We start from the raw sequence: 115,343 nt of genomic DNA on the forward strand, positions 1-115,343 counted from the left end.
GCGTGATTGGGGTTAACCGCGGCAATTTAGGCTTTTTAACCGATCTGCCGCCCGATGCCTTCGAAGAGGCGCTCGCCAAGGTACTCGATGGAGAGTTCGATACCGAGCATAGATTCTTACTCGAAGCCGAAGTCTATCGCCACGGTATGCTCAAGGCGAGCAACACCGCCGTCAACGAAGCCGTACTCCATCCGGGTAAAATTGCCCACATGATTGAGTTTGAGGTCTATATTGACGATCAGTTCATGTACAGCCAACGTGCCGACGGCATGATAGTGTCAACGCCTACCGGTTCAACGGCCTACGCCCTCTCCGCTGGCGGCGCTATTCTGACGCCTAATTTACAGGCCCTAATCTTAGTACCTATGTTCCCGCACACTTTGTCGTGCCGCCCGATTGTTGTCGATGCGTGCAGCACCATAAAAATGGTTGTGTCACCTGAAAATGGCGAAAACCTCGAAGTCAGCTGTGATGGCCACGTGCATTTAGCCGTGTTACCCGGCGATGAAATCATAGTGCGCCGCAGCTCTGAACGTTTACGGCTTATTCATCCTAAAGGACACAACTATTTCCACGTGCTGCGGACTAAATTAGGCTGGGGCAGCAAGTTGTTTTAAGTCTGTATCTTTGGGCTAAATCACCAATAAAAGAGACATATCACGTCTCTTTTTTATTTTGTAAATTTAACCTAGAAGGTTGCGATTAAAGCCTTATCTTTTCCCCTGCACAGTCTTTGGTGAACTTTTTAGCACTTCTCACAAAAACTAATATTCGCATTAATGGCGTTTAAGCATTAATGACACTAACCAGTTTGATAAAAGTTCAAACAGTATTTTTTAGTTTTGTTACTTAAAATTTCTGCTTCAATTTCACCCTGTTCTCTCAATTTCCCCTCTTAACCCATTAGAAGCGGTCACTTTTTATTTCAACTTTTCTATTGTTATCTCAATATACTTGAATATTTTGGCTGGCAGTTTGCTCAAATAAACTGAAATTAAGTTAAACAATGGTTATTAAATTTCATATTAAAGTAAAATTCATTAAGTGATATCCATCACAATAAAATTCCACCATTTTAAAACATGCTCTAGATCACTATAAAAAACCATTCCAAAATGGACATATTAGGTAAACATTACAATAGCTTGATGAAAATAGAAGTAAATGAGTTAATCCAGCCATAACAATCTATGCGACCTTAATCACACCTTAAAAATGACTGAAAAAACCAATAACAAACTATTAATGAAATAAATGGATCAGTTAATTGCAATAATGACGATGAATATGAGTGATAGCTCTACTTTTAATAACCAGAAAAACAACAAATTTAATTTAATATAACCAAAGTAGATATACACCCAACAGTCTAAGTGATCATTGTCACATATAAGAAAATCCCCCGAGAGAAGCACCCCGCAGCACTGTAAATTAGCATTTCATATAACAGCCAAGATGATCTAGATCATATTAGTCAAGCTCACAATAGCGTCTAGTACACAACACAGAATGTCGAGACCGTAAGTACTTGCAGTATTAACTGCTGATTTATTGGTCTGGGAAGTCGACATGAAAGCAGATGAAAAATCCTAATATCAATAATAAGACAGACCACTTTATGAAGAGGCAAGCATGACAATACTTCAACTCCTCGCTAGCTTGACGCCAGTGCTCAGTGTAATGCTATTTCTAGTGTTACTCAGAATGCCTGCATCTAAGGCTATGCCTATCTCCATGATAATCACAGCGCTCGCCGCCGTGTTTATTTGGCAAATGGATACCACATTACTGGCGGCATCGGTCCTCGAAGGACTGCTCTCAGCCATCACACCGTTAACCATCATTTTTGGTGCCGTATTCCTACTCAATACCCTGAAATACTCAGGTGCCATGGACACTATCCGTGCTGGGTTTACTAACATCAGTGCCGATGCCCGTGTACAAGTCATCATCATCTGTTGGTTATTCGGTGCCTTTATTGAAGGTAGTGCTGGTTTTGGTACTCCCGCAGCCATTGGCGCACCACTACTGGTATTGCTTGGTGTACCACCCGTTGCCGCAGCTGTCGTGGCTTTGATTGCTGACTCGGCCTGTGTATCCTTCGGTGCAATTGGTCTACCCGTACTTTTTGGGATGGAACAGGGTCTGATCCAAGGTGGCGTGAGCATGGCGGCGGAGCAATTTGCTGCCCATGGTGGTAACTATGCTGGTTATGCTCGATATATCGTCATGCATATGATCACTATCGACTTAATCACAGGTTCATTAATTCCTCTCGTAATGGTGACCATGCTAACTGGATTCTTTGGTCGCAATAAATCCTTTAAGGAAGGCTTAGCAATTTGGAAATTTGCGATTTTCTCAGGTCTTGCCTTTACCGTCCCCGCATGGATCATCAACTACCTTGCAGGCCCAGAATTCCCTTCGGTTATCGGTTCATTGATCGGTATGGCCTTAGTGATCCCGGTTGCGCGTAAAGGCTACTTACTGCCTAAAACGCCATGGAATGATTTCGCAGAGAATGACAGTCAAGAAAGCGGAAAAGTCGAAACAACGGCTAAGTTTTCCCAAATTGCCGCTTGGACACCTTACATCATCATGGCTGCGCTTTTGGTACTGTCGCGTACAGTGGCACCGTTAAAAGCATGGTTATCAAGCTTTAACATCAGCTGGACAGGCCTAATGGGCACTGAGCTTAAAGCCAGCTTCGCAACCTTATATGCACCAGGTGCCTTCTTTGTTGCCGTGTGTATTCTAGGTTTCTTCCTGTTCAAAATGAAAAGCCCTGCGATTCAGCAAACGGTCGGTGTTTCATGTAAGTCCATGTTGCCAACAATTATTTCATTAGGCGCATCAGTGCCTATGGTGAAAATCTTCTTAAACTCAGGCGCTAATGGTGCAGGTCTTGCCTCAATGCCTGTCGCTTTAGCGGATATGTTGGCAGGTTCCATGGGCGCAGTGTGGGCTTGGATGGCGCCTATCGTGGGGATTTTTGGTGCCTTCTTATCGGGTTCAGCCACCTTCTCAAACATGATGTTCTCCAGCCTACAATACAGCGTTGCCGACAATATTGGCATGAACCACACACTGGTATTGGCACTACAAGGTATCGGAGCAAACGCCGGTAACATGATGTGCGTAATGAACGTGGTTGCCGCTGCAACGGTAGTGGGTATGGCAGGTAGAGAATCAGAAATTATCCGTAAAACAATGCCTGTTGCCATTGGTTATGCCTTACTGGCGGGCACAATAGCTACCCTGTGGGGTGGATTCTAAGCCGTTTTATTTTATTGAATGCCCGAAGTCACTCCCAGTGACTTCGGCTTTAATCTATTAATAAAGAGAGTGATGCTATGTCGATTAACTATAAACTGGTCATCGATGATCTAAGAACGCAATTAGGTGATCATCCCGTGACGGATGATCCCGTTCGCCGTTTTGCCTGGTCCACCGATGCAAGCTACTTCAGGATAGTCCCAGAAGTGGTTGTCCATGCAGAAACCCTAGAACAGGTAAAGCTCACATTAGCCGTTGCCCGTAAGCATGATGCACCCGTCACGTTTAGGGCCGCTGGAACCAGTTTATCTGGCCAAGCTATCGGTGAAGGTATTTTGTTGATCCTTGGCCATGATGGTTTTAGAAAGATTGAAGTCAGTAGCGATGCCAAACAGATCACCTTAGGTGCTGCTGTCATTGGTTCCGACGCTAACGCCGTACTCGCGCCGCTTAACCGCAAAATTGGTCCCGATCCCGCCACCATAGGCTCCGCCAAAATTGGTGGTATTGTGGCAAACAATGCTTCGGGAATGTGCTGTGGTACTGCGCAAAACAGTTACCAAACTATCGCTTCCGCGAAACTTCTTTTTGCAGATGGTACTGAACTCGATACAGGCTGTGAAAAATCAAAAGCTGCCTTTGTTAAATCCCATGGAAAAATACTAGATGCGCTGACAGAACTGTCGCACATGACTCGTCATAACACAGTGTTAGCGGACAGAATTCGTAAAAAGTATTCCATTAAAAATACCACCGGCTACGGCATCAATTCGTTACTCGATTTTACCGACCCATTTGACATCATCAACCACTTAATGGTGGGGATGGAAGGCACCTTAGCTTTTATTAATGAAGTCACTTATCACACAGTGAATGAAGCTAAATTTAAAGCCTCAGCTATGGCCGTATTCCATAATATGGAAGATGCCGCACGAGCCATACCACTGATAAACGGTGAAAGCGTTTCTGCTGCTGAACTCCTTGATTGGCCATCAATCAAAGCAGTAACGGGCAAGCCTGGCATGCCAGATTGGTTATCAGAATTGCCGGCCCTATCCGCTATTCTACTGATAGAATCCCGTGCTGATGACGACAAAACCTTAGAAAATTATACTCAAGATGTCACCGCGAAACTCGCCGGTTTTGACTTTATCCGCCCAATGGAATTTAGTACTAATCCAGCGGTTTATGACAAATACTGGGCAATGCGCAAAGGCTTGTTCCCGATTGTAGGTGGTGAGCGTCCAAAGGGAACCTCAGTAATCATCGAAGACGTGGCCTTTGAACTAGAGCACCTTGCTGCTGCGGCGCACGATATCACTGAGCTTTTCCATAAACATGGTTACCCTGAAGGCTGTATTTATGGCCATGCTCTTGCGGGGAATTTCCACTTTATCATTACCCCCACCTTCTCGACTCAAGCCGATATCGATCGTTTCCATGCCTTTATGGATGATATTGCCGACATGGTGATTAACAAGTACGACGGTTCAATGAAAGCCGAGCATGGTACTGGCCGTGCTGTCGCGCCGTTCGTCGAAAAAGAATGGGGACAAGATGCTTACACTTTGATGAAGAGCATCAAACAAGTATTTGATCCACAGGGTATTCTAAACCCAGGCGTTATTCTTAACGACGATAGCAATGTCCACGTTAAAAACATCAAGCCCTGCCCTGTGGTCGATGATTTTGTTGATAAATGTATCGAATGTGGTTTCTGTGAAAAAACCTGCCCAACATCGGCACTCAACTTCTCACCTCGTCAACGTATTGCGACTCTGCGTGAAATCGAACGTTTAGAACAATCCGGTGATAAAGCCGCAGCAGCAGAAATGCGCGCCGCCGCTAAATACGATGTAGTTGATACCTGTGCCGCCTGCCAGCTTTGTACTATTGCTTGCCCAGTGGATAACAGCATGGGCCAACTGGTGCGTAAACTGCGCACGCCGTACATCAGCACTACTGAACAAAAAGTCTTAGATTTCCAAGCCAAACACTTTGGTGCAGTTAACCAAGTCATCAGTTCAGGTTTTGACATGCTTGGCGTGATCCACAAGATCACTGGCGACAACATTACCAGTGCCCTAATGAAAACCGGCCGTTTGATTTCAAAAGAAGTGCCTTATTGGAACCCCGATTTCCCGAAAGGCGGCAAATTGCCAAAACCATCCCCCGCTAAAGTTGGCCAAGAAACAGTGGTTTACTTCCCAGCCTGTGGCGGCAGAACCTTTGGTCCGACACCCAAAGATCCCGATAACCGCACTTTGCCTGAGGTGGTCGTCACGCTGCTGGAACGTGCAGGCTATAACGTCATCACGCCAGAAAAAACCCGCGATTTATGTTGCGGCCAGATGTGGGAATCTAAGGGCGACTTTAAAAACGCCGATGCCAAACGCCAAGAACTTATCGATGCCGTGAGCAAGATGACCAATGGTGGCAAGCTGCCAGTAATCGTCGATGCCTTGTCTTGCACCTACCGCACTTTGTCAGGTAATCCAAAAGTACAAATTATCGACTTAGTTGAGTTTATGCACGACAAGCTACTGACTAAGCTCAACATCAGCAAAAAAGTCAATGTGGCACTGCACTTAGGTTGTAGCGCACGCAAGATGAAACTTGAACCTAAGATGCAAGCAATCGCCGATGCCTGCTCTGCACAAGTGCTCAAACCTGCGGGAATTGACTGCTGCGGTTACGCGGGTGAAAAAGGCTTGTATAAGCCTGAAATCAACGCCAGCGCACTGCGTAATATCAAAAAGCTCATTCCTGTCGAGATTAAGGAAGGCTATTACGCCAACCGTATGTGCGAGGTCGGTTTGACCCAACACAGCGGCATTTCCTACCGCCACTTAGCTTATCTGCTCGAAGAGTGCAGCCGCTAATCTGGTATGACAGTAGTAAACAACGGGGCTATTTTTAGCCCCGTTTGTTTATATAAGCGAACTATTCTCATTTATTTGTCATTAAGTATTTTTTTAGAATTTCAAACCTGAATAAATACATTTTAAAATCAATGTAATCATCAAGTTAAAATATTCTCATTTTTGAAAAAATCTACAAGCTCATTTACTAAATTAGGGCTACTTATTCCGCTAAGATAGGCCTATATTTGATCAACTACCTTAGCATTAGTGTGGATATTGGGTCACACTGCAAGGCAATGTCGTTCACTAACAAGAAAGAGAAAACACAATGAAAATCGCCCTTTTCATCCCGTGTCTAGTCAATCAAATGATGCCAGAGGTCGCGATTGCCACCTTGGAATTATTAGAGAAACTCGGGCACCAAGTGATTCTACCCGCGGGTCAAACATGCTGTGGCCAGCCGATGACAAACTCGGGTTGCTTCGATGCAGCACGCAGTACCACCCTTAAATTGCTCAACGCCTTTAAAGGAGTGGAATGCGACGCTATTGTTTGCCCTGCCGCCTCTTGTTTAGTGGCCGCCAAAGAAAACTTCCACGAGTTTGATAGCAGCCCAGAAGCACAAGCTGTGATCAACAAACTCTATGAACTCACAGAGTTTTTACACGATATCGCGCCGATCCCCGCCTTTACCAAGCCCTTCGCGCACAAGGTAAGCTTGCAACTGAGTTGCCATGGCATTCGCATGTTAAGCCTTGCCACCCCAAGTGAGCAAATGGGGCCAAGATTCAACAAAGTCGAAGCTGTATTGGCCAATATTGCCGGCATAGACATAGTGTATCCAGACCGCCGTGACGAATGCTGCGGCTTTGGTGGCACCTTCGCCGTCGATGAAGGCGCAGTGTCGGCCAAAATGGGCAAAGACAAGGCCCAAGCCCACGCCGCAACGGGTGCTGAGTATGTGGTGGGTTTTGATCCTTCATGCCTGTTGCACCTCGATGGCATGATCCGCAGACAGCAATTGCCGATTGAAATTCGCCACATAGCGCAAGTGCTAAACGCCGCGCTCTAGGAGACTCACCATGGCTTACAATCATAATCACGGAGCTAATGGCTCCCAAGTCCATGCCCATAAAGCCGATATTTTTTGCCGCGACGAAACCCGTGTCGACTGGCATTCAAAAGCGCTATGGATGCTCAGAGAAAAACGCGACCGCGCCGCGGGTAGCATCCCAGAATGGGAACAACTGCGTCAGCTTGGCTCAGAAATTAAGCTCCACACGCTAACCCATCTTGCTCAATATCTTGAAACCTTTGAACAAAACTGTATCGCCAACGGCATACAAGTCCATTGGGCGAAAGATGGCGCAGAGCACAATCGTATCGTGCATGACATTTTATCCCGCCATAAAGTCAAAAAGTTGGTGAAGTCTAAGTCTATGCTGACCGAGGAATGTCACCTCAATCCGTACTTAGAACAACGTGGCATTGAGGTCATAGACACCGACTTAGGTGAGCGGATTATTCAGCTCGCCAAAATGCCACCATCACACATAGTCGTGCCTGCTATCCATATGAAAAAGGAAGAAGTCGGCGAACTCTTCCATGAAAAACTCGGCACTAAAGCGGGGGGATCAGATCCCTTGTATTTAACCCGCGCCGCCCGTGCCCACTTGCGTGAACAGTTCCTTAGCGCCGATGCCGCGATGACAGGCGTGAACATGGCGATTGCCGATAAAGGCGCCGTGGTGGTCTGCACGAACGAAGGCAACGCCGACATGGGTGCTAACCTGCCTAAGTTGCAGTTGCATTCAATGGGCATCGACAAAGTGGTGCCCGATATCGATAGCGCAGCCGTCTTGCTACGCACACTGGCACGCAACGCCACAGGCCAACCTGTCACGACTTATAGCGCCTTTTACCGTGGCCCACAGCCCGAAGGTGAGATGCACATTATTATCGTCGACAATGGCCGCACTGAGATGCTCAAGGATAAAATCCTCGCAGAATCATTGAAGTGTATTCGTTGTGGTGGTTGCCTCAATACCTGTCCTGTGTATCGTCGCTCCGGCGGTTACAGCTACAACTACACCATCCCTGGCCCAATTGGTATCGCAGTGGGCGCTAAGATTGATGACACTAACTCGATTGCCTGGGCCTGTACCTTGTGTGGCAGCTGTACCTATATCTGCCCAACTAAGGTGCCGCTCGATAAGATTATTTTCCACCACAGACGCCTTAAGGCTGAAGCCGGAAAACTCCCCTATGGCAAAAACAGTTACATGCCATTAGTGGGTAAATTTATGGCAAGCGAAACCATGCTGAACTGCTCTATGAGTATGGCAAGAACTGCGCTGCGCATTCTACCGGGTAGTCTGTTAAAACCCTTTAGCGGTGCATGGGGTAAATACCGTGAACTGCCCGTTGCCCCGAACTCCAGCTTCGAAGCTTGGTTTAAGAAACACAGGAGCCTATAAGATGTCTAGTAAACTTGAAATTCTCAATGCGCTCAAACTGTCGGCCTTAACAAATCATCCTATGCCAAGCATAGATGTGGCGCCAAGAGTCGAAAATCTCGTCGGCCAGTTCGAGACCAACCTCAATACTGTCGCGGGTACGCTGCATAAAGAAGGTGGCATCAAAGCCCTGCAAGCCAAAGTCGATGAACTTATCGCCCAAGGGTTACAGGTTATCTCCCTTGTCGAGGGGGTCACGGCAAACCGTGAAATGCCACCCACAGCCCACGAGCTCAAAAACATAGATTATGCAGTGATCCCTGGTGACATTGGCGTTGCCGAAAACGGTGCCATTTGGGTTAACAATAAGAATCTAGGCCACAGAGTGACACCTTTTATCTGTGAAAACCTGATCTTAGCCCTGCCAACGAATAAGATTGTGCCAACCCTACATCAGGCAGCTAAAGAAATCACGTTAGCCTCAGGTGAGTTCGGGGTGTTTATCGCGGGTCCATCAAAAACCGCCGATATCGAACAAGCTCTTGTCGTCGGCGCCCACGGCGCCTGCAGCTTGAACGTGTATTTGCTCTAATGCCTCAAGATTTAATGTAACCAAGAAAATTCAAGGGTTATGGAATAATCGAAATACAAAAGCCGCCTTCATTAGCGGCTTTCTTATTGAGACTTCGCTGAATGATATTTGATTTGTAGGCTGATAAACCACTAACACAGCTTACTAATTAACGTTTATTGACAAGCAGTTTACAGGCTTGCCATGGCATTSACTCGYCGACWCGGTGAATAGAAACCTAGGGCTTTAAGCTTATGAACGAGAGCCATGGTCGTTCTCATGCATCCCTGCATTGCACGACATTCAGGCGTCCTGCCTATCAGATAGCGAACTGGCAGTTAAACACGGATGTTGTTCAAGTCAATCCGCGGATGCAGGGTCGCCCCGTCCAGCTCTTTGATGAACGGCGCCATCTCTGACATTTATCTGCATACGTTAGTGAACACTTAAATATCAATCCAATATTAAGATGTTGATTTAAAATGTGATATTGCTACGACCTATGGCAATCGCTAGTGATAAGTAGGGGATCTTTATCAAGTCGCTTTAACCACGTGCGATAGCGCACATACTGAGGATACCTTAGTAGTATCCTCGACTCGGTTGGCTGTATTCTCGACTATGTCTATTAGGCATTTATAGTAAAGGTGAGTAAATGAACGAGGTATTACTACAAATAAAGGCGCTCACCAATGGTGATCCTTTATTGACGGCTGTCATTGTTGGAGTATTAACATTAACGTTAATTGGACTCGTAGGCTACATACTAAAAGATGTCCCCACGAAGCTGTTAAGTTGGCTCAGTAGTCTGCTGTTTGTGCGGCTCACTATAGACGATAGTCATCAGGCGCGCACAGAGGTATTCAATAAACTGTCCTTTTTGATCAGTAATACTACTATTCCGTTTTTTTCACGCTCTATCTCTGAGGCTGTGTACTATGACTATAGTGTGAGTTACGACGGGCGTGTCAGTGTTAAGTCTATCGGCTACGGTATGCACCTGTTTAAATACGGTGGTTGTTTCATGTTGGCTACCCGATCTAAGGTCGATAGTACGATGGCATACGATACTATTACTGTAAGTGCACCATGGTGGGCAAAAGATAAACTATATAGTTTTTTAGAAGATACTCGTGGAGACATCTCTACCGAGCCGAAAGTGAATATTTTCGAAGAAACCGAATGGTGTCGCTACGGCACATTGAAATCATCGGGTTTTAGTGAATTAGTACTAGATGAAGGGTTTAAGCAGGAGTTGATGAGGGAAGTTGATAACTTCGCAAGTAGGGGAAAATCGGTTGTAAGTAAGCTAACCATACTGTTACATGGCAAAACGGGTACAGGTAAGACGGGTATAGCGAGAGCCTTAGCTGTTGAGTATCATCGCGATCTATACATATTGAATCTTTCGACTGTAAATGATGCCACTATTCATAAGGCGATTAGAAAGGTACCGCCCGGAGCTATGTTGTTAATAGAGGACTGTGACTGTGTAAAGGCTACGGTATCACGAACTGCTGAAAGCAATGTAGATAACCCACCACTCACTTTAGGTGGCGTTCTAAACGCGTTAGACGGAATCATTCCTCTTGATGACTGCCTTGTAATAATGACCACAAATCATCCTGATAATCTTGACCCAGCGTTGATACGTAAAGGTCGTGTAGATGTCAGTATTGAAGTACCACTTATCAGTGCAAAACAAGTTAATGAAGACTACTTTGAGCGTTTTGGCGCAGTTCTTAATAGAACTGAGCCATTGTTAGGTTGTGAAGTCTATGAACTCCATCGCAGAGCGAACTTAAGATATGGTGTGTGTTGTAAGCCAGTGTAGATGCTCTGGATTCAACAAACCATGAGGTCATGATAGCCATGAATAACAATAAACTGATCGTCTTCAATTAGTGGTAACTGGCCGAGTTGCTGTAATCTGATTTTTAATTCAGCAAGCAGAAATACATTGTCATCCGCCAAACCGGCGGGAAAAACGGTTTTCGCAATTCTAATCGCGTTAATGGATTTATAGCGAATACACCTTTGCACAAAAAGACAATCAGTAGCCATGATCTCGGATAACACTTGATTTGAGGCTTCATAATCGAGAGGAAAGTCCTCTTCACCGACCAACTGTAGTTGCAAATACACAGGACGAGAAGCTAACAGCGTCATACATTCGCGCCATTTAGTATTATTCATCATAGAACTCATAATGTTAAATTGCTTTTTTACCCCTGATGATTAACAAGTTACCTTTGGTGTTTAACAGCCCGTATAGGGATTAAAAATGGTAGCGAATAAAGTAAGCCGCTTAAAGTAATGGGCTAGACGTAAACTCGTTTAGTACATCTTCTGAGGTTGACTCATATTCAACCACCAGTTTATGGGGTGTAAGCCGATACACCCTCACCTCAATATTCCCTCGCACAGCATAAATTAAAGCGCCGCCAAAGGTTGTTTCAGGCCCAAGATCTCCTGCTGGAACTTGCTCGGCTGCGCCAATATACAGGCACCCTGACAATACTGTTAAGTTTGCAGAGAGATAATTCGAATTGAGCCCAGCCTCACCTAGCTTACGGAAAATTTCAACCTCATAACAGCCATCGGCGCCAAGTCCTACGAATAGCACATGACCTTGATTGATTTCCAAAATTTCGTCACTCGGCACAGACCACCAATCAGCCGTATCCTCACAGCGATGAGTTAATGCCGCGGGATCAAATATCGCCATTGTGGCGGTATCTGTGTCAAACCGAGTTGTTGTATAGGGTTTACTCATCATCCTTGCCCACTAACAGAAATGATTCTGACTACCTGTTTTATCCTTGATAACTCCAAACCTAAAATAGAAAAATCGCCATAATTTTAGGCCGTTACTACCACTTACTTACAACAATCCTTTACATAAAGGCTTTAGTGAAGGCTTCCTTCGACTGGCGAATGTAGTTACGGGCGCTTTTGGCGTGCTGCTCCCACACGGCGCGATCGCTAGGATCGGTAAAGGGGTTTTGCTCGGCGGCAATTGAGCGCTCAAATTTGTCGTAGAAGGTCAGCATGGCCGAAGTGATCTGATTAAAACGTTCCTTGAACTCTTGAAATTCATCAATCTTCTCAGTGGTTTTAATCATGTACTGCACTAACTCTGCATTGCTGTTCGAAGCCAATAGCGCCTCAGCTTTAGCACTGATATTGGCACTCGCCTCAGCAATCACCAGCGCGCGTGCCTGCTCGTCTTTACTCATCACTCGGCTGTAATTTTCAGGTGTGCGGGCAATACTGGCATGCTGTAAGTAACTGCGCAGATGCTTATCGAGATCCTTACGGAAATTATCTAAGTTCTTCTGCATACTGACTAAATCATTGTCGAGTGCAGTGACTTGTTGCAGTTCTTTTTCGATTTCAGACATAAACCGTTCGGCCTGCTGATAAATTTTCAGGCCATTTTCTTCAGCAAACTTTTTATCACTACGGCTTAAGTCACTGTTGTCATAATTAGAGCGATCAAAAGTCGCAGCTAAGAATGACTTAAAGGGTTCGGCAAAGGCGGAATACGCACCGGCACTGACCACGTTTAAGGTGGCAGTAGCTAAGTCACCAAAGGGTTTCACCATAGAGCCTAAACGCGCCTGTTGGAGAGGCGATGCCACACGTTTAGCGTCAGTTAAAACCGACCTAAAGGTGTTATATCCCATAGGGTTAGACATTTTATTGCGCTCAGACGTCGCCAACACAAAGGTGATACTTGAATAAATAGCATTCGAGTACTCGAGGTATTGTCTTTGGCTCTCGAGCTGAGCGGCATAATTTTTACCTAAAGTACGAAATGACTCAGACTGCACTTCGTAATTCTTATCAGCTTTCAGCTTATCTAAAATCCCGCCGATAATTTTCTGCTCATTTTTTTGCAGGGCCATATCAAGGCGAATTTTACCTAAGCTCAAATCGTCCAAACTGATAGGGCCATTAATGGCCTCAATATCAAGACGGATATATTGGCGACTCGGATCATCAATAGACACTCGGTGTGCTAAATATTCGTTAGCCCCAGGGGTGATATCGATTAAAGCAACATGCTGCCACTGGGCATCGAGCTTTAATACCGGAGAGGTCAATACATTGATTCGATATTGGGTTTGAGTATTCTGGGTTTTGACCCAAAACTCTAATAGACCCGCTTCAGAAATAGGGTACTTACTGACGATACTGCTATTGCCTTCGACGCAAAGCAGCGCACTTTCACCTGTGTGAGGTTCAGCGCCTTCAAATTGACAACCCATGATCCACGACCAAGGTTGAGATAAACGATTGCCTTCGAAGTCGCTGGCAAACACTAACTCATTCTCTTTGGCACTGGCATTAACTGTCGTTAACACGCCAAGCAACAGCATAGAAATGACTGAAGTGGTGCGCATAAGGGCCTCATAAAACATAAATTACTAAAATCAACGAGCGAGTCATTCGGCTCAATACCCAGTCATATCAACGATCAATCGACCCAAAAGCCTAAGCGAACTCAGTCTGTTAATTGAGGGCTATAGCCTCGGCTCAACAGCACGCTTGGATAAGTCATTTTTGATTGCAGATTAAACCAGCGAAATGTACCAGAGGCCATCATCCCACGCTAGCCCTAAGTCATGTTTAACGACGAAAGATATGTGGGCAATTACAATCGGGGCCATTAATCGCCCCAATTGTAAAATTTACGTAAAACTAAACACTTATGCCCCAGCTACAGGTTACTTGCCTCGCCCCTTGTCTTGTCAATAAATCAGGCGAAACCAATACAAACCAAAGCAAGGATTAATGCAAACGTGCCTCGACTCGCTTCATGGCGTAAAACATCCATATCGTCAAGATAGTGCTACAGGTCGCGAGCGACACCCACACACCAATCACGCCGAACGCCCATGCAAAGCAGTAGATGATCGCAGCGATAAGAATAAGCTTAGCGCCCGTCAGCATAGAAGCTTGTTTCGAACAGTTAATCGCTTGGAAGAAACTCGCACCGACTAAGATTAAGCCTTCCATAGGCAAGCCCCAAAAATACCAGCGCATACCTTCAATCGCCACTGGTGTTAAATTCGGATTATCACCGGCAAACAAATACACTAACCATTCAGGGCGAGAATAAATCAGCGCTAAACCTAAAGCTGCGGTGAGTAACGTCATACCAAAGGCAATATTGCGCGCTTGTTTAACCCTGTCAAAACGCCCAGCTCCCGCGTTAAAGCTATAAATAGGTTGAGTACCAAGCGCAATGCCCTCAAAAATCAGATAGAAAAACGCTTCTGTGTAACTCACCACACCATAGGCGGCCACATGTAATGGACCGCCAACCCACAAAAAAGCCGTATTATGCAGGGTTAACACTATCGACAAATACAGATTCATCAAAAAGCTGGGGAAACCAACGCGGGCTATATTAAGGCAATTATCGAGCTTGAGCTTCATCTGCTCAAAAGTGATTTTAAGCTGAGTGCGCGGACTGAAAAAATGCTGTAAACACAAAAGCCCCGTTACCGCCTGCGACAACATAGTCGCAATCGCTGCACCTGCTAAACCAAAGGGGAAAACCACAATAAACAGCCAGTCTAAGAAAGTGTTTAATACACCACCCAAAATCAGCACCCAAGTTACCATGGATGGCCTGCCATCATTACGCAGCAGTGTGGTGAAGGTCATTGAAATTATGGGGAAATGACACAGTGCAAAATACCAGAATAAGTATTCGTTAGCATTTTCGAGCATCTCACCTTGCGCCCCAAGGGCGACCAAAATATCTCGCGAGAATATCCCACCAACAAGGGCAAAAAAGCATCCCGTTAATAAACATAACGTAAAGGCATTACCCAGTAGTTTACGGGCCTTGACTACATTACCTTGGCCAAGATTGATTGACACTAATGCCGCGCTACCCATACCTATCATGGCGCCAATAGCGTATAAAATCGCGCCCACAGGGTAAGCTAGCATCATCCCCGCCAGCCCTGTTTCACCTAAATAGTGGCCAACAAAGATGCCATCAATTGTCACATATACGCCCGTGACCAACATAGAGGCAATGGTGGGTATGGTATAGCGCCAAAAAAGCTTCGCAATCGGCTCCTCGAGCAAGCTCATATCCGCAGGAGCATGATTAGATGTTGTTGCTGTCATTAGCGTTTCTCACAAAAAGGGGGGCTAGAGTCGTATCTATCTAGAAAAATGATCGGGTGAACAAAAATGCGACAATGGATTGTACCTAAAAATAGCGAGAACTCAAAGCATGTTCATTGTGAATAATTAACAATAAAGATTAATCATCACAATGACTTAAGCAGAAACAGTCCAATTTCAGCCAAATGACAAACTCAGTACAGTTCAATAACAGATGTGGGTTAATTCATCATTTTCTGCTACTTTTTTGGTGTTTAAGGCCGAATTAGGTAAAGTATCCGTTCAAGCAAGCCCATTATCGTATTTAAACAAGATGAAATCATTAACTTCATAAATTTAAGTTTTTGATAATTAATGGGTTAAACAGAAATAAATTCAATAACAATAATAAGGGAAGGACATGAGTCAGAATAGTCCAAATGCAGGCAACGATCTGCGAGAAGTCAAACAGCTCGGCATGTGGGCCTCCATTACTAGCTTAGGTTATGTGTTTTGGTTAGTTGGTGGTATGGAGTTAGTCGAGCGTATCGCCTACTACGGTGTTAAAGCCAGTGCTGGACTGTACGCTAAAGCGCCAGAGTCTGCGGGCGGCCTTGGGATCAGCCTAAGTGACTACGGCATTATTATTTCCCTCTGGGCGATCATGCAAACCTTTGTGCCCGTGTTCACCGGTGGCATGTCTGACCGAGTGGGCTACAAAGAAACCATCTTCGGCTCCACCATCATTAAAATCTTTGGCTATCTCGTCATGGCATTCTTCCCCAGCTTTTGGGGCTTCCTTGTCGGTGCATTACTCCTTGCCATAGGCACAGGGATATTTAAACCGGGCATTCAAGGCACCTTAGTGCTGTCCACTAATCGCAATAACACTTCAATGGCTTGGGGCATTTTTTACCAAGTTGTAAACATTGGGGGTTTCCTCGGGCCCTTAGTTGCCGTGCATATGCGCCAATTGTCGTGGGACAATGTATTTTTCGCCTGCGCCGCAATTATCTCACTCAACTTCTTATTCTTACTCACCTATACCGAGCCAGGTAAAGCCGAGCGACTGGAACGCAATAAGCAAATAAAATCGGGTGAAGTCGAACAAGAATCCCTGTGGCGTGATGCTTGGCGCGAGTTGAAAAAGCCGATTGTAATCTACTATATGCTCGTTTTTTCAGGATTTTGGTTCTTGTTCAATGCCCTATTCGATGTGCTGCCTATCCATATTTCCGAATGGGTCGATACCAGCGTAATCGTCACCACCCTCTTTGGCAGCGAAGGCACCAGTAACGGTATTCTACAATTTTGGCTTGGCCTCAATAACGAAGGCACTAAGGTGATGCCCGAAGGCATGTTAAACCTCAATGCGGGCCTGATTATGACTTGCTGTTTTATCGTTGCGGCGCTGACGGCTAAATACCGTATTACTACCGCTATGTTTATTGGTTGTTTGCTGAGTATTTTAGCTTTTGTGTTTATCGGTGCTTTCCATGCGGCATGGTTTATCGTATTCGCGATAGCCATGTTCTCCATTGGCGAAATGATGATTAGCCCGAAGAAAAACGAGTTTATGGGTAATATTGCTCCCGAAGGTAAAAAAGCCATGTACTTGGGATTTGTGATGTTGCCCCAAGGGATCGGCTGGGGATTAGAAGGCTACTTTGGCCCTAAACTCTACGAGATTTATGCATCAAAGGAATTGTTTTCGCGGGATTTATTGCTAGAGCGCGGCATGAACAGCACTGAGATCAGCGCCATTCCCCAAGGTGAAGCCTTTACCACTTTGGTGAGTTACACAGGTGAAAACGCACACGATCTCACTCAACTGCTATACCACAGCCATAACATTGGCATGGCGTGGTACATCATAGCCGCCATAGGGACTATCTCAGCGGTAGGAATTTACATCTATGGTAAGTGGTTACTCACACTACAAAGAGCCCAGCAAGCCGCCTAAGTGACACTCGCTGACCTCATTTTGGGCAAGGACGACAAAGACAAGATAAGGGCTAGATATGGCAAGGTGAGGAGCGATCCTCATCTTGCCTCATCAGTATCAGAAAGGACGCGTCAGCAGTTCAGGCGTAAATTGTTCAGGCGAAAGCAATAGGCCTAAGCTCTCGATTTGCGCATTCAGACGATTGAGATCTTGAGTCAGCGCCGGCAAGGTCAGCGTATTGTCATCGAGCTCATACACTTGCCTTAAACTAGTGTAATAAAACAGCAGTATAATCAAAGCATTCACATCATTTTGCGCCGCAGCGGCTTTAATCTTTATCAACTTGCGATAGATACGATTATGGAGTTGCTTTAATTGCCACACATAATAAATTTCGCTGAAGAAGGATTTATCCTTCAAGTTGTAAATCACTGCGCTACACAGACCCAGACTGAAAATCACGCCTAAGAGATTCAAATGGAAATTACCTGTAGGCTCACCTGGCACAGGCGTCGCCCCAAACAGCGCAATGAGTCCAGTACCAAAAATCAGCGATAACACGACTAAGCTAACAACTAGAATCACAATGAATAAATTCATATTTTTACGATACAAGGTTTTATCTATTTCCTGCAGCTTCATAACATCCCGCTCAAATAAACCGCCCAGCATTGGGGTATAAATCAATGAATGGCAGAGCATACCGCAATCCCCTTTATTCAGCCTTAACTGATTTAAACGCATAAGGAAAATACATTTCTCCACCCCATCAGTGAATGATACAAACTGAAACCTTTAAGCGTAACTAAGCTGGCTGAGGGATAGGATGATGTATCGATTGAAGATCAACGGCTTAATGCCCTTACGATTAATCTTCCATTTATTTCAAAACATTAAAATGTTAACGTGCAATCAAATCTGGGTAAAATTTGCTAACCTTAACCCTAGTGAATTGCATAACGATATCGCCGCTTTTACGAGAGACAGTGTTCTAACCTCCCGCATTCAAACCACACAAGGAATGCCATGATACTCAGCAAAGGCTTTGCACAAGTCGTCCTTTTGGCGCTCAGCAGCCTTTGCTTGACTGCACAGGCCAAAGACCTGCTCGCAGTGGGTTCGAGTTTCAGTCAAATTTTTGAACTACAAGCCAATGGCGAATATACCGGCTTAGGTGTCGATATTTTGAATCGCTTCGCCCAGCAGCAAAGTGTGAACATTCACTATCAAATTACCCCATGGCGCCGCGCTATCTCTATGGTTGAACGTGGCCAAGCGGATATTCTTATTGGTCCCTACGATACCCCAGAACGTAATGCCAACTTGGTTTTTGCGGCGAAGGCATTTTACCGCGATGATATGGTGTTTTATGCTCGGGCAGACAATGAAATAGTGTGGAATGGCGACTATGCCAGTATTAAAACGCAACGGATTGGAAAAATGCAGGGCTGGAGTTATGGCACAAGGTTTACCGAACAAACTAACTCATTAAATATCAATGAATTTGTCGATATTAAAAGTGGCATAGAACGGCTTTCGCGGGGTGATTTAGATCTACTCGCCACCAATAGTCGCAATACAAATGCAGTGCTCGCCCAAATCAAAATCCCTCATGCAATTACGCCAATCATGCCGATAATCGATGTGCGAGACGGCTTTATGGCTTTTCCGAAACAAGCTAAATTTGATCCGCTAAGAACTCGTTTTGACAGCTTCTTCGAGGAGATGATCCAAAATGGCACACTCACAACACTCGGCCAAAAATACCGCGTGACCTTGCCTTACTGATCCAACCTTACTGTTCCCACCAAACCCGCCCCTCTTATCTTTGCTCACACCTGTAATAAAGAGTGATGGGGAATTCTGTTAGCTAAGACAAGCAATCAACTGCTGCTCAATCTCGTCCCAATTGACGTCGTCCATCGTAATCATTTCTAGCCTGGAATCTAAGGTGTCATCGAGTTCAACTACAGTAAACTCATGGTCAATCCAGTTAAATCCCGCAATTCCATCAGTAGTGATCATCACAGCCTTTAATCTAAGCAACACTTGCCCAACGTCGGATGATTGAGCTTGCCGCTGAATAAAATCCATTAATTTATCAAAATCAAACTCTTGGCTCGGTTCAAATACCCAGCCGCAGCTAAAACAACCTTCACCTTGATTCTGCTTTCGCACTATACCGCGATCATCAAAATCAAGTGCGGCTTCGATTGCACCTTCGGCAAAGAGGCTCAACTTACTCAAGCGAGAACCACCAGCACGAAACAAGCTTGGGGCAGTCGTCGGTAGACTACCCAGCTTTAGGCCCGCGCTAGCATGCCCATTTATATTGAGTGACACGCGCCTTGGTTGGTTAAGATAGTCCAGTAAAGCGCTAGGTAAAGGCTGTTGATTAGAGTGGCTCACTACAGGAATATCAGTACGTTCAATATGGCTTAAATAAGTCTGCAATTCATAGAGTAACTTAGTATTTTCAGCATCATACAAGTCAGACTTAGTTGCGATGATCACATCGGCCACTTGCAACTGTTGGATAAAATTTGCATGTTCGCGATAGCGAGGATCGTGGATCTTACGCGCGTCCACCAAACATAGGGTGCTACGCAGTGAAATCACATTCTGATAATGGGGCGCACTCAATACTTTAATGATTTCATTAGGATGCCCAAGCCCAGTCGGTTCAATCAATAAGCGGTCAGGTTTCGCTTTCGCAATCAACTGATTGATGGCCACTTGTGTCGGTACGCCTGCTGCGCAGCACATACAGCCACCCGCAACCTCACGAATTTGTATGCCGTTATCGGAGGAATTAAGTAACCCAGCATCAATGCCGACCTCACCAAATTCATTGACCAGCACTGCCCAAATTTCATCCGCGGGTTTAGTCGCCAACAATTGCTTAATCAGAGAGGTTTTACCTACACCTAAAAAACCTGTAATGATATTGGTGGGAATCGCTTTGATAATCATAAGGAAACTCGCTCGAATAGAAAGCTTAGCGCTCGAGTGTAGAAGTATTGGCTTTGAAGCTCAACAAAAAGCGCATCGGTGAGGATGCGCTTTTAGAATCGCGACAGGCTATGTAGCAAAATATGCAACTGACTATTCAACAGTCAAATCAACAAACTAGGTAACCGTTAAACGGCTAAGCTAATAGGCACTTTGCACTTATTAGCCTTGATTGTTGTGCTTAGCTTATTTTGACTTAACTTATTTTGACTTAACTTATTTAGACTTATTTGTGCGAGAGCCAAAACCTGACTTATTGCTCACCAAATTCGACTTAGGTTTAGTTGCATTAAACGGCTTACCTGAGCCAGAAGCTGGCTTAGCACGGCTAGAGGATTTATCGGCACTGGTTTTGCTATCCTGCGCTTTACCTTTCGCGTACTTACCCTGACGAGACTGACCAATAGTACGATCCTGCGGCGCCTTATGGCTCCACTTTCCAATCGGCTTAATCGGTGCCGCGGGCGCATCACGGTAACGGGCAGGCAAAGGCGTGCCTTCTTCATAACCCGGTTGTACCGACACGGGCAGTTTCTGCTCAATCAAAGCTTCAATTTCAGCGAGCATTTCATCGTCAGAAGGTGAAACAAACGAAATCGCGCGACCCGTTAATCCCGCACGGCCAGTACGACCAATACGATGGATATAATCTTCGGCAAGGAAAGGTAATTCAAGGTTGATCACCATAGGCAAGGCATGAATGTCTAAACCACGAGCGGCCACATCGGTCGCCACCAGCACCCGCAATTTACCAGCTTTAAACTCTTCCAACACCCGATTACGGGCGCCTTGTGTTTTATCGCCGTGGAATACACCAGCGGCTATGCCATCCAGCTTTAATTCTTGTAATAAATGCTCGGCGCTTTCTTTCGTGCTGGCAAACACCAGCACTTGGCGCCAATTGTTGCGGCCAACGAGTTCTGACAACAGCTCGGCTTTGCGACGTTTATCAACGCGATAGACTTCCTGCACAACTGTGGATGCGGTAGTCGTGTCAGCAACATTCACCCACTGAGGTTCATTCAGCATTTTCTCGGCGAGTTGTTTGACGGCATCGCTATAGGTCGCTGAAAACAACATGGTTTGATGCTGCGGCGCAATTAAGCGTTTCACTTTTTCAATGTCGCGCACAAAACCCATGTCTAACATACGGTCGGCTTCGTCGATCACTAATGTGGTAACGCTCGACAAATCTAACTGGAATTGGCCGATAATATCGAATAAACGACCAGGAGTTGCCACCAAAATATCAACGCCCTGCTCTACCCCTTTACGCTGGGGATTCATGTTGGCGCCACCGTAAACCGCTAAGGTTTTCAGTGGTAGGAACTGGCTGTATTTTTGGATATTTTCGCAGACTTGAATCGCAAGTTCGCGGGTTGGCGTCATCACCAACGCGCGTAAAATCGGTTTATCATTGCTATCGCTTGTTAAAGACTCAGCCGCCAACTTTTCAAGTACAGGCAGAGCAAAGGAAGCCGTCTTACCTGTACCCGTTTGGGCGCAGGCCATAATGTCTTTGCCTTCAAAGGCAAGCGGGATCACTTTCTCTTGCACTTGAGTGAGTTGCTGATAGCCACACTCAGTTATCGCATTCAAAATAGGAGAAGATAAACCGAGTGTTTCAAATTTCATAGGGACTCTTTAGCTAAGTAGTAAAACTTTGATGCGAGGTGATACTCAATGCCCCAACGCGGGGCCGCGGAGTCTAGCAAAATCCGCGGCGTTTTTATAGGCAATTATCGCCACTAAGTTAATATCTCCTCAGACATGGGAGACTAAAAGCGGATCCTGTAAGTATTTTTGGCTAAATTCACCCGCAGGCACAGGTCTTGAGAACAAGTAACCTTGGCCGTAGTCACAGCCTGCAGCCAACAAGACTAGCCGCTGCGCATCGGTTTCGACACCTTCGGCAATCACCTTCATTCCCAACTTGTGGGCCATCACGATAATCGCCTCGCAGAGAATTTGATCGTTTGAATCGGTATCGATATGGCGGGTAAAAGATTGATCAATTTTAAGATAATCAATGTCAAACTTTTTCAAATAGGCAAGTGACGAATAGCCCGTACCAAAATCGTCCAGCGACACTTGCACACCCGCATCGCGGTAGGCCAGTAGTTTTTCGGTTACACCCATACTGGCATCCAATAACAAGCCTTCGGTAATTTCAACGCACACGCCCGCGCCTGTAATATTAAGATCTTGCAATAACTTCAACCAATCATTGAGCAGCGTGCCTTCATCACGAAATTGGATTGGGGATTTATTGACGCTGATTTGGATTTCAACCCCTAATTCATGACGCCACGCCGCACTCTGGCGAGCGGCTTGCTCGAACACCCAATTGCCGATTTCAACAATCAAGCCAGTATCCTCCGCCACAGGAATAAACTCAGCAGGCGACACAGCACCACGCTCCGCATGATGCCAGCGGATCAAGGCTTCAGCCTTGGTCACTTCACCCGTTGCTAAGGCAACAATCGGCTGATAATGCAGTTCAAATTCTTTATTCACGACCGCTTGACGTAAGTCTTGGATCAAGCGCATGCGGTATTTGGCGTATTCCTGCATCGATGGGGTGAAATAGTTGAAGCGATTACGCCCTTGATCTTTCGCCGCATACATCGCCTGATCCGCATGCTTGAGAAGCCCTTCAATACTGGTCGAATCATCGGGATATAAAGTAATCCCAATACTGACGCTGATATAAGCGGTTTCTTCCCCTAACACATAGGGTTCGGCAATTCGTCGCAAAATATTCTCGGCGACGCGCTCAATCCCCTTATGGTCTTCCATCGAACTTAACACCACAGTAAATTCATCGCCGCCAAGACGCGCCACGACGTCGGCATCACGCACACAGGATTTCAATCGACTCGCGGTTTCTATCAACAGTAAATCGCCCATGGCATGGCCTAAGGTGTCATTCACTTCTTTAAAGAAATCTAAGTCCAAGAACAATAAGGCAAAGTGGTTGCGATTGCGGTCGGCATTTTTCACTTCACTGCTTAAATACTCCAACAACATGCGCCGATTAGGCAACCCCGTCAGCGTATCGTAGTTAGCCTGTTTCCAAATCAGATGTTCATTTTGCTTCTTATCGGTAATGTCTGAGAACAGGGCAACACGTCGATAGGGATGGCCTTCTTTATCATTAATCGTATTGATGGTTAACCAGATGACATATTCCTCGCCATTTTTGCGCCGCTGCCACATTTCCCCCTGCCATTGGCCTTTCTCGCGGATATCATTATTCATTTTGGTGTAAAAATCGCGGCCATTGAGGTCACAATAAAGCAGCCGAATATGTTGGTCCCGCACTTCAAATTCGCGATAACCCGTCATCACACTAAAGGCGGCGTTGACGGTAATAATCACACCCTTTTCATCGAGGACACTCATGGCTTCTGAGCTGTTATCGTAAACCAGTGCCGACAATTTTAAGGATTCTTCGATAAGTTTTGCGTCGGTAATATCGGTATAGGTTCCGCACATACGCAGAGCATTGTTGTTTGCATCTCTGCTCACGACTTTACCTGTATCAAGGATCCACCGCACCTTACGGTTTACGGTATTTAAGCGGTACTCCATCTTATGTTGCGCCGTTTCGCCACGAATATGGGCCTCAATCGAATGCAGCACTTTAGGCCTGTCTTCGGCGACTATCGCATCCATCCATTGGCGACTATTGGCGTTGAGCATATCAACATCGCAACCAAGAATATCGGCGCTGCGGGCGTTACGTTCGATACGATCATTACGAATATCCCAATCCCACACCCCAAGATCGCTACTGCTTAACACCAGTTCGAGTTGTTCACGGCTAGCGAGCACCTCTTGGTCAGCAATGGCCTGTGAGGTGATATCTAAATATCCAGCAATAACAAGCAACACGGCATTATTACCACCACGCTTACAGGCGACAGTCATATGGGTGTAAACCACGCTACCGTCTTTAACGATAAAACGTTTATCCATCTCGTAATTATCGATATCCCCCCGCAGCATAAGCTCAAATTTCAGGGCATCCGCTTCTAAATCATCGGGATGAGTAATTTGTGCCCACGTCATCCGTAGCAATTCAGCTTCTGAATACTTGAGCATTTGACATAATCGTGGATTCACCTTTATCCACTTTTGATCTATCCCCGTTATTGCAATACCAATATTGCCCGCGTTGAATTGGCTCCTAAAAAGAAAATCATCCTGCAGACGAATTTGTTCATCACGCTCTAATTCAAAACGTCGCGATAACAAGCGGCTCAATAGCCAAGTCGCAATCGGGAAAATGGTCAATACAGGGAGGGTCACTTTGGCGAGTAATGGCATTGCTATGCCATCGGGTAGAAATAAGAACCACAACAACATCACGATATGAACGGTATAGGCAAAGAGAAAAATTTCTCCACCTGAAATATTGGCTAACAGAGACTTACGATATTGACGCCAGATCACCCCGATTAAACCGGATGACACTATCACGCCGACGCCAATCCATATACCAGCGCCACCGATACTGATGCGATACAGCGCCGTCATCACGACAGCCACTAAGGTCGGTAAACCACCGAAAAATAGACCAGAAATACAGAGAATAACTGAACGGGTATCAAAGAAAACGCCAGGCAAATATACCCAAGGCGTACTCATAATAGTGATACCAATACCACCGATGAGCATCCCAATAATGATGCGCCACAGTAAAAAATACTGCCGCTGATGCTTTTTAGGAATCACGTCGTACAAAAAGACCAACGCCAGCAATAAAGCCGCATTTTGTACTAACGGAAAGAGAATACCTTTATCCATAACTCAGAGAGCGACTCCAAAAATGAGGGGGCTTGATAACATTTTAACATTCCCCCACAAGTGTAGCAGAATCACTTAGAAATCATGCGTTAATTCCCTTTGCCGCATCACACTTTGGACTTACCACATTACATTTTGCAATAGAGTTGTTGACGATATTGCTCTGCAATAGAATGCCAGTCAAAACGCTGTGCCATGGCCGCAGCACGCACATGTGGCCATGTTTTCCCCTCGAAACAGGCAATGGCTTGCACCAACCTTTGCAGAAACGCTTCGGCCTGCTCATTTAAGCTATTGCCGTTAAAAGCAAAACCATTAACGCCATCCTCAACGGTATCCTTTAAACCGCCTACACTATGCACTAAGCATGGCTGTCCCGCGCGCATGGCCAACATTTGACTGATGCCACAGGGCTCAAAGGAGCTTGGCATCAAAAATAGATCGCCATGCTGATACAGTGCTTCGGATAACGCCTCGTTATATCCTTGCAAAAATAATAGGTTATCGTATTTAGCCCCTAACGCTTGGAAAGACTTAGCAATGGATGCATCGCCACTGCCGAGTAAAATCAGCAGTGCCGTCGGTTTTGTCTGCTTCAACGCGTTAAGTAAGGTTTCAAGCACAGATAAACCCGAGGGCAATTGATGGCGCAGCAATAATACTTTTTGATCGGTCAAGCGGCCCACCGAAGTCAATAACAGACTCGGTACTTGCTCCGCCATTGCTTGACGCCAATGGGCTTGGGTGCGGGCAAAAGCAATCATGTCCACGCCACTCACTTGCGTTTGATGCCCCTGCCATTGCACTAACGCAGTTTCAACCGCACTGAGCAGTTGCTTGAACTCGGGTATTTGAATACGCGCAGGTGGCTTAGCGGGTAAATCCGATACTGACGAATATACACAGCCATTTAAAATCCCCACCACTTTGCCATCATTGGCCTTGACCTGTAAGTCTTGCTCTAGCCCTTCGCCACCAAAGAATCCCGCTTCTGGTCTGGAGGGCTGCAACACTTCCTTGGCGTAACTGGGTGAGACTAAATGCACTTTGTCGCTCAGCACTATGCCCATGCGCATAGGGTTAACACAGTAGGGATAACGGGGATCGGTAATTAACTGTTTTTGCCCCTGCGTCAAAGTGGCAAACAGCTCTGGAAACCAAGCCGCAAAGGAGGATGAATCTTGGCTTAAGGGACGTATCCCCTGCAACGCAAGATTGTGGATAGAGAACACACACTCAATTTCTTTGAGAGCACTGAACTCAGGCACGAATGCTCTTAACATGGCTAAGCAGCCCGCATGCCAGTCATGTAAATGCAGCACTGTCGGCATAGGCACTCTACCAGTAACTAATGCTGTCGCGACGCTCGCGCAAAGGAAAGCAAACTTAGTTGCATCGTCGGCAAAAGGACGCTCGGCACTGCCTTGGCTATAAATCTGCCCAGGTACGGATTGCCATAATGCATGTTCGAGCAGATAAATCATCGCCTCTGGCACATGGGGATGGGGCATGGCAAACACATGCACCCGCTCCAATCGGCCGCCAAAAGCCACAGTTAACTCACCCAGATCTTGGGGTTGATTCGCTACCGCAGTCAAAAAGCCATAGCTTGGCATGATCACATCGGCGCACAAATCAACACCCGCCAAAGCGGCGGGTAAATCACGGATGACATCCGCCATACCGCCAACCTTGGCGCCCGCAAGGGCACCGTTTTCAGCCGCGACCATCAAAATGCGTTGTTTCAATTAATTGGATACTCCCGCTACTTCAACTGTGCAGCTTTTATTAAGCTGCCTATACCTAAGCCATTTTTACTTTAATGATCAATTTACTTTAATGATCAAAGCACTATTCATAGCCTACAGGCAAACCTAGCATGTCACGGGTCACTAAAGTCACGCCTTTTTCGGACACCCTAAAGCCTTTAGCTCTGTCGTGATCATGGTTATAACCTATCACCATGCCTTCGGGAATAATGCAGCCACGGTCAAGTATCGCATTCTTGATTTTGCAATGGCGCAGCACGACTACATCGGGTAGCACTACTGAATCTTCAACTAACGAATAAGAACAAACGCGCACTTCGTTAAACAATACACTACGGCGCACTGTCGCCCCCGAAATAATACAACCGCCCGAAACAATCGAGTCCAACGCCATACCGCGTCTATCATCGTCATCAAACACAAATTTAGCGGGTGGTAATTGTTCTTGGAAAGTCCAAATTGGCCATTTCGCATCGTACAAATTCAGTGCTGGCGTAGGCGATAACAGTTCCATATTCGCTTGCCAGAAAGAGTCTAGCGTACCCACATCGCGCCAATAGGCTTGCTCATTTGGGAAAGCACTCTTAAAGGGATAGGCGAACACATTATGTTTTTCGATGATCGCAGGAATAATATCCTTACCAAAATCCCGATCTGAGCTTTCGTTTAAGGCATCTTTCTTGAGCTGGTCAAACAAAAACTCTGTGTTAAACACATAGTTGCCCATAGATGCTAAACACATTTCAGGATTACCCGGAGAATGCTTAGGTTGCAGCGGCTTTTCTTCAAAGCCTAAAATGCGCATCTCTTCATCGACTTCCATCACCCCAAACGAACCCGCAGCTTCGGCAATCGGCACTTCAAGGCAAGAGACAGTCATATCTGCACCCGACTCGGCATGGGCAGCTAATAACCCAGCATAATCCATGCGATACACGTGATCGCCAGACAACACCATCACGTATTTAGGCAGCTCGTGGCGAATGATATCGATATTTTGAAATACCGCATCGGCCGTGCCTTGGTACCAGTTTTCCGAATAGCGTTGTGAAGCGGGTAAAATCTCCACCGACTCGCCCAGCTCCTTCTTAAAATGGCCCCAACCGCGCATCACATGGCGGATCAAAGAATGCGACTTGTACTGAGTCACAACCCCGACACGACGAATACCCGAGTTAATACAATTTGAGAGCGGGAAATCGATAATACGAAACTTACCACCGAAATACAGTGCAGGTTTAGCACGCCAATCCGTGAGTTCATGCAAGCGAGACCCGCGCCCACCAGCTAAAATCAACGCATAGGTTTCACGAGTTAAATTACTGATATAACGAACATTAGACATAGGCTCTTACTCCGAAATCGGCAAACTGATTGCCCATAAATGGCTTATCGATACGGCAGACACTGCCGTACTCCCCTGAGTATTTCTCACTTGCATTCCCCATTCCTTCCATTGATTGCTGCATTCCTTTCAAACACTTAACGCTTATACTCATCCGCTATAACAAGAGACTTATAACCCAGAGCCCAGCCCTTACAGTTTCCAAATTTCATCGCGATAACCCGCGATCGTCACATCACTCGAAAAACGTCCACTGGCGGCGGTATTGCGAATACTCATCTGCGTCCACACCTGCGGATCTTTATAGGCCCGCGCCACGGCTTCTTGCACGACTCGGTAACTGTCAAAGTCGGCGGCCGTCATCCATTGATCGTCGCTGCTTTCGATGGCGGCAATAATGGGATCGAAAATCCCCGGCTCAAGCAGATTGAAGTGACCACTTTTGAGTAACTTCATCACCTCAGATAACGTCGGTGAATCGTCAATAATGCTGCGCGGATGATAATGGTTACGTACCTGCGAGACCTGCTCCGCATTGAGTCCAAACAGGAAGAAGTTCTCAGAGCCCACTTCCTCTAACATCTCGATATTGGCGCCATCCATAGTGCCGATTGTCAGGGCGCCGTTCATCATGAACTTCATATTGCCCGTGCCCGATGCCTCTTTGCCCGCGGTTGAAATTTGCTCGGACAAATCAGTCCCCGGACAGATTTTTTCCATGGCGCTGACGTTGTAGTTTGGTAAGAAAGCAAAGCGTAGGTAAGGCGTCACCATAGGATCGGAATTGACCATATGAGCAACATTGCTGGCGAGCTTGATGATCAACTTAGCCATAAAGTAACCGGGCGCCGCTTTACCGCCGATCAATACACAACGTGGCACCATGTTTTCGGTGTGGCCTTGCTGGATCTGGTGATAGAGATGGATCACATGCAAGATATTGAGTAACTGACGTTTATATTCGTGAATACGCTTCACTTGCACGTCAAACAGCATAGCCGGATCGAACTCAACCCCACATTCCTTAACAATCATCTTAGCCAGCAAAGCCTTGTTGGCTTGCTTCACATCACGCCATTTTTGGATAAACGCATTGTCCTGTGTGAGAGCATTGAGCGCCGTTAACTGGCTTAAGTCTGTCACCCATTCTTGACCTAAATGGGCGGTCAGTAACTTAGCTAAGGCAGGGTTACAATGGGCAAGCCAACGTCTTGGCGTCACACCATTAGTGCGGTTATTAAACTTATGCGGCCACAACTCATAGAAATCCTTAAACAACCCAGATTTGAGTAGTTGCGTATGTAAACCCGCGACACCGTTGACCGAGAAACTCGCCACAATCGCCAAATACGCCATACGTACATAGGGATGTGGGCCATCTTGAATAATTGACATACTCGCCAATTTCTCACTATTTCCTGGCCAATGGTGGGCGACAATATCTAAGTAACGGGCGTTGATTTCATAAATGATTTCTAAGATGCGTGGCAACATTTGCGCCATCATACGCACGGGCCAACGCTCTAGTGCTTCAGGCAACAGGGTATGGTTAGTGTAAGCCATGGTCTGGCTGGTAATCGCCCACGCACTGTCCCATTCCAAACCGTATTCGTCGATCAATAATCGCATCAACTCAGGCACGGCAATGCTAGGGTGAGTGTCATTCAACTGCATGACATTTTTAGCGGCAAACTGCGTAAAATCATGACCATGACGACTCACCCAACGTTTGAGTAAATCCTGCAAGCTAGCGGAGGATAAAAAGTATTGCTGACGTAATCGCAGCTCTTTGCCGTTCTCGCTCGCATCATTAGGATAGAGCACCATAGTGATCTGCTCGGCCAAGTTTTTACGGGCCACGGCTTCCGTGTAGTCGCCTTGGTTAAACTCAGCTAAATCAAAATCATCGGTCGCTTCAGCCTTCCACAATCTCAGGGTATTTACCCGCCCATTGCGATAACCAGGAACTGGCATATCATAGGCGACGGCAAGCACATCTTGGGTTTCAACCCAAATAATGTGCCTACGGCCTTGTTTATCGACATAGGATTCGGTATGACCAAAAAATGGCACTATTACGTTGTGGGTAGGGACACGCACTTCCCACGGATTACCTTCGCGCAACCAACGGTCAGGGCGTTCAACTTGGTAACCGTCGACTATCTTCTGGGCGAACATGCCATATTCGTAACGTATGCCATAGCCTGTCACTGATAAGTCCATGCTGGCGCAGCTATCGAGGAAACACGCGGCTAATCGACCTAGGCCGCCGTTGCCTAAACCAGCATCATGTTCGGCCTCTTCTAACTCTTCTAGCGATACGGCATAGTTGCTCAAGGCATCACGGCTATCTTGTTGCAAATCTAAACTCAGTAGTGCATTACCTAGTGCTCGGCCCATCAAAAATTCGAGGGATAAATACGCCACTTGCTTGCGCTTAAAATGGCTGTCATCCACTCGAGTCTGACGCCAATTATCTAGCATCTGTTCTTTCACGCTGTAAGCTAACGCTTGAAATAATTCGCAGCTCACGCCTTCGCCACGGCTGAGTCCATAACGTAAATGGCGCTCAAAAGAAGCGGGCAAAGCATCGCAGGGTTCACAGGGCTCAGCGGCTTTAGACTTAGTCTGACGCTTAGCGGGAGCCTTCTTGCTCGCGGCTTTTGACTGAGCTAGTGTTACTGGTTTTTCGCTGGTATTGGGGCTCAGCTCGCTTTTGTCACTCATAGTTAATTCCTTCATTTCCTATAAAATCAAATCAGCATGAAAAAGCATGAGACTACGATCTTGCAGTAAGTATCGCGTCGCAGAGATCTGAACATCCAGCGGCTCAGTTTGGGTATGAATAAGGCATTGCCACGGACTCAAGTGCTCGAAAGTCGGCAGGGTAAAAGCGAGAGGGTTGTCGTCGGCATTAACCATCAACAGCAAAGCTTGCTGCTTGCCTTGATCTTCTAAATCACCGGAAAGCACCACAGACAAACTGCGGCACATAGATTCAGTCCACAAGCTCTTGGTCATTTGTTCACCTTGGCGACTAAACCAATCTAATCGAGTACCAATATCGGCTAAGGATTCAGCCAATAACTGTTCGTGAATGAAGCGCTTAGCACATAACAGCGGGAAACGTTTCCGCAGGGCAATAAGCTGTTGAGTAAAGGCCAACAACTCAGTGTCCATGCCCTTTGCCGACCAATCAAACCAGTTCAGTTCATTGTCTTGGCAATAGGCATTATTGTTGCCTTGCTGAGTGCGGCCTGTCTCATCACCGCTCAACAACATAGGCACACCTTGAGATAAAAATAGCGTAGTCAATAAGTTACGTTGTTGACGACTGCGAAGTTCCAGAATTGCGCTATCTTCGGTTTCCCCTTCAATCCCATAATGATGGCTGAAGTTTTCTTGGTGACCGTCGCGATTATCCTCCCCATTTGCCAAGTTATGGCGCTGGGTATAACTCACTAAGTCTTTAAGGGTAAAACCGTCGTGACTGGTTAAAAAATTAAGACTAGTCGCTGGTGGACGGCCACTGTGTTCAAAAAAATCCCCCGAGCCGTGAAAACGCCGAGCAAATTCGGGCAACATGCTGTGATCGCCGCGCCAAAAGCGGCGCATAGTGTCTCTATATCTGTCGTTCCATTCACTAAAAGCCACGGGGAAATTGCCCAATTGATAACCGCCAGGGCCAATATCCCAAGGCTCAGCAATTAATTTCACTCGGCACAAAACAGGGTCTTGCAACAGCGCATCGAAGAAACCTGAGCCGGGATCAAAACCATAGGCTTCGCGACCTAAGCAAGCCGCCAAGTCGAAGCGAAACCCATCGACGCCCATGATTTCTACCCAATAACGCAGCGAATCTAGTACGAGCTGTAACATGCGTGGATGATTGATATTTAAGGTGTTTCCGCAACCCGTATCATTAATATAAAAACGCTTATCATTCGGATGCAGACGGTAATAACTGAGATTATCTATGCCACGAAAACTAAAGGTCGGCCCAAGTCGACTCCCCTCGGCGCTGTGGTTATAGACCACATCGAGGATCACTTCGATACCTGCGCCGTGAAGTGCATCCACCATGGCCCGAAACTCACCAATATCGTCGGATGATAGATAACTCGGCTCAGGGGCAAAAAAGCCGATACTGTTGTAACCCCAATAGTTAGTGAGCTTTTTCTCGAGCAAAAATGGCTCAGTGAAAAAGGCCTGTACAGGAAGTAACTCGACACACGTCACCCCAAGTTCGGCCAAATAATCGATAGCCGGCTGAGTCGCTAAACCCGCAAAGGTGGCACGTTTATGGGGTTCAATCTCAGGATGCGCCGCCGTAAAGCCTTTAACGTGCATCTCATAAATGATGCTGCGCTCTAGGGGTTTGGGCTGAAACCTCGACGCAAGGGGCTGAATCGACTGCTTGGCAGCTATCTCGATTAATGGACGAATGTCCACGACCTTGCATTTTGGCACATAGGCAGCGTTATCTAACTTGCTGAAAGATAAGTCTTCATCCATGTGGTTCAGCTCGTAACCATAGTTAGACTCATGGTCGCGATATTCACCGACGAGCTGGCGCGCATAGGGGTCGAGCAATAATTTATTGGGGTTAAATCTGTGACCAAGCAGAGGCTCATAGGAGCCATAAACGCGATAACCGTAGAGTTGCCCCGCCTTAAGCCCTTGCACAAACACATGCCAGATTTGCTGGGTTTGTTCAGTTAACGCAATACGCGCGACTTCTTGCTCGCCATTGTCATCAAATAAACATAACTCAACCGCTGTGGCGTTAGCTGAAAATAACGCAAAGTTGACGCCATCGCCCTCAACATTAGCACCGAGCGGAAAAGGCTCACCTACCCCTAACGCCCATTTTTCGCTTTGAAATGGGTGATTTTTAGCGTCAGGGTTGAGCTTAATATCATCAGCCGTGGGCTTTTGCATGCTAGTTCGCCTCAGCCAATCCGGTTAACGCAGGCCCTATCACTAGGCAGCCCAAGGGTGGCACAGTGATCAGCGCGCTCTGCGCCATCCCCTGCCACGGCAGCGACTCAGCAACCACAGTGCCCGCATTACCTTGGTTACTGCCACCATAAATCTGGCTATCGCTATTAAGATATTCGCGGTAATCTCCTGCCAAGGGCAAACCAATACGGAACCCAGTGTGCAATTGGGGCGTCATGTTGATGACAAACACTAACGGCGCATCACCTGCTAAGCCGTAACGCACAAAGGTAAAAATGCTGTCGCGGCTATTCTCACAATCTAGCCAACTAAATCCTGCGCCCTCGTAATCTTGAACCGATAAGGCTGGCATTTTTTGATATAAGTGATTGAGATCTTTAAGCCAACGTTGCACACCTTGGTGCGGTTCATAGGCCAATAAGTGCCAATCTAAACTCTGGTTATGGTTCCATTCATTTCGCTGACCAAACTCGCAGCCCATAAAGAGTAATTTCTTACCTGGATGCCCCCACATAAAACCGTAATAGGCACGCAGAGTTGCAAATTTCTGCCAATCATCACCGGGAATTTTATGCAGCAACGAGCCCTTGCCGTGGACCACTTCATCGTGACTTACGGACAACATAAATTGCTCGGTATAGGCGTACATTAAACTGAAGGTCAATTGATGATGGTGGAACTGGCGGTAAAGCGGGTCACGACCCAAGTAGCTTAAGCTGTCGTTCATCCAGCCCATATTCCACTTAAAACCAAAGCCGAGACCTTGCTGATCCGTCGGCTTAGTCACCCCCGCAAAAGCGGTGGACTCTTCGGCAATCATGCAAATGCCGGGGAAAGCTTGGTACAAGCGTTGATTCAAAATTTGTAAGAAACTGATGGCCTCGAGATTCTCCCGTCCACCATAAGCATTAGGCAGCCATTGGCCCGGCTCGCGGCTGTAATCGAGATACAACATAGAAGACACGGCATCGAGACGCAGGCCATCAAAGTGGAACTCCCGCAGCCAGTAACAGGCATTACTCAACAAGAAGCTGCGCACTTCACCGCGGTCATAGTTATAAATCAGGGTATCCCAATCGGGATGTGTGCCCTTGCGAGGATCTTCATGCTCATACAGACATGTGCCATCGAAACGCACTAAGCCGTGGGGATCCTTAGGGAAATGCGCTGACACCCAATCGAGGATAATACCAATTCCCGCCTGATGGCAGGCATTCACAAAGGCCTTTAACCCATTGGCATCGCCAAATCTGTGGGTCGGCGCATAGAGACCCACTGGCTGATATCCCCACGAACCATCAAAGGGAAACTCGCTGATCGGCATCAGTTCGATGTGGGTAAAGCCTTGCTCCTTCACATAGGGAATAAGCTGTTCAATCAAGTCTTGATAATCAAGATATTGCTCGCCTTGCTCTCCCTTACGACGCCACGAACCTAAGTGCACTTCGTAGGCCGACATGGGCGCTTTATGCCAAGCAGTCGCCGCTCGCTTACTCATCCAAGCGGTATCATTCCAGCTATGGTGGGCTTTTGGGGGCACGATAGAAGCATTGTGGGGCGCGCATTCCATTTGGGTTGCCATGGGATCGGATTTAGTATGGCGCTCACCATTTTGATAAACCAAATCAAACTTATAGTGTGCACCTTCAGCCACATTGGGTAAAAATAGCTCCCATAAACCATTGGCAATATGTTGGCGCATCACATGGCGAGTATCGTCCCAATGGTTAAAATCTCCCACCACAGACACCCGCTTAGCATTAGGTGCCCACACACAAAAATGCACACCTTCGACACCTTGGGTTTGACGCCAGTTGGCACCTAAAAATTCATAGGCGCGCTCGGCGCTGCCTTCACCAAACAGGTAAATATCGTCACTATTGAGCAGTGAATCAAACTGATAAGGGTCGACTATATCTAACTGACACAGGGGATATTCCACCCGTAGCAAGTAGAGAAACGGCTTGACGCGTCGTCCCAGAGTGCCGGCGAACAGTCCCTGCTCGTTGACCTTGTCCAGACTCGCCACTTTGCGGCCATCTTTAATGCTGATCACATCCACACTGAGGGCATTGCGAAAAAAACAACGAACAATTAATGCCTTACCCTCGTTGGCACTGTGCATACCTAAGAGCGAAAAAACATCAGTGTATTGACCATTAAGTAGGGCGACGTCGGCACCATCGTAGAAATAGGCATTGGCTTGAGTCATCATTTTTCTTCCGTTTATCAGTCAATTAAACTTACAAATTGGCACTCTTTACCCACATCCCCCCCCTAATAATCGAATCTTTAGGGATGGCATAATGTGGTGCGACATAGGCAGCCTTTCGCTAGTGCTAGATTTAGCTCGGTAGCTGTCTCGCCACAGCGATATTTTGTAATCGCTGCAGTATCTCTGGCGAAGTCGATACTTGCGTTAAATTCAGCGGCAGGCGACGCTGCCAATTTGGATATTCGAGCCAAGTACCGGGAATATTCACCGCATGGCGATCGGCTAATAAATCGCACAGTTGCACGCTGTATAGCGCACTATTACCGCGAGCTCCTAAGGTCATCCAAGCCGTGAGCAAGGTTTGAATATCGAGTTCGGCTATCGTCACATCGGCTAACAGACCTTGAGAGACTAACAGTGAAATGAGTTGCTGCTTTTCATGTTCACGCCCCGCGAGCGCCTCGCCTAGCTGCTCGTCAGTTTCAAACAGGGATAACTGTCGACGCAGGTGTAAATCGCTGCCACACCACCAAGCCACTAAAGTCGGCACATCGTGGTTCGCCAGCATCATTAAGCTTTGGGACTTATATTGATCCGGTGATTTAAAGCCTTGATGGTCTTTGCAGAAATAGAACAACTCGTTGGAATAAATGCCAGAAGTGTAGAGACGATGAATAATGTCAGGTGGCACCAGTCCTAAATCTTCGCCAATCACCACACAGCGAGCACGTTGGCTCTCAAGGCAAACGATGGCAAGCAAGGTTTCGACGGGATAATACACATAGGCACCGTGACCGAGTTGCTTATCCAGCGGCCACCACCAGAGTCGCAGTAAGCCCATCACATGATCGATACGCAAGGCACCACAGCTTTCCATATTGGCGCGGATCAAGGCGATAAAATGACTGAAATGATGTTGTTTTAACTTCACAGGATCGAGTGGCGTTAAGCCCCAATTTTGTCCTTGGGGTGCAAAGGGATCGGGCGGTGCACCTATGCTGGCATTCAAACAAAACTGCTCGGCATTAGCCTGTACTTCACTGCCCTGCAGCGCTGCACCGACGGCCAAATCACGGATCAATCCCAGCCCCATCCCAACCTCTTTAGCTTTTAGCTGACAGAGGTGTAACTGCTTTTCAGCAACAAATTGCAGGTAAAGATAGAAACCTTCCTCTTGCACAAACGCTTTAGGACTACGTAAATATTCCGCTTGAGCAAACTCTTGTAGTGCACTGCCCTGCTCACGTACAAACTCATGGAATCTTTGCGCTCTGGGCGTGTCGTTCGCCAGATGCGTATCACAAAAAACGCGATATAACTGCTCAAAGGCACGGTATTTCAGCTCGCTCACTTTAGGATAATCGAGCCAATTATCACGATTCAGTAAGGCGATAGCCTCTACCCAGGTAGCGCTTGAAAATTCAGTGGCAAGAGCTTGATATTCAGGAACGCTTTGTAATTGAATATAAAGAGGATTAAGTCTGCGGCGATCGCACGGACTATAGGGACTCGGATGCTCTGGCGCCGCGATATCGAGGGCATGCAAGGGATTGAGTTGAATGAAATCCGCGCCCTGCGCCGCCACCAGCCCGATCAGTTGTTCTAAATCACCAAAGTCACCAATGCCCCATTGGCTCTCACTGCGCAAACTGTAGAGTTGAACGCTGATCCCCCAAGGTTTATGGCGTTTACCTTGGGCAACAGCCGTGAGTACGCCTTGGTAGGCGGCCCGCGGCGCCACCATTAAGGTGCCAGAAAACAAAGTACGAGTATCAGCCTCTACAGTCACACTGCCCTCTAGCGCAGAGCTTGGCGCTTGTGTACTTGTCGATAGGGCATGTTTTAAGCTTAAGGCTATACGATGAAAGCCCAAACCTAACACAGAGAAATCACTCGCATTTTTGTCTGCTACTTGCACAAATGAGTCTTGGTTTTTTGTGAATGCAGGGTTGTTAGTGAACTCTTGGCTGCTCAGGAAATAGGACGCTAAATTCACCGCTTCAGTCTCGGCGGGAATTAAGTTGTCAGGGAAAGCTTGGGTCTTGGCCTCAGCTAAATCGAGGCGTGCGAATCCCAGTTGCGTAAGATCAAGGCGATAGTGTAGATAAAGCGTTTGTTCAATGCGGTAATCGCCAATGGACTTAAGCGCCGAGAAAGGCACATCGAATACGATGGACTCACCCTGTTCGCATTCAATCGCCACACTCAGATCTGAGGTATAGGTTTCCGGTAAACAAAGGCTTATCCAAGGTTCATCCACAAAACACCAATGGAATTCAGGTAGCACCTGAGTCCAAGGACGGGCATCCAGTAGATCAATTTGCGACGCTATCAGTGCTTCGGTCAATACCGCATCGACACAGGTCAGCCCAGCATCACTCGATAACGCTTCTGTAGCAGAAGCATCAATGGCAGTCCCTGCCACGGTGTTTTTTTCCTGTAACATACAGGTCAAGATACCTTGCCTGTCTACCTCGGAAATATGGATATTTTGGCCAAAACAATCAGTAAATTCTGCCCCAACTCCCCGCAAATACAGCAACTTTTCCAGCCCCATATTTTGTCGCCCCCGCGACCGCTCATCCATAGCTTTAGATATACAGTAACCATGCCAACGAAAAGTAACAAGAAGATGACATAAATATTTCAGAGAAATAACAAAAAACATTTTCAAAAAATCAGTAACTTACTAGAAGCACTCAGTTAAGTTGGCGCTCAGTAGCTATCAGGATATAAAGAGTGGAATGCACTAAATTGGGGCATGCGTTCAGCAAGAGGGCAAGCATGGCTCCTAAAGCATGCAATAAGTGAAGAGCAAAGGGATAGAAATAACATGACAAGCGTAAGTCATTTTTATGTCATTGCGTTCAGACTAATACTAACAAATACGTCAGGTGACATATTAACCACAGACATCAGTGCAACACTTTGTATCAATTGCGTTTTATAACTTGAACAGCCTATCTCTCCTCTGTCAACATCTCGTTTCGCTACAGCATAGAAACATAATAACAACATTAAATTCATGGAACCTGATATGCCATCGCATATACGTCAGTGGCTCGCTCCCATGGAATGCTAAAGCAAAAACACCCCAATGATGATTGAGAATAAGGATATGAAATGAAGAAGTTATCAGGATTACTATTTGTCGGCTGCATTGCCTTGACGGGTTGTGAAGGAAGTACAGATGGTGATTTAACGCCGACGCCACCGACGCCCGATCCCACTCCGCCAGCCTTAGCTGCGGATGTGTGTTATTTAATGAAAACCACGAAAGGCGATATCACACTTGCCATTGACTTAACTAACATGCCAATCACAGGTAAAAACTTTAAGCAGTATGTTGATAAGTCATTCTATAACGGCACCTTATTCCATAGAACCGTTAATAACTTTATGATCCAAGGCGGCGGTTTTACCACTGGGCTCAAAAGCAAACCAGGCGATGCCCCCATCAAGAATGAAGCCGCAGTCGGTATTAGCAACAAACGTGGCACTATCTCCATGGCTCGCACGGATGATCCTAACTCTGCAACATCACAGTTCTTTATCAATGTGTTAGATAATCCACATTTGGATGCGTCTGCGAGTAATTATGGTTATGCCGTGTTTGGCAAAGTGGTCGACGGCATGGATGTGGCGGATCAAATCAGCATAGTACCGACAAAAAACAGCGGTGGTTTTGCTAATACGCCAGTGCAAGAAATCCTGATTAACTCTGTTGCTAAAACAAGCTGCCCTGCTGCTTAAGCATCTAAAAGACGCACAGCTAAACGACATCTAACTAAAAGCAAAAAAGCACTGAAGATTCAGTGCTTTTTCATTTTAAAATCTAATCGATTTTAACGTCTAATCAATTTAAAGCATGAGCTAAACGATTACTCATCCCCTTGGATCTTCCCCACCAAGAGCATAGGCGCCGCATCAATTTTATCGGCGTCCATCATAGTCGCTATACGCTCAACGGCTGAGAGCAATTGACTCTGCTCCCATTCTTCAAGATTCTGATAACGCTTAATAAAATGATCCTGTAGCGGTTTAGGTGAGTCCTGTAACAGCGCTCGGCCCGCATCGCTAAGGTATAAATGCACCTTACGTTTGTCAGTCTCACTGCGCAGACGGATCACTAAACCACGGCCCTCGAGTCGATCGATAATGGTCGTCACAGTTGCAGGGCTCAGCGTAATTTCTTCCGCCACGGTTTTAGCCAATGGCGCATCCAATTGGGCGATTTTCTGCATCACCATCAATTGCGGCCCAGTTAAACCTGAGTGTTTGTTTAGCTGGCGAGAATGAATGTCGATAGCGCGTATCACTCGGCGCAGCGAAATAAGCAGTTGTTCGTACTTTTCCATCGTTCTTTTCATTCTCCCCATTCTAAGCAACGAGTGCACCTTACCAGAAAGCGCGACTGAACTCACCCACGGGAGGCACTTTTATGGTAAAAGTCCCTTAGATTACAACATGAATTGACGCGATACTGACAACACTAGACGCTCGTCACTGGTATCTAAGTTCATGCTGGTATCTTCGGCGGCAAGACTGAAATCAAAGCCACTCCAACTGGTCAGATAGGCGATACGGAAATGATTAAAGGATTTGCCACCATCCCATGACCATTTATCCTCATCAAGTGATGTCGAGCGATCGACACTAAAGCGAATATCATGTCCTTCAGCGACACTGACAGTATGGCCAAGCAACATAGTGTAATGCTCACCACCCAAACCAAAGTAATCCCATGTATAGGTCAACTTAGCCTCAGAGTGACCCAGTGAACTATCATATCCTAACTTGCTATACAGCTCAGGATAGTTGTACTCATCGGAAAACGACTCGCCGTGGTAAGTATAATAAGCCAGTCCGACATCGAAACTCAGTTGCTCATTGAGCTGATAAAACTTACCCGCATAGGCATCGAGCTCCAACCAAGTGTCATCGCTGCCCCCAAAGTCGACGTTCGAGGTAAAGCCGCCCACGTACCATCCCGAATCAAAACCGTAATCCAAATTGCCTTGCAGCGCTGGGCCGTTGTCCGTTTGACTGACACCGTTAAAAGTGTAATCCGACGTCGCCGTCACAGTGGCCGATAATCCGGCATTCGCCACAGTCGACATCAATAACAATCCGCCGGCGACAAGATAAAAACATTTTGATTTCATTATTAATTTTTCCATTAGTTAGCTAGCTCAATTTTAGTAAAGTCGATTTTGTTCTCTTTTGGCGAGCGCTCAATGGCACGAACAGTTTGCAATTGCGTCATCATGATGTAACCAAAACAGCTAAAGATCAGGCCCAGTGCGATTGCACCAACCCATTGAATTTGAAGAAAGTCTAATTGAAACAGTAATGTCAGACTGCAGAGTAAGACTAAGTTAAAACTGACATATTTAAGCTTGCCTAAGCGCTCAATCGTCAGATTAAGATTATCGGTATAGAGGCGCACCAGTGAGTCGAGTGAATTGATTACAAAGGTAATTCCCACAATCACCATCGCCAGATTATAGAAGCCCGAGGTATCTAAGCCATTGGCGCTGTAGTAATAAAGTACAGTGAACCAAATCGCGATGGGGATAGACGGAAACACCATCATGGCCAACAGCACTTGATAGGTTTTCATGCCACCGACAAAGCGCGAGGTAAATTGGCCTATCATAATGCTCCACGCAAACCACCAGAACAGATAAAACTCATGGTAGTCATTAATGGGTAACACAAAATGTTGAATATTGCCGAAGTAGTCACCCAGCATGGCAAAGGTCGTAAAGAACTCGCCCACACTCGAGTCAGCCGATAAAAATGCACTGGCCCACATCATGGCAATCAGGCCTAAAAATAACCAGGTGCTCGCCAGACTCAAGATACGCACATAACGTATGCTAGTGCTGGAATACACAGCCGCGGCGATCACCATAAATACGATTAAATAGAAGCTACCGACTATGGTTTCGCCATCACCTAATTCGGGTAAATACCAAGGTAAATTGCTCAATAGCAAATAGGCGGTAAAGGCGCAGGTGCCAATAATTACGATATTATTGATGAACTTAACCCAAGGAATATCGAAGAATCTCACCCTAGGCTCGATGACACAAAAATAAAAACAGGTTAAAAAGTAGAAGCTCCAAATCAAGAAGGCCCAGAAGCCAAACTCAATCGCCAGCGGATTACTAAAGCCGTATTCAGGACTCGCCGCCACATTGGCGTAACCCGCAAACTCGGTGAGCGGAAACATGATCAAGCCGACATCAAGTCCTGAGGTAAACAGAATCGCGATAAAGGTAAAAGTACGCACAGGCGTCACGCCGATACAGCGAATATTGCCCCAGCGATAAATCACAAACGCAATCGCGGTAAAAGTGAACAGTATCCCTGCGGATAATAACCAAGTCATAATGAGCACTCAGTCCCAGTCGATATTGGGTGTAAGTCGGCATCTGGATATAAACCCATAAAATGTAACTCCATGTTTTTATTTAATAATAAAAACTGATCCATTTTTAAAGGCAACGTTCTGCCCTCAAGCCTTAAATATCGCTACTTAAAAACACTCCGCGATAGTTAAACCCTGATAGATGATCAGTCGTGAAAGCGGTCATTTGCACACTCACTGCGGGCTAACCGACCCTTTAGACAAAATGAATCATGACTCTTTTGAGTCATCAATTAATGAGTCATTTCAAAATTGAAGCCGCCAGTCCATCGATACGACGGACCGAGCAGGCACTTATGGCGTTAACTTGCGCCGTTAACTTGTCGCAGTACTTCTTTGTGTAGTTTGCCAAGCGTCGGCAACCACAACAGCACAGTCCGCTGGCGCTAACATCTCAGCCTCTAAAATCATATCCGCGGCGCGCTCGGCCAACATGATGGTCGGCGCGTTCAAATTGCCGTTCGGGATAGTAGGGAAAATAGAAGAATCCACCACCCGTAAATTCTGCAAGCCATGCACGCGGGTTTCGGGATCCACCACCGCCATCGCATCCGTGCCCATCTTGCACGAGCAAGAAGGATGATAAGCACTCTCAACCGATTGACGCACAAAGGCATCGATTTGCGCATCGGTTTGCACTTGTGTGCCGGGTTGAATTTCCTCACCACGATACTCATCGAATGGCGCTTGATTGATGATCTCACGAGTCAAACGCACGCAGGCCCTAAAGCCTTCAATATCATCGGGATGCTGTAAATAATTGAACTGAATTTTGGGCGGCGCTTTAGGATCTGCCGACACTAAGGTCACGGCACCACGACTCTTAGGCTTGTTATGGCCTACATGTACCTGAAACCCATGACCCGCAAAGGCTTCTTTGCCATCGTAACGCATAGCCGCAGGTAAAAAGTGGTACTGTAAATCTGGCCATTCCAGACCCGCTTTTGAGCGAATAAAACCACAGGACTCGAAGTGATTCGTGGCCCCTAAACCGGATCTATCTAAAATCCACCGAGCACCGATTAAGAACTTGCTGAAAGGATCTAACTTGCCATTGAGTGAAATCGGTTTAAGGCATTTGAATTGGAAATAAAACTCTAAATGATCCTGTAAATTCTGACCAACACCGGGCAACTCATGTTGTAACTCGACCCCTGCATCGGCCAATACTTGGGGATCGCCAATGCCTGATAATTGCAGTAAATGCGGCGAACCTATTGAGCCCGCAGCTAAAATCACGTCTTTGTTACAACGAATATCTTCAACTTTACCTTTGTGTTCAATGCGAACGCCAACAGCCGTTTGTCCTTCCAATAACACTTTATGCACTAAAGCGTGGGTCACAACCGTGAGGTTACGTCTGGCCATCGCTGGGCGTAAATAGGCATTGGCGGTTGACCAGCGTACGCCTTTTTTGACCGTCATGTGCATAGGGCCAAAACCTTCTTGCTGCGCCGCATTATAATCGGCGGTCGATAAATACCCCGCCGCAATGCCCGCATCCACAAAGGCTTGATATAAAGGATTCTGCATCTGATTACCGTTATTCACCCCTAACGGCCCTGACTCACCGCGATACTCATCACCCCCAAAGGCCCAGGTTTCCGCCTTCTTAAAGTACGGTAAGCAGTGGCTGTAATCCCAATCGGTCGCCCCTTGCGCCTGCCACTCATCAAAGTCCCTGGCATGACCACGGACATACACCATGCCGTTGATCGAGGATGAACCGCCAAGCACCTTGCCCCGAGGGCAATGCATCTTGCGATTATCTAAATATGGCTCAGGCTCAGTTTCAAACTGCCAAGCATATTTAGGGCTGTTCATCGGAATTGATAACGCCGTCGGCATTTGAATAAAGATGCTCTTATCGCTACCACCGGTTTCTAATAACAGCACTTCGTTTTTAGGATCCTTTGACAAGCGATTGGCGAGCACACAACCCGCTGATCCTGCACCAACTATGATGTAGTTATAATATTTTTGCTCTAATGACTGAGTCAAAATGCCTCCTTAAAATGGGCTTTCTAAGGGCTGCAGACCCACATAAACGGCTTTAACTTGGGTGTAATGCTTGAGTGTCTCGCTACCGTTTTCACGGCCAATACCCGACAACTTATACCCACCTACTGGCATTTCGGCTGGCGAGGCGCCATAGGCATTAATCCAGCAAATACCCGCCTGTAACTGATGAATGACCCTATGGGCACGGCTGATATCTTGGGTAAACACCCCAGCGGCCAAGCCCATGGCGGTATTATTTGCCCGAGCAATCACTTCGGCTTCATCTTTAAAGGTAAGCACGGACATTACAGGGCCAAAGATTTCTTCTTTACAGATGCGCATCTCGTCGGTGCAATGGGTGAAAATCGTCGGGGCAACAAAGTAACCATTGGGAGCATTTTCCGGCGTTAATGCTGTGCCACCGGTGAGCAGAGTTGCGCCGTCATCGATACCTTGCTGAATATAATCGAGTACTTTTTGCTGGTGATCTTTGGAGATCAAGGCGCCAAAGTTAGTCTCTGGCGCCATAGGATCGCCCACCACAATATTGGTTTGAGTACGCATAAGCAGTTTTTCGATAAAACGTGGATAAACTGACTCATGGACAAACACCCGCGTCCCATTAGTACAGACTTCACCTTGGGTATAGAAGTTACCGAGCATGGCACCTGAAACGGCATTATCGATATCGGCATCGTCAAATACGATAAGCGGTGATTTACCACCGAGTTCCATAGTGACGTCTTTTAATGAACTTGCCGCCGCGGCCATGACTTTTTTACCGGTACCGACTTCGCCCGTGAAGGACACTTTGGCAATATCTGGATGCCCCGTTAACCAAGCGCCAACCTTGCCGTCACCCATCACGACGTTAAATACGCCATCGGGCAGACCCGCCTCACTAAAGAGTTGCGCCAATTTCAGTGCGCCAAGCGGCGTTTCTTCCGAAGGTTTAAAAATCATCACATTGCCGCTAGCTAAGGCAGGTGCGGCCTTCCAACAGGCGATTTGTAATGGGTAATTCCACGCGCCAATGCCAGCACAAATGCCTAAAGGCTCGCGGCGGGTGTAATAAAAATCCCCACCGACTTGCTGCTGCGCGCCTTCAAGCCCTGGGGCAATATGGGCGAAAAATTCGATAGCATCTGCGCCTGTGACCACATCAACCACTGAGGCTTCTTGCCAAGGTTTACCTGTGTCGCACACTTCGATTGCCGCGAGTTCATCATTACGAGCCCGCAATAATGCGACCGCGTTTAACAGAATACGGCTGCGTTCGGTGGCACTCATGGCAGACCAAATCGCAAAGCCTTTTTTGGCGCTTTCGATGGCCGCTTGCTGAATTTTTTCATCGGCCACTTGCACTCGATACGCCAATTGCCCCGTGGCAGGATTGACGACGTCGAAGGTTTCGCCGCTGTCGTTAGCGAGCAACTGACCCGCAATAAAGTTGTACTGAACTTCTACTGATACTGACATGTATTAACTCCATGCTGCTTTATCACGTTATGGATAAAGGTTTTGCATAATTTTTCGGCCTGAACAAAATCCTGCTCAGGGGTTTCACTTAAGGCGCTGCGTAACCAGAATCCATCGATCATCGCCGCCGTTTGCTCAGCAGCCATCAGGGCAAACTCTTTGGGCAACACGTGCCGAAAGGAAAAATGTAAGTTGCTGTATAAGCGGCGACTATTGATATTCTGCAAACGGGCTAACTGGGGATCGTGGACGGCCTGTGCCCAAAAACTCAGCCAAGTGTGAGTGACATTTCGTGAGCGCTGTAACTCGGTAAAATTCGCTTCAACTATCATCATTAAGCGCTCTGTTGGCGCCAACACTTGTCCTTGGATTCGATTGAGCAACGCCTGCTTTAACTGCTCGAGCAAGTGGCGCAGCGTCGCTTGGATTAAGCCCTGCTTACCACTGAAATAATGACTGATGATCCCCGACGACATCCCCGCCAACTGACTAATGCTGTTGATGGTCGTGTGCTGCAATCCATGCAAGGCAACCGATGCTAATGTCGCATCGATAAGCTGCTGTCTGCGTATCAATTTCATTGCGGCTTTAGGCATAAATACTCAAGGAATAACCACTCTCTCAATACTCTGAACGACGTTAATTGAACGTTCAATTAACAATCATGATAATGATTAGTGATGTAACTATCAACCTAAAATAGCACAGTGACAAAGCTCACAAGTTAGTTATGTAAAAATGAATTAATGTGTAAAAAAAAGTTAAATGTATAGATTTCTTTGACTTACGGCCCTACCACAACCACAGCAGCACGCATAAATTAATATTAGATATCAAACTAATTAATTGGAGTTAATGCTACAAATGAGAGTATTCATGAGGTTTAACCTCTGTTAGATTTAACAATTGAGCCGTCAAACTTGGATAAGAAAGTGGGATAAAAAGTAAACGAAAAATGCACAGAAATGATGCATCACCAGGGGCGCTAACAACGCTAAAAAAACCATATCGTACGCCAACACTAATACCCGTCATAAAAGTCCGAAATTTAGTTACCCAGTTCCAACTTTAGTGGGAAATTACCCTCAGATAAGCGCCGAACTCGATCAAGCTCACACTTTCACTACCTCCAAATTGGTAGCTTGATCACCAGAAAAGAACACAACTTAATCTTTACAAGCAAATAGGTGGATTTTATGGCTGCTAAATTTTTTATTCCTTCTGTCAACGTATTAGGCCAAGGCGCAGTGGATGATGCTATCGGTGACATCAAAACCTTAGGCTTTAAACACGCACTCATAGTGACAGATAAACCCTTAGTCAAGATTGGCTTAGTGGGTGAAGTGGCCGAAAAACTCGGTCAAAATGGCATTACCTCCACCATCTATGATGGCGTACAACCTAACCCAACCGTGACCAACGTCGAAGCGGGTTTAGCCCTGTTAAAAGCCAACAAGTGTGACTTTGTGATTTCACTCGGCGGCGGATCACCCCATGATTGCGCCAAGGGTATCGCCCTTGTTGCCACCAATGGCGGCAGCATTAAGGATTACGAAGGGTTAGATCAATCCGCAAAACCACAATTGCCGTTAGTGGCCATTAATACGACGGCAGGTACTGCCAGTGAAATGACGCGCTTCTGTATCATTACCGACGAAGCCCGCCACATTAAAATGGCGATTGTCGATAAACACACCACGCCTTTGCTGTCGGTCAACGACCCTGAGCTCATGCTGAAAAAGCCTGCGAGCCTAACTGCCGCAACCGGTATGGATGCACTGACTCACGCGGTTGAAGCCTATGTGTCTATTGCAGCTAACCCGATCACCGACGCCTGTGCGATCAAGGCTATGGAATTGATTCAAGCTAACTTAGTCAACGCAGTTGAAAACGGTCAAGACATCAACGCCCGTGAACAAATGGCCTACGCCCAATTCTTAGCGGGTATGGCGTTTAACAATGCCAGCTTAGGTTATGTGCATGCGATGGCGCACCAATTAGGCGGTTTCTACGATCTGCCCCACGGCGTGTGTAACGCCCTGCTGCTGCCCCATGTGCAGGAATATAACGCCCAAGTCGTCCCTGCACGCTTAAAAGACATTGCCAAGGCTATGGGTGTCGATGTGTCTGCGATGACAAATGAGCAAGGTGCCAGTGCGGCGATAGCGGCAATCAAAAAACTGTCTGTTGCGGTTAAGATCCCTGAAAACCTAACCTTATTAGGCGTGAAAGCGGAAGATATTCCAACACTTGCGGATAACGCGTTAAAAGATGCCTGTGGATTCACGAATCCAAAACAAGCGACCCATGCGGAGATCTGTCAGATCTTCACTAATGCGCTGTAATTGTGCGTAGTAAGTGCCATTCCTTATCTATCGTAAGTTATCGCACTATAATCGTGCGCTAACTTGCTGGATAACGACTTATTGTCCTGCTAGTGCGTAAACACGACTTCATCCTCCAATGAATTCGTTTTAGGCTCCAATAGTGCACAGATTATTGCTGCACTATTGGGGCCTTTTTTACACCTGTATCAACAAGATGGTGAGGTAAGTTGCTATCTTAAAAATTGAGTAACAAAAACCAACATAAAACTCAGTGTCTATGCACCTTTGCACTGACAAAACACTCACAAATCAGCATATTCAAGAAGAAAGGATCTGAACCTCAAATATTCATAGCAAAATGATATAAAAAACGTGATCTCTGTGGGTTACAGACTGTTACAGATCCGATAAGATGGCCCCAGTTCGCTTTTTCCCTGCAAAAGATGAAGCCAGCTGAGAGGCCCGTTCTAACGAATGGGCCTCTGTCCATTCTGCCTTCTGCGTTTCCTCTGCGACAACTTATGCTGCCAGTTACCCGTATAGCTCCCATCAAAGTTTAATTAACCTATTTACTCCGCTGCTAACTCTTTTTATCAATAAGACTTACTGACGACCAAGTTGTTGCTTTATTAATCAGTAATTCAGCAAAAGCGAAACTTCACCCAAAACTGAGATCTAGCACAAAGTTATTGGCATAAAACTCATGCTAAATAGAGACATGACAGATTAAGTAAATGGTTAATTTTCATGCAGTAACTATCCTTCTCCGTCAAAAAACATCAAGGCTATATAGACTTAATTAATGATTGACCGAATTCAAAAACGATGCCTATGATGGCAACAATATCCTCGAACAGGTAGGTACGCTATGACTGCAATCACCCATGTATATAACTACACAGTTAGATGTCCACATTACAAAGATCCTGAACATCCCGTTACTTGGTTAAATCATATTGAAATGAACCAGTCCTGTGAGATCGCGTTAAATCGCATCACTAAATGGCACGAGCTTTCTGGGGAAAAAACCTTCGAAACGAATAAGTTTGTGGTTCGTAAAGCCGAAAATGAAGATGCTTACTTCTCAATGCAGAGTGACAGACTCAAAAATGACGGCCATGCCTTAGTCACCTTTAAAATCTTTTTAGACGATTGCTGTGACGATGCGGCGCCAGAAGAAATCATGCAGCACCTGATTGAAGACTATCAACAACGCTTAGCCAAACTCGAATAATCTTTGCAGTATTATTTAGCGACCTTAGACGCCAGTGCGCAAAACGCCACTGGCGTTTTTATTTGTCGAGTTCGATAACTCAACCCACGACGTCATTTAATGCTCTTAGTTTCACTCACTCGGTTGATACTCGAACAGAAGCATTGCAACAGCGACTCAGCAGATAATGTCGCCATAGCGTGATTCAGCTCAAGATCTGTTATATTGTCCCGAATGTCATTTAGCACAGTAAAAATGGCAAGGCCCAGTAAATTGAGTTACGAACTTAAATTGAGGATTGGCATCACAATGAATAAAGCGACGCTCATTATTATTCCTTTATTACTCGCTACATCCGCCTGTGCGGATTTAAAGGACGCAGGCCGTGCCATCGGCACAACGACTAAAGAAGTCACCACTGAGATAGGCCACGCGACTCGAGACACGACAAAAGCCATAGGTCATGCTTCACGCGATGCGGTCAAATCGGTAAAAGAAGATTTAACCAAAGACTAATGACAGTGACGCCTAGGCGTCACTGCTCATTTTAAGCATCTTATACATTTAAGCATCACGCATTTTAAGCGCTACGCCCCTTAAGCCGCATTCGCCCGAATACCATGGGGCACGGGCAATCCTTGGGCATTAACATGCACAAACACCATCTTATCTATACTCACCACTGGCGCCTGCGTCATCTTATTGCGTACTTGACAGCTCACGGTAATAGAACTGTGGCCAAGACTCACCAGCTCCAGACCAAACTCAATCACATCCCCTTGATGCGCTGGCGTCATAAAGTTGATTTCAGAAATCAACTTAGTCACATGACTAGTGCTCTTCATCTGGCAGGCAGCAAAAATAGCGGCCTCCTCATCTATCCAACTGAGCAACTGACCGCCAAACAGGGTATTTGCTGGATTTAAATGTTCAGGTTTAACTAAACGGCGACTGTAATATTTCATGGCGGTGACCTCAATGTGAATGCCAATAATCAGCTTTAATGCACTGTAACTTCCCGTAATATTCAGAGCATTATTCAGGCCACATTTGATAGCTATTAAATAACAATGAGATAGCAATAAGATGCTGTAAAATAATCCGATTAATGCACCAAGTCGCATCAGAGTTGCACCATATTAATCAGCGCAATAGTGAACCAATAAGCAAAAAAATAGCGACTCATAGAGTCGCCAAGCTAAGGCAAGCAAAAACTTACTGGGTAGGAAGTTAAGTCACAAAATTTGACTTAAAAACCCGCACAGCACATGTAGGCGAACTGCACGGGGATAACAGCTGCAGAGCAGCTAAACACAGGCTTACAGGTAACACTCTTTCATACTCGACTCGAGATTTAAGCTGCAAGGTAGGTAACTCATCACAGTCCGCCCTTGCCCTCTATTTCGAGTTTTTAACCACGCCTCACCAGATACATCAGCATAAGGCGTGCTAAGGAGTGATCCACAATCACAATGGATCATCCTAAGCGCTGCTTACTGCTTAAAACTGCTCTTCTTCGGTAGAACCTGTCAGTGCGGTTACTGATGAATGGCCACCTTGAATAACCGTAGTCACTTGGTCGAAATAACCTGTGCCCACTTCCTGTTGATGCGCGACGAAGGTGTAACCTTTCTTCGCAGCAGCAAACTCAACTTCTTGAACTTTTTCAACATAATGCTTCATGCCTTCGCCACGAGCATAGTCGTAAGCGAGGTCGAACATGTTGTACCACATGTTGTGAATGCCGGCTAAAGTGATGAACTGGTACTTGTAGCCCATGTCTGACAATGCTTGTTGGAAGCGCGCGATAGTGGCGTCGTCCAGATTTTTCTTCCAGTTGAACGAAGGCGAACAGTTATACGCCAACAGTTGATCTGGGTACTGAGCATGGATAGCTTCAGCAAAAACACGCGCTTCTTCAAGATCCGGTTTAGCGGTTTCACACCAAATCAAATCCGCATACGGGGCATAGGCAAGACCGCGAGAAATAGCTTGGTCAAGACCCGCTTTAACACGGTAGAAACCTTCATTGGTGCGCTCGCCAGTCACGAAATCACGGTCGTATGGGTCGCAATCTGAAGTCAACAAATCGGCCGCGTTAGCATCGGTACGGGCGATAACTAGTGTATCGACACCGCTCACATCCGCCGCTAAGCGTGCAGCAACCAGCTTTTGTACCGCTTCTTGGGTTGGCACTAATACTTTGCCGCCCATGTGACCACATTTCTTCACTGAAGCTAACTGATCTTCAAAGTGAACACCGGCAGCGCCCGCGTCGATCATCGACTTCATCAGTTCGAAGGCATTTAATACGCCGCCAAAGCCCGCTTCTGCGTCAGCAATAATTGGCAGAAAGTAATCAACAAACTTTTCATCTTCTGGATTAACGCCATTGCCCCACTGAATTTGGTCGGCGCGACGGAATGAGTTATTGATGCGTGACACCACAGCTGGCACTGAGTTGGCTGGGTATAAAGATTGATCTGGGTACATAGTGCCGGCTAAGTTAGCATCGGCTGCCACTTGCCAACCTGAAAGGTAAATCGCTTCGATACCCGCTTTCGCCTGTTGTACCGCTTGACCACCCGTTAACGCACCCAGTGAATTCACATAGCCTTTTTTAGCGCCACCGTTAACCAATTCCCATAACTTAGCAGCACCGCGCTTAGCTATAGTATTCTCAGGCACGATTGAACCGCGAAGCGCAACCACTTCTTCTGCGGTATAAGGACGACGCACGTGTTTCCAACGTGGGTTTTCTGCCCAATCTCTCTTGATTGCATCAATCTGTTCTTGACGTGAAGTCTGAGTCGTTGCCTTAGTCATAGTGTCGCTCCTTTATCTTTGATGTTGTAGCTATCATGAAACTGCCCCCAGTTTCACTCTGCTAAATTATTTGGTTGGCGGTAGCCCCGCCACAGCTAAATCTGGTTTACCTAAAACGGTTCAAGCAAATGGGCTCATCCTAGGCTGTCAGCATTTCGTAACCGGGTAAGGTTAAAAAATCGACCAGCTCGTCGGAGGTGGTAATGTCTTCAAGCAACACCGCTGCTTGGGTGAATTTGCCATGGGTGAATCTGTCGCTACCCACTTCTTTTTTCACGTTCGACAGCTCTTCAACCAACATGTCTTTAAAGAGTTGTTTGGTCACTAATTTGCCGTTTGACAGCGACTTACCGTGTTGGATCCATTGCCAAATTGAGGCTCTAGAGATCTCAGCCGTAGCCGCATCTTCCATTAAGCCGTAAATAGGTACACAACCGTTGCCGCTGATCCACGCCTCTAAATACTGCAGGGCGATACGAATGTTCAGACGCATCCCTTGTTCAGTGCGCTCACCATCGCAGGTTTTAAGTAACTCACTAGCCAGAATTGGCGCGTCTACATCACGGGTAATATGTAATTGATTACAGTGATCTTGGCCTATGTATTCGTTGAAAATCCCCATAGCGGTGTCGGCAAGGCCAGGGTGCGCTACCCAAGTGCCATCGTGGCCGTTACGCGCCTCAAGCTCTTTATCTCGACGAACTCGCTGCAATACGGCTTCGTTCTGAGCAGGATCTTTAGCAGGAATAAAGGCTGCCATGCCGCCCATCGCTAAAGCTCCGCGTTTGTGACAAGTCTTAATCAAGAGTCTTGAATAAGCGCTTAAGAAAGGCGTATCCATAGTGACGGCTTGGCGATCCGGTAAGACTCGGTCGCTATGACGTTTTAATGTTTTGATATAGCTGAAGATGTAATCCCAACGACCACAGTTCAGTGCGACGATATTGGAACGTAGTTCATAGAGAATTTCGTCCATTTCTAACACGGCCGGTAACGTCTCGATCAGGCAAGTACATTTAATCGTGCCCGCTTGCAGACAAAATCTTTCCTCAACAAAAGCAAACACTTTTGCCCACCAGCGCGCTTCTATATGACTTTCTAACTTAGGAATATAAAAATATGGACCACTGCCCTTGGCCAAAAGTTGGCGATAGTTGTGGTAGAAATACAGTGCGAAATCAAACAGTGAGCCAGGAATCGCTTTTCCATTAAACTGCACGTGTTTTTCTTTAAGGTGCAGACCACGAACGCGGCAAATAAGCACTGCAGGATTTGGCCCTAATTTGTAGTGCTTACCTGTGTCCGGTGCTGTGTACTCAATATCACCACGCACGGCATCACGTAGATTGATTTGACCTTCGACGACTTTTTCCCAGCTTGGTGCTAAAGAATCTTCAAAATCGGCCATAAACACTTTGGCATTGGCGTTGAGTGCGTTAATCACCATCTTACGTTCAACGGGACCTGTGATTTCTACGCGGCGATCGAGTAAGTCATCGGGAATACCACGAATCTGCCATGCACCATCACGAATAGCGCGGGTTTCAGGCAGAAAGTCTGGTAATGATCCTTTATCGATACGCGCTTGCTTATCTTTACGTTTAGCGAGTAAGGCGGGTACTTCGTCGGCAAATTCACGACAAAGGGATTCGAGTAAGGCGACAGCCCCTTCGGTAAATATGACTTCTTGGCCTGGAATGTCACGACCCACAATATTAAGCGTGGCGTTTGCTGTAGCTTTACCCAGTGTCGAATTCAATTGCTGTTCACTCAAAGTGTGTTCCGTCATCTTGATGCCCTCCCAAGAGGCTCCACTATCACAGGCTTAGCGCTGACATATAAAGCAGTAGCATCCCCAATCACCGCTGCTTATAAACTCACCAAAAAACCATCAAATGTTTGTTTCGAACTAAAACTTACCGACAAACGTTTGTATTTGCAACAGTCCAAGATTGACAAAAACATGCATTAACCTAAGTAGAAACCATGCTAAAATTGGTCTGACCAAACAAAAAAACAAACAACAAACAACTGATAAATATGCAATTAAACATTTTAATCACATATGACAATTGCAGTTAAATGAAACTTGTCAGACAACTTTACCAATCAATACGCAAAGTAATTAATTACGTAATTAAATAACTAATAGTAAATTAATTATTACATCATTTTTACTCTATTAGACCTAAGTAGAAAATGCTCAATGTTTTGAACTAACCTAGAGGTAAGTCAGATAAATTCATATAAATCATAATGATAAAGACTGTTGCTATTGCCACAAATTAAAACGACCGTTTCATTTTGACGTTTACGTAAACGAAATAAGTGTCGTGTGCGATTCAAACTAAGTACCAGGTTGCGTTTCCCGATCAACAAGGTGGGATGTGATGGTTAACTCAAAAAATAAATCACTTTTTTATAAAAAAATGAAACAAATTTGACATTACAGCGGGATGGAGCTTAGACGCGACTTTTTATGAAGCTTTTCTCCTGCGAGAACCCATACCTTACTTCCTCAAATACATGCCTTTTCGTAACACTTATTCGCAGCACTGCACATTTCAACCACGACATCTGAAACATATGTTGCCAACTTAAATGCAAATCATTACTATTCGCAACCTATTTATTTGGGGGAACCATTAATGAAATCATTTCGTTTGTCACTAACTGCACTCGCCTGCCTTTCCGTTTTATCGCAAACTGCATCCGCCGAAGCTAACTCGGTATCAGCAAATACTGAAGCCAACGTTGAGCGCATCACGGTTTATGGCAGACAAAACTCAGTGGTGAAAAATTCAGGGCTAGCGACTAAATCCGACATGTCTCTCATGGAAACACCCGCTGCAGTTGTAATTGTTGACCAAGAACTGATCGAAACCCAAGGTACAGATAATCTGCAAGACTTGATCCGTAACATCAGTGGTGTGACTCAAGCGGGTAATAACTATGGCATCGGTGACAACATAGTCATCCGTGGTTTAGGCGCAAATTACACCTATGACGGTATGTATGGCGGTGCAGGCCTAGGAAATACCTTCAACCCCACGCGCTCTTTAACCAACGTTGAATCCGTAGAAGTATTAAAAGGCCCAGCGACTGGGCTCTATGGCATGGGGAGTGCTGGCGGCGTCATCAATTTAATTGAGAAAAAACCGCAATTCGAGTCAAAAAACAAATTTACCGCCGAAGTTGGGCAATGGGATACCTACTCTCTTGCTCTGGATAGCACGGGCGGCCTGAGTGATGATGTCGCCTACCGTTTAGTGGCCAAATCCGGCCGCAGTGATGGCTATCGCGATATAGGTACAGACAGAGACGAAATCTATGGTGCCTTAAAATGGGTGTTAAGTGATAGCCAAGATGTAATGCTTTCAGGTGCTTACATAAAAGATGCTATCGCCGTTGACTCTATTGGCCACCCGATTCGGATTTACAATGCTGATTCAGTCGGCGGTAAGAGCGCGGGAGAGGTCACTTGGCAGGATTTGATCAACGATCCAAGTGGTAAGGGTCTACAACTGACCGATGCACAGCGTCAGCAGTTAGCGGCCTCGTTGTCAGGCGCTGATGGCTTAAGGCCCTATTCGTTTGGTGATGCAGGGCTGATTTCACCAATGGCGAAGGACAATGAAGGCGAAGAGTTAAGATTTAAACTAACCCATAATATTTACTTCAACGATAATCTGTTTCTTAATCAGCAATTACAGTATCGCGACTACACTTCAGGCTTCGCCCGCCAAACAGGTGCTTATAACTACGTCTACTGGAAACAAGGCAAAAACCCGATCAACACTGATCCCCGCGCGCCATTAGTTGAAAACGGCGAACTTTATCCTTTTGCTGCAAGACGTCAGGAATACCGTAAAGTGGATGCCGACGAGACTTCGTGGCAGTACTTTGCCGATCTACGTTATGATTTCCAGCTCGGCGCTGTCGACAATGAATTGCTGCTCAATGCCAACTATGAAGATCGTAATATTCGTTTCCAACAATATTCTATCTACGATGCGGATCAAATCTTTAAAAACAAAGATGGCAAAATCATTTACCAAGGATCTCTGCCTTATATATACGACATCCGCAATCCTAATTGGGGCACAGGTAAATTCGAGGACTATGACCCACTCAAAACCGCTAACTATGACAAAAAAGTCAGCGCTTGGGGCGTAGGCTTACAACATGTCAGTTATCTGCCATACGGCTTTACCACACGTATTGGTGTTGCCTTTAATGAAATTAAACAAGCCTATGAGCACTTTGGTGTTGATCCACGCTATAGCACTAGCCAATCCCAAGCAACACCAGAAGCTGATACCACAGATAACGGTATGACCTATAACCTAGGGTTAACCTACATGCCGATTGAGGATTTATCATTTTTCATCAACCATTCTAAAGGGCGCACCGCTTACAGTGTACTTGATGCAGTAAAAGATAATGCTACCGACCGAGATGATTCAGAATCAATTAGCAATGATGTAGGTATGCGCTTTAAAGCATTTGAGGATCAATTGCTTGGCTCACTGGTATTCTTTAAAAGCTCGCGTACTAATGTCGCCTATAACAACCCTGATTATACCAATGGCATATTAACCCCTAATATTCCCGTATATTTTTACGATGGCAGCGAAGATACTCAGGGGGTCGAACTCGATCTCAATGCCCACCTGAATGATCAATGGCGCGTTAACCTTAATGGCATGTACCAAGATGCAAGGGATAAGCAAAACCCGAATGACGTCGCAAATTACGACAGCCGTCAAAAAGGTGTGCCTTATGTCACTGCCAGTGCTTGGGTTACCTATGGCGCGGATTGGTTTAGATTATCAAGCCCAATCGAGCTGAGCCTTGGTGCAAAATTTGTCGATGATCGCAGTACGCACTCAAGCTCATTTGGTATTCCAGACGGTTACGTGCCTAGCTATACCGTCGTTGACTCGGCAGTGAGCTACAACGCGGATTCTTGGAAAATCCAGCTGAACATTAATAACCTTTTCAATAAAGACTATTACAGTAAAGCCATGTTCCTCGGAGGTATGCCGGGTGAAGAACGCAACGTCAAACTGCAATACAGCTATAGCTTTTAACACTTAAACATCAGCGTTAAATTTGATGTTGTAAACCAATAAAAAAGAGAGCATTTATGCTCTCTTTTTATATCCAAATCAGAGTGACAACATTAGCTCACATTCTCCCTATCGCCACGCATGAGGGATTCCAACTCTGCCTTACCCTTATTCGATAAATTGATTAACGTCGCTAAATCATTCTGATGAGCCGCACTCGCAATCACCAGTTTCTTATCATGTTCAGCAAAGATTTTTACCCGCTCGTTGGCTTGTACCTGCGATAAACCTAGGCCTTGGAGAATCTTCTCACTGGCCGATAGCGCCGAACCAAAGGTCTCACGAAACACATCCGTCACCCCAAGGCTCATCAAACGATAAGCATGGTTACGGTCCCTCGCCCGCGCGACTATGTTGATATGGGGAAAATGCGTTTTCACTTGCTGAGCAATTTCAATGGAATCCTCAACACTGTCCACGGCAAGCAATAGTAATCTAGACCGAGCAATCCCCGCCGACATCAACATGTCTAAGCGTCTGGCATCACCAAAATACACTTCACCACCGTATTTACGAATAACATCCACATGACTCGCATCCTTATCCAATGCGACAAAAGGGATACCTGATGAGGCCAAAATACGCCCCGTGATCTGGCCTACTCGACCAAATCCAGCAATCACCACTTCAGATTCGGTGACATTAATCGTATCTGGCAGACGAGTATCCACCACTTTGGCTTTAGTTGCTCGGAACAAAGTAAATAATAGAGGCGTTACTGCCATAGACAAACCAATAGCAAGCACAAGGACTTGCGCAATTTTATCGCCGACAATACCAGATAGCTGCGCCTGAGATAACAGCACAAAGGCAAATTCGCCCCCTTCAGCAAGGATCAACCCTAGTGCAATACTAGGCCGCCATTTGTGGTGCCGAATGCGCCCCAACACCATCAGCACAAAGGTTTTAATCAGCAACATAGCCATTAAAATGCCCAGAATAAGTAACGGATCAGATATCAATAATTTCAAATCCATACTCATACCGACAGCCATGAAAAACAGCCCAAGCAATAAGCCTTTAAAAGGTTCTATGTCAGTTTCGAGCTGGTGCCGATAACTTGAGTTAGCGAGCATAATACCCGCCAAAAATGCCCCCATGCCCGCAGAAAGTCCCAACCACTCCATTAACTCAGCGCTACCCATGACCAGCAATAATGCAAAAGCGGTGAGCACTTCACGCACCCCACTGCTTGCCACTAGTTTAAGGAATTTAGGCAGTAAATATTTTCCCAATAACACAAAACCAACGAGCGCAAGACACGTCCAGTACCAAGGCACCGCATGATGTTCAATCTGAGCAGAATTGGGCGCCAAATATGCTGTCAGCAACAACATAGGGATAACCGCAAGATCTTGCATTAACAAGACCCCAAAAGCATCACGTCCAAGTGGGGTTGTGAGCAACCTATGCTCACTCATTAACTGCACGGCAAAGGCTGTCGATGATAAAGATAGCGCGGCGCCAACCACTAAAGCCGCCTCAATAGACAAGCCAAAGCCCCAAGCCAAACCTCCAATCGCAGCCCATGACAACAACAGCTGACCACTGCCTAAACCAAAGATAGCACTGCGAAGTTCCCATAATTTACTTGGATTCAATTCGAGTCCAAGTACAAACAGCATAAGTACCACACCTAACTCGGCAAAATGCAACACGGCTGCAGGATCAGAAACCAACGCCATACCACCTGGGCCTAAAATAATCCCTGCGGCCAAATAGGAAAGAATAGGACCCGCGCCAAAACGTTTACCCAAGGGAACAAAAATAACCGCCGCCAATAAAAATAGCAGCACCGACGTGAGTAAACTCGACTGTTCCATGAAGGCTCCAACGGAAAAAGGAATGCGCATTGTTCTATGTAAGGACCCAGCAATAGCTAGGCAATTATCAGCTATGATATCCCATTTATTTATTAACAAGGTCAAGGCAATTCATTAAAAATGAGAAATTTTGATACGAAAAACACTTAAGCGTAGAGGAAATCAACTGGAGCAACAAAGCAGAGTAAAGGAGCGCTTAGAGACACCTTAGACTGTTATCGCATTTTAGTGAGTGGCTGCAAAATAAAAAGTGAGCAATAAACTAAAGAAGGATAAAACCAGGAAGGGCTTGCCAACTCTGGATGAGACTAAATGCTCACTCGACTTGCATTACACAGAGGGCGATGCGATATGACGCCGTAAATCAGTTGCCTGCTTGTCACATTTTAATATGTCAGAATAGCGTACTACGGTGTTGCGGCCATTGGCCTTAGCGGCATAGAGCGCCATGTCGGCTCGGTGAAATAATGGATCCAAACTCAGATCATCAGCCATTAAACCGCTCACGCCAAAACTCGCCGTTATGACGAACTTATGCCCTGAATGTTGGGTATCAATGGCCTCGATACGAGCTCGACATTGCTCCGCCACTTCCATGCCTTTCTCTTCATCGGCATAGGGTAATAAAATTGCAAACTCCTCACCGCCGATACGAGCAAAAACATCACCATTTCGGATATGGGATTTAAGGGAGTCAACCACCTTTTTAAGCGCCCAATCGCCAGTTCCATGACCAAAAGAATCGTTGATGCGTTTGAAGAAATCTAAATCGAATAAAATGACACAGAAATCCCCGCTACGCGCCGTGGCTTGCACAAAAAGGTTTTCTCCCAACTCTTGCCCTGCACCACGATTCAATATGCCTGTTAAGGCATCCATTCTCGCCATACGCATAAACTTACGTTTCTGCATCTGACCTACGGCTAACAAAATTCCAAGGAAGAACAGTCCACCCATTAGAATAGTGATAAACATCAGCATATTGGTGTATTCCCGCTCTTTTACCATTTGCTGAGCGATGTAAAGTTCACGCTCTTTATTGAGTAAATTGATTTCACGCGACTGTTCATCAGCATTAAACTTAGCCGCCTGATAAGCGATGGTTTTCATTCTAGATTGGTCAAAAATCAATTGATTATAATATTGTTCTTTTCTTGTGTATTCATAGGCTTGCTCAAATTGTTTATCCGCCGCCATCAGTTCGGCAAATACCTTATATGTAATATGCTTATGTTCGATGTAGCTATTATCATCGGGGAATGAAAGCACTTTAACGGCGTGACTTTTCGCTTGAACCTGCTCACCCATGGCAAAGTAATTCTCGGCAAGTAGTGCATGTACATGGCTGATTTCTAACTGAAATTGAAAAGCTTCATACCCTTTTAAAGCTAATAGCAGAATCGATCTCGCGCCTAAAAAATCGCCCCGCTCCTGCAAAACCATAGCTTTGCCTTTTATCGACATAGTCGCCAGAAGGGGGAATTGCTTCGTATCACAGTATTGACGGCTATCTTCGAAGGCATCGAAGGCGTCGGGATTTTTCACGCCGAGTAAATAAATAGCGCGCAACAATTTGGCATGACAAATATCGCGGACATCGGTTTCCTTTGCGAGTTGTAGCACCTTATTGGCATAAAGGCCCATATCGCTATAAGCATCCATTTCGGAATAAATATTGGCAATTCTTAAATATGAGTGCCGTTTAATCGTGACATCATCAATATTCACCACTAGGGCTAATGCTTGAGCAACTGCAGCCAAGGCTTTGTCATAGTCACGTATCCCTATATATACAGTGGCTTTGTAACTATAAACTGACGCTAATAAATCAGTATTTGTCACTAAGGTTTCAGCTTGGTGAAGATCATCTAACGCTTTAGTATATTCACCGATGAAAAAATAACCTATCGCTCTATCTATCCTCAGTCGCCCTTGTTGTATTGTAGTTAAACGACTGAATTCTTTCTCATATTCGGCAAGCTTTTTCTGCGCAGCACTAAGATCAGATTGCAATAATACATCAAGCTCATTGAGTGCCTGATCAAAATCGAGAGAGTTAGCCATCAAAGCTGTCGAACACAAGGCGAAGATGGCTAATAGGGCACAACGTAACCGTTTCAAGATTAGTTAATTATTACCATGATTGACTAAAATAAATGTTTGATAATTTTGGTCGCCACTCAAAACTTTTAGTTTTGTCATATCCCCTGTCATTACAGCGCTAATTTCTTCATCAGTTAACCCATGGGCACGCATAACGGACTCAGGGTCCTGTTGATACGCTTCCATCAGTTGTGCATCTTGGCCTAACTGGGTAAAAAAATCCGATAATGCAGACATACCTTTCCTTATTTATATGATGACTCCCGAATTCAGCTCAGAAGTACAGCACTCACAATTAGCCTAAATCTTCAAGTCTAATGCTTAATTTAGTTAAAATAGCATAGTTGTATTCGAGTTTTTTTGCTGGCGGGATCAGTAAAGTACTGTTCGGAGACAAGTTTGCCTCGGGTAGCTTACTCAACGGCAAATACTCAATTCTAGGGGCTTGAACTGGCAGATTAGCAGCTTCGTAGATCACCACTTGATGATCTCGCGGATACCATTGATTCAGTTGTTCAACCAAAATCTGCAGCCTGTCACTCGTAGTATGGAACTGAGTTAAGGTATGTTCACCAGCAATCGCAATTTGCCATAACAATAAATGGGTTGTCGGATCGGGCACATGATTAAAAAACATAAACTGGCTAGCTTCAAAGCTTTGATGCCCAGAGCTACCGGGGTCAATACCCAGATCAGCCCATAAACACGCCTCGGCAGAAATCCCCGGCTCCATCTTCGCTGAAAACCCTTCTGCCCTCGCCCGCGTAATCGCCATATGGGAAACACAGGCAAAGACTCCAGGATGACCATAGAGTGCACAAACGGTTTTTTTGCCAGCCCTCACCGCCTCCAATATAGAATTAACCATTTGTTCATAGGTTTCTCGGCGATTTTTAACTTCACCATTTTGTGCATAAAACGGCTGTAAATTAATGACATTGGGATTAATGTTCTGGATCCAACGCTGCGAAAAACCATCGGGCAAGAGTGAAAACACGACATCAGCGTGCTCAATATAACTACGACTCATCACACTGATCTGTCCGGCCAGTTGTAAACCCGTACCTACGCAAACTAAAGAACCCAATGCATCTATCCCACTATTTTATTTCTAACACTGCAAACTCACGGCAAAAAGCCACAGTACAAGAACACAATAAAAACATATCGGTAACTTTAATCTGATTTTAACGAGATTACTATGTTTATCGCCACACATACTGTCTATCGACTTACTAACTAATTGCTTGGCTTTAAAGAAGAAATCGCTCACATTTACTCTTTTCCCAATCCAGCCAACAGTAAACCTGTACGGCTCTGAAGCCGAAAATCATACTCATAGCCCCATATGACTTTAGCGAATAAATATCCTTAAAGATTGAGAACTAAAGCCAACATACTGGGTCGAAAAGTCACACAATTCGATCTATGACGGTAGCAAAGCCCGATTGCCCTTGTCATGAGGGGGAATGCTTGGGTATTATGGCCGCCAGATTTTCAGAAGTAGCGCATACAATGATCAATAAAAAGCAAAGTCTTACCCTACTGGGCGCTGTGGCGCTCTCTGTTTCGCTCAGTGCCTGTAGCGTGTTCGATTGGTTGATTTATAAGCCCGACATTCCACAGGGCAACTACATGGAACCGCAACAAGTTGAAAAGTTGCGCATTGACATGACCAAGGAACAAGCCGAATACATTCTCGGCCGTCCGGTATTACGAGATAGTTTTGCTGACGATACTTGGTACTATGTGTATCACTACAAGAGTGGGCGTGATGCCAGCATTACGCATAAAGAACTCATACTGCACTTTACGGGCGATAAACTTACCTCAGTAAAAGGCGACTATGAACTGAGTAAAGAATTTAGTACGCCGCTAGAGCAAAGCAGCTTACCAACAGGTAATAAAACTGAGCTAGTACCACAAATTCCAGCACAGCGCGCCGATGAAAAGCCATTAGTTAAAGAAAATCAAGCTGAAGCGCAAGTTCAAAAACCAATTAAGTAATATCCTAAACTTTGCTAATGCTCTTCTCAGTCAATCAAATACAAAAAAGCGCCCAAGGGCGCTTTTTTATTGAGCAATGATGTCAGTATTTAAGCCCGTCCGCCCGTCACTTTATTCGCGCGGCCTTCATCTTTAGCTTTATCTGCTCGGCGACGACGCACATCCTTAGGATCAGCAATCAAAGGACGATAAATCTCAACCCTTTGCCCCGGTAAAATCACTTGGTCATGCTTAATCACATTACTAAACACACCGAGCTTAACCGTGTCTAAATCGATCTCAGGAAAAAAGCTTACAATGTTACTTAAACGCACAACCTCAATCGCTGACGTGCCGGGATTCACATTCACCGAAATCACTTTTTGCTGTGTAGGCAAGGCATAAACCACATCAACTACAAACTTATCTGTCTCATTTGTCACTGTAAATCACCTTAGCGCGACTCGTAAATGCCGTCACCATTGATACCATAAGATCATTAAACACTTTACCAAAGGCCATATCGGCTAACGAACTTGAAAACTCAAAACTCAGCTCGAATTCTACCTTGCAGGCCTCTTCAGTCAGCTCAGTAAAACGCCACTGCCCCAATAAATGCTTAAAGGGCCCATTTTCCAATGTTAAATCAATACTCTTACCAGGAACCACTTGGTTGCGAGTCGTAAATGTCTTACGGATCCCCGCTTTACTCACATCAACAGATGCCAACATAGTCTTGCCATCAAATTCTAAGACTTTGCCACCCACACAACCGGGTAAAAATTCCTTATACGACTCGACATCATTCACTAAGTCATACATTTGCATCGCACTAAAACGGACTAACACACTTCGAGAAATTTGCGGCATAGGACTTAGTACTCTTCACTAACGTATTCACAGCGACCTAAGCAAACTCAAACGCACGAAAATAACGCACGTGCAATAAACAACTTAGGCAAGCAATCAAAATTTGCACGGATTTTATCACGATACGTAAAAAACGCACCCCTTGTGCACTTAAGCTGATACTCAACCCCTTAATGGCGTTCAAAAAACAAGCAACAACACGATAGAGGCTTGAAATTAACTAAATAAAACCTTATATCAATACCAAATTGAATCACCGTGCGTATAATGGCGCCACTATGGTAAAGAAAAATTCAAGCAAAGCCGCGCCTGCGACTATCGCACGTAATAAGCGCGCAACCTTCGAATACCGTTTCGAAGAGAAAATGGAAGCCGGCCTATCCCTTATGGGATGGGAAGTGAAATCTATCCGTATGGGTAAGGTCAACTTGTCCGACTGTTACGTATTCCTGAAAAATGGCGAAGCCTTTATGCATGGTTGCACCATTATTCCCTTGAATACGGCATCGACACACGTTGTCTGCGATCCCCTACGCTTGAAAAAGCTGCTACTCAGCCGTAAAGAGCTAGATAAACTAGCTGGCTTAGTTGAGCGCCAAGGCTACTCTATTATTCCTATCTCAATGTACTGGCGTAAAGGTGCATGGGTGAAAGTGGAAATTGGCCTAGGTAAAGGTAAGAAAGATCACGATAAGCGCGAAGATACTAAAGCGCGTGAATGGGAAGTTGAAAAAGCCCGCGTGATGAAAAAAGAAAAAACGCACGGATAATGAACAAACGATTGAACTTGAAGCAAATGATGCTAGGTGATCATAGTGCTACGGGTTACAATCAAATTCTTGGGGGCGATTCTGGATTCGACAGGATTCACGAAACCCTGGGAGCATGCCGAGGGGCGGTTGGCCTCGTAAAAAGCCGCACAGTTATAGTTGCAAACGACGATAACTACGCTCTAGCAGCTTAGGCTAGCTAGCCATCTGACACAGGTCTCTCAAATGGGCGGTGTATGCAGATGGTCATCTTACATTTGATAGCGAGGGAACTCCGTCCGGGGGTGAACCGCGAAATAGTACCGGACTCGCCCGATGAAATCCTGTCTTTCGGAGTTTATTCGGGTTAATTAAAAGAGAGACTAAGCATGTAGTGCCTTGGATGTAGGTGTTCTGGACGCGGGTTCAAGTCCCGCCGCCTCCACCAATTTTACCAGAAGGGCTTAACCGTAAGGTTAAGCCCTTTTTGTTTGAACTTTCATGCGATTACTTATTTCGAGCTATCGATTCAAATGCGGCGGCGGGAACTGAACTGGCATCAATAAATGAATCATGTCACTTGATCTAATCTCTATTAGATTCAGCCATTCAGACGCCGCACCTAAAAACCTACCTTTTCCCCTTTCCACCCAAAGCCCGTTTCTTCGCTCTTTGCTTCTGAGCCGCTTTGCCGTTACGTCTAGGTTCAGTATCCATCTTATTAAAGTCGGGTTCGAAGCCTAGTAACCATTGTTGTGGTAGACGCTTGTCGAGCACAACTTCAACTTCTTCCAATAATAGGGCGTCCTCTTGACTAAAGAGGGTGATGGCAAGCCCTGCACTACCCGCTCGACCTGTGCGACCAATACGATGAATATAATCTTCGGCAATAAAGGGTAGCTCAAAGTTGATCACATATTTTAGCTCGACGATATCTAAGCCTCTGGCGGCGACATCCGTTGCCACTAGCACTTGAATCTTACCTTGTTTAAATTCCTGCAAAACTTTCTCGCGCGCGCCTTGGGACAAGTCACCGTGAAACGCCTGAGTAATAATATCGGCTTTATTGAGCTGCTGAACCAGTTTATCGACACCTTGCTTGGTGCGGTTAAAAATCAGCACTTGATGCCAGTTTTTACTGCGTACCAGATGGCTGACGAGTTCGGTTTTACGGTCGGCGTCGACGGCATAAACCACTTGTTCAATTTCGGCAGCGGTCGTGTTGCGCTTGGCAACTTCAATCAACTTGGGATCGCGCAGTAAAGCTTTACTTAAGCTGAAGATAGCGGCATCTAAAGTGGCAGAAAATAACAGGGTTTGTCTGTCACTCGGTACTTGCTTGAGCACGGCTTGAATTTCATCCATAAACCCCATGTCGAGCATACGGTCAGCTTCATCGAAAACAAGCACACTCAATTGCTTAAGATTTAATGCACCTTGCCTAAGGTGGTCAAGTAAGCGGCCCGGTGTTGCGATTAACACATCAATCCCTGCATTAAACACGGCAACCTGCGCATCGATACTCACGCCGCCGTAGGCGATGCCGATACGAATATCAGTCCCTTTAGCGTACTTAACAAAACTCTGCTGCACCTGCACAGCCAGCTCACGTGTAGGCACTAAGACTAATGCGCGTATGGGTCTCACAGCCGTTAACTCTTGCGTAGGGCTGAGTGTCATCAAATGATGCAAGATAGGCAAGGCGAACGCAGCGGTTTTGCCTGTACCCGTTTGGGCGCCAGCCATAACATCACGTTTAGCTAAGATGGCAGGGATCGCTTCTAACTGGATAGGCGTTGGCGATTCATAGCCAAGAGCCGCTAAGGTATTCACTAACGTGGAGTTTAAGGGTAAGGCACTAAAAGACATTGCGGTTAACCACTGAAAATAATGGCCAGAATTTTAGCAGACACAACCCTAAGCGACTAGCGACATAGCGTTAGTCCTATTGTTATATGCAAACTTGTTTTACGATAAAAATGCGTCGAGATCTGCAGCTAGTTGCGGACGACTAAAAAGATAACCTTGGGCTTGATCGCACTGGTTTTGTTGCAGAAAATCAGCTTGCTCTTTAGTTTCAACCCCTTCGGCGATAATTTCCAGCTTCAACGCATGTCCAAGCGCAATCACAGCCTTAGCGATAGCGGTATTGTTGGTATCGAAGGGAATGTCCCGCACAAAAGATTGATCAATTTTCAATTTATGAATAGGCAGTTTTTTCAAATAGTTGAGCGATGAATAGCCAGTACCAAAATCATCAACCGATAATTCGATACCCAGATCGCCAAGTCGCTTTAAGTCACGGATAGCAAGATCAGGATTCTGCATCATCACACTTTCGGTCACTTCAAGCTCTAAATGCTTTGCGGGCAAACCCGTTTCAGCTAAGACACGTTTCACATCATCCACAAAGGAACTGCGCTGTAACTGTTGTCCTGCCACGTTCACGGCAATGCGGCCAAAGTGTTTGCCTTCACTAAGCCAGCGCATTCCCTGACGGCAAGCAGTTTCTAACACCCATAAGCCAATTTCATGGATAAGACCTATTTTTTCTGCCACAGGAATAAATATCGCGGGCGAAATCAAACCCAGTTGAGGATCGTGCCAACGCAGTAATGCTTCAAATCCCACGGTTTGTCGAGTCACTAAATCAAGTTTTGGCTGGTACATTAAGTACAAGGCATTTTGCTCAATCGCGCCATAGAGGGCACTTTGCAGCTTAAGATGCTCAAAAGACTGTTGAGTTAAGGACTCTGTATAAAAAGCATAATTATTGCGGCCATCATTTTTGGCGCGATACATGGCCGCATCGGCGTTACGCAGTAAAGTGTCCGCATCGGTTCCATCATTTGGATACAAAGAAACGCCCATACTCGCCGTTAAACGTAAGTGGTCGCCCGTGCTCACAATAAAAGGTTGCTCAAACACTTGGCGCAATTGATTTATGGCAACTGCGGCATCGGCACTATTGTCGATCCCTGAAATCAATGCCACAAACTCATCGCCACCAATCCGTGATAACACATCCTGATCGCCTACTTGGCTGCGTAAACGCTTGGCAAGCTCGACCAACATTTCATCGCCTATACTGTGGCCAAAACTGTCGTTGATATGCTTGAACAGATCGACATCAATCATCACAGTAGCTAATTGCAAATTCAGCCGCTTAGCTTGTCGCACTTCTTGCTTAAGCTGCATCATGAACTTCATGCGATTGGGCAAATGCGTTAGCGGGTCAAAATACGCTAAGTGCGTGAGTTGCGCTTCATTCTCTTTCTGGGCTGAAATATCGGCAAACACAGCGACAAAATAACGCACATCTCCAACGTCATCATAAATAGTGCTTATGGTGATATTTTGCGGAAAAATCGTGCCGTTCTTGCGCCGATTCCAAATTTCGCCATTCCATTTACCTTGAGTAAACAAGGTATTCCAGAGTTTATCGAAAAAATCTTTATCATGCCGACCCGAACTAAAAATCCGAGGATTCTGGCCGAGTAACTCTTCCCTCACATAACCTGTGATCTCAAAAAATGCACCGTTAACGTCGGTAATATTGCCATGCCGATCGGTCACAACGACACCTTCAACCGAGTTTTTAAACACATTGGTCGCCAGTGTCAGCTGTTCTTCAACTGCTTTATGCTTGGAGATGTTGCGAGTCATACCGATAACGCCCACGAGCTCCCCCTTGGCATTGAGTGTTGGGAGTTTTAGCGTTTCTAACCAAAGATGATTTTTAGCTTCACTGCCATCTAAACACTCAGCGACAATGATAGGCGTACCAGACTCGATAGCGAGCCTATCACCCTCTAGAAAAATCTCTGCAATATCAGCACCAAAGAGTTCAACATCGGATTTACCAACAATCTCACTGCGGGGCATTTCCCACGCATTCTCAACACTACGATTGCAAAGAGTGTAAATGCCTGCGGCATTTTTTATCCAAATATGTTCGTCAAAACTATCGATAAAAGTTTGTAAATCGACCGTATCGACACGACTCGGTGAACCTCGGCTTAATGTTTCAGCCGCATTATGTTGGCTCAATATCTCGCCTAACTGGTGTTGAATGCTATCGCTGATAAGCTTAGCGAGTTGTAGCGTTTTTGAATCTACGCCGTGAGCCTTGTTATGATAGAAGCATAAAAAGCCAAAATTAGCCCCAGATGGCCAAGCGAGAGACAAACAAATCACGCTGCCGATTGCGCTACAAGTGTGCCAATCTGAGTGCTGCAGAGTATCCATAATTAACAGAGGCTCACGTACCTGCTCAGTTAGCTGTGATACAGATAATGCAGCCGTGATTTGATGACTGCCTAATCGCGGCAATGCTGAAATCGGCTCGCTCAAGCTGTACAACTTAGCATTGCTTAGCGGGGAAATAGTAGGTTTATCAATTATATCAAAGGGATTAGGAACGATTTCAGATGGTGTGACCATTGACGGCATCGCAACGGACTGGCTTATAGCAGGCTGGGGGTTAGCCAAATGATTGCCACTTAGGTGGCTGAGTATTGCCTGTATTTCACTTTCAGCCGCAGAGTCTGAACTTAACATGCTGCTAAGTTCACCCGCAGCATTCCATGCTAATAACATTGCTTTACTGCTTGATATCTCAGCGACTAAATTTAAGTCACTCAACCAGTTATCCAGCTGTTGCTGCGTAATAGGTACATCTATCATCATCTTGCCAACTCAGATCTCGTTACTGCTCAATCGGCCTATGGCGAGAATACCGTAAGACCTTAAACACATGCCCAATATTGCTACAGAGGGAAAACGTTAACCAAGCAGTAAAATCTCATAAAATTTTACGTTTAACATCAAATCAATACATCTCAATTGGCACTAAGGTTGGATCTAAAACTTACTCCATCATATCCACCTTTTAGGGTGGTAGAGGTCAAACCATCAAAATTCACACTAACTTACTCACACCCAGCAGACTGCTTGCACGGGTAAATCCAACTAACATTGCATTTGCTACTTTAGCACAAAATTTTAGTGTCAGTATCGCGATAAGTTTATTGAGTAACAATTAGTTAGACTTAATCAATTAAGTCTTCCCCCGATAATTCAGCACTTTCTTAGCGAGAGAAAACCATATATGGACCCATCCGGTTTGCAAGACATTCGATATCAATTTTGAGAAGAGTTCATTGCACCCATATATTCGGCCTGTTATTGAGGGATTCCTCTGGCCCTGATGGATATTTGCTTCTACTGTCCTTATCATCCCTGCGGCTTCATCAGAGCCTATGTTTTCGTAAGGTTTTTAGTAGATCAGTCTGACTGTCTCATCATCAAATCAAGTGTCTTAGCAACTTGCTGGTTGGTTAATCGTTAACATACTTACTCCCACTGTGTCGCAACACCGCTCTGGCGCCGTGGATGAATAGCGTACGTAAATAGGCGTTTCCCCGCTTACTTATCCCGAGGAGGTTATCTTTCCCGCCACTGCTGTGCTGCTTAGGTACTAAGCCACACCAAGCTGAAAAATGTCGGCCATTGCTAAAGTCTTTACCGTCACCCACTGCAGCATAAATCGCCGTAGCGGTGACAGGCCCAACACCAGGAATAGTTTGTAATCGCTGAYAAATCAAATTGTTATGAGTTTCGTTTASTACTTGGGTGTCACAACTCTTAAGCCGTTTTTCAATGTCGATAACCTCATCATATAACTGATAAAAGATGGCTTTACCCTTGATGGTCAGCATATTGGCTTCATCGACCAAAATATCTGGTAACTGGGCTTTAAAAGCCGATTTACTTTTGGTAATGACAATACCGTATTCTGCTAACATGCCTCGCACTTGGTTGATTAAGGCTGTTGATTGTTTAGTTAATCGTTCGCGCATACGGTGGAGCAGTTGCACATCTTGCTGCTCGACGCTTTTGGGTTTTACAAACCGCATGTTGGGCCGCTGCGCAGCCTCCGCAATGGCTAGCGCATCGTTGTAGTCATTTTTATTACCTTGCCTAAAAGGAACCACATACTGCGGGGCAATTAACTTAACTACGTGCCCAAATTGCTCAAATTCTCTGGCCCAATAACTCGCGCCGCCACACGCCTCCATAACGATAAGGCAAGGCTCAATTTTCGCGACAAAGGGCAGCAAGTCTTTGCGTCTAAGCATTTTCTTTTTGATTAACTTGCCTGCTTTATCGACACCAACAGCATGAAAAACAGACTTTGCGATATCTAAACCGATTGTAGTAATCTTCATAGGTGGACCCGTCCTCTTTCTGATGAGTTTTAGCGACTACATCGTGGCCCATTGCGAGGCCGATTAAAAGTGGATGGGTCCATTCTGCCATGGCAAGCCTGTATGAGTCGAAATCAGCAAACGCAAAGCTCCTAATAACTGAAGTTATAGGCCTCACTAGATGACTACCCAGCACTAACCAACATGTTCCAGCCGCAAACCGAGTTACGATGAATCACCAAAATTAGCTCAAACCCAACCAATTAAAAATTTATATAAAATGGTTTTCTCACCACCAAATTACACAAAACGCTTTCCAACCTCCGAATACAAAAAAAGCGATAAACCCAGTGAGTTTATCGCTATTTTGTTGTCTTGTTATTTCAGCATTCTTAAAGCACTAAATCGCACTTGAATGCTGATAATCCAAATTCACTATGCCATTATAGGCCGCACCATTGCTGATGCGGCAATGGATTACTTAACGATTTCCATCTCAGCTAATAAATTGTCGGCATGATCTAAATACTTCATTACCCACAGCATATAACGGCTGTCGACATGAATAGAACGGTTAATCTCGTTATCAAATGCCCAACCGCCGATAATGCTTTCATACACACCGTCGAACAATAGGCCCACTAATTCAGCACGGCCGTTTAAGGTCGGTGAGCCAGAATTTCCGCCAGTAGTATCTAAAGTTGATAAAAAGTTTACTGGTACAGAATCTATTGATTTCATATAGAAATCACCATATTGCTTCTGCTTAATCAGCTCTAACTCTTTCTTCGGTGCATCGAATGGGTCAACACCCGTGTCCTTTTGCACTATGCCTTCAAGGCGAGTGAATGGCACGGCCACTAAACCGTCTTTTGGCGAATAGCCTTTCACATGGCCAACTGTGACACGCAGGCTAGAGTTAGCATCGGCATACACAGGCTTACCCTGCTCAAGGTTATAGGCAATAATGGCATCCATATATTGCGGACGCACCTTCATTAGTTCACCCGCTAATTCTTTTTCTTTCTTTTCTTCGGCCATATCGGTGTCATACATAGCGACAGCGAATTGAATGAAAGGATCTTTAGAGGCTTTAAAATCGGCAACGGATTTGTCCATCCACGCCAGACGAACGTCTTTCTTACCTAACTCAGTTTTGGCGTACATTTTATCTAAGGTTTTCGAAAGCTTAGCTTCACTAAACTTTTTATCGATACCAAAGGCTTTATCCAATGCGGGTAGGCGCTGATCTTCTGGCAGTGCGGCGTAGCGTTTTAGCATGTCGAGCAATACCGCTTTATCAACGCTTGGCGCATAACGACGGTCAATACGCTCCATGCTGGCTTTTAGACGTGTCATATCACGATCTTGGAAGCCCGGTTCACGCTGCATATCTGGCAGTTGTTTCTCGTTCGCGAGGCGATATAAGCTGCGCGCCGTCGGCAACATAGTCGTGCTGCCTATGTAGCTTAAGATCATGTCACGCTCTTGATGCGTTTTGCCTTTGGCAATCAAGGCATCTAATTCCGCTAAGGTTTTACCGTATTTCGCTTCACGACTGCTGTCTTTGGCTATCCACGCCGCAAGCTTAGCTTCGAGGGCTTTACGGTCAGCCAACATGGTTGATTTGCCGTAAAACTCGATCATAGAAGTGAAGTTTTTCGCGTAATTTGCAAGGCCAGCAATTTGACTCTCGTACTTAATACGCTCGTCACTGCCCTCTGGGGCGGTTTCTTTAATGATCTCAATAAAGCGTTCACGCAGCATTTTGCCTTCTGGATAAGCCCACTCAAACTCATTTTGAACTTCAGTGGCTGTGCGATATCTGTTGGTGCGACCTGGGTAGCCTGCCACCATCACAAAATCCCCCTCACTCACGCCTTTAGCCGATACTTTTAAGAAACTTTTTGGCTCATAAGGCACGTTGTCAGCACTAAATTCTGCTGGTTTACCTGCTTTAGATACATAAGCACGGTAGAAAGAAAAATCGCCTGTGTGACGTGGCCACATCCAGTTGTCTACATCGCCGCCGTATTTACCCACGCTCGCGGCTGGGTTATAGACTAAACGCACATCACGGATTTCCAATTGCTTAACCAGATAATATTCGAGACCACCGTGAAAGCTATACACTTGGCAACGGTAACCATCTTCTTTTTCACATTCAGCAACTAAGGCTTTCTCTTGGCTTTCAACGCCTTGATAGAAGGCGCTACCCACTTTACCTTCAAGCCCGTTTTTAACTCGCTCAGTGACATTAGTGACATCTTCAGTCACATAGACACGTGAGCCAGGGGTCGCAGGTAATTCATCGGCGAAGGTCTTAGCTAAAAAACCATCCTGCAGCAGATTTTTCTCAGGAGTGGAATTGTATTGAATTGCCCCATAGGCACAGTGATGGTTAGTCACGACTAGGCCCTTTGGCGATACAAATGATGCAGTGCAACCGCCAAGGCTTATCACGGCATTCATCGGGAATTCGGTGAGTTTAGAAATCGATTTTGCATCAATTTCAAGGCCTTTTGCTTTTAGCTCATCAGCCATTGCAGGCAGTTGATGGGGCTGCCACATACCTTCGTCAGCCTGTGCGCCAAAACTAGCGGCCACGGCAACTGTGAGTAACCATTTTTTCATTGTGTTAAGTCCGTTTTATGTGAATGAAGCCACGCGCAAGCTGGGCCATTTTCTCGTTTTAATAGCGTTGTTTTAATTTTAAATAACTGTGCTAAAACCCAGCATCACTCGCTTTAAAACCTAAAAAGCAAAAAGTCAGGCCGGGGCCTGACTTTATCACATGCGACACTCTCTATAACAGACTCTGAAAAACTCGCTTACAAAGCAAATACATTTAATCAAAGTTACCCAGATGTATTCGCTAAAAAGCCCTCATCTATCGCAATGAATTAGATCCCAACAAATAGCTGGGCACCCACAATCACGGCACCTAACAAACCTGCAATGACTAACGCAACAGATCCGCCAGACACTTGATAACCCCCAAGCTGCGACTGACGTTGACGCAGTGCCATAACAATGGGCAAGAAGATAATCATCACGACCAATGGTACGGCCGCAAATCCCAGTACCGCCACAAAGCCTTCAGGCAAATACAAGGCACACAAGACAGGCGGAATAAAGGTCAGTAACCAAGTTTGAATACGGCCGGCAAACGTTTCTTTGGCGCGAGTTAATTCGGCGATAAAGTCATATAAACTTAAGGTCACACCCAGGAATGAGGTCACTAAGGCTAAGTCAGCGAATAATGAAATACATTTGCTGATCCAAGGTGTATGAGCAATATCCTGCAATGCCGTGACGAGTGAAGGTAGTGAACCTTCAAAACTATTCACCTCATATCCGCCGACAGTGCCTAAAGTCACCAATAACCACAGAACATAGCAAGCAAGTGGGATCGTCGAGCCGATTAACAACACTTTACGCAGTGATACCGCATCGCCATCGAGATAACGCACTAAAGTGGCGATACAGACGTGGAAACCAAACGAAGTAAACACTACGGGAATTGCCGCCATCCAATTGCTGGTCATAGACTCGGCAATCGCCCCAGTTGCCATGCTAGCAATACTGACTTCGGGCAATAAAAATAATACCACCACCACGAGCAATAGAATCATTAACGAAAATAGGAAACGTGAAACTTTATCGACCCAAGCAACACCTAGCGCCGCAAAGCCACCGAGCACCAGTGTAAATAACAACACTGCGACTTGATTATCGAGCACGATATCGAACATGTTCTTCGCTTTAAGCACTAATAACGAAGAACCGCCGGTGAGATAAGCCGCGGTCAAGGCAAATAATAAACTCAGGAAAGAAGCACCTTGAATTATTTGACCTTTTTTACCCAGTAACTTACCCGTAATAGCATGCACGTTATCCCCCACGCCAGTGCGTAAGTTAATTTCGAGCATAAGTAATGAGGTATAGGCGGACACGCCCCAAATAACGACGAGTAACACTAAAGCAGGGATAATACCTAAAGCCGCTGTGGCTAAAGGTAACGCTAACATACCTGCGCCAATGGCCGTCCCGGCAACGATGGCGATCGAGCCTAACATTTTTGAATTCACACAATAGTCCTGTTCAATAATTAATTATTATTTTATTTGAGTAAGATTTGAACCGATAAAGCCTTGCGTCTTAAATCGAAATAAGCGACACATCACTTAAAGCATCCAATCAGATCTCGACCTAGCAGATCAATTGGCCCCAATAGCTTTTGAATGTTTCAACCCAGTAGCCATTGAGGCTAACTAAATCGATTATTGAAAAATGGCATGACTTTCAATTGTGATAGCCCAAATTAATGTACCGATATAAGCATCGATTAAATAGATAGTTTGGGACATTAACAGAGCCAAACCCAGTGGGCAAGCCAGTTGTGAACAAAGAAGGGTAGCAAACGGTACGGTAACAACTTAATAGCGCTGTGATAAACGAAAATAAACAAGCCAACAAAATCGCTACCTTTGTTGAGAATACCTGTAATCTTGTATTAGGCTCGAATCAAAATAAAGCCGGTCTTTTTCCATCCGATGCAGACAAAAAGGGCTTAAACACACGGATATGTTTAAGCCCAATGACACCTTTTTGAAGCTAGGTTAGCTCAAAAAGTTAATTTACAGCTCAGTCCACGCCATAGCCCAAGAAGCGCCAACACCTGGCTCAAATCCTGTGGCAGAAGCCGACCACTGCACGCAATAGCCGCTATAAGGGAATGGCTTGCATTGATACACTTTGCCATTTTTAGGCTGTAACACTGTAGTACCTGCAACGTAACCTTTCACGCCTGCTGGGAATACAAAATCAGCTTCTGGTGCAGGAGCTTGATCCTTTAAGAAGAGATCAAAGTTCTGCTGAATAACATCACCTTGTTTAGGCTCAGCTTTTACCTGCAAATGATAATGCCCAGCTTTAGGCTCAACGACGTCTAACACTAAGCTCGCGCTGGTATTGTTAACAGTTTGGCTCACAAAACCTGACGCGGTGCCATCATGGCTAAACAAATACGCTGACACTAGCATCTCAGCGTTACTGGTTACATCAAAGCTGACCTTCGCCGCACCATCGATAATTTGATAATCGTCGGCAAGTGAAGTGACTTCTAAGCTGTTGCCCGGAGCAGGAGCTAAATCAAATCCGACTTCGACACGCTCAATACCTGAGTTTTTCGCTGTAAAAATGTCGTTTTTGCCATACACAGGCTCAATCACACCCGATGCATTTTTTTGTCCCGCTTTTAACTGGGACTGCTGGGCGTTAATTGCGCTCGCTAATAGGAAAGGCCAATTTTGTTTATCACCTTGAGTCGCATCGCTAATGGTTATGACTGTTTGCTTAGCCGCTTGCTCACCATTGGCGTCAAACACACGGGTCATCACTTTATCGCCTGCTTTTAGATCGAGTGACGGATTGATATCCCCCACATCTTGCCATTCACTCGGCACAACAGGACCCGAGCCCAAGTTCACATCGATAGCATTGTAGAAACTATTCGTCGTATCTCCCACTTCCCACACGGCCAAGATCACTTGATAACCACTGCGACCTTCTGGCACATAGCAGTCATGGGTGACTAACTTAGGCGGCTGTTCCATACCACCATCAACTACGCAAAAGGGGGCTAAGTCAAAGCTCGCTCGGCTCAAAGCTTGGTTTGGGTTCCAATCTTGGCGAGTTAAATAGTAACGCCAATTACGGGTGACATGATTTGCTGTGAACTGCCAACTGAACTTATTCCAGCCCGCTTTAATATCCGTCTTTGCCCAACGGCTCGGACTTTGTTCATCCAAAGGTGAAAAAGCACCATTGCCAGCACTCGCCAATTTGCCATCAGCAGGACCTGATTCAGGAAAACCCGATGGCCCCTCAACACTTTGCGGCTCCCATTGCACCGCACCACAATTGGCATTTTTACCTGTTTTACAGGCATATGAACGCGATTCAGGTGCCACAACATAACCGTGCGCCTGCGCAGAGATACTCACAAACGCATTCATCGCCATTACTGCCGCGGCCAATAAACTCAATTTAGAAATAGGGGAAAAAACAGTAGGATTTGCCACTTTAATGCACTCCATTGATTGCCTATCATCCTAAACATAATGATAGGCTTAGATATAAAAGTGGTATTTGGGCAAACAACAGCATTAAACAGCAGTCGTTTATCTTTCACAGAAATCGAATTCTGCGGCAACTCCGCTATCTTAGTTCACTAAAAAATCCATTTACAACCTTAGACCGGAAGCTTTGCGTCCTAACTTTTCAATTAGTTTGCCAAATACAGTCGTTATCATTGAGTCACTACGAGTTAACAGTATGTAACCAAGTAGAAATGACTTGGCTAAATTAGCAACAAAAGACAACGTTGTCAAAAAATAATTCATTTATATTCATTGAGTTACAGAATGTGAATCGGTATTTTTCTGACACCTGTCAAAGATTTATCAGCACCGACTGTTATAAACTCGTGCTTGAAACTAAATCTTACCTAGGTATAATGCCCACCTCGCTTCGGGGGAGTAGCTAACTGGATTTCGAGCCATCGTCATCTAGGGTGAACATCAACATACTTGGCAACATGCCATGGTGTTCACAGCAAATCATAGATTTGCCCAGCAAGACCTGAGCACAATGACCGCACCTAGGGGTGGACGGTTTATTGTGCTTATGTCATAACCACCCCTAAAGGATCACACTTGGAAGCCCTACTTGCCTCAACCTTTACGGTTGCTATCGCCGAAATTGGTGATAAAACTCAATTACTTGCACTAATCCTCGCCGCAAGATTTAAAAATAAAACCGCCATTATTTTAGGTATTTTGCTGTCGACATTATTTAACCATTTTGCCGCAGCTTGGATTGGCCAATGGGCCATTAACTGGGTAAGCCCAGATCTTGCACGTTATTTAGTGGCCGCGTCCTTCTTTGCAATCGCTCTTTGGGTGTTAATCCCCGATAAAGTCGATGCAGAGGAGAGTCGTTTCTATAAAATGGGTCCCTTTCTCGCCACCTTTATCCTGTTTTTTATCGCCGAAATGGGGGATAAAACGCAAATCGCAACTGTGGTATTAGCCGCAAAATACGATTCATTAACTATGGTGGTTGCTGGCACAACCTTAGGCATGCTGCTTGCTAACGTACCCGTAGTGATCGCAGGCCACTTCAGCGCCGAAAAATTGCCTATGTTGTGGATACACCGTGGCTGCGCCGTATTGTTCGCACTCTTAGGCGTAGCAACACTGTTCTTCTAAGAATCGAGGCAGGGGTTTTGCTGCAGAATAAAATCTCTTCACGCAATATTTTATTCTTTTAAACCTAACCGTTTTGCAAGTCGGTGCAAATTACCTGTATCGATTTGCAATATTCTTGCACACGCAGCCCAATTTTGTTGATTCGCGGCTAAAACTTGACGAATAAGTTGACGCTGATATCTCTCAGTCGCAGCCTTAAGCCCCAGCATAACACTGGAATTATCTTGCGATTGTCGCTCAGGATAGGCCGACTCAGACCTAAATGCTAATTCAATGGCTGGCGTTGCGGCATCTGATGGCCTATCTTCGTCGACTGTTCTGTGTGCTTGATTCATCAAAGAATCGAGCTGAAAATGTTTATTACTTAAGCTGATGTAAGTCGTTTTTAGCTCGGCTTTCGCCAACACCGCAGCCCTGTGTATCGCATGCTCTAGCTCACGCACATTACCCGGCCATGTGTATTGCTCTAATAACTGCTGCGCTGCGGGTGTGATATTGATATGGGTGAGTCCTAACTTCGCTTTACAACGTTCAAGAAAAAACCCTGTCAGCATAACAATATCTTGCCCACGCTCTCTTAATGGTGCTACGTGGATAGGAAATACGCTCAACCTATGGTAAAGGTCGAAACGAAAACGCCCTTCCGTTGCCTCTTGGTGCAAAATTCGATTAGTGGCGGCAATAATCCGAGTATTAACCTTTAGGCTCTTATCACTGCCAACTCGCTGTAATTCACCGTATTGTAAAACCCTCAATAACTTAGCTTGCAGCCCCAAAGGAAGCTCCCCGATTTCATCTAAAAACAAGGTCCCCTTGTCAGCGAGTTCAAACTTGCCTTGCCTATGACTGATCGCCCCCGTAAATGCCCCTTTTACATGTCCAAATAACTCGCTTTCGGCGACGGACTCCGGCAGTGCTGCGCAGTTCAAATAGATAAGTGATTTATCGGCTCTGGTCGATTGATTATGTATCGCCGCGGCCACTAACTCCTTACCCACACCGGTTTCGCCGGTAATTAATACCGATAAATCAGTGCCTGCCACAGCACTTATCTGCTGCTTTAGCGATTGGATCTGTGTGGATTGTCCTATGATCTCCTGCTGACTAGCAGGACGATTGAGCACCTCAGTGCCATTGGAAACTTCAACAACTTGGGATTCTAGCTGTTGCATCAATAACGCAGTATTAAGACTGGCTGCGGCCAGTGCGCTGATCACACGCAACTCGCTATCACTAAAACCATCAAACTGATGAGGGTTGAAACCATCAATGGTGAGCGCCCCAATTAAGCGATCGTTCGCGATTAGTGGTAAACCAATGCAAGCATGTACATGTAAGTTCGCACTATGATGTGAAATTAAACCATCATACGGATCGGGAAGTTCACTGTCGGCCGGGAAACGAACCACATCGCCAGCACGGGCGATAGCCTCTAATCTCGGATGTTCACTAATTTGAAAGCGCCGCCCTAACACTTCGGCAAAGAGCCCATCTATCGCCAAGGGGACAAATTGCTGCTCCCGAAATGCCAATAATGCCGCAGCATCACAATTGACACGCCGCCTGACCACTGCCAACAAACGCTCAAATCTGTCTTGCGTCGACACGCCGACAGTTAAATCTAAGGCTAACTGAGTTAAATCAGCATGGGCACTCATAGCACATCCACAGTCAAATAAAGTCATATTGACAATAGTGTAATGTCAATTTGACTAATATCAAATTGTCATTATGACATCAGCAAGTGATTTAAAATGTTGAAATACGCTAATACCAATAAAAATCAAAACCTTAAAATATTGGCATAGTGAGTGCAATAAGAGATTTAACTAAATAAGCAAGATTTACGTAGCGCATTCATTATTAATTATCACAGGTGTATTTATGACTATTCATGTAAAAAACAATATCCACTGGGTGGGCCAACGCGATTGGGAAGTGCAAGATTTTCATGGTACTGAGTACAAGATAACTAAAGGCACAAGCTACAATAGCTACCTTATCCGTGAAGAAAAAACCGTGTTAATTGATACAGTTGATCATCGGTTTAGCCAGCAATTCTTACAAAATCTTGAAGCTGAAATTAATTTAACCGACATAGACTATATTGTGATGAACCATGCAGAGGAAGACCACTCAGGCGCCCTGACTGCATTAATGGCCAAAATTCCTAACACTCCAATTTACTGCAGTGAAAATGCGGTCGACTCCATTGTAGGACATCACCACCACCCAGAATGGAATTTCATTACCGTAAAGACAGGGGATAGTTTAGCGATAGGCAATGGTAAGCAACTGATATTTATCGAAGCACCTATGTTGCATTGGCCAGATAGCATGATGACATACCTCACCGAAGATGCGGTTTTATTCAGTAACGATGCCTTTGGCCAACACTATTGCGACGAACATTTATTCAATGATGAGGTTGATCAAAATGAATTAATGGAACAATGCCTACGGTACTACTCAAACATTTTAACGCCCTTTAGCAGCCTAGTAACGGCTAAAATTCACGAAGTATTAAGCTTTAATTTACCTGTAGATATGATCGCAACTTCACACGGCATTGTGTGGCGTGATAATCCAGCCCAAATTATTCACCAATATTTAGCTTGGGCCGACGCTTATCAAGAAGACCGTATCACGATTTTCTACGACTCCATGTCCAATAATACTCGCATGATGGCCGACGGTATTGCTCAAGGTATCCATGATGTTGACCCCAATGTAGCGGTAAAAGTGTATAACGTCGCACGTCATGATAAAAACGAAATCCTTGCACAGGCATTTAGGTCAAAAGGTATTTTAGTCGGCTCATCCACCATGAATAATGTGATGATGCCTAAAATTGCCGCCATGCTTGAAGAAATCACGGGCCTGCGTTTTCGCAATAAAAAGGCGGCAGCTTTTGGTAGTTATGGCTGGAATGGCGGCGCAGTCGATAGAATTCACACTCGTTTGATGGATGCTGGTTTTGAAACCTCGGTGGGATTAAAAGTCAAATGGCGTCCCGATCGAGATGCGATGCAAGAATGCCGTCAGCACGGCCAGCGAATCGCGCGAGAATGGGCATTGCGGCCCCTTGATAGCGCTAATAGTCGCTCTATCATTAATCAAGTCATGTCAAAACCTAGCCAAGCCACCACGGCCAGTCAAACAGCTGAAAATACTGCAACTAATAACGTCCCTGTGACGGCACCGATTGCAACAAAAGCGTGCGAATCAAATGATACACAATCAATGATTTGCACCGTTTGCCAATGGGTTTACGACCCTGAAAAAGGAGAACCTAATCAAGATGTCATTGCTGGCACACCTTGGACTCAAGTGGCCGAAGACTTCCTCTGTCCCGAATGTGGCCTAGGTAAAAGCGTTTTCGCTGTCATAAAAAATGAGGTGACTAATGTCTAAACCTATCGTCATTATCGGCAGTGGATTCGCGGCATATCAGCTAGTCAAAACACTGCGACGTTTAAACCGCGAACAACCGATTACAGTTATCACAGCCGACTCTGGTGACGAATACCATAAACCAGATTTAAGCCATGTGTTTAGCCTTAAAAAAATGGCGTCAGACCTCATAAAATTGACCGCGACTGAATTTGCACATGAGCAACAAATTGATGTAATAAATCACTGTGAAGTCATAAAAATAGATAAAGTTCGTCAGGTAGTCTGTTGCCATCAAGGACGCGAAATTGCGTACAAAAAATTAGTGCTTGCCACGGGTGCACGACCCTTTATTCCGCCTATAGAGGGGGATGGCGTCGATATCATCCACACAGTTAACAGCTTAATGGAGTATCAGGCCTGCGAAGCAGACATCCATGGCGCGAGGAGAGTACTGGTTATCGGTGCTGGTTTGGTCGGAGTTGAACTGGCAATGGACTTAGCAACTGCGGGTAAGCAAGTGTTTTTGGTCGATCCACAAGCGAGCTTAATGCCGAATATGCTACCCGAAATGTTAAGCCACAAACTGACCGCTGTACTAACGCAGCATAACGTCACAGTGCAATTGCAAACCCGAGTCAGCCAACTGCAACACCAAGATGGCAGTATCTCTGTGTGCCTAGATAATGACCAGCGGTTTATTTGTGATGCGGTTATCTGTGCAGCGGGACTTCTCCCTAACAATCAACTTGCCCAGCATGCGGGGCTAGAGGTCAATAAAGGTATCGTCGTTAACGAATGCTTACAAACCAACGATGCCCATATTTATGCGCTAGGTGATTGCGCCCAAATCAACGGCCAAAATAGGGCCTATTTGCAACCTGCGTTACTGAGCGCCAATGCACTGGCGAACACATTACTGAACCAACCGACAGCAGTGAATTTTCCCGCCATGCTCATTAAAGTGAAAACGCCACTGTTACCTATGCAACTCAGCGGTATAACAGTGAATGGCGTCCATCGCTGGCAAGTCGATATTGATGCTCAAGGAAGCTGTATTAAAGCATTCGACGTGGATGAAACATTTATAGGATTTATCGTAACCGAGGATAAAATGCAGCAAGCATTTGGATTGTTAAAGCAGCTAAATAGCCCTAACGCGGCACTCATCGCGGCCTAAGAGCATATTAACGAGAATGTTAATATTATTGTCGCTGATAATAAAAACTGAGTAGAGGCTTTCTACTCAGTTTTATCGTTTCTACTATTATTCAAACATTCGCAACAGCAATAGTTTAAAGACCTAATGCCAGTTTAATACGTTGTCCGTAATCCGCATCGGCTTGAGTAAAATGCGCCACCATACGTTGCTGCACATCTAAACTCGCTTGACTTAATGAACCCGAAATTGTTGCCACTAGGCGCGCTTTCTCAGCTTCAGAGAAGATGCGATACAAATTACCCGCTTGGGTATAATCGTCTTGGTTATAACGACTGTAACGCGCCGCTTCACCTTCTAAACGCAATGGTGGTTCGCTAAAGTTTACTGGCTCAACCAAGGCATCAGCAGTGCTGTTCGGGCCATAGTTTGCCGAAGCGTCGCCACCAGTTTGACTGCCATGATAAGGACATTGTGTACCCGCCATCGCACCTGCACGTTGATGGTGATTTGCCTTAGCGGCATGCGGGCAATTCACTGGCAATTGGTTGTAGTTAGCACCAATGCGGTAACGCTGCGCATCGGCGTAGGCAAATAAACGTGCTTGTAACATCTTGTCTGGTGAAGCCCCGACGCCTGGGACCAAATTACTAGGTGCTAATGCCACTTGCTCAACTTCAGCAAAGTAGTTTTGTGGCAGACGATTCAGCTCTAATACACCAATCTCAATTAATGGATAGTCGCTATGCGGCCAAACCTTAGTTAAATCAAATGGATTGATATGGTAAGTATTGGCATCCGCCTCAGGCATAATCTGCACATTAACCGTCCAACGCGGGAAGTTACCATCAGTAATCGCAACCACCATATCGCGCTGCGATGAATCGGGATCAATCCCTTTTAATTTATCAGCCTGTTCATTGGTTAAGTTGACCACGCCTTGCTGCGATTTAAAGTGGAACTTCACCCAGAAACGCTCGCCCTTGGCATTCCACAGCGAGAAAGTGTGTGAACCATAACCGTGCATTTGACGGTAGTTCGCCGGAATACCACGATCCGACATCAAAATGGTTACTTGATGCATAGCTTCAGGATTCAATGACCAAAAGTCCCACATAGCCTGCGGATCTTTTAAGTTTGTCTTAGGATTACGCTTTTGCGTATGAATAAAGTCTGGAAACTTAATCCCATCTCGCAAGAAAAAGGTCGGCGTATTATTACCCACGATATCGTGATTACCACGGGCAGTATAAAAACGTAAACCAAAGCCACGTGGATCGCGCTCTGCGTCGGCAGAACCCATTTCTCCACCTACGGTTGAGAAACGAATAAAGGTTTCGGTTTGCTTACCAACACCATTGAAATGGTCAGCAATGGTGTAATCGCTTAAATCTTTAGTCAGCGTAAATGTGCCGTAAACCCCAGTACCTTTAGCATGCACGATACGCTCAGGAATACGCTCACGGTTGAAATGGGCTAACTTTTCAATTAAATGCCAATCTTGTAATAGCAGAGGACCACGTTCACCCGCCGACAGTGAGTTTTGATCGTCGGCCACTGGGGCGCCGTTTTGGCTCGTTAAGTACTGACTTGTTTGATGTTGACTCATGCCCTGCTCCTTAGTCTTGATTGCTGGTTAACCAGGTTTCAATTAAATCGTAAATGGTGGCCATGGTTTATCTCCTTGGCTGGCGACGTGTTGTCGATAGAGCAAGAATAGAGAATTACCAATTGAGAATAAAACGATTAAACTAGATTCATACAATCTAAAAAAAAGATTAAAGATAAGTTTGGCAAGACAGTTAATGAATTACACAGACTCACAGCCAATGGTCCGCTCACATCACTTAAGATGCTGTTGAAAAACCAAATAGCTGCTCAGGACAATGGAGCGAAGTGCGGTGCGAGAAAGTGGAGTTAAGCTGATACACTGCCATTAACTGCTGGATAAGTCGGCTTCACGATAAAGCTTAACCAAATAATAAGTGTCAATCAGCACGATAAAAAAGTTAACTAAGGCAACAGGATAAGCCCCAATTGCCACACCGTAAGCCACAAATAAAGCCGCACCAATGAGATTCCACCAGCGCAGTTTCTTAATGTTTGACATCATCAGTGATATTGCAACGACCACTGAAGCTAAATAACCAACCCATTCCCAAATTGTAGCGTTATCCATATCCAATCCTTATCTATATATTATTTAAATCAAACGATTGATACGCCATTCACACCACAGGCAATAAGCTGGCTCATTGCATTTAGCGTTTAACGACAGCCGCCGTCATCCGTGAAATACAAGTCAGTTCACCCGCGCTGTTGTGGATTAAAATCTCCCATACAGAGCTGCGTTTCCCGAAGTGGATAGGCTTAGCCGTGGCGGTTAATACCCCATTACGGGAAGCCCGTAAGTGGTTAGCGTTAATTTCTTGACCGACACAATAGTACTGCTCAAAATCCACCGCGAAATTTGCCGCATAGCTGGCAACGGTTTCAGCAAGCGCGACATTCGCGCCACCATGCACTATGCCCAAAGGGTTATGCACCGCCGGACTGGCTGGCATAGTGGCCTTCATGTAATCGTCGCCAATCTCACTGATCTCAATTCCTAAAGTCTGCATCAAGGTGCCTTTGCCACCCATACCGGCGTCTAAACGCGCGCAATCCTCTAACGTTACAGCTCTAAACCAAATACTCATTGCAACTTCCTAGTCAATAAAACCAATCAGCAGTTTACTGTGAAGTGGATGAAGTTCAACTAGTTTACTCTTAGCTGGTCACATCAATATCAGCAAAAATAAGGCTCAAGCTAACCAAGATTTAGTGGTACTTAGCTGACTAAACCAGACAAGAAATAATCCCCACACCACGACTACACTTGGCATAATTAACGCGTCAGCTCCTAGCACCACAGCCGCTTGCTGAATGCAAAATACATAGGTCATTTGCAACAAAATAGCGATAAGCGAGGCGACCAGCACTTTATAAGCAATTAATTTTCTGAATAACAATAATAGACATCCTAGAACCCCTGAAACCACGGCAAAGCCAAACACAGCATCAATCCAAATTGGCGTCGTTTCATAGAGTTTAATTTGATCTGGGCTCATCTGTGCGAGTGCATCTGGCGTCATAGTCATTTGCATCACAAAAGCCATCAGCCCCATGATATTCCACAACAAACTGAGCGTTGCGACAAAGTAAAACCAGAGTGGCGCCTTGATATTCATGGTTTTCAGCGGATTTGAGGTGGTATCCATACTCACTCCTAATAAAAACTGAAAAAAAGAGATAAAAAAGGGATGGTTAACCATCCCTTTGTTTCAGTCTAGCTCACAAATTGCACTTGTGAGTTAACCCCATGTACAGGTTAACGGCGACGACGCTGCAAACCAAACAAGGACATCAGTGCTAAACCTAAATAACCTAAAGCACCGCCATCATCTTTAGGCTTTGGCTCAGGTTTTGGCGGCACTACTGGCGCAGGATAACTTAAAGCAACAATCACAGGATCATGATCCGATGCAGAAAAAGCATTTTCAGATTTAGCCAGATCACCAGAGAACTTCTTACCGTATTCAAACAGGCTAGATTCCACTGAGTTGATATGCCAATCTTCAATATCCACTAAACGTTTAGCTAGGCTAGCATTGGCTAAAGCATGATCTAAGTTACCTAACTCGCCGTTATAGCTATAAGAGAAAGTGCTTGCACCGTGGGCTTTCGTGTTCAAGTTGATAAAGCCATAACCTTTTTCAATCTTGCTGCCTTGGCGCTCAAACACTTTGCCGTCGAGCGTCGTCCACGAAGCGGTTAGGATGTCACGCTCTGACTTGCTCGCATCGAAGTCGGTTAGTACACGGATAGGATCCTCCATACCATAGGCATTCATATCACCGATGATCAGTAAGTCGCCTTTCACGTCTTTTAGCGTTTCACCCAAGACTTTAGCTGCAGATACGCGGAAAGCATTACACTTGCCCTGTTGATCCGCAGGATCAACTGACTCTTCGAAGTTAGCCCAATCTTCTAAACAGCCTGAGCCTTTAGATTTCAAATGGTTAACGACTACGGTCAGAGACTCATCATGGATTTTAAAGGTTTGCGCTAAGCTGTGACGTTGATAAGCATCATTGCCAGGGTTAGCCTCAGTTTTGCCATCTTTAGTACGAGTCACGCTGCCAGCACTGGCGTGCTGTTCTGGAGTACCGATAACTTGTGCGGCCCCCGCTAAAGTCACTTTACCACCACGGTATAACATGCCGACAGTGATCGCATCTGTGCCAAAGTACTTGCCGTCATACTTATCAGCATCGGTGATTTCAACAAAGCTATAGGCGTTTTCAGGCGTCTGCTTGTCATTTAGTGCATCGACTAAATCCTTAATAGCACTCTTCTCACCAAAACCGTTGTTAGCAATTTCCATCAAACCCACGATATCGGCGTTCATAGCAGTAATAGCGCTAACGATTTTAGTACGTTGCAGCACCATTTCTTCCAGCGTTAGGGCGCCACGGTTACTGCCTGATGGATTGGTATCACCACCATCAACATCGTTAAAGAAGTTCAGCACGTTAAAGCTAGCCACGCGCAGATCACCCTTAGTTGCAACACTTGGGGCTTCGGTTCTATCGTCACCACGGATAAAATCACCCGCTGTAATAGTATTAGTCGCTACTAAACGATAAGCGCCGTAGCTGTAACCAATCACACCTTGCAGGTTAGTCAGTTGATCGCCAACACGGATGTAACCCGTTTCCACATTGAAATCAGGGAAGTATGGAATAACACCATTGGCAGGCTTGTAATCGGATTCGATAAAGAGTTGGTTTTCGCGGTTAGATTTAACTAATGCCGTTGCTTCAGCAGAAAGCGCTGGATACAGCTGTGTAGGCTTCATTAAAGGCGCTTGATATGACACTAGCATGTTATTGCGACTACCCGCATAGTCAAAGCTGAAGGTACGGCTGATTTTAAGATCACTGCCCGCATCTAAGGCCACATTCATGCCTTCATAGCGCTCTAATGCTTGCGCTAAGGTTTCACCATCGGCCACATAGAAAGGCGCGGCAACAGGGACTTCACCCTTAGCGCCAACATCAAATTTCTTATCGGCTTTAATATCGATTTGAGTTAAGCCAAAGTATTCTTTCACTTTACCCTGCACACAAACTTCAACCCCAGGTTGAATCGCTTCAGGTGCCGCTTCACCTAAGAATACAAATACACCATCAGAGGTATACGGTGAGTTATCACCCTTAACTTCTTGTAAGTAAAAACCTTTAAACAAGCTTTCACCACGGGCAGTCACTACGCCACGCACTGTCACTTCGGCTTCAGATTCGAATGCCCCTGCTGGTACAAATGGGCTCGACTCGCCCGCACCTTGTACTTGATAAATAGGCACAATTGTAGCGCCAGTACAGCTAAAGAGCGGCACTTCTGGCTCAGCAGGCGTTTCTAGAGAACCTAAACCTGAGAAGGTGTCTTTAGGTAATTGTTCCCACTGGGCGGCATTAAATACTGTATTCGCCACTAACGCATCTAATTTACGTTTTAAGGTAACGTCTAATCCCCAACCCGTTGGCGTCGGCACATCACCAATAATATCGATGACGGCATCATCTTTCATTAAGGCAACTGCATCACCGCCATTAAAACTTAAACTACCAGAGTAACTATCAACCCCTTGAGCAACAGTAATAGTACCGCTAGTATTTAAAATAACTTTTGTCGATTTTGCCGCAATAGTTTGACCACCTAAAGCCACCATATCCGACGCAACAGTAGCACCATCTTTATAACGAACCAGTTTATAACCCGCGAGATCAATTGCCGTATCGCCGCTGTTATACAGTTCAATCGCTTTATTATTTGAGCTACCTTCAACATATTCGGTGATCATCACATCTGCGCTTGCCATCATAGGCAAAGCCGCTGCTACAGCTAAAGAAATAGCCGTTAATTTATTAACATTATCCATATCATCAACCCCATTATTATAATATTGCCGCTAACTTCTATTAACGTGCGAGCCGATTATTTCAGAGTTGAATGCGTAAAAAAAGAGGGCAAGATCGCACATTGCCAATGTAACACATTGATGAGTAACTAATTATAGACACTTCACTGTTCACCTGACAGAACAGGATGGTAAATCAAAAGTATTAGCCATGTAAAAACAAATAGTAAGATCAATACACATAAGCTCAAAGTATTTAGTGTCCTGCTCAAATAATAATCAATATTTTAATGTGATATTTTGATGATATTATTCGGTATGCAATACCTAATAAAATATAAGGAACACGGGTCCTTAAAAGGTAATGGATATAATTAAAACTTAATTTAGCATTCATTATTTTGAAATAAACATAACAATCAAACTTCTAAAGTTGATGATGGGTACCCTTGGTTATTGCAGCAGATTAATGTTGATAATGGGTATAAAAATGAAACATAGAGCCAGTCTGAGAACCAACGGCTGTAAGATAGTGAGCTCAATATTAAAACAATAATGTGAATTTTACAGACAAAAAAATACCGCTCATTTAGGAGCGGTATTTTCAATTGCGGCGTATTACACGTCGCAGCTAATCAATTACTTTTTAGCAGGTTCAGCTACTGGCGCCGCAGAAGCTTTCTCGATTGATTTCAACTCAACTTCGAAAATCAACGTAGAGTTTGGTGGAATAGTACCAGTATCACGTACGCCATAGGCTAATTCCGATGGGATCACAAACTTGAACTTAGCGCCAACAGGCATTAATTGCACGCCTTCAGTCCAACCTGGAATAACGCGATTCAAAGGGAACTTAGCCGCTTCGCCGCGTTTATAAGAACTATCAAACTCAGTACCATCAAGTAAAGTACCGACATAATCCACTTCTACAGTGTCTTCTGCGGCAGGCTTTTCACCCGTGCCTGGAGTTAATACTTCATATTGTAAGCCAGACTCAGTTGTCACTACACCAGGCTTAACCTTGTTTTCTTCAAGGAATTTTTTACCATCTTCGATATTTTTCGCAGAAATCGCTGTTGCTTGTTCCTGACGTTTATCGTTTAACTTTTTATCTAGACCTTGAAGAATGGTTTGCATTTCTTCTTCGGTTAAACTTAATTGGTCATTCAGACCATTAGTGAAACCAGTGACGATCAGAGTGCGATCAACTGGCAGGCCTAATTCTTCTTGCTCTTTGATATGGCCAGACATATAACGACCGATTGAAGCGCCTACACTGTAAGCTTCTTTTTGAGCTTCAGTCGTTAATTCAACATTTGTACTCGTAGCTGCTTTTTCTTCTTGATTACAAGCAGATAGGCCAATAATAGCCAATGCAACTAACGATAATTTATAAATCGATTTCATTAAAGCTTCCTCAGCATCCTCAAGCGGTTACAATAACCTAAGCGTGACAACTTTATACTAGTTATCTCGGTTATACCAACTAGATTCTTTATGGGTTAACAGTGATTAATGTCACTTGATCAAGTCTAAAGACAACAACTTAGGGAGCAAGTTCATGAAGAAAAATCTACTGCTGGTAATTTGCACAGTTTTTCTAATCGCTTGCCACCCCAAAGCAGAAGATATCAGTGTTCTCACAACAGAGCCCAGCTATAGCGCGAGCCTATCAAGTAATGGGCAATTCGCCTTAGTTGCCACTCAAAGTAGTGGAGTTCAATGCTGGGATCTCAGTACCCACACCCTCAAATACCAATGGATACATGGCGATATTAATACTGGCGTCACAGGTACAGCGATTTCTCCCAACGGGATATTTGCAGCATCGTTAAGCCGAGATTCAGTTGCTATGTGGAAAATAGCCGACGGTAAGCCTTTGGGCTGGTGGTCCTTACCTTCATCCGGTGAAAGTGTCGCGGTAGCAGATAATGGCGCACTACTTATTGGTTTAAATGATGGTTCAGTCATGTCGCTTAATGCCGAAAAATCTGCCTTAATCAAGTTTCTTGGACATAAAGAGCGCGTCAATAGTGTTGCCCTCTCTGCTGATGGCCGATTAGCATTAACGGGGTCAAATGATATGCAGGCGATTCTCTGGCAGGCACAAACTGGCCAACCGCTTCATACGTGGACACTCGGCAGCCGTATAACCAAAGTGGCACTCAACGACAGTGGTAGTTTAAGTTTTACCAATGGCAGCACAGATGAAGCAAAAATCTGGGATAACACAAGCGGTAAGCTGTTAAATAAGCTGGATATTACCCGTCGCCAAATGAACTTTTCAGCGGTGAGGTTTATCAAACAAGACAGCCAGCTATTAACAGGTACGCCAGCGCGGGAAGTTATACTCTGGCAACGTGACTCGGGTAAACAAATTGAAAAATGGCAGGTTGCACTCACTAAAAACAGCCAAAATCGAGGAGCCGTTGTATACTCTGTGGCAATTCGAGATACCAATAAAGTCGTTAGTATCAGTAGCCAAGGCTTAGTTGAAACTTGGCAGAAATAGAGGTTAGCCATGCAAGGCGTACAAGCACAGATTGAAGATCTAGAAACCAAATTGGCTTTTCAAGAGCTCACAGTCGAAGAATTAAACCAAGAGGTCATCAAATTAAATCGACTGGTGGCTCACCAGCAACACCAAATTCACATGTTAATTGGTAAGTTGCAGGACATGGAACCAAGTAATATGGCGACTCAGGCTGAAGAAACGCCACCACCTCATTATTAACACTGACGCTTTAGATGTTAACTTTGATTAAAAAACAGTTACTGCAAAATATCCAGGGAATGCGATGTTTAAACATTTAATGCCAAAAGAAACCCCAACTCTATTACCCATAGCGTTAGTGGGTGAACCCATTCTAAGGCAGACTGCAATCACAGTACACCATTTCGATGCAGAGCTTATGCATCTTGCCGAGCAAATGTCTGCCAGCATGGACGCTGCCAATGGCGTTGGTATCGCGGCCCCCCAAGTTCACAGCCCTTTAGCCTTATTTATTATGGCTTCTCGCCCTAATGAGCGTTATCCCGACGCGCCTAATATGGCGCCTGTGGTCGTGGTTAATCCGCAAATCATTAATGCATCAAGCGAGTTGGTCAGCGGAGAAGAAGGCTGCTTATCTGTACCGGGGCAAAGATTTACGATACAAAGACATCAAGCCATTGAAGTACGCTATCAAAATTTACAAGGCGAGTGGCAACAAACCGAATTAACGGGCTTTATTGCACGGATTTTTCAACATGAATTTGATCACCTTCAAGGGATCACATTACTCGAGCGTTCACTTATGCCAGAACAGACTCAGGCGATTTCAGCCCAATCCATCAAAAAAGGTGAAGCGCAATAATGAAACTGTCCTTCGTTACACCTTTTTCTCGCGCATTTATTGCACCAACCTTGGCAATGGGATTGGTTTTAAACTTATCGGGCTGCGCTTATAACAGTATTTTCATTAATTATCCTGCGCAGATTGAACCACTCAAACAAGAGCTTAATAGTGCGACTCCCATGGCCGATATCGACAAACTTGCCAGCAATATCAATGGCAATGACGGCTTACTCTATGCCCAAGAAGCGGGACGAATTGCTCAAGTCGCCGGCGATTTTGCTGCCAGTAAAAAATATTATCAGCAAGCAGTAGATGCTTATACCGCCTTTGATGATAAGGCCAAAGTCAGCGTTAGTGACATTGGCGCAACAGCCAGCAGCTTAGTGTTAAACGACAATGCGATTCCGTACCGAGGCCCTGGGTATGAACGCATTATGCTGCACCAATACCAAGCTCTTAACTATTTGTTTAGTGGCGACTATCAGGGGGCTCTCGTCGAAGTTCGTCGCAGTAACGAACTACAGAGCAGCGAGCAAGAACGCTATCAAAAATCACAAAAGTCAGTTCAAGCCATGGCGAACGGCACCATAGATGCCGAGGTTAACAAACTAGGACAAGCTGCGGGCACAGTCACCAGTTCTTTCTTAAACGCTTACAGTTATTACACGACTGGCGTACTGCACGAAGTGCTGGGTGAGCCGAACGATGCCTATATCGATTATCGTAAAGCAGCACAAATCACTCCAGATAACACCTATTTACAGCAAGATCTGGTCCGCCTCGCCAAGCAACTCGGCATGCCACAGTATGATGAGTTTAAGCGCCGTTGGGGCGATGCTAAGTTGCCCAATCCCAAAGATGGTCAAGTGATTTTGATGGTCGAGCGCGGCTTTGTGCCTGCAAAACAAGCTCTCACGGTACCTTTTACTATCCATGGTAACTGGCAGACAGTGTCACTCGCTACCTACATGCCAAACAATACTTTTGTGCCAGAGACGCAAGTGCAAGGTTTAGGTACAGTGCTGAAAACTGAACCTATTGCCAATATCGATGCCTTAGCCATCACAGCACTCAAGGAAGATCTGCCCGCGACGCTAGTTCGTCAAGTCGCTAGGGTCTATGCTAAATCTGAGATGGCCTATCAGATTGAGAAGAGTGGTAAACCAGGTAACAATGCGGCCGATATTGGCAGCATTGCGATGCAGATTTTTAACGTAGTAACAGAACAAGCGGATCGTCGTAGTTGGCTGACGCTCCCTAAACAAGCACAGATCGGGCGGCGTTATTTGAGTGCAGGTGAATACACTTTGCAGTTAGACAAAGCGCCACCGGCTAAAATTGATGTTGCAGCAGGCAAAACCACCTTAGTCTGGGCAATTGATACTGGTAATTACACCCGAATTTATTCAATAATCATTTAGCCTAGCGGTTGTGGTATTTGAATAAGACGTGTGTCATTAAGTTTATACAATCACAAAATGGAACTGACTATGAAACAATTTAAACTGATTTTTGTACTGGCTGCCGTTATGGGTCTAGCTGCATGTCAATCTAAAGTCGAATATGGCGATGCCACAGAAGTTGAAACCGTCAATGAGAACTTTGGCTCGACGGATCTACAAGCTATTGCAGCCAAGATGGTGGATAGCATGATGACTTTCCCTCCTATCGTGGCAATAACAGCCAATGACCGCCCGATTTTATTTGTTGATAGCATCAAAAACAAAACCTCAGAACATATCGACACTGAGTCTGTCACTGACTCTATCAGTAACAAATTATTGCGCTCAGGCAAGTTCCGTTTTATCGACATGACTAAAGTAGATTCAGTCCGTAAACAACTGGATTACCAAAACAACACTGGCATGGTTGACCCATCAACCGCCATCAAGTTTGGTCGTCAAATTGGCGCTCAATACATGTTATATGGCAATTTATCTAGCATAGTGAAGCAAGACGGTAGCACTAAAGACGTCTACTATAAGATGACAATGCGTTTAATGGATTTAGAAACAGGCCTTATCGAATGGTCTGATGAAAAAGAAATCCGTAAGATGAAGTCTAAGTCTTTCTTAGGCATGTAATTGTCCTATTGGCACTTAATTCTGCCAAACAGTAATCTCAAGAAGCCAGCGTTAACGCTGGCTTTTTTTTACATTTTTAACATTGGTAATCCAAGGTAAATAAGGTAGTGTACTCGGCCAAAATACACTGCGATGATGATGCTCAAAATTGGCGCTGGCGCGAGGGATAATTTGCCACAAAGGCAAACCTACACACACGATATTGAATGCAAACATCCAAGCAGAAAACAAAACAAATCGTTGAAGGATTTAAGTTGTGAACTTGTTTAAAGCCAGTCTCGTTGCCCTTACCTGCGGCACATTAATGTCGTGTGCAACCCAAAGTACACTCAATACGGGTCCACGTGATGCTAGCGCTTATATTAGCCAATATCAGGCTGCGCTTCGCTCGCAGGTCATCTCCGATATTCACTATGACTTGGATTTTCAGCTCACAGGGGATGCCGAGTTTTCCGCCACCTCCAAAGCGACATTTCAATTAAGTGAAGTGCCAAAACAACTGAGCTTAGATTTAAACAAGGCGCAGATAAAACGCTTTATCATCAACGGTACCGCCGTATACCCCAATTACAATGGCGCTTACATCAGCTTAAATACGCGTTTGCTCACCTCAGGTGAAAATACCATTGAAGTGCAATTTAGCCGTGCCCACAGCACCAATGGTGAAGGTTTACACCGTTTTAAAGATCCAATCGATGGCAAGGTCTACCTCTACTCTCATTTTGAACCCGCTGCTGCTCAGCAGATGTTCGCAGTATTCGACCAACCGGATCTCAAGGCTAACTATCAAATTACGGTAACAGCGCCCAAAGACTGGCAAGTCATTAGCTCGATGCGTGAAAGCCAAATCACCCCAGCGGGTGCTTACAATCGTTGGACTTTCCCACAAACTCCTAAGCTAAGCCCATATAACTTTTCGATGCACGCGGGCCCTTATCACATGTGGCAAGACAACTCAGGCCGCTATCCTATGCGCCTGTTCGCCCGTCAATCCGTTGCTAATCAAGTCACGGAGCAAGATTGGTTTACCTATACAAAACAAGGGTTAACTTTTTTCGATAATTACTTTGGTATTCCTTACCCCTTTAAGAAATACGATCAAATTCTAGTGCCAGACTTCCTTTATGGCGCAATGGAAAACGCGGGCGCAGTGACCTTTTCCGAAGATATCTTCCTTCATAAAGCGGCTATGACAGCGGATCAGAAGCAAAATCTTGCGGGCGTGATCATGCACGAAATGGCGCACCAGTGGTTTGGCGATCTCGTCACCATGAAATGGTGGAACGGCTTGTGGTTAAATGAAAGTTTTGCTTCATTTATGGGCACACTTGCGACTCAAGAAGCCACAGAGTTCACTAATGCTTGGCGTACCTTCTACGCTAAAGGCAAGCAAAAAGCCTATGAGCAAGACAGCTTAGTCACCACGCACCCCATTGAAGTACCAGTAGCAACAACCCAGAACGCCTTCGACAATATCGATGCTATCACTTACCAAAAAGGCGCATCAACGCTGAAACAATTACGCCATTTACTCGGGGACATGGTGTTTCGTCGTGGCGTCAGTAACTATTTAAAACAATACAGTTATCAAAACGCTGAGTTAGACGATTTTATCAATAGCCTAGGGAAAGCCGCTGGCCGCGATTTAAGTGCATGGACTCAAGAATGGCTCTACAGCGCGGGCGTTAACACCATCAAGGCGGAATATCGTTGTGAGGGCAACCGAATCAGCGAATTTAGCCTACGACAGCTCCCTGCAAGCGCAGAGCTACCCACATTACGTGAACAAAAAGTCCAAGTGGCTTTATTTACCCAAGGTCGCTTTGATCTGCGAAATGACATTACAGTGCCAGTGACTTACAAAGGCGAGCGTACTGAAGTTAAACAACTGATTGGTGAGCGCTGCCCTGACCTAGTCTATCCAAACTTTGATGATTGGGGCTTTGTGAAAGTCGAGCTTGATGACAAGTCATTTAATACCGCAAAACAACAACTGAGTAATATTTCCGATCCACTACTGCGATCTATGCTGTGGCAAAGTCTGTGGGACAGCGTCCGCGAAGGTAAATTGAGCTTAGATCAATACCTAAGCACAGTGTTTGTTAACGCGCCTGCTGAGACGGACTACACGATTGTTGGTCAGATCATCGATAGCATGTTGCGCTCGAAGGAATATCTCGCGCAGATCGCCCCTATTCAGCAAAACTACGCTGAAAATGCAATTAAAGGCTTAAGCCAAATGAGTCTGAGAAAAGCAATGGAAAATAAAGGCGATAATGATTTCCAACGGATCTGGTTCAATGCCTATGTCAGTTTAGCAAGCGACAGAGATTCACTGCGTCATTTAGCACAACTCATTGATGGTGAAACAAAAATTAAGGGGTTAACTTTAGATCAAGATTTACGATGGGCAATCATCACCCAGCTTAATCGCTATGATTTTCCTAACGCGCTGCAGCGCTTAACCAAAGAAGCTGCCAAGGATAATTCAGACTCTGGTGAAAAAGCGGCACTTGCGGCACAAGTGATCCGCCCTGAAGCGGCCGCAAAACGTCGTTGGTTAAGTAAAGTACATCTAGACAGCCTACCTTTCTCCAAACAGCGGATTATTATGCAAAATCTTTATCCTGCTGAGCAAAAACTATTAAGCGCGGCTACAGCGGAAGAGCGTCTGGCGAGCTTAATGGATATGGACAAAAAAGGGCCTGTATTTATGCGTAATTATAGCCATTTCCTCATCCCAACCGATTGTAATTACACTAGCATAGCGGCATTGGACAAAGTACTTGATCGCCAAACTGGGCTATCTAACCTTACCCGCCGTAATCTACTGGAAACCCGTCAAATAGAGCAGCGTTGTGTGCTGATCAAAAATAAGATGACCCACTAATATTTAGGTCATTTTAAAATTAACAAGGGGCTCCTAGGAGTCCCTTTTTTATGTTCTATTACAGATGAGTCTTAAACTTGAACCAGCACACAAGATGCTACCTGCGCAAAATTAAGCTCACTAACCTTTGATATAAACAAGCCAGCATTCTGAATAATGAATTAATCACACTCACAACCATTGACATATTTAATTAAATTGTTAGCTTGAGCTTATGTATTTTAACGGCTTACTGACGATAACTAATGTTATTTATCACCTGTAAAATATTATTCATCTCTTCAGTTTAGTCTGCTAAGTTCCATCAGCTCATCAAATAAACAACCGCTGACGCAATCGTTATTGATATAAAAATCATGTAATTATTAAATTCATAAATTATGGGCGTCACTTCTAAATTTATTACTATAATTCTTCAATGATTTAATGTTTTGCCCCGTACTGCCGCTATACTAAAACAACGTTAGAGAGCTAACGGAATATAAAGGATATAGATTATGCGATCGACACTCAAAACGCGGCTGCTGTTTAGCAGTCTTTCCGCTGTACTGATCACTATTGCTGTACTCGTGAGTATCTCTAGTTATTTCATTAGAAATAATGCGTTAGAAAACACCCAACATGAAATTGACCAACTGGCGAAGACTTTTTCATCCGGCATAGGTCAGTGGATACAAGACAGAAAAATGGCCATTACGAGCCTAAAGCAAACCATTGAAGCCGATCCTAGTACCAACGTTACCCCTCATTTGTTGCAAGCGCATACTGCGGTTGACTTTGCCCTCACCTACTATGGTGACGAGCAAGGCAACATGTATCGTCAAGATCCGTCGCTGAATACCGCAAATTATGATCCCCGCGTTCGCCCTTGGTATATGGATGCTAAAACGGCGGGTAAAATGATCATGACGGCGCCCTACGTCAGCGCCACATTGAAAAAACAAGTCGTAACTATAGCAGAACCTGTGATGAGCTCAGGCCAGCTCATAGGCGTAGCGGCTGCGAACTTAACCATAGATCAGTTAACAGATGCAGTGCAGCGCCTCCAAGTACCAGGCAAAGGTTACACTCTGATGGTCGATAATGCAGGGCTCATTATTAGTCATCCCAATAGCCAGCTAAATACTCAACAACTCACTAAAATCGATAGTAATTTTAGTAATAACTGGTTATCACAGCGCACTAATGCCAATACGATGGAAGAGCGAAACCTCGATGGTGCCACTAAGTTAGTCTATGTTGCGGCAATACCCTCAACTGACTGGGCACTGATTTTCGTGATGGATAAGCAAGAAATCATGTCACAGGCAACCGATCTCGCTTGGTGGATGTCTGCCGTAGGTGTTGCACTATTGGTGCTGTTTGGTTTGATTTTAATCGCCATCTTTAAAATTCAATTCAAAGATCTCGAACGCGTTGCCCAAGCACTCAATGATATTGCCGAAGGCGATGGCGATCTCACTGTGCGCATTCATACTGCCAACAGCCACGATGAAATTGGTATGTTAGCTTCGGGTTTTAACCGCTTTGTAGAACGTCTACACGGTATGATTTCCCGCATGCACAAGATTGCGGGTCAATTGGAATATCAAGCCAAAGGAAGTAGTGCATCGGCAACGGATAACAGTCAGCGCATTGAAGTACAGCAAGATGAAGTGACTATGGTTGCCACTGCGGTGACCGAAATGGCCAGCGCCACCGAGGAAATTGCCAGTAATGCTGAGCATACAGCGCAGACAGCTCAAAATGCGGTCGGACTTTCAAACCATGGCCATAAACAGGTAATGCAAAGCCAGCAATCTATCCGTAATTTAGCCAGTGAAGTCGAAACTGCAGGGCGAATTATCGGTGAACTGAACGAGCACTCACAAAAGATCAACAGCATTTTGTTGACCATTAGTGGCATCGCAGAGCAAACCAACTTACTTGCACTCAATGCAGCCATTGAGGCGGCACGTGCAGGAGAACAAGGTCGTGGCTTCGCTGTAGTTGCTGATGAGGTGCGTGTACTGTCACAACGTACGCATTCATCGACACAAGAAATTCAAGCGATGATCGAAACCCTACAACAAACCGCAGGCAAAGCCGTTAAGTCTATGACTCAAAGTCATGAAATGGCAGAAACCAGTGTGGCCGATGCTAATTCAGCCAGCGAAAGTCTGTTGCAAATCAGCAAAGCCATTAATGATATTTCAGATATGGCGAGCCAAATTGCCACAGCAGCCGAGGAGCAAACCTCAGTCACCAGCGAAATCAACCGTAACACAGAGTCGATTCGTGAAGTGTCAGAGAATCTCTCGATTGAGGCACAAACGTCTATGGTCCAAGCTCAAGAGCTCGCCCATTTGGCCGCATCATTGCAGCAGGAAGTTAATCGCTTCAAACTGTAATCAAAAGCCTTATTTTATATAAAGATTACATCAACAATTCCATACAATAATGCCCGCAAGTGTCAGTGACATTTGCGGGCATTTCTTTACATATTATTTCTTCAAAGACTTACAATGGCTTACCTAAAGCAAGCTTAAATAATCTTCATCGCTTTATTTTCAGGAATATTGGCCTCAGGCCGAAGCTCAGCATGTAAGTTTCTTAATCCTTGATAACCCATTTCAATTCGATTTCCGCCATTCTTTTTAGCTTTATACATAGCAGTATCGGCACAGGAAATAAGCTGTTTCTCATCTTCACCGTGCTCTGGATACAGAGCAATACCGATACTCGGCAGAATATGGATCTGCTGTTCGGCAAGCTCGAAGGGTTGCTCGAATACTTGCAATATTTTTTGCGCAGCCAGCAGGGTATTATGTGCTGAATCGACTCGTTCAAGTAAGATGACAAACTCATCCCCCCCAAAACGCGCAACGGTATCTGAGCCCCTCACACAACTGACTATTCGCTGCGCTGTCACTTGCAGTAATAAATCGCCCACGCTATGACCAAAAGTATCGTTAACCCACTTAAATTTATCTAAGTCTAAATAAAGCAAAGAGAAATAACTTGATTCCCTATGGGCTCGAGATAGCGCCTTTTGAAATCTATCGTAAAAAAGCTCACGATTGGGTAACAAGGTTAACTGATCATAAAGTGCAATATGCTCTAATCGCGCGAGCATTTGTCGGCGCTCAATCGCAAAGGCTATTTGCGTAGAAACAAACTCCAATAACTCACGGTCTTGGTGTGTATATGAAGCCGAAGTGGGCAAGCTATGCATAATCAAAGCGCCGATAACGCCTTTCTGTAGCTTTAGCGGCACACCCAGCCAACTTAAACTACCATTACCCAAATCTTCACGAATCGCTTGGGGATAATCAGTTAAGGTCACGGGACACAGGAGTAAAGACTCAGCACTGCGGATCACTTGGTCAGTGAACACACTGAAACTTGCAATATCGATAAGTGAATCCTCGCCAGTAGCGGCTTTATAAGGAAAACTTAATTCATTTAAATCTTGATCGTACAATGCAATAGCAAAGTTTGCTGCAGGCAATAATTTAGCAATAATTTCATGAATTCGACGATATAGGGCTAGCAAGTCCTCAGCGACATGCACAGCCTCTGAAATCTCATATAAGGCTGCTTGTCTACGTTCGGCATTTTTGCTCTTAGAAATATCTCTAGCGACTGCGACACGCTGTTGATAAGCATCGGACCAACGTGCAGACCAAAGAATATCGACGATAACACCATCTTTACGCACATAACGGTTTTCAAAATCGACTTTAAAGCGACCTGCCATAATTTCATTGGCCGTTGCGAGAGTGCGTTCCCTATCCTCTGGAATGACAAGATCTAGCATCTGCATACCCATCATTTCTTCTGGGGTATAGCCAAAAATACGTTCTGCCCCAGCACTGACAAATTCAAACCTCCCCGCTTTATCGACGACACAAATAGCATCCAAGAGAAGGTCGATAAAATTGCTTAAGGAAGTGTAGCCATCATTATTCACGTAATTCTCCAATAAACGTCCGTCTTTGGCTAAGTCCTAAGTTTGATCATAAGCATAAAAATAATAATAACGCACTATTAGAGTAGGTTAATTTTCAATGTCATTCCAGAGTTGGCTCAGTTAAGTCCGACTTTTGCAGAGTTAAATTCAAACAAAATCAAACACAATACTTAAGGCCATCGGTGGCACTATTTGACTCTGGACGACAGATATCGGCACAATGCCCTAAAATGTTGGTCAACATCAGGGCGCTGCTTTGGTACGCGCAAATCGCATTAAAGGAATTTATTTTTGGACCGATTGTGCTCTCCGTTACATCGACCCAAGCATTTTCGCCTTGGGCTTGCCATGTGGTCGCACTCGAATTGGCAAGAAAGTGTGTATGGTCACGGAACTAAACGAGCGGAGCGACTCGCCCGTTACGCGACAATATTCAATACTGTCGAAGGGAACACCAGCTTCTACGCAACGCCTGCACAGCAAACAGTAATGAATTGGCACAGTGCCACGCCCGATAGCTTTCGTTTTACCTTCAAACTACCGCAAACCATCACTCACCAAAGATTATTGCAACACTGCGGCCAAGAATTGAAAGATTTTTTCCAGATAATGGCACCATTAATCGATAAAACAGGGATCTGGAAAATTCAACTGCCCGCCCATTTCGGCCCAGAAAACTTGCCTGCGTTAGCGCAATTTCTAGATCAAATCCCCCAAGGGTTAACCTATGGCGTCGAAGTCAGGCATGCAGCGTTTTTTGCTAAAGGAGATGCCGAGCGTGCGCTTAATCGATTACTCATCGATAAAAAAGTGAATCGCATCATCATGGACAGTAGGCCCTTGTTTGCACTGCCGCCCTGCAATGTCGCGATTATCGACGCTCACAAGAAAAAACCTCGAGTGCCAGTGCATGCAATTGCCACCGCCAATAATCCAGTGGTGCGCTTTATCGGCCAACCAGACGATGCCGTCGCACAACTCGCACAGCAAGGCGTTGCTGTTTTACCTAAGGATAACGATACCTTTTTTGATAATTGGCTCACCCAACTCCCGCAGTGGCTCGCAGAAGGTCGAGAACCCTATCTGTTTATCCATACTCCCGACAATGAAGCCGCGCCTGAACTAGCCATCCGTCTCTATCAAAAATTGCGCAGCCAAATTGCAGCGCACATTCAACTCGCCGAGCTACGCCTGCTTGATAAGAAACCTGAGGAGCCAAGCACACAGATGGGACTTTCTTGGTAAAACGGGCGCTAAGTAAAATGGACGTAAGAAGAAACCCACGGCAAACTCGCCGTGGGTATATACCCAAACAACCTGAAGCTGCAGGATTCAGCGGGAATTTAACGCACTTTAGGCAAGGCCATTTATTGCTCCTGCATAAATGGCATTCACGCCATCCATGGCGATTGCGGTTATTTGCAGGCCTAGCGGGCTAAGTTAAAAATAACCAACGCAGCATAAAGTGCGTTAAAACCCGCCGGGACGGAGCGCCCAGGGCACTCCACTTCCGTGTTGCATCAATTCAAAAGGTGGCCGACATTCTGTCATTAATGCGCCTTAAATTGAAGCACCCTGGGCGCTCTGAAACTCGTATCTTCAGGTAGCTTGGGTATAGATGAAAAACAGCTTTAACTCGGGATAAATAAGTTATTCATTTGCTCAAAACCAAGGGAAATGGCTTTAGGTATTGAATCCTTATCAACGGCAATAACCGCATCATTTGACTCTCGCTGAAACGGTTTTGCCTTAATTGAATTTAACAAAATTGGATTAAGCAAAGTGCTATAGGCCTGTAAAAATGAAGCTGGGCCAGTGGAAAAACGCTGCACACCTGCGGCAAATAACTCGCCGATATCCATCTGCTCATTCAATAGCATAAAATTCAGTGGCATATCCACAGCGGCAGACAAGCGCTTAGCGGTCTCGACCTGATTCGCGCCAGGGATAAAGCCACCATCAGCACCCGCAGCCTGATATTGAGTTAACCTATCGATAGTCATAACAACTGCGGCCTCACCACTGGCTAAACCCAGTAAATACACATCAGTTCGCGCATTAATAAATAATCCTTGGCAACGAGGATGGGCGCGAATAGCTTTAATTTTTGCCACCATCTCTGCAACACTTGCACTGCCATCCTCAATATTAATTCCTGCTACGCCAAGCTCAGCGAGCTGCGCAACAAAAGCAGCAACCTCATCGGGATCTTGGCTATAACCAGATTCAATATCTATCGTCATGGGCACTCGACTCAGCCGTAGAATATTGTTCACTACGTCCAATAAAGTCGCTTTAGGTAGCGCTTGCCCATCGGGATAACCGAGCGACCAAGCCAATGCCGCGCTACTGGTCGCAATCGCACGGGCGCCCGATGCTTGGATGATGGCCGCACTGGCGGCATCCCAAACGTTAGTTAATATCAGCGGCTCTGATTGTTGATGTAGTGCTTTGAAAAGTATTCTAGATTGCTCAGCCATCTTATGTCCTTGTTGGTTTTGAAGGCTCAACTCTAACAAGATGGCTTAGGTAATTATCGCGGGAAACGGCACTGAACCGAAAAGCCAAGCCCTCAAGGCTTGGCTATGTGAGCATTCAACTTGAGTATTATTGGCTAACCCCAAAGTGCATTGGCAAGGATAAACACACTCGCGGAGAGCAACATAGTAATAGGTAGTGTCAGCAGCCAAGCGAGCATGATTTGCTTAATGGTTTGGATCTGAAGCCCTGAACGATTAGCCACCATGGTACCCGCTACAGCGGAAGACAAAATATGAGTCGTCGATACCGGCATCCCCGTCATACTGGCAATCCCAATAGAGACGGCAGCGGTGACCTGCGCGGCAATGCCCTGGCTGTAAGTCATACTCGATGAACCAATTTTTTCCCCCACGGTATATACAATCCGCCGCCACCCCACCAACGTGCCGCAACCCAGCGCAGTCGCAATGGCAATAATCACCCAAATGGGCGCATACTCAGTAGTTCTAGTGAGATCTTTTCGCCATTTAGCCAATGAACTCAAATCCTTAGCAGGAAGATCCAATTTAGCCACTTGGCGAGCAGTATCATCGATGCACAACAATAAACGTCGCACCTCGCGTCGCTCTTCTACATCCATATCTTTGTAAGTTGAGACTTTTGCTAAGCGACGGTCAAGCAACGACATCGCCGGTAATACATTGGCAGATGAGCAATGGGCCAGCATATATTCGGGAACGTTGACTAAGGCTTTAAAGTCGATAACATCCGCGATAACGGCTTGGTTACGGTCATAAATCGCCATAATGCGACGATTAGCATCTTGAGTTCTTTCTAAATCATAGGTTTGACTGCCCATATCCAAGGCAAAATAAGCCGGTGCCATACAAATCAGCACTAGCATCACTAAACCTATCCCCTTCTGTCCATCGTTAGAACCATGGGCGAAACTCACCCCCATAGCGGAGATAATTAAACTCGCCCTCGCCCAAAATGGAGGGTGTTTTTTACCATTAATCTGCATCTGCTCATCTGGGGTACGGTGAATTTTATGTTTCTGCCAAACGTATTTCATGATGAGCAAAAAAATCCCTGCCATCACAAACCCTAAGGTCGGCGAAATAATCAAGGACAGCATGATCTGCGTTGCTTTAGAGACATTAATGCCCTGTAGGATAGGCTGATGATTTATCCAAGCGAACGCGCCACCCACGCCCATTATCGAACCAATCAAGGTATGGGAACTCGATGCCGGAATACCAAAATACCAAGTACCTAAGTTCCAGATAATTGCCGAAAATAGCAGGGAAAACACCATCAACAAGCCTTGGATTGAGTCCATACCGAGCAAGGAGTCTACGGGTAATAAATGCACTATCGCATAGGCCACCCCTAACCCCCCTAACAGCACCCCCGCAAAATTAAATAGTGCGGAGGTAACGACCGCCAGATTTGCCGGCATTGCCTTGGTATAGATCACCGTCGCCACCGCATTTGCCGTGTCGTGGAAGCCATTAATAAATTCGTATGCCAGTACAAAAAGTACGGCAAGGACTAAACCCACCGACCACGCAAAGCCTAACGTTGTGAACATTTCAAACATAAAATACTTACCCATGGCGAGAACGCCCACAGATTACGCCCAAGTTTAGGGTCTTTTACAGTGAAAAATTGTTTAGATTGTCAAAAAGTGAATTAGCCCCCAATAACTCAGTAGCATGCTTGCAATTAACACTGGCTTGATTTTATTCGGCTAAATGAATATCTGTACTGCGAAAAGGGCAAAACATTGATTCAATGTTAAATAATTCAACTAAAAGCAGTGTTAAACGCCATAAACCGTAACAGGGTTATATCCCATGATCGCCTAACCGAAATCGCTGTGGCGTCATCCCAAAACGCTCCTTGAAGGCTTTGATATAGGATGAATCATTTTGATAACCAATTTGGTGGGCCACATTCTGTATTGATAGGTCAGTGGCCAATAACGACAGCGAATAGATCAGCCGTAAATGTTGACGCCATAATACGAATGAAGAACCAAACTCCCTCACAAATAGCCTCGACAATGTTCGTTCCGATGCCCCAACCATCTCACCCCATTTCACTAAAGAGAAATCTAAAGCTGGCGTTTGGGTTAAATGCTCAAAAATCAATTTTAGGCGCCTATCTTGCGGTATCAGTAACTTGAAAGTCTGTCCTTCCGCACTATTAATTTGATCATATAACACCTCAAGCAAACGCAGTATTGGCGCCTGAACCATTGGATCAACATTCGTTGGGGTATTAAAAGCACATTGTTTTCTGAGCGTTAGCACTAACTCCCTTATAAAAGCACTCATGGCGACGGGCTTAACGATGGCACCATAATCTCGACCATACATAGGATTCAAATAGACACCAATAAAGCAGGTATCTGTGATCGCAACAGACTCATGCATGACACCTGCAGGCACAAAAAGCGCTGTGGTATGGGGGACCAAAAAAAGTGCCTCATTTGCCTCTGTCTGTAACAGGCCTTGAAGCGGAAAAATAAGCTGATGCCAACAGTGCTGGTGTAAAACATCCACATAACCCTTCTGCATCTCAATCGTTTTGACAAAAGAAGGCATATTAGGCGCTTGCTCAATAATGGCGTTAATCGAATCGAGTTGGCGACTTAGCATCATTACTTGTCCATATAACGTTATTCAGCCAAATAAAAAGGATTGTAGCATAGCGTTATCCCATAAAAGACACAGGAAAACTCGATGCGCATTCATTGCATTATCCATGAAAGCTATGAAGGTCCAGGCTATTTTAGCGATTGGGCTGCAAGCAAAAACTACAGTATGAGCTTTAGCAGAATCTATCTAGATGAAGCTTTACCCGACAATAGTGATGGTTTTGATCTATTAATTATCCTCGGTGGCCCTCAGTCTCCCGCGACATGCCAAAACGATTGTCAATATTTTGATAGCCAAGCAGAACAAAGGTTTATCAGACAAGCTATCCAAAAAAATAAAGCCGTTGTGGGGGTTTGTCTTGGGGCACAGTTAATCGGAGAGGCATTAGGTGCCCGTTATCAAAAGAGCCCGCATACCGAGATTGGTTACTTCCCCATTGAACTGACTGCGGCAGGAAAAAGTGATGTTAACCTTACGACATTTTCGACAACTGAAGTGGTTGGCCACTGGCATAACGATATGCCTGGCCTCACTCCCGATTGCGAAGTGCTCGCCACAAGTGAAGCTTGCCCGCGGCAAATTGTACGTTACACAAATTTAGTTTTTGGATTTCAATGCCATCTTGAATTTATCAGTAGCCAATTAGCGCCATTAATTGCCCAAGAAAATGCTTTTTCTAGCACACAGAAAATGCCATATATTCAAAGCCCTGAGTTCATACTGGGACAATCAACGGCTAGGATGAATCAGTTACTGGGGCATTTTTTAGATAATCTAGTCCTAACCTATCAAGCCGTATATACCCAAACAACCTGAAGCTGCAGGATTCAGCGGGCTAAGCCAAAACAAAAACGCCAGCTAAGTTAGCTGGCGTTTTAGATTAATGACTCACGAATCGCTTATTGCAGATGACCTGCATTGTGCAATTCACGATCATCCTTTGCAGGCGGATTCCACTGATACATCCAAGTCTCAGACAATGGCTGACCATCGACCTCCAAATAGACTCTCAGGTTAATCGGCTCAGTCCCGTCTCCGGGTGGCACTACGTCAAACATAGCGCGGTAACCATTAATCGAGGCTAAAGGACGGGCTGATTCAATTTCCACTTTGCCTTCAGATGCTGTGATCACGGCTTTAACTTGGGTATCTTTACCTATCATAGGTAAAGTTCCGCCCGCGAAATCAACCACAAAACGCTTACTGTAGTATTTGCGTTTCTGGCCAACTACGCCGCCAATCCCGGTGAAGGTATCGACAACCCGAGCACGGGGTGATTGAACCGGTGGAATGCCACCCCAGTACATGTTGTAGCTGTACAGCAGCTCTTGACCAGGAACAATCGGCTCAGCAGGATTCCAGAAAGCCACTATGTTATCGAAGGTTTCATCCAGTGTTGGAATTTCAACCAACTGCACTGAACCTTTACCCCAACTGCTGGTTGGTTCAATCCATAGGCTTGGGCGTTTATCATAAAACACGCCGTCGTCCTGATAATGATCGAAGTTACGATCACGTTGCAGTAAGCCAAAACCTTTTGGATTTTCATCGCTATAGGCGTTGAATCGCAGGTTTTCAGGGTTACCTAGCGGACGCCAAATCCATTCACCATTGCCCGTGTGCATGGCTAGACCATCGGTATCATGGATTTCTGGACGCCAGTCATAACCGGTGCGGCGATCGTTCTCCCCCACCATAAACATACTGGTCAGTGGCGCAACGCCTAAACGTTCAATCGCTTTACGTGGATAAACAGCCACATCCACCTTCATTTTTAAACGTTCACCCGGTTCGATATCAAAACGATAAGCACCCGTGACACTCGGAGAGTCTAGCAAGGCATACACAGTGGTGATATTCGATCCTGGTTTAGGTTTTTCTAACCAGAAATTGGTGAACATTGGAAACTCTTCGGGTTTTGGCAGTGCAGTATCAACCGCTAAGCCACGAGCCGACAAACCGTACTGCATTTCTTGACCCACTGCGCGGAAATAACTAGCGCCAAGGAAGGCAACAATGTCACGCTGCCAATCGGTATTAAATTGCATACGGAAACCCGCAAAACCAAGATCCTTAGGCAACTGACTACCTTTGACCTTTGATTTGCCGTAATCGAACATTGAAGGTGAATATTCGATTAACTTAGCCTTACCCTCATTTAGCTCATAAATATGAATAGGGGTATCGAAAAACAGCCCAAGATGGAACAGTTCGGCACGAAACTCCGAATCTTGATCACGCCATAGTGCGGCTTTCTTCTTGAAGTGGAATTGTTGGTAATCATCCCAACTCATGCCCTGAAGGCTTTTAGGTAATTCGCCTTTATGACTCTCATAGGGTTGTGCCGCCATAGTACGGGCATAACCCTTTAGCCAAGCGTAACTAAACTCTTCACCTTCTTGTGGTGACGCCTGCTTACCTGCCGCACATGCTGAAAGACTCAGCAATACGCTACAGGTTAACAATACGCCGCCAACCATACGCTGCAAACGGCCGCGACGAGAGGAAGATTGGGCTTCTATCGAGGGTTGTGTCGCCCTCGATTCTTGATAAACGTTTCTTTGTTCGGGAAATAAATTGGGTTGCATAAGCAGACTCTGAATTGGTGTAACTTCCTGACACTTCCCTGCAAATCTGACTCAATTGCAGCGATGGCCCTGTGGAGAACTGTTGATGACAGAGGTAACAATACAGCGATCAGCAACAATTCACCAGAATCTAGCATACTTTCTGTCGAATGGAATATGGCATGCTAGCTATTTTCAATCTTGAGGCCTATTTATGAAAATATGATTAAAAAATTCCGTTATTAACTGAATTTACGCCCATAAAAACCTCACTGCCAGCAAGAAGGCCGTTGACTTAATACCCGAAGATAAAGTGCACCTTCGGCATAGGTTAATTATCTGCTCAGCGTGTTAACTCGAAGAGATAATATCGCTAGCCCGCAAAATCGGTTTATGGCCTTAAAATCATACAAGTCGCCGTAGCGGTGGCGAGCAGTTTTCCATCCTGCGTTTTTAGCGTACCTTCCGAAATGCCTAAAGACTTAGATAAATTGATCACCTTGCCCTCAGCCACTAACACTTGATGTTTAGGCACAGGTCGAATCATTTTAATATTCAAATCGATAGTGCCGTAACCGACACCCGCTTCAAGCAATGTATGCACGGCGCAACCAGTAACCGAATCCAGTACAGTCGCGGCAAAACCACCATGAACACCGCCCAATGGGTTGAGGTGCTTATCATCGGCAGTCGCATGGAATGTCACCGTTCCTTCGTCGGCTTGAACCAGCGACATTGGCATAGTGAGAGAGATAGAAGGTGCAGGTAATTCACCCCTTGCCATTGCCTGTAAAATGGCTAAACCCGACATTTGCTGAATATTCATATTCCACCTAAATTGATGAGCGTCAAAGCACATGAATAAAAATGACCGCTTAACCACTTTGGATTAGGCGATCATTTAACTGAAAATCCACTTAAACGCTCAGTCTGCATTAACTCCAGCGGCGTCTAAATTGGGTCCATATACCACTAAAAAGACTAATAAATAAAAGCTCAGCGCAGATCAAACCTGTCTAAGTTCATCACCTTAGTCCAAGCGTCGATAAAATCATCGACAAATCGCAGCTGTGCATCACTGCTCGCGTACACTTCTGCGAGTGCACGCAGCTGCGAATTAGAGCCAAAGATCAAATCAACACGACTTGCAGTCCACTTTTGCTGACCACTGACGCGATCAACACCCACAAACATATCCTCCGCTTTAGAAGTGGGTTTCCACGTCGTCCCCATATCGAGCAAGTTAACAAAAAAGTCATTGGTCAAAAACTCAGGACGCGCAGTCAAGACACCCGTTTTTGACTGATCAGAGTTCGTATCTAACACCCGCAGACCGCCAATAAGCACTGTCATTTCCGGCGCAGTTAAGGTCAGCAATTGTGCCCTATCGACCAATAACTCCTCCGCCGAAACAGAAAACGGAGTGGGATGATAATTTCTAAAGCCATCTGCGACAGGTTCAAGTACCGCAAAAGATTCCACATCAGTTTGTGCTTGCGTGGCATCCATACGACCTGGCGTAAATGGAATCGTCACTTCAACCCCCGCATTTCTAGCCGCTTGATCAATACCGACACAGCCTGCCAGCACAATCAAGTCAGCAAGGGAGATTGTCTTACCTCCTTGATTGAACTCAGACTGAATACTCTCAAGCACTTTGAGCACCTTAGCGAGTTGCTCAGGCTGATTCACTGGCCAATCTTTTTGCGGCGCGAGTCGAATTCGCGCACCGTTCGCACCACCGCGCATATCAGAACCGCGATAGGTCGACGCCGAGGCCCAAGCAGTGGCAACGACTTCTGAAATCGTTAATCCAGAACCGATAATCTTCAGTTTAAGATCAGTAACATCCTGCTCATTAACCAGAGGATGATCAACCGCTGGAATTGGGTCTTGCCAAAGAAACGTTTCTGCAGGCACTTCAGGACCCAAATAGCGTGTGCATGGCCCCATATCTCTGTGTGTCAGCTTGTACCAGGCTTTTGCAAATACATCGGCAAACTCATCGGGATTTTCAAAGAATCGACGTGATATTTTCTCGTAATCAGGATCGAAGATCAGTGCAAGGTCGGTAGTCAACATGGTTGGCACATGACGTTTTGAGGCATCATGCGCATCGGGGATCACCCCTTTACCCGCGCCATTTTTAGGTATCCACTGATGGGCACCCGCTGGGCTCTTAGTCAGTTCCCATTCATATCCGAATAGATTTTCAAAAAAATTGTTACTCCATTGGGTTGGCGTTGAGGTCCAAGTCACTTCGAGGCCACTGGAAATAGTATCGCCACCTTTACCGCTTTTATAGCGACTCTGCCAACCTAGCCCTTGCTGCTCAATACCTGCGGCTTCTGGCTCAGGTCCGACTAATGCTGCGTCACCTGCACCATGGGTTTTACCAAAAGTATGACCCCCAGCAATCAAGGCTACGGTTTCTTCATCATTCATCGCCATGCGGGCAAAGGTTTCGCGGATATCAACGGCGGCAGCGAAAGGATCAGGGTCGCCATTGGGTCCCTCAGGGTTAACATAAATCAACCCCATTTGGACTGCGGCGAGGGGATCTTCAAGATCTCGCTCTCCCGAGTAACGCTTATCATCTAACCATTTATTTTCCGCACCCCAGTAAATATCAGCTTCGGGTTCCCAAATATCGACTCGCCCACCAGCGAAACCTAAGGTTTTGAATCCCATAGATTCCAGCGCAACATTACCCGTAAGGATCATCAAATCGGCCCAAGAGATTTTATTGCCATATTTTTGTTTAATCGGCCAAAGGAGCCGGCGTGCTTTATCGAGGTTTACGTTATCTGGCCAGCTGTTTAACGGTGCAAAACGTTGATTACCGCTCCCCGCTCCGCCACGTCCATCACCGGTACGATAGGTGCCAGCACTGTGCCATGCCATACGAATAAATAGCGGCCCATAGTGGCCAAAATCTGCTGGCCACCAGTCCTGTGAATCCGTCATTAATGCGAGGAGATCTTGCTTTACAGCAGCTAAATTGAGGGATTTAAAGGCTTCAGCATAATTGAAGTCATCACCCAAAGGATTAGATAAGGAAGAGTGTTGGTGCAGAATATCGAGCCGGAGCTGTTTAGGCCACCAATCTCGATTCGAGGTGCCACCAGCAGAATGGTGCATAGGACATTTGTTCTCAGACATAACGTGCTCTCCTTCTGTTCGCAAAAAATATTCAAGTAAATAAAATCTAAATGACTTTTGCCGCAAGTTTGTACTGCTTAACGCTCTCTACCACAGACTAATCGTTTCAATAGAGAAATAAAAACCAGTCTAACGACCTTACCTTACCTCTAGATGAAACGCGATGAATCTGCTCATTAAAAAATATTCAGCAAAAATTACCCTTTCTAAAATAAGCCATTAAAGGATAGTAGAATGATACCAATCATAAAAAACAAGGGCTGCAAAATGCAGCCCTTGTTTTTTATTGGGTAAAACTATGGGATAACTGACTATTTGACTTCTGCCACAGGTTTACGTCTATTGTGCGCAATGATCAGGGCAACTAAACAGATAACCCCGACAGCGATACCTACTGGCTGGCTCAAAGGTTGCGGTAAACCTAGGCCAATGCCCGCAGTCATAATATAAGACACAGTAACGCTGGTGCCGCCAATCGCTGGTAAGCTAACAATCCAATGGAAGGTCCCACGATCGAACAAATACTTAGTCGCTAACCACAATACACTGGTTGATAGCAGCATATTTGAGAAGGCAAAGTAACGCCAAATCAAAGAGAAATCGATCTTCGTCATAAAGTACGCAATGGTCAGAATAGGCACTGCAACCAATAAGCGATTACGCATACTTTGCGGAATATGGAAGGCATCGATAATCGTCAAACGCAGCGAACGAAATGCGGTATCGCCAGAGGTGATAGGGAAGATAGCCACGGCCACAATCGCCATAATACCGCCCGCAACACCTAAATACGTAGTTGCCACTTGGTTAACCACTAAACCTGGGCCACCTTGGTCGAGCAAACTCTTAAGCTCAACATAACCGCCAGGGAAAGCTGCAATACCCGCCGTTGCCCATACACAAGCAACGATACCTTCAGCAACCATAGCGCCATAATACACAGGGCGAACATATTTCTCATTCGTCAAGCAACGAGCCATGATAGGCGCTTGAGTTGAATGGAAACCGCTAATCGCACCACAGGTAATAGTCACAAATAACAGTGGCCAAACAGGTAGCCCATCAGGGTTTGGTTCGAGTAACTCATTGTTGTAATGGCTGTGGTCGAAATAGGCAAACACATCACCCATTTCAGGTAACTGCGGCGCATTGATCATTAGAGCAACGGCGATAGAAACTGTCATGACTATCATCAACAAACCAAATGCGGGATATAATTTAGTGATGATTTTATCAATCGGCAGCATAGTCGCTAAAAAGTAATAGACTAAAATCACTAACACCCAGAAGGTATTATTGCCAAAGATGGTGTCTTTAAAATAATCGAGATTACTCAGCAAACCTGCGGGGCTCATGATGAAGACCACGCCCACAAAAAACAGCAGCATAGCCGTAAACAGCAACATCACGCCTTTAAAGTAAATATTAAAGTAGTGGCCCGCAATCTCTGGCAGACTCTTACCGTCTTCTTTTATGCTGAGCACGCCAGAAAAATAATCATGTACTGCGCCGCCAATAATATTCCCCAGTACAATCCACACTAAGGCTATTGGGCCGTAAAGTGCACCGAGGATCGGGCCAAATATCGGCCCCACACCCGCGACATTGAGGAACTGGATCAAAAACGCTTTAGCCGGATGAACCGGAACGTAATCGACGCCATCTTCGAATCTCGCCTGTGGTGTTATCGCTTTAGGATCTATACCCGCTTGCCGCTCAACAAAGGGACTATAGAACTTGTATGCAAGCACTAAGAGTGCGATACAAATAAAGAAAATTAACATTATTTAATTATCCATACTTTAGTAGGAGGTGATTTAATGGAGAGTTTCATTGAGTTAGCGACTGAGGTCAAGCAACACACTATTAGACTAATGTCGGGTTGATTATCTGAAACAGCCGTACGAGTGGGTATAGATGAACAAACGCGTTTAAAAATAATCCCTATGAAGTATTCAATTTATCTGCAACAGTACTTATCATACTAAAACTGAGTTCCTCTCATCGTCCTTATTCCATTCCACTATTTAGTAGTACTAAGCTAGTCAGTCAACACCTACTAAGTTAACCATGGACATACAAGTAACCTTAAGTAGAATACTTAAATCATTGCTGATTTAAAACTTCTTTATAAATTGAGCTAAATATCAGACCACTTAACCCCTACCCAAGTAATAAACCTAATCCATTCTATAACTTCATATTACAATAGAGTCTAATTTAGTTAATCAGCAACATAAACAAAACTACCTTAAGCGCTAGCGACTTATTACTTAATCATTTTACGATTTATAAAAATCGTAAAACTGCAAGAAAAAACCAAAGACCAAAGACCAAAGACCAAAAATAAAATAATCACTCGCTTTTAAAAATAACAGCAAACAAAGCAGACTACTATTTGACATCACAAAATTTAAAATAAATCATTAGTAAACCAATAAAACTTAAGTTATATTTAGCAAAAATAAAAACACCATTAATCTGCCTCTTAATGACTTTATAATAACTTATTTTTGGCCGAGTGCTCTTGCGCAAAAATGATAATAGCTGACTTTACCAACATGACATTCCATACATTCTGCCAATGTTATGGCGTTCATGTTGAATGTTCAAACGAGCCCAAAGGAGATAACACATTTAAAAACTTTAAAAGCTCAATAAACTAAAGCGTTATAAATCAAGATAAATTTATATAAATAACAAAAGCTTGTATTTTTACAATCAAAATAAGACACTTATTTAAGGACAAATCATGTTAAAAAAACTTCTAACGCCTATGCTGGCCATTTTCCTTCTACTCTCAGGTTGTGCCACAGTACCAATGGCTTCACAAGAGGAAGATGCAAAGCTTAAGACATTCCAGAAGCCAGCTGACAATAAAACAGGGATTTATATATACCGCAATAGTTTTGCGGGTCAGGCTCTAAAGAAAAATATCTATATTAATGGTGAGATGATTGGCGAATCTGCTAATAAAGTCTACTTCTACAAGGAAGTAGAACCAGGTGAGCAAACACTTTCTACCGAATCAGAATTCAGTGAAAATAATTTAAAACTATCGACAGAAGGTGGTAAAAACTACTTTATCGAGCAATATATAAAAATAGGTGTTTTTGTTGGCGGTGCGGGGTTGCAGTCAGTAACTGACGGTGAAGGCATGAAGAATGTTAAAGAATGTAAACTTGCCAAATAGTTTATAGCTAATTTTTGCTTTTATAAAAATTCAGCTGTAACAACATAGCTTATCCAGTTGTATCTTTAATAATCACACCTTTTAAAAAGTTCTAGAAAACAAAAAACCAGCCAAATGGCTGGTTTTTATCACTATGATTGTCAGCTAATGAGTAAACCTTTTACTGTTTAGCCAATTCCCACTCATTCATCGTCGATAAAATGACTAACCGAAATATCTTGTTCGACTGCATTACGCCTGTGGGCGCATAGCAGGGAACAGGATCACGTCACGGATAGTATGAGTGTTAGTGAACAACATCACTAAACGGTCGATACCAATACCTTGACCTGCCGTTGGTGGCAAACCGTGTTCCAGTGCAGTGATATAGTCTGCATCGTAGAACATAGCTTCATCGTCACCTGCATCTTTCGCGTCAACCTGTGCTTTAAAGCGGTTGTCTTGATCTTCAGCATCGTTCAGCTCGCTAAAGCCGTTAGCCACTTCGCGGCCACCGATGAAGAATTCGAAACGGTCAGTGATGAAATGGTTGTCATCATTACGACGTGCCAATGGTGAAATGTCCGCTGGGTAGCCAGTGATGAACGTTGGTTGCATCAATTGCCATTCAGCAGTTTCACCGAAGATTTCTTCAAGCAGCTGACCACAAGTCCAGAATTTCTCAATCTTCATACCTAAGCTTTTCGCCAAATCGCGCATGAATTCAACA

Annotated in this window: 80 protein-coding genes, 1 other RNA gene, 1 pseudogene and 1 riboswitch (2 of these 83 running past the window's edge); of the genes and pseudogenes, 30 read left to right on the forward strand and 52 right to left on the reverse strand. The window is 45.2% G+C overall.

Annotated elements, in window-relative coordinates:
- The 7 genes from nadK to L5M17_RS02885 form a co-directional block, all read left to right on the forward strand.
- Positions 1 to 617 carry the 3' portion of an NAD(+) kinase gene (gene nadK, locus L5M17_RS02855; RefSeq protein ID WP_081729057.1) on the forward strand. It extends 262 nt beyond the left edge of the window, so only the last 617 of its 879 coding nucleotides appear in the window; its start codon lies off the left edge, out of view; the stop codon is at positions 615 to 617.
- A 1,015-nt stretch (positions 618 to 1,632) separates the two neighbouring features.
- Positions 1,633 to 3,276 carry an L-lactate permease gene (locus L5M17_RS02860; protein ID WP_049821741.1) on the forward strand — a complete coding sequence of 548 codons (1,644 nt, stop codon included), beginning with the start codon at positions 1,633 to 1,635 and terminating at the stop codon, positions 3,274 to 3,276.
- Between the two features lie 77 nt (positions 3,277 to 3,353).
- The gene (locus L5M17_RS02865) at positions 3,354 to 6,158 is read left to right on the forward strand and encodes an FAD-binding and (Fe-S)-binding domain-containing protein (RefSeq protein ID WP_113941023.1); all 2,805 of its coding nucleotides are present in this window, start codon (positions 3,354 to 3,356) and stop codon (positions 6,156 to 6,158) included.
- A 310-nt stretch (positions 6,159 to 6,468) separates the two neighbouring features.
- A complete protein-coding gene (locus tag L5M17_RS02870; RefSeq protein ID WP_006085148.1) occupies positions 6,469 to 7,212 on the forward strand; it encodes a (Fe-S)-binding protein in 744 nt (247 codons plus the stop codon).
- Positions 7,213 to 7,222: 10 nt separating this feature from the next.
- Positions 7,223 to 8,617: a lactate utilization protein B gene (locus L5M17_RS02875; protein ID WP_263145073.1), complete on the forward strand. Its 1,395-nt coding sequence runs from the start codon at positions 7,223 to 7,225 to the stop codon at positions 8,615 to 8,617.
- A 1-nt stretch (position 8,618) separates the two neighbouring features.
- Positions 8,619 to 9,188, forward strand: coding sequence for a lactate utilization protein C (locus tag L5M17_RS02880; RefSeq protein ID WP_263145076.1), 570 nt, complete (start codon positions 8,619 to 8,621; stop codon positions 9,186 to 9,188).
- Positions 9,189 to 9,822: 634 nt separating this feature from the next.
- Positions 9,823 to 11,001: an AAA family ATPase gene (locus L5M17_RS02885; protein WP_263145078.1), complete on the forward strand. Its 1,179-nt coding sequence runs from the start codon at positions 9,823 to 9,825 to the stop codon at positions 10,999 to 11,001.
- 11 nt (positions 11,002 to 11,012) lie between these two features.
- On the opposite strand, the gene L5M17_RS02890 is transcribed toward L5M17_RS02885, so the two are convergent.
- The 4 genes from L5M17_RS02890 to L5M17_RS02905 all read right to left on the reverse strand — a co-directional run bounded on the left by L5M17_RS02890 (position 11,013) and on the right by L5M17_RS02905 (position 15,320).
- Entirely contained in the window at positions 11,013 to 11,366 is a 354-nt protein-coding gene (locus L5M17_RS02890; RefSeq protein WP_242068336.1) for a hypothetical protein, read from the reverse strand.
- Between the two features lie 109 nt (positions 11,367 to 11,475).
- Positions 11,476 to 11,943 carry a DUF6386 family protein gene (locus L5M17_RS02895; protein WP_263145080.1) on the reverse strand — a complete coding sequence of 156 codons (468 nt, stop codon included), beginning with the start codon at positions 11,941 to 11,943 and terminating at the stop codon, positions 11,476 to 11,478.
- 121 nt (positions 11,944 to 12,064) lie between these two features.
- Positions 12,065 to 13,576, reverse strand: coding sequence for a hypothetical protein (locus tag L5M17_RS02900; RefSeq protein ID WP_263145081.1), 1,512 nt, complete (start codon positions 13,574 to 13,576; stop codon positions 12,065 to 12,067).
- A gap of 388 nt (positions 13,577 to 13,964) precedes the next feature.
- Positions 13,965 to 15,320 (reverse strand): MATE family efflux transporter, encoded by a 1,356-nt coding sequence (locus tag L5M17_RS02905; protein ID WP_028760699.1) that lies wholly within the window; start codon positions 15,318 to 15,320, stop codon positions 13,965 to 13,967.
- 400 nt (positions 15,321 to 15,720) lie between these two features.
- On the opposite strand from L5M17_RS02905, the gene L5M17_RS02910 reads away from it, so the two are divergent.
- Positions 15,721 to 17,262, forward strand: a complete 1,542-nt coding sequence (locus tag L5M17_RS02910) for an MFS transporter (RefSeq protein WP_219250128.1) — start codon at positions 15,721 to 15,723, stop codon at positions 17,260 to 17,262.
- Between the two features lie 99 nt (positions 17,263 to 17,361).
- Here L5M17_RS02910 and L5M17_RS02915 read toward each other — a convergent pair whose 3' ends face one another.
- Positions 17,362 to 17,886 carry a DUF3087 domain-containing protein gene (locus L5M17_RS02915; RefSeq protein ID WP_263145396.1) on the reverse strand — a complete coding sequence of 175 codons (525 nt, stop codon included), beginning with the start codon at positions 17,884 to 17,886 and terminating at the stop codon, positions 17,362 to 17,364.
- 384 nt (positions 17,887 to 18,270) lie between these two features.
- Between L5M17_RS02915 and L5M17_RS02920 the strand changes: the two genes are divergently transcribed.
- On the forward strand, positions 18,271 to 19,032 hold the full coding sequence (locus L5M17_RS02920; protein ID WP_263145084.1) for a substrate-binding periplasmic protein: 762 nt from the start codon (positions 18,271 to 18,273) through the stop codon (positions 19,030 to 19,032).
- Positions 19,033 to 19,110: 78 nt separating this feature from the next.
- On the opposite strand, the gene L5M17_RS02925 is transcribed toward L5M17_RS02920, so the two are convergent.
- From L5M17_RS02925 to malQ, 10 genes are all read right to left on the reverse strand, one after another.
- Positions 19,111 to 20,217 carry a CobW family GTP-binding protein gene (locus L5M17_RS02925; protein ID WP_263145086.1) on the reverse strand — a complete coding sequence of 369 codons (1,107 nt, stop codon included), beginning with the start codon at positions 20,215 to 20,217 and terminating at the stop codon, positions 19,111 to 19,113.
- Between the two features lie 255 nt (positions 20,218 to 20,472).
- Entirely contained in the window at positions 20,473 to 21,891 is a 1,419-nt protein-coding gene (locus tag L5M17_RS02930) for a DEAD/DEAH box helicase (RefSeq protein WP_131522993.1), read from the reverse strand.
- A gap of 129 nt (positions 21,892 to 22,020) precedes the next feature.
- Positions 22,021 to 25,068 (reverse strand): EAL domain-containing protein, encoded by a 3,048-nt coding sequence (locus L5M17_RS02935; RefSeq protein ID WP_263145090.1) that lies wholly within the window; start codon positions 25,066 to 25,068, stop codon positions 22,021 to 22,023.
- 128 nt (positions 25,069 to 25,196) lie between these two features.
- Positions 25,197 to 26,816: a glycogen synthase gene (locus L5M17_RS02940; RefSeq protein WP_263145091.1), complete on the reverse strand. Its 1,620-nt coding sequence runs from the start codon at positions 26,814 to 26,816 to the stop codon at positions 25,197 to 25,199.
- Positions 26,817 to 26,919: 103 nt separating this feature from the next.
- On the reverse strand, positions 26,920 to 28,182 hold the full coding sequence (glgC, locus tag L5M17_RS02945) for a glucose-1-phosphate adenylyltransferase (protein WP_006085131.1): 1,263 nt from the start codon (positions 28,180 to 28,182) through the stop codon (positions 26,920 to 26,922).
- On the reverse strand, positions 28,175 to 28,306 hold the full coding sequence (locus tag L5M17_RS02950; RefSeq protein WP_263145093.1) for a hypothetical protein: 132 nt from the start codon (positions 28,304 to 28,306) through the stop codon (positions 28,175 to 28,177). Before L5M17_RS02950 ends, glgC begins: the two co-directional genes overlap by 8 nt.
- A gap of 68 nt (positions 28,307 to 28,374) precedes the next feature.
- Entirely contained in the window at positions 28,375 to 30,909 is a 2,535-nt protein-coding gene (locus L5M17_RS02955; RefSeq protein ID WP_263145095.1) for a glycogen/starch/alpha-glucan phosphorylase, read from the reverse strand.
- An 18-nt stretch (positions 30,910 to 30,927) separates the two neighbouring features.
- On the reverse strand, positions 30,928 to 33,123 hold the full coding sequence (gene glgX / locus L5M17_RS02960; protein ID WP_263145097.1) for a glycogen debranching protein GlgX: 2,196 nt from the start codon (positions 33,121 to 33,123) through the stop codon (positions 30,928 to 30,930).
- Between the two features lies 1 nt (position 33,124).
- Positions 33,125 to 35,359: a 1,4-alpha-glucan branching protein GlgB gene (glgB, locus tag L5M17_RS02965; RefSeq protein WP_263145100.1), complete on the reverse strand. Its 2,235-nt coding sequence runs from the start codon at positions 35,357 to 35,359 to the stop codon at positions 33,125 to 33,127.
- Positions 35,360 to 35,489: 130 nt separating this feature from the next.
- Entirely contained in the window at positions 35,490 to 37,916 is a 2,427-nt protein-coding gene (gene malQ, locus L5M17_RS02970; protein ID WP_263145102.1) for a 4-alpha-glucanotransferase, read from the reverse strand.
- 566 nt (positions 37,917 to 38,482) lie between these two features.
- Between malQ and L5M17_RS02975 the strand changes: the two genes are divergently transcribed.
- The gene (locus L5M17_RS02975) at positions 38,483 to 39,112 is read left to right on the forward strand and encodes a peptidylprolyl isomerase (protein ID WP_173497052.1); all 630 of its coding nucleotides are present in this window, start codon (positions 38,483 to 38,485) and stop codon (positions 39,110 to 39,112) included.
- A 128-nt stretch (positions 39,113 to 39,240) separates the two neighbouring features.
- Here the strand turns inward: L5M17_RS02975 and L5M17_RS02980 are convergent, their stop codons facing one another.
- The 6 genes from L5M17_RS02980 to betI all read right to left on the reverse strand — a co-directional run bounded on the left by L5M17_RS02980 (position 39,241) and on the right by betI (position 45,871).
- Positions 39,241 to 39,717 (reverse strand): MarR family winged helix-turn-helix transcriptional regulator, encoded by a 477-nt coding sequence (locus tag L5M17_RS02980; protein ID WP_006080852.1) that lies wholly within the window; start codon positions 39,715 to 39,717, stop codon positions 39,241 to 39,243.
- A gap of 102 nt (positions 39,718 to 39,819) precedes the next feature.
- Positions 39,820 to 40,524 (reverse strand): TorF family putative porin, encoded by a 705-nt coding sequence (locus tag L5M17_RS02985; protein ID WP_168823341.1) that lies wholly within the window; start codon positions 40,522 to 40,524, stop codon positions 39,820 to 39,822.
- Between the two features lie 14 nt (positions 40,525 to 40,538).
- Positions 40,539 to 41,756 (reverse strand): BCCT family transporter, encoded by a 1,218-nt coding sequence (locus L5M17_RS02990; protein ID WP_263145106.1) that lies wholly within the window; start codon positions 41,754 to 41,756, stop codon positions 40,539 to 40,541.
- Positions 41,757 to 42,110: 354 nt separating this feature from the next.
- Entirely contained in the window at positions 42,111 to 43,796 is a 1,686-nt protein-coding gene (gene betA / locus L5M17_RS02995; protein WP_263145109.1) for a choline dehydrogenase, read from the reverse strand.
- Between the two features lie 9 nt (positions 43,797 to 43,805).
- Entirely contained in the window at positions 43,806 to 45,275 is a 1,470-nt protein-coding gene (gene betB, locus L5M17_RS03000; RefSeq protein ID WP_263145111.1) for a betaine-aldehyde dehydrogenase, read from the reverse strand.
- Entirely contained in the window at positions 45,260 to 45,871 is a 612-nt protein-coding gene (betI, locus tag L5M17_RS03005) for a transcriptional regulator BetI (protein ID WP_263145113.1), read from the reverse strand. The genes betB and betI overlap by 16 nt, the downstream gene beginning before the upstream one ends.
- 600 nt (positions 45,872 to 46,471) lie before the next feature.
- On the opposite strand from betI, the gene yiaY reads away from it, so the two are divergent.
- The 3 genes from yiaY (at position 46,472) to L5M17_RS03020 (ending at position 49,331) form a co-directional block, all read left to right on the forward strand.
- A complete protein-coding gene (yiaY, locus tag L5M17_RS03010; protein ID WP_263145116.1) occupies positions 46,472 to 47,620 on the forward strand; it encodes an L-threonine dehydrogenase in 1,149 nt (382 codons plus the stop codon).
- A gap of 850 nt (positions 47,621 to 48,470) precedes the next feature.
- Complete coding sequence (locus L5M17_RS03015; protein WP_028760718.1) at positions 48,471 to 48,836, forward strand: hypothetical protein; 366 nt, start codon at positions 48,471 to 48,473, stop codon at positions 48,834 to 48,836.
- Between the two features lie 288 nt (positions 48,837 to 49,124).
- Positions 49,125 to 49,331 carry a hypothetical protein gene (locus tag L5M17_RS03020; RefSeq protein ID WP_028760719.1) on the forward strand — a complete coding sequence of 69 codons (207 nt, stop codon included), beginning with the start codon at positions 49,125 to 49,127 and terminating at the stop codon, positions 49,329 to 49,331.
- A gap of 80 nt (positions 49,332 to 49,411) precedes the next feature.
- On the opposite strand, the gene L5M17_RS03025 is transcribed toward L5M17_RS03020, so the two are convergent.
- The 3 genes from L5M17_RS03025 to aceB form a co-directional block, all read right to left on the reverse strand.
- Positions 49,412 to 49,780 (reverse strand): acyl-CoA thioesterase, encoded by a 369-nt coding sequence (locus tag L5M17_RS03025; RefSeq protein ID WP_006080843.1) that lies wholly within the window; start codon positions 49,778 to 49,780, stop codon positions 49,412 to 49,414.
- 535 nt (positions 49,781 to 50,315) lie between these two features.
- Positions 50,316 to 51,641, reverse strand: coding sequence for an isocitrate lyase (aceA, locus tag L5M17_RS03030; RefSeq protein ID WP_028760720.1), 1,326 nt, complete (start codon positions 51,639 to 51,641; stop codon positions 50,316 to 50,318).
- A gap of 139 nt (positions 51,642 to 51,780) precedes the next feature.
- Positions 51,781 to 53,430, reverse strand: a complete 1,650-nt coding sequence (gene aceB / locus L5M17_RS03035; protein ID WP_263145118.1) for a malate synthase A — start codon at positions 53,428 to 53,430, stop codon at positions 51,781 to 51,783.
- Between the two features lie 859 nt (positions 53,431 to 54,289).
- On the opposite strand from aceB, the gene L5M17_RS03040 reads away from it, so the two are divergent.
- Positions 54,290 to 56,734, forward strand: a complete 2,445-nt coding sequence (locus tag L5M17_RS03040) for a TonB-dependent receptor (RefSeq protein WP_263145121.1) — start codon at positions 54,290 to 54,292, stop codon at positions 56,732 to 56,734.
- Between the two features lie 92 nt (positions 56,735 to 56,826).
- On the opposite strand, the gene L5M17_RS03045 is transcribed toward L5M17_RS03040, so the two are convergent.
- From L5M17_RS03045 to L5M17_RS03060, 4 genes are all read right to left on the reverse strand, one after another.
- Positions 56,827 to 58,596, reverse strand: a complete 1,770-nt coding sequence (locus L5M17_RS03045; protein ID WP_263145123.1) for a monovalent cation:proton antiporter-2 (CPA2) family protein — start codon at positions 58,594 to 58,596, stop codon at positions 56,827 to 56,829.
- Between the two features lie 330 nt (positions 58,597 to 58,926).
- On the reverse strand, positions 58,927 to 60,660 hold the full coding sequence (locus L5M17_RS03050) for a GGDEF domain-containing protein (RefSeq protein WP_263145398.1): 1,734 nt from the start codon (positions 60,658 to 60,660) through the stop codon (positions 58,927 to 58,929).
- 63 nt (positions 60,661 to 60,723) lie between these two features.
- Positions 60,724 to 60,936: a hypothetical protein gene (locus L5M17_RS03055; protein WP_173246043.1), complete on the reverse strand. Its 213-nt coding sequence runs from the start codon at positions 60,934 to 60,936 to the stop codon at positions 60,724 to 60,726.
- 58 nt (positions 60,937 to 60,994) lie between these two features.
- Positions 60,995 to 61,786 (reverse strand): SAM-dependent methyltransferase, encoded by a 792-nt coding sequence (locus tag L5M17_RS03060; protein WP_173246046.1) that lies wholly within the window; start codon positions 61,784 to 61,786, stop codon positions 60,995 to 60,997.
- Positions 61,787 to 62,214: 428 nt separating this feature from the next.
- Here L5M17_RS03060 and L5M17_RS03065 point away from each other — a divergent pair, with 428 nt between their 5' ends.
- Positions 62,215 to 62,706, forward strand: coding sequence for an outer membrane protein assembly factor BamE (locus L5M17_RS03065; RefSeq protein ID WP_028760727.1), 492 nt, complete (start codon positions 62,215 to 62,217; stop codon positions 62,704 to 62,706).
- 89 nt (positions 62,707 to 62,795) lie between these two features.
- Here L5M17_RS03065 and L5M17_RS03070 read toward each other — a convergent pair whose 3' ends face one another.
- Both L5M17_RS03070 and L5M17_RS03075 read right to left on the reverse strand, forming a co-directional pair.
- Positions 62,796 to 63,128, reverse strand: coding sequence for an RnfH family protein (locus L5M17_RS03070; protein ID WP_263145130.1), 333 nt, complete (start codon positions 63,126 to 63,128; stop codon positions 62,796 to 62,798).
- Positions 63,118 to 63,555 (reverse strand): type II toxin-antitoxin system RatA family toxin, encoded by a 438-nt coding sequence (locus L5M17_RS03075; protein WP_028760728.1) that lies wholly within the window; start codon positions 63,553 to 63,555, stop codon positions 63,118 to 63,120. The genes L5M17_RS03070 and L5M17_RS03075 overlap by 11 nt, the downstream gene beginning before the upstream one ends.
- Before the next feature lie 278 nt (positions 63,556 to 63,833).
- Here L5M17_RS03075 and smpB point away from each other — a divergent pair, with 278 nt between their 5' ends.
- On the forward strand, positions 63,834 to 64,325 hold the full coding sequence (gene smpB / locus L5M17_RS03080; RefSeq protein ID WP_006080832.1) for an SsrA-binding protein SmpB: 492 nt from the start codon (positions 63,834 to 63,836) through the stop codon (positions 64,323 to 64,325).
- Between the two features lie 71 nt (positions 64,326 to 64,396).
- Positions 64,397 to 64,752: a transfer-messenger RNA gene (ssrA, locus tag L5M17_RS03085) on the forward strand.
- A 182-nt stretch (positions 64,753 to 64,934) separates the two neighbouring features.
- On the opposite strand, the gene L5M17_RS03090 is transcribed toward ssrA, so the two are convergent.
- The 6 genes and pseudogenes from L5M17_RS03090 to gbpA form a co-directional block, all read right to left on the reverse strand.
- Positions 64,935 to 66,173: a DEAD/DEAH box helicase gene (locus tag L5M17_RS03090; protein ID WP_173246050.1), complete on the reverse strand. Its 1,239-nt coding sequence runs from the start codon at positions 66,171 to 66,173 to the stop codon at positions 64,935 to 64,937.
- 99 nt (positions 66,174 to 66,272) lie between these two features.
- Entirely contained in the window at positions 66,273 to 68,993 is a 2,721-nt protein-coding gene (locus L5M17_RS03095) for a putative bifunctional diguanylate cyclase/phosphodiesterase (protein WP_263145134.1), read from the reverse strand.
- A 665-nt stretch (positions 68,994 to 69,658) separates the two neighbouring features.
- A pseudogene (locus L5M17_RS03100) lies at positions 69,659 to 70,534 on the reverse strand (IS110 family transposase); the annotation flags it as partial.
- A gap of 456 nt (positions 70,535 to 70,990) precedes the next feature.
- A complete protein-coding gene (locus L5M17_RS03105; RefSeq protein WP_198572959.1) occupies positions 70,991 to 73,147 on the reverse strand; it encodes a S46 family peptidase in 2,157 nt (718 codons plus the stop codon).
- 269 nt (positions 73,148 to 73,416) lie between these two features.
- A complete protein-coding gene (locus L5M17_RS03110) occupies positions 73,417 to 74,592 on the reverse strand; it encodes an aromatic amino acid transport family protein (protein WP_173248682.1) in 1,176 nt (391 codons plus the stop codon).
- A gap of 561 nt (positions 74,593 to 75,153) precedes the next feature.
- Positions 75,154 to 76,599, reverse strand: coding sequence for an N-acetylglucosamine-binding protein GbpA (gene gbpA, locus L5M17_RS03115; protein WP_263145137.1), 1,446 nt, complete (start codon positions 76,597 to 76,599; stop codon positions 75,154 to 75,156).
- Positions 76,600 to 76,722: 123 nt separating this feature from the next.
- Positions 76,723 to 76,822, reverse strand: a riboswitch (cyclic di-GMP riboswitch).
- A gap of 410 nt (positions 76,823 to 77,232) precedes the next feature.
- Here gbpA and L5M17_RS03120 point away from each other — a divergent pair.
- On the forward strand, positions 77,233 to 77,787 hold the full coding sequence (locus L5M17_RS03120) for a TMEM165/GDT1 family protein (RefSeq protein WP_131524629.1): 555 nt from the start codon (positions 77,233 to 77,235) through the stop codon (positions 77,785 to 77,787).
- A 50-nt stretch (positions 77,788 to 77,837) separates the two neighbouring features.
- Here L5M17_RS03120 and norR read toward each other — a convergent pair whose 3' ends face one another.
- Positions 77,838 to 79,445 carry a nitric oxide reductase transcriptional regulator NorR gene (norR, locus tag L5M17_RS03125; protein WP_263145141.1) on the reverse strand — a complete coding sequence of 536 codons (1,608 nt, stop codon included), beginning with the start codon at positions 79,443 to 79,445 and terminating at the stop codon, positions 77,838 to 77,840.
- A 226-nt stretch (positions 79,446 to 79,671) separates the two neighbouring features.
- Between norR and norV the strand changes: the two genes are divergently transcribed.
- Entirely contained in the window at positions 79,672 to 81,201 is a 1,530-nt protein-coding gene (norV, locus tag L5M17_RS03130) for an anaerobic nitric oxide reductase flavorubredoxin (RefSeq protein ID WP_263145143.1), read from the forward strand.
- Entirely contained in the window at positions 81,194 to 82,360 is a 1,167-nt protein-coding gene (gene norW, locus L5M17_RS03135; RefSeq protein ID WP_263145145.1) for an NADH:flavorubredoxin reductase NorW, read from the forward strand. Before norV ends, norW begins: the two co-directional genes overlap by 8 nt.
- 115 nt (positions 82,361 to 82,475) lie before the next feature.
- Here norW and katB read toward each other — a convergent pair whose 3' ends face one another.
- The 6 genes from katB to fkpA form a co-directional block, all read right to left on the reverse strand.
- Positions 82,476 to 83,948 carry a catalase KatB gene (katB, locus tag L5M17_RS03140; RefSeq protein ID WP_263145148.1) on the reverse strand — a complete coding sequence of 491 codons (1,473 nt, stop codon included), beginning with the start codon at positions 83,946 to 83,948 and terminating at the stop codon, positions 82,476 to 82,478.
- A 327-nt stretch (positions 83,949 to 84,275) separates the two neighbouring features.
- Positions 84,276 to 84,518: a YgjV family protein gene (locus L5M17_RS03145; protein WP_028761593.1), complete on the reverse strand. Its 243-nt coding sequence runs from the start codon at positions 84,516 to 84,518 to the stop codon at positions 84,276 to 84,278.
- An 82-nt stretch (positions 84,519 to 84,600) separates the two neighbouring features.
- Complete coding sequence (locus L5M17_RS03150) at positions 84,601 to 85,038, reverse strand: PaaI family thioesterase (RefSeq protein WP_263145151.1); 438 nt, start codon at positions 85,036 to 85,038, stop codon at positions 84,601 to 84,603.
- Positions 85,039 to 85,143: 105 nt separating this feature from the next.
- Positions 85,144 to 85,599, reverse strand: a complete 456-nt coding sequence (locus L5M17_RS03155) for a hypothetical protein (RefSeq protein WP_263145153.1) — start codon at positions 85,597 to 85,599, stop codon at positions 85,144 to 85,146.
- A gap of 110 nt (positions 85,600 to 85,709) precedes the next feature.
- Positions 85,710 to 88,322: an extracellular exonuclease ExeM gene (exeM, locus tag L5M17_RS03160; protein ID WP_263145156.1), complete on the reverse strand. Its 2,613-nt coding sequence runs from the start codon at positions 88,320 to 88,322 to the stop codon at positions 85,710 to 85,712.
- Positions 88,323 to 88,940: 618 nt separating this feature from the next.
- The gene (gene fkpA / locus L5M17_RS03165; protein WP_131524662.1) at positions 88,941 to 89,708 is read right to left on the reverse strand and encodes an FKBP-type peptidyl-prolyl cis-trans isomerase; all 768 of its coding nucleotides are present in this window, start codon (positions 89,706 to 89,708) and stop codon (positions 88,941 to 88,943) included.
- A gap of 154 nt (positions 89,709 to 89,862) precedes the next feature.
- On the opposite strand from fkpA, the gene L5M17_RS03170 reads away from it, so the two are divergent.
- The 7 genes from L5M17_RS03170 to L5M17_RS03200 all read left to right on the forward strand — a co-directional run bounded on the left by L5M17_RS03170 (position 89,863) and on the right by L5M17_RS03200 (position 99,003).
- Positions 89,863 to 90,813 (forward strand): WD40 repeat domain-containing protein, encoded by a 951-nt coding sequence (locus L5M17_RS03170; protein ID WP_173246498.1) that lies wholly within the window; start codon positions 89,863 to 89,865, stop codon positions 90,811 to 90,813.
- Between the two features lie 9 nt (positions 90,814 to 90,822).
- Positions 90,823 to 91,035, forward strand: a complete 213-nt coding sequence (locus tag L5M17_RS03175; protein WP_006080410.1) for a SlyX family protein — start codon at positions 90,823 to 90,825, stop codon at positions 91,033 to 91,035.
- A 64-nt stretch (positions 91,036 to 91,099) separates the two neighbouring features.
- Positions 91,100 to 91,657 carry a peptide deformylase gene (def, locus tag L5M17_RS03180; protein WP_263145159.1) on the forward strand — a complete coding sequence of 186 codons (558 nt, stop codon included), beginning with the start codon at positions 91,100 to 91,102 and terminating at the stop codon, positions 91,655 to 91,657.
- Positions 91,657 to 93,060, forward strand: a complete 1,404-nt coding sequence (locus L5M17_RS03185) for a COG3014 family protein (protein ID WP_113939848.1) — start codon at positions 91,657 to 91,659, stop codon at positions 93,058 to 93,060. The genes def and L5M17_RS03185 overlap by 1 nt, the downstream gene beginning before the upstream one ends.
- A 69-nt stretch (positions 93,061 to 93,129) precedes the next feature.
- Entirely contained in the window at positions 93,130 to 93,723 is a 594-nt protein-coding gene (gene lpoB, locus L5M17_RS03190; protein ID WP_173246506.1) for a penicillin-binding protein activator LpoB, read from the forward strand.
- 256 nt (positions 93,724 to 93,979) lie between these two features.
- Positions 93,980 to 96,613: an aminopeptidase N gene (gene pepN / locus L5M17_RS03195; RefSeq protein WP_263145162.1), complete on the forward strand. Its 2,634-nt coding sequence runs from the start codon at positions 93,980 to 93,982 to the stop codon at positions 96,611 to 96,613.
- A gap of 497 nt (positions 96,614 to 97,110) precedes the next feature.
- A complete protein-coding gene (locus L5M17_RS03200; RefSeq protein ID WP_173246509.1) occupies positions 97,111 to 99,003 on the forward strand; it encodes a methyl-accepting chemotaxis protein in 1,893 nt (630 codons plus the stop codon).
- Between the two features lie 134 nt (positions 99,004 to 99,137).
- Here the strand turns inward: L5M17_RS03200 and L5M17_RS03205 are convergent, their stop codons facing one another.
- Positions 99,138 to 100,565 carry a GGDEF domain-containing protein gene (locus L5M17_RS03205; RefSeq protein ID WP_263145166.1) on the reverse strand — a complete coding sequence of 476 codons (1,428 nt, stop codon included), beginning with the start codon at positions 100,563 to 100,565 and terminating at the stop codon, positions 99,138 to 99,140.
- A 291-nt stretch (positions 100,566 to 100,856) separates the two neighbouring features.
- Between L5M17_RS03205 and L5M17_RS03210 the strand changes: the two genes are divergently transcribed.
- Positions 100,857 to 101,810 (forward strand): DUF72 domain-containing protein, encoded by a 954-nt coding sequence (locus L5M17_RS03210; protein ID WP_263145168.1) that lies wholly within the window; start codon positions 100,857 to 100,859, stop codon positions 101,808 to 101,810.
- Between the two features lie 386 nt (positions 101,811 to 102,196).
- Here the strand turns inward: L5M17_RS03210 and L5M17_RS03215 are convergent, their stop codons facing one another.
- The 3 genes from L5M17_RS03215 to L5M17_RS03225 form a co-directional block, all read right to left on the reverse strand.
- On the reverse strand, positions 102,197 to 103,045 hold the full coding sequence (locus L5M17_RS03215; protein ID WP_263145171.1) for an isocitrate lyase/phosphoenolpyruvate mutase family protein: 849 nt from the start codon (positions 103,043 to 103,045) through the stop codon (positions 102,197 to 102,199).
- A 134-nt stretch (positions 103,046 to 103,179) separates the two neighbouring features.
- Positions 103,180 to 104,649: an inorganic phosphate transporter gene (locus tag L5M17_RS03220; protein ID WP_263145400.1), complete on the reverse strand. Its 1,470-nt coding sequence runs from the start codon at positions 104,647 to 104,649 to the stop codon at positions 103,180 to 103,182.
- A 247-nt stretch (positions 104,650 to 104,896) separates the two neighbouring features.
- On the reverse strand, positions 104,897 to 105,712 hold the full coding sequence (locus L5M17_RS03225) for an AraC family transcriptional regulator (protein WP_173497928.1): 816 nt from the start codon (positions 105,710 to 105,712) through the stop codon (positions 104,897 to 104,899).
- Between the two features lie 84 nt (positions 105,713 to 105,796).
- On the opposite strand from L5M17_RS03225, the gene L5M17_RS03230 reads away from it, so the two are divergent.
- Entirely contained in the window at positions 105,797 to 106,528 is a 732-nt protein-coding gene (locus tag L5M17_RS03230; protein ID WP_263145175.1) for a type 1 glutamine amidotransferase, read from the forward strand.
- Positions 106,529 to 106,611: 83 nt separating this feature from the next.
- Here the strand turns inward: L5M17_RS03230 and L5M17_RS03235 are convergent, their stop codons facing one another.
- The 4 genes from L5M17_RS03235 to L5M17_RS03250 all read right to left on the reverse strand — a co-directional run bounded on the left by L5M17_RS03235 (position 106,612) and on the right by L5M17_RS03250 (position 113,225).
- Positions 106,612 to 108,300, reverse strand: coding sequence for a glucan biosynthesis protein (locus L5M17_RS03235; protein WP_212601306.1), 1,689 nt, complete (start codon positions 108,298 to 108,300; stop codon positions 106,612 to 106,614).
- Positions 108,301 to 108,670: 370 nt separating this feature from the next.
- Complete coding sequence (locus L5M17_RS03240) at positions 108,671 to 109,105, reverse strand: PaaI family thioesterase (protein WP_028761608.1); 435 nt, start codon at positions 109,103 to 109,105, stop codon at positions 108,671 to 108,673.
- Between the two features lie 170 nt (positions 109,106 to 109,275).
- Positions 109,276 to 111,441 (reverse strand): catalase/peroxidase HPI, encoded by a 2,166-nt coding sequence (gene katG / locus L5M17_RS03245; RefSeq protein ID WP_219250332.1) that lies wholly within the window; start codon positions 111,439 to 111,441, stop codon positions 109,276 to 109,278.
- Positions 111,442 to 111,752: 311 nt separating this feature from the next.
- Positions 111,753 to 113,225, reverse strand: coding sequence for a carbon starvation protein A (locus tag L5M17_RS03250; RefSeq protein WP_105250058.1), 1,473 nt, complete (start codon positions 113,223 to 113,225; stop codon positions 111,753 to 111,755).
- A 968-nt stretch (positions 113,226 to 114,193) separates the two neighbouring features.
- Between L5M17_RS03250 and L5M17_RS03255 the strand changes: the two genes are divergently transcribed.
- On the forward strand, positions 114,194 to 114,634 hold the full coding sequence (locus L5M17_RS03255) for a DUF2846 domain-containing protein (RefSeq protein WP_105250059.1): 441 nt from the start codon (positions 114,194 to 114,196) through the stop codon (positions 114,632 to 114,634).
- Between the two features lie 231 nt (positions 114,635 to 114,865).
- On the opposite strand, the gene lysS is transcribed toward L5M17_RS03255, so the two are convergent.
- Positions 114,866 to 115,343 carry the final stretch of a lysine--tRNA ligase gene (lysS, locus tag L5M17_RS03260; protein ID WP_168824901.1) on the reverse strand. The gene runs 1,025 nt beyond the window's last position, so the window shows 478 of its 1,503 coding nt (coding positions 1,026-1,503); the start codon falls outside the window, past its right edge; its stop codon occupies positions 114,866 to 114,868.

Source organism: Shewanella sp. SW24 (assembly GCF_025653395.1).
Taxonomy (GTDB): domain Bacteria; phylum Pseudomonadota; class Gammaproteobacteria; order Enterobacterales; family Shewanellaceae; genus Shewanella; species Shewanella oncorhynchi.

What these genes read in the sequence shown, in the direction of transcription:
- L5M17_RS02885 (WP_263145078.1), top strand. Translation starts at nt 9,823, where the DNA reads ATGAACGAGGTATTACTACAAATAAAGGCGCTCACCAATGGTGATCCT.
- L5M17_RS03155 (WP_263145153.1), bottom strand. Translation starts at nt 85,599, where the DNA reads ATGGATACCACCTCAAATCCGCTGAAAACCATGAATATCAAGGCGCCA.
- L5M17_RS03020 (WP_028760719.1), top strand. Translation starts at nt 49,125, where the DNA reads ATGAATAAAGCGACGCTCATTATTATTCCTTTATTACTCGCTACATCC.
- L5M17_RS03255 (WP_105250059.1), top strand. Translation starts at nt 114,194, where the DNA reads ATGTTAAAAAAACTTCTAACGCCTATGCTGGCCATTTTCCTTCTACTC.
- L5M17_RS03250 (WP_105250058.1), bottom strand. Translation starts at nt 113,225, where the DNA reads ATGTTAATTTTCTTTATTTGTATCGCACTCTTAGTGCTTGCATACAAG.
- lpoB (WP_173246506.1), top strand. Translation starts at nt 93,130, where the DNA reads ATGAAACAATTTAAACTGATTTTTGTACTGGCTGCCGTTATGGGTCTA.
- L5M17_RS03095 (WP_263145134.1), bottom strand. Translation starts at nt 68,993, where the DNA reads ATGATGATAGATGTACCTATTACGCAGCAACAGCTGGATAACTGGTTG.
- L5M17_RS03185 (WP_113939848.1), top strand. Translation starts at nt 91,657, where the DNA reads ATGAAACTGTCCTTCGTTACACCTTTTTCTCGCGCATTTATTGCACCA.
- L5M17_RS03075 (WP_028760728.1), bottom strand. Translation starts at nt 63,555, where the DNA reads ATGCCGCAAATTTCTCGAAGTGTGTTAGTCCGTTTTAGTGCGATGCAA.
- betB (WP_263145111.1), bottom strand. Translation starts at nt 45,275, where the DNA reads ATGTCAGTATCAGTAGAAGTTCAGTACAACTTTATTGCGGGTCAGTTG.
- def (WP_263145159.1), top strand. Translation starts at nt 91,100, where the DNA reads ATGTTTAAACATTTAATGCCAAAAGAAACCCCAACTCTATTACCCATA.
- L5M17_RS03220 (WP_263145400.1), bottom strand. Translation starts at nt 104,649, where the DNA reads ATGTTTGAAATGTTCACAACGTTAGGCTTTGCGTGGTCGGTGGGTTTA.
- L5M17_RS03175 (WP_006080410.1), top strand. Translation starts at nt 90,823, where the DNA reads ATGCAAGGCGTACAAGCACAGATTGAAGATCTAGAAACCAAATTGGCT.
- aceB (WP_263145118.1), bottom strand. Translation starts at nt 53,430, where the DNA reads ATGACGGAACACACTTTGAGTGAACAGCAATTGAATTCGACACTGGGT.
- L5M17_RS03015 (WP_028760718.1), top strand. Translation starts at nt 48,471, where the DNA reads ATGACTGCAATCACCCATGTATATAACTACACAGTTAGATGTCCACAT.
- L5M17_RS02910 (WP_219250128.1), top strand. Translation starts at nt 15,721, where the DNA reads ATGAGTCAGAATAGTCCAAATGCAGGCAACGATCTGCGAGAAGTCAAA.
- L5M17_RS03110 (WP_173248682.1), bottom strand. Translation starts at nt 74,592, where the DNA reads ATGTTAGGCTCGATCGCCATCGTTGCCGGGACGGCCATTGGCGCAGGT.
- yiaY (WP_263145116.1), top strand. Translation starts at nt 46,472, where the DNA reads ATGGCTGCTAAATTTTTTATTCCTTCTGTCAACGTATTAGGCCAAGGC.
- L5M17_RS03050 (WP_263145398.1), bottom strand. Translation starts at nt 60,660, where the DNA reads ATGGCTAACTCTCTCGATTTTGATCAGGCACTCAATGAGCTTGATGTA.
- glgB (WP_263145100.1), bottom strand. Translation starts at nt 35,359, where the DNA reads ATGATGACTCAAGCCAATGCCTATTTCTACGATGGTGCCGACGTCGCC.
- L5M17_RS03145 (WP_028761593.1), bottom strand. Translation starts at nt 84,518, where the DNA reads ATGGATAACGCTACAATTTGGGAATGGGTTGGTTATTTAGCTTCAGTG.
- aceA (WP_028760720.1), bottom strand. Translation starts at nt 51,641, where the DNA reads ATGACTAAGGCAACGACTCAGACTTCACGTCAAGAACAGATTGATGCA.
- katB (WP_263145148.1), bottom strand. Translation starts at nt 83,948, where the DNA reads ATGAGTCAACATCAAACAAGTCAGTACTTAACGAGCCAAAACGGCGCC.
- exeM (WP_263145156.1), bottom strand. Translation starts at nt 88,322, where the DNA reads ATGGATAATGTTAATAAATTAACGGCTATTTCTTTAGCTGTAGCAGCG.
- L5M17_RS03235 (WP_212601306.1), bottom strand. Translation starts at nt 108,300, where the DNA reads ATGCAACCCAATTTATTTCCCGAACAAAGAAACGTTTATCAAGAATCG.
- L5M17_RS03065 (WP_028760727.1), top strand. Translation starts at nt 62,215, where the DNA reads ATGATCAATAAAAAGCAAAGTCTTACCCTACTGGGCGCTGTGGCGCTC.
- L5M17_RS02930 (WP_131522993.1), bottom strand. Translation starts at nt 21,891, where the DNA reads ATGAAATTTGAAACACTCGGTTTATCTTCTCCTATTTTGAATGCGATA.
- L5M17_RS03215 (WP_263145171.1), bottom strand. Translation starts at nt 103,045, where the DNA reads ATGGCTGAGCAATCTAGAATACTTTTCAAAGCACTACATCAACAATCA.
- L5M17_RS02895 (WP_263145080.1), bottom strand. Translation starts at nt 11,943, where the DNA reads ATGAGTAAACCCTATACAACAACTCGGTTTGACACAGATACCGCCACA.
- norR (WP_263145141.1), bottom strand. Translation starts at nt 79,445, where the DNA reads ATGAGTGCCCATGCTGATTTAACTCAGTTAGCCTTAGATTTAACTGTC.
- L5M17_RS02975 (WP_173497052.1), top strand. Translation starts at nt 38,483, where the DNA reads ATGAAGAAGTTATCAGGATTACTATTTGTCGGCTGCATTGCCTTGACG.
- L5M17_RS02900 (WP_263145081.1), bottom strand. Translation starts at nt 13,576, where the DNA reads ATGCGCACCACTTCAGTCATTTCTATGCTGTTGCTTGGCGTGTTAACG.
- L5M17_RS02875 (WP_263145073.1), top strand. Translation starts at nt 7,223, where the DNA reads ATGGCTTACAATCATAATCACGGAGCTAATGGCTCCCAAGTCCATGCC.
- betI (WP_263145113.1), bottom strand. Translation starts at nt 45,871, where the DNA reads ATGCCTAAAGCCGCAATGAAATTGATACGCAGACAGCAGCTTATCGAT.
- glgX (WP_263145097.1), bottom strand. Translation starts at nt 33,123, where the DNA reads ATGCAAAAGCCCACGGCTGATGATATTAAGCTCAACCCTGACGCTAAA.
- L5M17_RS02990 (WP_263145106.1), bottom strand. Translation starts at nt 41,756, where the DNA reads ATGACTTGGTTATTATCCGCAGGGATACTGTTCACTTTTACCGCGATT.
- glgC (WP_006085131.1), bottom strand. Translation starts at nt 28,182, where the DNA reads ATGTCTAATGTTCGTTATATCAGTAATTTAACTCGTGAAACCTATGCG.
- L5M17_RS03225 (WP_173497928.1), bottom strand. Translation starts at nt 105,712, where the DNA reads ATGCTAAGTCGCCAACTCGATTCGATTAACGCCATTATTGAGCAAGCG.
- L5M17_RS02870 (WP_006085148.1), top strand. Translation starts at nt 6,469, where the DNA reads ATGAAAATCGCCCTTTTCATCCCGTGTCTAGTCAATCAAATGATGCCA.
- smpB (WP_006080832.1), top strand. Translation starts at nt 63,834, where the DNA reads ATGGTAAAGAAAAATTCAAGCAAAGCCGCGCCTGCGACTATCGCACGT.
- L5M17_RS02935 (WP_263145090.1), bottom strand. Translation starts at nt 25,068, where the DNA reads ATGGATAAAGGTATTCTCTTTCCGTTAGTACAAAATGCGGCTTTATTG.
- L5M17_RS03200 (WP_173246509.1), top strand. Translation starts at nt 97,111, where the DNA reads ATGCGATCGACACTCAAAACGCGGCTGCTGTTTAGCAGTCTTTCCGCT.
- L5M17_RS02925 (WP_263145086.1), bottom strand. Translation starts at nt 20,217, where the DNA reads ATGATTATCAAAGCGATTCCCACCAATATCATTACAGGTTTTTTAGGT.
- L5M17_RS02860 (WP_049821741.1), top strand. Translation starts at nt 1,633, where the DNA reads ATGACAATACTTCAACTCCTCGCTAGCTTGACGCCAGTGCTCAGTGTA.
- L5M17_RS03040 (WP_263145121.1), top strand. Translation starts at nt 54,290, where the DNA reads ATGAAATCATTTCGTTTGTCACTAACTGCACTCGCCTGCCTTTCCGTT.
- L5M17_RS03090 (WP_173246050.1), bottom strand. Translation starts at nt 66,173, where the DNA reads ATGTCTTTTAGTGCCTTACCCTTAAACTCCACGTTAGTGAATACCTTA.
- fkpA (WP_131524662.1), bottom strand. Translation starts at nt 89,708, where the DNA reads ATGAAATCGATTTATAAATTATCGTTAGTTGCATTGGCTATTATTGGC.
- malQ (WP_263145102.1), bottom strand. Translation starts at nt 37,916, where the DNA reads ATGGGGCTGGAAAAGTTGCTGTATTTGCGGGGAGTTGGGGCAGAATTT.
- L5M17_RS02985 (WP_168823341.1), bottom strand. Translation starts at nt 40,524, where the DNA reads ATGAAATCAAAATGTTTTTATCTTGTCGCCGGCGGATTGTTATTGATG.
- L5M17_RS03045 (WP_263145123.1), bottom strand. Translation starts at nt 58,596, where the DNA reads ATGGAACAGTCGAGTTTACTCACGTCGGTGCTGCTATTTTTATTGGCG.
- L5M17_RS03230 (WP_263145175.1), top strand. Translation starts at nt 105,797, where the DNA reads ATGCGCATTCATTGCATTATCCATGAAAGCTATGAAGGTCCAGGCTAT.
- L5M17_RS02950 (WP_263145093.1), bottom strand. Translation starts at nt 28,306, where the DNA reads ATGCAGCAATCAATGGAAGGAATGGGGAATGCAAGTGAGAAATACTCA.
- L5M17_RS03105 (WP_198572959.1), bottom strand. Translation starts at nt 73,147, where the DNA reads ATGAAAAAATGGTTACTCACAGTTGCCGTGGCCGCTAGTTTTGGCGCA.
- L5M17_RS03170 (WP_173246498.1), top strand. Translation starts at nt 89,863, where the DNA reads ATGAAGAAAAATCTACTGCTGGTAATTTGCACAGTTTTTCTAATCGCT.
- L5M17_RS02880 (WP_263145076.1), top strand. Translation starts at nt 8,619, where the DNA reads ATGTCTAGTAAACTTGAAATTCTCAATGCGCTCAAACTGTCGGCCTTA.
- norW (WP_263145145.1), top strand. Translation starts at nt 81,194, where the DNA reads ATGTCTAAACCTATCGTCATTATCGGCAGTGGATTCGCGGCATATCAG.
- L5M17_RS03025 (WP_006080843.1), bottom strand. Translation starts at nt 49,780, where the DNA reads ATGAAATATTACAGTCGCCGTTTAGTTAAACCTGAACATTTAAATCCA.
- L5M17_RS02955 (WP_263145095.1), bottom strand. Translation starts at nt 30,909, where the DNA reads ATGAGTGACAAAAGCGAGCTGAGCCCCAATACCAGCGAAAAACCAGTA.
- L5M17_RS02890 (WP_242068336.1), bottom strand. Translation starts at nt 11,366, where the DNA reads ATGATGAATAATACTAAATGGCGCGAATGTATGACGCTGTTAGCTTCT.
- L5M17_RS02920 (WP_263145084.1), top strand. Translation starts at nt 18,271, where the DNA reads ATGATACTCAGCAAAGGCTTTGCACAAGTCGTCCTTTTGGCGCTCAGC.
- katG (WP_219250332.1), bottom strand. Translation starts at nt 111,441, where the DNA reads ATGTCTGAGAACAAATGTCCTATGCACCATTCTGCTGGTGGCACCTCG.
- L5M17_RS03240 (WP_028761608.1), bottom strand. Translation starts at nt 109,105, where the DNA reads ATGAATATTCAGCAAATGTCGGGTTTAGCCATTTTACAGGCAATGGCA.
- L5M17_RS03150 (WP_263145151.1), bottom strand. Translation starts at nt 85,038, where the DNA reads ATGAGTATTTGGTTTAGAGCTGTAACGTTAGAGGATTGCGCGCGTTTA.
- L5M17_RS03055 (WP_173246043.1), bottom strand. Translation starts at nt 60,936, where the DNA reads ATGTCTGCATTATCGGATTTTTTTACCCAGTTAGGCCAAGATGCACAA.
- L5M17_RS02915 (WP_263145396.1), bottom strand. Translation starts at nt 17,886, where the DNA reads ATGAAGCTGCAGGAAATAGATAAAACCTTGTATCGTAAAAATATGAAT.
- norV (WP_263145143.1), top strand. Translation starts at nt 79,672, where the DNA reads ATGACTATTCATGTAAAAAACAATATCCACTGGGTGGGCCAACGCGAT.
- L5M17_RS02865 (WP_113941023.1), top strand. Translation starts at nt 3,354, where the DNA reads ATGTCGATTAACTATAAACTGGTCATCGATGATCTAAGAACGCAATTA.
- L5M17_RS02980 (WP_006080852.1), bottom strand. Translation starts at nt 39,717, where the DNA reads ATGGAAAAGTACGAACAACTGCTTATTTCGCTGCGCCGAGTGATACGC.
- L5M17_RS02905 (WP_028760699.1), bottom strand. Translation starts at nt 15,320, where the DNA reads ATGACAGCAACAACATCTAATCATGCTCCTGCGGATATGAGCTTGCTC.